At 37.0% G+C, this 99901-nt stretch carries 82 protein-coding genes, 2 tRNA genes, 1 pseudogene and 1 riboswitch (1 of these 86 running past the window's edge); of the genes and pseudogenes, 46 read left to right on the plus strand and 39 right to left on the minus strand.

The genetic code is table 11. The features are described 5' to 3' along the window. From ACFO3O_RS18500 to metF, 7 genes are all read left to right on the plus strand, one after another. Nucleotides 1-769, plus strand: the 3' portion of a protein-coding gene (locus tag ACFO3O_RS18500; RefSeq protein ID WP_379981595.1) for an O-acetylhomoserine aminocarboxypropyltransferase/cysteine synthase family protein. The gene continues 524 nt to the left of window position 1, outside the view; 769 of the gene's 1293 nt are visible here — the last part of the coding sequence; its start codon lies beyond the left edge, outside the window; its stop codon occupies nt 767-769. A 69-nt stretch (nt 770-838) separates the two neighbouring features. Further along, a complete protein-coding gene (locus tag ACFO3O_RS18505) occupies nt 839-1819 on the plus strand; it encodes an alpha/beta fold hydrolase (RefSeq protein ID WP_379981597.1) in 981 nt (326 codons plus the stop codon). After that, nucleotides 1807-2868 (plus strand): homoserine dehydrogenase family protein, encoded by a 1062-nt coding sequence (locus ACFO3O_RS18510; RefSeq protein WP_379981599.1) that lies wholly within the window; start codon nt 1807-1809, stop codon nt 2866-2868. Before ACFO3O_RS18505 ends, ACFO3O_RS18510 begins: the two co-directional genes overlap by 13 nt. Continuing rightward, entirely contained in the window at nt 2868-4040 is a 1173-nt protein-coding gene (locus ACFO3O_RS18515; protein WP_379981601.1) for a trans-sulfuration enzyme family protein, read from the plus strand. The genes ACFO3O_RS18510 and ACFO3O_RS18515 overlap by 1 nt, the downstream gene beginning before the upstream one ends. A gap of 224 nt (nt 4041-4264) precedes the next feature. Then, nucleotides 4265-4367: riboswitch (SAM riboswitch) on the plus strand. Nucleotides 4368-4486: 119 nt separating this feature from the next. Then, nucleotides 4487-5482 carry a homocysteine S-methyltransferase family protein gene (locus ACFO3O_RS18520; protein ID WP_379981603.1) on the plus strand — a complete coding sequence of 332 codons (996 nt, stop codon included), beginning with the start codon at nt 4487-4489 and terminating at the stop codon, nt 5480-5482. Further along, nucleotides 5482-8646 carry a vitamin B12 dependent-methionine synthase activation domain-containing protein gene (locus ACFO3O_RS18525; protein ID WP_379981605.1) on the plus strand — a complete coding sequence of 1055 codons (3165 nt, stop codon included), beginning with the start codon at nt 5482-5484 and terminating at the stop codon, nt 8644-8646. Before ACFO3O_RS18520 ends, ACFO3O_RS18525 begins: the two co-directional genes overlap by 1 nt. A gap of 201 nt (nt 8647-8847) precedes the next feature. Further along, a complete protein-coding gene (gene metF / locus ACFO3O_RS18530; RefSeq protein ID WP_379981607.1) occupies nt 8848-9810 on the plus strand; it encodes a methylenetetrahydrofolate reductase [NAD(P)H] in 963 nt (320 codons plus the stop codon). A 4-nt stretch (nt 9811-9814) separates the two neighbouring features. Here the strand turns inward: metF and ACFO3O_RS18535 are convergent, their stop codons facing one another. Further along, entirely contained in the window at nt 9815-10855 is a 1041-nt protein-coding gene (locus ACFO3O_RS18535; protein ID WP_379981609.1) for an LIC11966 family surface protein, read from the minus strand. A gap of 10 nt (nt 10856-10865) precedes the next feature. Next, nucleotides 10866-12905, minus strand: a complete 2040-nt coding sequence (locus ACFO3O_RS18540) for a carboxy terminal-processing peptidase (protein WP_379981611.1) — start codon at nt 12903-12905, stop codon at nt 10866-10868. Between the two features lie 211 nt (nt 12906-13116). Between ACFO3O_RS18540 and ACFO3O_RS18545 the strand changes: the two genes are divergently transcribed. Then, a complete protein-coding gene (locus tag ACFO3O_RS18545) occupies nt 13117-14733 on the plus strand; it encodes a class I SAM-dependent methyltransferase (RefSeq protein WP_379981613.1) in 1617 nt (538 codons plus the stop codon). 59 nt (nt 14734-14792) lie between these two features. Here the strand turns inward: ACFO3O_RS18545 and pruA are convergent, their stop codons facing one another. Further along, the gene (gene pruA, locus ACFO3O_RS18550) at nt 14793-16421 is read right to left on the minus strand and encodes an L-glutamate gamma-semialdehyde dehydrogenase (RefSeq protein WP_379981615.1); all 1629 of its coding nucleotides are present in this window, start codon (nt 16419-16421) and stop codon (nt 14793-14795) included. A 222-nt stretch (nt 16422-16643) separates the two neighbouring features. Here pruA and ACFO3O_RS18555 point away from each other — a divergent pair, with 222 nt between their 5' ends. Both ACFO3O_RS18555 and ACFO3O_RS18560 read left to right on the plus strand, forming a co-directional pair. Beyond that, on the plus strand, nt 16644-17360 hold the full coding sequence (locus tag ACFO3O_RS18555; protein ID WP_379981617.1) for an NRDE family protein: 717 nt from the start codon (nt 16644-16646) through the stop codon (nt 17358-17360). Then, nucleotides 17357-18367, plus strand: coding sequence for a DUF6695 family protein (locus ACFO3O_RS18560; RefSeq protein ID WP_379981619.1), 1011 nt, complete (start codon nt 17357-17359; stop codon nt 18365-18367). The genes ACFO3O_RS18555 and ACFO3O_RS18560 overlap by 4 nt, the downstream gene beginning before the upstream one ends. On the opposite strand, the gene apaG is transcribed toward ACFO3O_RS18560, so the two are convergent. The 3 genes from apaG to ACFO3O_RS18575 are packed head-to-tail and all read right to left on the minus strand — an operon-like array spanning nt 18336 to nt 21169. Then, nucleotides 18336-18722, minus strand: coding sequence for a Co2+/Mg2+ efflux protein ApaG (apaG, locus tag ACFO3O_RS18565; protein ID WP_379981621.1), 387 nt, complete (start codon nt 18720-18722; stop codon nt 18336-18338). The two genes, ACFO3O_RS18560 and apaG, sit on opposite strands and share 32 nt — an antisense overlap. Before the next feature lie 6 nt (nt 18723-18728). Continuing rightward, nucleotides 18729-19886, minus strand: a complete 1158-nt coding sequence (locus ACFO3O_RS18570; RefSeq protein WP_379981623.1) for a DUF3667 domain-containing protein — start codon at nt 19884-19886, stop codon at nt 18729-18731. Between the two features lie 23 nt (nt 19887-19909). Further along, the gene (locus tag ACFO3O_RS18575; protein ID WP_379981625.1) at nt 19910-21169 is read right to left on the minus strand and encodes a type IX secretion system plug protein; all 1260 of its coding nucleotides are present in this window, start codon (nt 21167-21169) and stop codon (nt 19910-19912) included. Nucleotides 21170-21467: 298 nt separating this feature from the next. On the opposite strand from ACFO3O_RS18575, the gene ACFO3O_RS18580 reads away from it, so the two are divergent. From ACFO3O_RS18580 to nqrF, 6 genes are all read left to right on the plus strand, one after another. Next, nucleotides 21468-22814 (plus strand): Na(+)-translocating NADH-quinone reductase subunit A, encoded by a 1347-nt coding sequence (locus ACFO3O_RS18580; RefSeq protein WP_379981627.1) that lies wholly within the window; start codon nt 21468-21470, stop codon nt 22812-22814. Between the two features lie 3 nt (nt 22815-22817). Next, entirely contained in the window at nt 22818-24032 is a 1215-nt protein-coding gene (locus ACFO3O_RS18585; protein ID WP_379981629.1) for an NADH:ubiquinone reductase (Na(+)-transporting) subunit B, read from the plus strand. Nucleotides 24033-24034: 2 nt separating this feature from the next. Continuing rightward, a complete protein-coding gene (locus tag ACFO3O_RS18590) occupies nt 24035-24772 on the plus strand; it encodes a Na(+)-translocating NADH-quinone reductase subunit C (RefSeq protein WP_379981631.1) in 738 nt (245 codons plus the stop codon). A 4-nt stretch (nt 24773-24776) separates the two neighbouring features. Then, entirely contained in the window at nt 24777-25424 is a 648-nt protein-coding gene (locus ACFO3O_RS18595) for an NADH:ubiquinone reductase (Na(+)-transporting) subunit D (RefSeq protein ID WP_379981633.1), read from the plus strand. A gap of 74 nt (nt 25425-25498) precedes the next feature. Then, nucleotides 25499-26245 carry an NADH:ubiquinone reductase (Na(+)-transporting) subunit E gene (nqrE, locus tag ACFO3O_RS18600; RefSeq protein WP_379981635.1) on the plus strand — a complete coding sequence of 249 codons (747 nt, stop codon included), beginning with the start codon at nt 25499-25501 and terminating at the stop codon, nt 26243-26245. 4 nt (nt 26246-26249) lie between these two features. After that, nucleotides 26250-27557: an NADH:ubiquinone reductase (Na(+)-transporting) subunit F gene (gene nqrF / locus ACFO3O_RS18605; RefSeq protein WP_379981637.1), complete on the plus strand. Its 1308-nt coding sequence runs from the start codon at nt 26250-26252 to the stop codon at nt 27555-27557. A 121-nt stretch (nt 27558-27678) separates the two neighbouring features. Here the strand turns inward: nqrF and ACFO3O_RS18610 are convergent, their stop codons facing one another. The 3 genes from ACFO3O_RS18610 to ACFO3O_RS18620 all read right to left on the minus strand — a co-directional run bounded on the left by ACFO3O_RS18610 (nt 27679) and on the right by ACFO3O_RS18620 (nt 30072). Next, nucleotides 27679-28809, minus strand: coding sequence for a hypothetical protein (locus ACFO3O_RS18610; protein WP_379981639.1), 1131 nt, complete (start codon nt 28807-28809; stop codon nt 27679-27681). Between the two features lie 46 nt (nt 28810-28855). Continuing rightward, nucleotides 28856-29302, minus strand: a complete 447-nt coding sequence (locus ACFO3O_RS18615; RefSeq protein ID WP_379981641.1) for a hypothetical protein — start codon at nt 29300-29302, stop codon at nt 28856-28858. Nucleotides 29303-29397: 95 nt separating this feature from the next. Continuing rightward, the gene (locus ACFO3O_RS18620) at nt 29398-30072 is read right to left on the minus strand and encodes a hypothetical protein (protein WP_379981643.1); all 675 of its coding nucleotides are present in this window, start codon (nt 30070-30072) and stop codon (nt 29398-29400) included. A 124-nt stretch (nt 30073-30196) separates the two neighbouring features. On the opposite strand from ACFO3O_RS18620, the gene ACFO3O_RS18625 reads away from it, so the two are divergent. The 5 genes from ACFO3O_RS18625 to ACFO3O_RS18645 all read left to right on the plus strand — a co-directional run bounded on the left by ACFO3O_RS18625 (nt 30197) and on the right by ACFO3O_RS18645 (nt 33640). Continuing rightward, nucleotides 30197-30427: a hypothetical protein gene (locus ACFO3O_RS18625; RefSeq protein ID WP_379981645.1), complete on the plus strand. Its 231-nt coding sequence runs from the start codon at nt 30197-30199 to the stop codon at nt 30425-30427. Next, nucleotides 30424-31299, plus strand: a complete 876-nt coding sequence (locus ACFO3O_RS18630; protein ID WP_379981647.1) for a DUF4846 domain-containing protein — start codon at nt 30424-30426, stop codon at nt 31297-31299. The genes ACFO3O_RS18625 and ACFO3O_RS18630 overlap by 4 nt, the downstream gene beginning before the upstream one ends. Before the next feature lie 89 nt (nt 31300-31388). Further along, a complete protein-coding gene (locus ACFO3O_RS18635; RefSeq protein ID WP_379981649.1) occupies nt 31389-31751 on the plus strand; it encodes a Na(+)-translocating NADH-quinone reductase subunit F in 363 nt (120 codons plus the stop codon). 19 nt (nt 31752-31770) lie between these two features. After that, nucleotides 31771-32784 carry an FAD:protein FMN transferase gene (locus ACFO3O_RS18640; RefSeq protein ID WP_379981651.1) on the plus strand — a complete coding sequence of 338 codons (1014 nt, stop codon included), beginning with the start codon at nt 31771-31773 and terminating at the stop codon, nt 32782-32784. A 97-nt stretch (nt 32785-32881) separates the two neighbouring features. Continuing rightward, a complete protein-coding gene (locus tag ACFO3O_RS18645; protein WP_379981653.1) occupies nt 32882-33640 on the plus strand; it encodes a hypothetical protein in 759 nt (252 codons plus the stop codon). A gap of 10 nt (nt 33641-33650) precedes the next feature. Here the strand turns inward: ACFO3O_RS18645 and ACFO3O_RS18650 are convergent, their stop codons facing one another. The 9 genes from ACFO3O_RS18650 to ACFO3O_RS18690 form a co-directional block, all read right to left on the minus strand. After that, nucleotides 33651-34157, minus strand: a complete 507-nt coding sequence (locus ACFO3O_RS18650; RefSeq protein ID WP_379981655.1) for a Cif family virulence factor — start codon at nt 34155-34157, stop codon at nt 33651-33653. Continuing rightward, complete coding sequence (locus ACFO3O_RS18655; RefSeq protein WP_379981657.1) at nt 34154-34936, minus strand: class I SAM-dependent methyltransferase; 783 nt, start codon at nt 34934-34936, stop codon at nt 34154-34156. The genes ACFO3O_RS18650 and ACFO3O_RS18655 overlap by 4 nt, the downstream gene beginning before the upstream one ends. A 76-nt stretch (nt 34937-35012) precedes the next feature. Next, nucleotides 35013-35831, minus strand: coding sequence for a type I methionyl aminopeptidase (gene map / locus ACFO3O_RS18660; RefSeq protein WP_379981659.1), 819 nt, complete (start codon nt 35829-35831; stop codon nt 35013-35015). Next, on the minus strand, nt 35828-36277 hold the full coding sequence (locus ACFO3O_RS18665; protein WP_379981661.1) for a BT0820 family HAD-type phosphatase: 450 nt from the start codon (nt 36275-36277) through the stop codon (nt 35828-35830). The genes map and ACFO3O_RS18665 overlap by 4 nt, the downstream gene beginning before the upstream one ends. A gap of 68 nt (nt 36278-36345) precedes the next feature. Beyond that, nucleotides 36346-36882, minus strand: coding sequence for a hypothetical protein (locus ACFO3O_RS18670; RefSeq protein ID WP_379981663.1), 537 nt, complete (start codon nt 36880-36882; stop codon nt 36346-36348). Next, nucleotides 36854-37447, minus strand: a complete 594-nt coding sequence (locus ACFO3O_RS18675; RefSeq protein WP_379981665.1) for a thioredoxin — start codon at nt 37445-37447, stop codon at nt 36854-36856. The genes ACFO3O_RS18670 and ACFO3O_RS18675 overlap by 29 nt, the downstream gene beginning before the upstream one ends. A 15-nt stretch (nt 37448-37462) precedes the next feature. Beyond that, a complete protein-coding gene (gene gpmI / locus ACFO3O_RS18680; RefSeq protein WP_379981667.1) occupies nt 37463-38977 on the minus strand; it encodes a 2,3-bisphosphoglycerate-independent phosphoglycerate mutase in 1515 nt (504 codons plus the stop codon). A 140-nt stretch (nt 38978-39117) separates the two neighbouring features. Beyond that, a complete protein-coding gene (locus tag ACFO3O_RS18685; protein ID WP_379981669.1) occupies nt 39118-39891 on the minus strand; it encodes a M48 family metalloprotease in 774 nt (257 codons plus the stop codon). A 549-nt stretch (nt 39892-40440) separates the two neighbouring features. Beyond that, nucleotides 40441-41487 carry a branched-chain amino acid aminotransferase gene (locus ACFO3O_RS18690; protein WP_379981671.1) on the minus strand — a complete coding sequence of 349 codons (1047 nt, stop codon included), beginning with the start codon at nt 41485-41487 and terminating at the stop codon, nt 40441-40443. Between the two features lie 103 nt (nt 41488-41590). On the opposite strand from ACFO3O_RS18690, the gene ACFO3O_RS18695 reads away from it, so the two are divergent. Genes ACFO3O_RS18695 through mnmC2 form a run of 3 tightly spaced genes read left to right on the plus strand, consistent with a single transcriptional unit; the run spans nt 41591 to nt 43530 of the window. Then, complete coding sequence (locus tag ACFO3O_RS18695) at nt 41591-42115, plus strand: DUF4920 domain-containing protein (RefSeq protein WP_379981673.1); 525 nt, start codon at nt 41591-41593, stop codon at nt 42113-42115. Continuing rightward, a complete protein-coding gene (locus ACFO3O_RS18700) occupies nt 42116-42787 on the plus strand; it encodes a hypothetical protein (RefSeq protein WP_379981674.1) in 672 nt (223 codons plus the stop codon). A gap of 59 nt (nt 42788-42846) precedes the next feature. Continuing rightward, nucleotides 42847-43530, plus strand: coding sequence for a tRNA (5-methylaminomethyl-2-thiouridine)(34)-methyltransferase MnmC2 (mnmC2, locus tag ACFO3O_RS18705; RefSeq protein ID WP_379981676.1), 684 nt, complete (start codon nt 42847-42849; stop codon nt 43528-43530). 189 nt (nt 43531-43719) lie between these two features. On the opposite strand, the gene ACFO3O_RS18710 is transcribed toward mnmC2, so the two are convergent. The 8 genes from ACFO3O_RS18710 to ACFO3O_RS18745 form a co-directional block, all read right to left on the minus strand. Further along, a complete protein-coding gene (locus ACFO3O_RS18710; protein ID WP_379981678.1) occupies nt 43720-44634 on the minus strand; it encodes a glutaminase in 915 nt (304 codons plus the stop codon). Nucleotides 44635-44647: 13 nt separating this feature from the next. After that, nucleotides 44648-45022, minus strand: a complete 375-nt coding sequence (locus tag ACFO3O_RS18715; protein ID WP_379981680.1) for a ribosomal maturation YjgA family protein — start codon at nt 45020-45022, stop codon at nt 44648-44650. A 78-nt stretch (nt 45023-45100) separates the two neighbouring features. Continuing rightward, nucleotides 45101-45763, minus strand: coding sequence for a DUF1361 domain-containing protein (locus tag ACFO3O_RS18720; RefSeq protein WP_379981682.1), 663 nt, complete (start codon nt 45761-45763; stop codon nt 45101-45103). Continuing rightward, a complete protein-coding gene (locus ACFO3O_RS18725; RefSeq protein WP_379981684.1) occupies nt 45760-46068 on the minus strand; it encodes a hypothetical protein in 309 nt (102 codons plus the stop codon). The genes ACFO3O_RS18720 and ACFO3O_RS18725 overlap by 4 nt, the downstream gene beginning before the upstream one ends. Further along, on the minus strand, nt 46065-47465 hold the full coding sequence (locus tag ACFO3O_RS18730) for a DUF4153 domain-containing protein (RefSeq protein WP_379981686.1): 1401 nt from the start codon (nt 47463-47465) through the stop codon (nt 46065-46067). The genes ACFO3O_RS18725 and ACFO3O_RS18730 overlap by 4 nt, the downstream gene beginning before the upstream one ends. Continuing rightward, the gene (locus ACFO3O_RS18735) at nt 47462-47932 is read right to left on the minus strand and encodes a Coq4 family protein (protein ID WP_379981688.1); all 471 of its coding nucleotides are present in this window, start codon (nt 47930-47932) and stop codon (nt 47462-47464) included. Before ACFO3O_RS18735 ends, ACFO3O_RS18730 begins: the two co-directional genes overlap by 4 nt. Before the next feature lie 66 nt (nt 47933-47998). Continuing rightward, on the minus strand, nt 47999-48289 hold the full coding sequence (locus ACFO3O_RS18740; protein ID WP_379981690.1) for a winged helix-turn-helix domain-containing protein: 291 nt from the start codon (nt 48287-48289) through the stop codon (nt 47999-48001). A 353-nt stretch (nt 48290-48642) separates the two neighbouring features. After that, nucleotides 48643-49296 carry a hypothetical protein gene (locus tag ACFO3O_RS18745; protein ID WP_379981692.1) on the minus strand — a complete coding sequence of 218 codons (654 nt, stop codon included), beginning with the start codon at nt 49294-49296 and terminating at the stop codon, nt 48643-48645. A 140-nt stretch (nt 49297-49436) separates the two neighbouring features. Between ACFO3O_RS18745 and ACFO3O_RS18750 the strand changes: the two genes are divergently transcribed. Continuing rightward, nucleotides 49437-51401: an alpha/beta hydrolase family protein gene (locus tag ACFO3O_RS18750; RefSeq protein ID WP_379981694.1), complete on the plus strand. Its 1965-nt coding sequence runs from the start codon at nt 49437-49439 to the stop codon at nt 51399-51401. A gap of 35 nt (nt 51402-51436) precedes the next feature. Here the strand turns inward: ACFO3O_RS18750 and ACFO3O_RS18755 are convergent, their stop codons facing one another. The 6 genes from ACFO3O_RS18755 to ACFO3O_RS18780 all read right to left on the minus strand — a co-directional run bounded on the left by ACFO3O_RS18755 (nt 51437) and on the right by ACFO3O_RS18780 (nt 58010). Beyond that, nucleotides 51437-51931: a hypothetical protein gene (locus tag ACFO3O_RS18755; protein ID WP_379981696.1), complete on the minus strand. Its 495-nt coding sequence runs from the start codon at nt 51929-51931 to the stop codon at nt 51437-51439. Between the two features lie 196 nt (nt 51932-52127). Beyond that, on the minus strand, nt 52128-53939 hold the full coding sequence (locus ACFO3O_RS18760) for a sodium:solute symporter family protein (RefSeq protein ID WP_379981698.1): 1812 nt from the start codon (nt 53937-53939) through the stop codon (nt 52128-52130). Further along, nucleotides 53936-54817, minus strand: a complete 882-nt coding sequence (locus tag ACFO3O_RS18765; protein ID WP_379981700.1) for a sugar phosphate nucleotidyltransferase — start codon at nt 54815-54817, stop codon at nt 53936-53938. Before ACFO3O_RS18765 ends, ACFO3O_RS18760 begins: the two co-directional genes overlap by 4 nt. Next, nucleotides 54814-55893: a GHMP family kinase ATP-binding protein gene (locus tag ACFO3O_RS18770; RefSeq protein WP_379981702.1), complete on the minus strand. Its 1080-nt coding sequence runs from the start codon at nt 55891-55893 to the stop codon at nt 54814-54816. Before ACFO3O_RS18770 ends, ACFO3O_RS18765 begins: the two co-directional genes overlap by 4 nt. Nucleotides 55894-55901: 8 nt before the next feature. Continuing rightward, a complete protein-coding gene (locus ACFO3O_RS18775) occupies nt 55902-57257 on the minus strand; it encodes a Gfo/Idh/MocA family protein (RefSeq protein WP_379981704.1) in 1356 nt (451 codons plus the stop codon). A gap of 99 nt (nt 57258-57356) precedes the next feature. Then, entirely contained in the window at nt 57357-58010 is a 654-nt protein-coding gene (locus ACFO3O_RS18780) for an alpha/beta hydrolase (protein WP_379981706.1), read from the minus strand. A 60-nt stretch (nt 58011-58070) separates the two neighbouring features. Between ACFO3O_RS18780 and ACFO3O_RS18785 the strand changes: the two genes are divergently transcribed. Then, nucleotides 58071-58436: a DUF1801 domain-containing protein gene (locus ACFO3O_RS18785; protein WP_379981708.1), complete on the plus strand. Its 366-nt coding sequence runs from the start codon at nt 58071-58073 to the stop codon at nt 58434-58436. 539 nt (nt 58437-58975) lie between these two features. Here the strand turns inward: ACFO3O_RS18785 and kdsA are convergent. Next, nucleotides 58976-59794, minus strand: coding sequence for a 3-deoxy-8-phosphooctulonate synthase (gene kdsA / locus ACFO3O_RS18790; RefSeq protein WP_379981709.1), 819 nt, complete (start codon nt 59792-59794; stop codon nt 58976-58978). A 147-nt stretch (nt 59795-59941) separates the two neighbouring features. Beyond that, nucleotides 59942-60592 carry a flavin reductase family protein gene (locus ACFO3O_RS18795; protein WP_379981711.1) on the minus strand — a complete coding sequence of 217 codons (651 nt, stop codon included), beginning with the start codon at nt 60590-60592 and terminating at the stop codon, nt 59942-59944. Between the two features lie 26 nt (nt 60593-60618). On the opposite strand from ACFO3O_RS18795, the gene ACFO3O_RS18800 reads away from it, so the two are divergent. Further along, entirely contained in the window at nt 60619-61422 is an 804-nt protein-coding gene (locus ACFO3O_RS18800; protein ID WP_379981713.1) for a class I SAM-dependent methyltransferase, read from the plus strand. 5 nt (nt 61423-61427) lie between these two features. Here ACFO3O_RS18800 and msrA read toward each other — a convergent pair whose 3' ends face one another. Further along, nucleotides 61428-62084 (minus strand): peptide-methionine (S)-S-oxide reductase MsrA, encoded by a 657-nt coding sequence (gene msrA, locus ACFO3O_RS18805; protein WP_379981715.1) that lies wholly within the window; start codon nt 62082-62084, stop codon nt 61428-61430. A 120-nt stretch (nt 62085-62204) separates the two neighbouring features. On the opposite strand from msrA, the gene ACFO3O_RS18810 reads away from it, so the two are divergent. The 12 genes from ACFO3O_RS18810 to ACFO3O_RS18865 all read left to right on the plus strand — a co-directional run bounded on the left by ACFO3O_RS18810 (nt 62205) and on the right by ACFO3O_RS18865 (nt 89285). After that, the gene (locus ACFO3O_RS18810; RefSeq protein WP_379981717.1) at nt 62205-62627 is read left to right on the plus strand and encodes an HYC_CC_PP family protein; all 423 of its coding nucleotides are present in this window, start codon (nt 62205-62207) and stop codon (nt 62625-62627) included. A gap of 93 nt (nt 62628-62720) precedes the next feature. Next, entirely contained in the window at nt 62721-63485 is a 765-nt protein-coding gene (locus ACFO3O_RS18815) for a hypothetical protein (protein ID WP_379981719.1), read from the plus strand. 51 nt (nt 63486-63536) lie between these two features. Continuing rightward, nucleotides 63537-64166 carry a heavy-metal-associated domain-containing protein gene (locus ACFO3O_RS18820; RefSeq protein ID WP_379981721.1) on the plus strand — a complete coding sequence of 210 codons (630 nt, stop codon included), beginning with the start codon at nt 63537-63539 and terminating at the stop codon, nt 64164-64166. A 412-nt stretch (nt 64167-64578) separates the two neighbouring features. Then, nucleotides 64579-65457, plus strand: a complete 879-nt coding sequence (locus tag ACFO3O_RS18825; protein ID WP_379981723.1) for an NHL repeat-containing protein — start codon at nt 64579-64581, stop codon at nt 65455-65457. 1 nt (nt 65458) lies between these two features. After that, nucleotides 65459-66175, plus strand: coding sequence for a heavy metal translocating P-type ATPase (locus ACFO3O_RS18830; protein ID WP_379981725.1), 717 nt, complete (start codon nt 65459-65461; stop codon nt 66173-66175). A gap of 345 nt (nt 66176-66520) precedes the next feature. Next, the gene (locus ACFO3O_RS18835) at nt 66521-67297 is read left to right on the plus strand and encodes a M90 family metallopeptidase (protein ID WP_379981727.1); all 777 of its coding nucleotides are present in this window, start codon (nt 66521-66523) and stop codon (nt 67295-67297) included. A gap of 1643 nt (nt 67298-68940) precedes the next feature. Then, nucleotides 68941-71127, plus strand: coding sequence for a hypothetical protein (locus tag ACFO3O_RS18840; protein WP_379981729.1), 2187 nt, complete (start codon nt 68941-68943; stop codon nt 71125-71127). Nucleotides 71128-71130: 3 nt separating this feature from the next. Next, entirely contained in the window at nt 71131-74661 is a 3531-nt protein-coding gene (locus tag ACFO3O_RS18845; RefSeq protein WP_379981731.1) for a hypothetical protein, read from the plus strand. 17 nt (nt 74662-74678) lie between these two features. Next, the gene (locus ACFO3O_RS18850) at nt 74679-75338 is read left to right on the plus strand and encodes a hypothetical protein (protein WP_379981733.1); all 660 of its coding nucleotides are present in this window, start codon (nt 74679-74681) and stop codon (nt 75336-75338) included. Nucleotides 75339-75614: 276 nt separating this feature from the next. Next, nucleotides 75615-82076 carry a hypothetical protein gene (locus tag ACFO3O_RS18855; protein WP_379981735.1) on the plus strand — a complete coding sequence of 2154 codons (6462 nt, stop codon included), beginning with the start codon at nt 75615-75617 and terminating at the stop codon, nt 82074-82076. Between the two features lie 14 nt (nt 82077-82090). Then, nucleotides 82091-88090: a hypothetical protein gene (locus ACFO3O_RS18860; RefSeq protein WP_379981737.1), complete on the plus strand. Its 6000-nt coding sequence runs from the start codon at nt 82091-82093 to the stop codon at nt 88088-88090. 19 nt (nt 88091-88109) lie between these two features. After that, nucleotides 88110-89285, plus strand: coding sequence for a hypothetical protein (locus ACFO3O_RS18865; RefSeq protein ID WP_379981739.1), 1176 nt, complete (start codon nt 88110-88112; stop codon nt 89283-89285). Nucleotides 89286-89494: 209 nt separating this feature from the next. On the opposite strand, the gene ACFO3O_RS18870 is transcribed toward ACFO3O_RS18865, so the two are convergent. Beyond that, complete coding sequence (locus ACFO3O_RS18870; RefSeq protein ID WP_379981741.1) at nt 89495-90094, minus strand: hypothetical protein; 600 nt, start codon at nt 90092-90094, stop codon at nt 89495-89497. 7 nt (nt 90095-90101) lie between these two features. Then, nucleotides 90102-90584, minus strand: a complete 483-nt coding sequence (locus tag ACFO3O_RS18875) for an RNA polymerase sigma factor (RefSeq protein ID WP_379981743.1) — start codon at nt 90582-90584, stop codon at nt 90102-90104. Nucleotides 90585-91099: 515 nt separating this feature from the next. Here ACFO3O_RS18875 and ACFO3O_RS18880 point away from each other — a divergent pair. Beyond that, nucleotides 91100-92350 carry a cation:proton antiporter gene (locus ACFO3O_RS18880; RefSeq protein ID WP_379981745.1) on the plus strand — a complete coding sequence of 417 codons (1251 nt, stop codon included), beginning with the start codon at nt 91100-91102 and terminating at the stop codon, nt 92348-92350. 12 nt (nt 92351-92362) lie between these two features. Then, complete coding sequence (locus ACFO3O_RS18885; protein ID WP_379981747.1) at nt 92363-92824, plus strand: RNA methyltransferase; 462 nt, start codon at nt 92363-92365, stop codon at nt 92822-92824. Nucleotides 92825-92837: 13 nt separating this feature from the next. Here ACFO3O_RS18885 and ACFO3O_RS18890 read toward each other — a convergent pair whose 3' ends face one another. Then, nucleotides 92838-93344, minus strand: a complete 507-nt coding sequence (locus tag ACFO3O_RS18890) for a GTP-binding protein (RefSeq protein WP_379981749.1) — start codon at nt 93342-93344, stop codon at nt 92838-92840. Nucleotides 93345-94000: 656 nt separating this feature from the next. Between ACFO3O_RS18890 and era the strand changes: the two genes are divergently transcribed. The 5 genes from era (at nt 94001) to ACFO3O_RS18915 (ending at nt 98923) form a co-directional block, all read left to right on the plus strand. Continuing rightward, on the plus strand, nt 94001-94885 hold the full coding sequence (era, locus tag ACFO3O_RS18895; RefSeq protein WP_379981751.1) for a GTPase Era: 885 nt from the start codon (nt 94001-94003) through the stop codon (nt 94883-94885). A 99-nt stretch (nt 94886-94984) separates the two neighbouring features. Then, complete coding sequence (locus ACFO3O_RS18900; RefSeq protein ID WP_379981753.1) at nt 94985-95518, plus strand: RNA methyltransferase; 534 nt, start codon at nt 94985-94987, stop codon at nt 95516-95518. Between the two features lie 415 nt (nt 95519-95933). Then, nucleotides 95934-98558 carry a DNA mismatch repair protein MutS gene (gene mutS, locus ACFO3O_RS18905; protein WP_379981755.1) on the plus strand — a complete coding sequence of 875 codons (2625 nt, stop codon included), beginning with the start codon at nt 95934-95936 and terminating at the stop codon, nt 98556-98558. Between the two features lie 149 nt (nt 98559-98707). Continuing rightward, a tRNA-Gly gene (locus ACFO3O_RS18910) sits at nt 98708-98779 on the plus strand. Between the two features lie 60 nt (nt 98780-98839). Then, nucleotides 98840-98923: transfer RNA gene (locus ACFO3O_RS18915), tRNA-Leu, on the plus strand. Between the two features lie 736 nt (nt 98924-99659). Here ACFO3O_RS18915 and ACFO3O_RS18920 read toward each other — a convergent pair. After that, a pseudogene (locus ACFO3O_RS18920) lies at nt 99660-99884 on the minus strand (recombinase family protein); the annotation flags it as partial. Nucleotides 99885-99901: the final 17 nt, after the last annotated feature.

Consider the following 99901-nt stretch of genomic DNA (forward strand, 5'->3'; position numbering starts at 1 on the left):
TAAAGTCCCCTTCATCGTAGATAATACGGTAGCGACTCCCGCTTTACTAAATCCTATCGAGCATGGTGCCGATATCGTTATTCACTCACTCACAAAATACATAAATGGAAACGGTACCTCTCTAGGGGGCGTGATCATAGATGCTGGGAAATTTGATTGGAGTAACGGGAAGTTCCCAGAATTCACAGAACCTTCCGCAGGATATCATGGACTCGTATATCACGATGTATTAGGCCCCGCAGCATTCATCGCTAAAGTCCGCATCGAAGGATTGCGTGATCATGGCGCAGCACTGAGTCCCTTTAATGCGTTTCAGATTTTACAAGGTTTAGAAACCTTAGACATTCGTGTTCAAAAACATTCGGAGAATGCACTAGCATTAGCCAAATGGTTACAAACACGTGACGAAGTCGCATGGGTGAATTATCCAGGATTGGAAAGTAGCGTCTATAAACATCTTGCAGATGTATACCTGCCCAAAGGGCAAAGTGGGATTGTCACCTTTGGCATAAAGGGAGGTTTTGAAAGTGCCAAAACCATTGCCAATGAAACGCAATTATTCTCATTACTTGCCAATATAGGCGATAGTAAATCGCTTATTATTCATCCAGCGAGTACAACACACCAGCAACTAACTGTCGAGGAGCAAGCAAGCACAGGGGTGACGAGTGATTTGATCCGATTATCAGTGGGTCTGGAAGATATTGAAGACTTAAAAGAAGATCTTATCGCTGCTTTTGCCAAAGTAGATAAGAAAGCATTTGCATAATTAATTTTAGTTAGGTAAGTGAGGGCTTCTTTTATTTGAAAAGAAGCCCCACTTTATATACACAAAACAATGCTACAAAGTCTTCATATCCCCTCTTTTCAAACCCATACAGGCTATACCTGTGATCTCACGGTGACCTATCAATTATTTGGTCAGACGTTGGGTGAAGCACCTATAGTTTTGGTCAATCATGCGCTTACAGGAAATTCTTCTGTCACTGGAGACCATGGTTGGTGGAGTGACCTGATAGGAAAAAATAAGGCGATTGATACTGATGGTTACACCATCTTAGCGATAGATATTCCCGGCAATGGGTATGATGGACAACTAGATCATCTTATTACGGAGTATAGCCAATTTCATAATCGAGATATCGCTCAGATTCAAATGAAGGTGATTAATCATCTGAACATAAATTCCCTTTTTGCGGTCATTGGTGGTTCGTTGGGAGGACAAATTGCTTGGGAACTTGCGGTGCAAAATCCCGCACTTATTGAGCACTTAATCCCCGTCGCTACCGATTGGAAAGCGACCGATTGGGTGATTGCACAATGCAGTATTCAAGAGCAGATTTTACATAATTCTACACAGCCGTTGCATGATGCTCGCATGCATGCGATGACTTTTTACAGAACAGCGGCTTCCTTTACAGCCAAGTTTAATCGTTCTATTCATTTAGAAAAAGGGATGTATAATGTAAAGAGTTGGTTATTACATCACGGTAAACGTTTGGAAGCGCGTTTTGAATTAAGCACGTATAAACTCATGAATCATTTACTCGGATCGGCATCTATTACGGATGGTAGAGGAGAAATCCAAGAGCTTTTGCAACCCATTAAAAGTACAGTCCATTTAGTGGCTATAGATTCTGATGGCTTGTTTTATCCAGAACCTATATATCAAACCTATCAGCTTCTTCAAGAGGCAGATGTGCCGAGTTATTACCATGAGATTCATTCTATTCATGGGCATGATGCTTTTTTGATCGAGTACGAACAATTGAGCACTATTATCAAACCTATATTTCAAAAACAACTATGTCACAAATAAATATTGCCATTTTTGGCATCGGTAATGTGGGGAGTACGCTCATCAAACAAATAGCCGAATACAATAAAAAAACAACGTCAAATACCTTAAATGTATTTGCGATTGCCAATTCAAAACTTGTATTATTTGAAAATAATGCGACTGGAGGTTGGAGTGCAAATTTTGAAACAAAATCAACTTCCTATACACTTGAAGATGTGTACGCTTTCGCGAAAGCGAACTCCTACAAAAATCTATTGGCCGTAGATGTCACGGCGAGCTCTGAGTTTGTAACAAATTACATCGACTTGGTGGAGCATGGATTTCATATTGTCACAGCCAATAAGATAGCCAATACACTTACGTATGATTTCTATCAAGAACTACGGGATATCTTGGAAGTAAATCAAAAGAAATTTTTATACGAAACCAATGTAGGAGCTGGATTACCCATCATTGAAACTATAAAGAACCTTTATGAAAGTGGTGAAGAAATACATAAAATACGAGGGGTGTTTTCGGGTTCGTTGAGTTATTTATTCAATACTTTCTCAGAAGAAGAAAAAAGCTTTTCAGAAATTCTAAAGGAAGCAGATGCGCTTGGTCTCACCGAACCTGATGCGCGCGAAGACCTTTCTGGTAAAGATGTCGCTAGAAAATTGTTGATTTTAGGAAGAGAAGTGGGGCTAACCAAAGAATTTAAGGATGTAAAAATCCAATCGCTAGTGCCCGCAGCATTGAATGGGAAGACGACTCTATCTCAATTTCGCGAAAGCGTAAAAACCCTCGATCCTTTTTTTGCAGAGAGTAAATCAAAATTAGGAAGTGGTGAGGTGCTTCGTCATGTGGGAGAATTAAACCTGAAAACCAGCAAATTAGAGGTTAAACTTGTTCAAGAATCCAAAACAACAGCATTGGGTCAAACCAAAGGCGCAGACGCTATTTTTGAGATTTATACCAAATCGTATGGAGATCAACCATTAGTTATTCAAGGCGCTGGTGCTGGAAAAGCGGTAACCGCGAGAGGTGTTTTGGGAGATATTTTAAAAATTGCAACGAGTTTAAACTAATGATATCTAAAAACCCTGAAACTGTAGCGATACGCACACAACTAGCGCGTACACAGTATCAAGAGCACTCAGTGCCTATGTACCTCACGTCTAGTTTTGTCTTTGATGATGCCGAAGAGATGAGAGCCTCTTTTGCCGAAGAAAAACAACGCAATGTGTATAGTCGCTACAGTAATCCGAATTGTGCAGAGTTGGTAGAAAAAATGTGTTTGCTAGAAGGCGCAGAAGCAGGAACTACGTTTGCCACTGGAATGAGTGCGATTTTTAGCACCTTTGCAGCATTGCTGGATAGCGGAGATCATGTGCTTTCGGCACGTTCTATTTTTGGAAATACACATAGCTTGTTCACAAAATATTTCCCAAAATGGAATATTTCACATTCCTACTTTGATGTGAACGCACTAGAAGATATAGAAAGTTTAATTCGGTCAGAAACTAAGATTTTATACGTAGAGTCTCCAACAAATCCAGCGACTGATATTGTAGATTTAGCATGGTTGGGTGCGCTTTCGCGAAAGCATCACCTGATTTTTATTGTAGATAATTGTTTTGCAACACCGTATCTACAACAACCTATACAATGGGGTGCCGATATTGTGATACATTCAGCTACCAAATTATTAGACGGCCAAGGACGAGTTATGGGAGGGATTTCTGTGGGCAATGAATCGCTTATCGATACCGTGTATCGCTTTGCTAAAATTACAGGGCCAGCATTATCTCCTTTTAATGCATGGACCTTATCCAAAAGTTTGGAAACACTTGCTGTGAGAGTAGAAAAGCATTGTGATAATGCGCTACAATTAGCACAGCAACTAGAAAAACATCCTAAAATACAGCAAGTACGCTATCCTTTTTTACCATCACATCCACAACACGAATTGGCTAAAAAACAAATGAAAAAGGGAGGAAATATTGTCACGATAGAAGTTAGTGGTGGATTAGAAAGTGGGCGTGCATTTTTGAATGCGATTCAGATGTGTTCCTTGACTGCAAATCTAGGAGATACGCGAACTATTGTAAGCCATCCTGCAAGTACGACCCATGGGAAATTAAGTCCAAAAGAGCGCCAAGAGGTAGGGATCACCGATGGTTTGATTCGCATCTCGGTAGGATTGGAACATATTCAGGATATTATCCACGATGTTGAAAAGGCATTAGAGCGTATTTAGTTTTTTTAAAAAGGAATAAAAACAAATAGAAAACCCACACAGCGTAAAAACTGATATGAGAAAGCAATGTCTCTTGTTATAAATCTATAAATAAGAGAAATTGCAGATAAATTTTCTGTTGTATTTTGTTTATTTAATTTATACAGAAAATTTATCTAGTAAAGATTGTATAATCATTTTTATATCGCAATATTTGCAATAACAAAAGTTCAGTACACATTGAAAAGTTATCAAGAAAGGTGGAGGGATTAGACCCTGTGAAACCTTAGCAACCCTTTCCCTTGAAAGAAGGTGCTACATTCTATCCGTTATTGGTATAGATAACACACAAATAGGTGAAACCTATACATACTCTTGATACATATTTTTAGTTGTAACCCCTAAACAGGAGTGCCTCTATATTCTTTTCAAGACGTATTGCGCTTAACGATTGATTAGAAACCAAAATGAATACATTACATAAAGCGCTTAAAGAACGCATTCTCGTCTTAGATGGCGCCATGGGAACCATGCTTCAAGCGTATAGGTTTACTGAAGAAGATTTTCGAGGAGAACGATTTAAAGACTTTCACCTTTCTGTAAAAGGGAATAATGATATGCTCTCACTTACCCAACCCGAGGCGATCGCTGAGGTACATCGTAAGTATTTTGCTGCAGGTGCAGATATTGTAGAGACCAATACATTTTCTAGTACGACCATTGCGATGGCAGATTATGAAATGGAGGATTATGTGTATGATTTGAATTTCGCTTCCGCGAAAATCGCCAAAGAAGTCGCACAATCGTTCACCGAAAAAGAACCACACAAACCGCGTTTTGTTGCAGGAAGTATCGGGCCTACCAATAAAACAGCCAGTATGTCTCCAGATGTCAATGACCCAGGATACAGAGCCGTGAGTTTTGATGAGTTACGTGTGGCGTACAAGCAACAAGTAGAAGCCCTCATGGATGGTGGTGTAGATATTCTGCTCGTCGAAACCGTGTTTGATACCTTAAATGCAAAAGCCTGCCTCTTCGCCATCGAAGAAGTAAAAGAAGAACGCAATTCTAATATTCCCGTCATGGTAAGTGGTACGATTACAGATGCTTCAGGACGTACACTTTCAGGACAAACTGCCGAGGCTTTTTTAATATCGATTTCTCATATTCCTCTAGTATCGGTTGGTTTTAACTGTGCATTAGGTGCGAGTCAGTTGCAACCTCACCTAGAAGCGATTGCGAGTAAAACTCCGTACGGAATCTCAGCCCACCCCAATGCAGGCTTACCAAATGCCTTTGGAGAATATGACCAAACACCAGCTCAAATGGCAGCCCAAATCAAAAACTATATAGACAAGAATCTTGTCAATATTATAGGCGGTTGTTGTGGCACAACGCCAGACCATATCAAAGCCATCGCAAAAATAGCCGAAGGCGTAACACCAAGACCCATCATCCTATAATGAGCAGTACCCCTAAATACATGCAACTTTCAGGTCTAGAACCTTTGATTATTACTCCGGAAAGTAATTTTATTAATGTAGGTGAGCGTACTAATGTAGCGGGCTCTAAGAAGTTCTTGCGACTCATCAAAGAAGGCAACTTTGACGAAGCGCTATCTGTGGCTCGTGACCAAGTAGAGAATGGTGCCCAGATCATTGATATTAATATGGATGACGGTTTGATAGATGGCAAAGAGGCCATGGTCAAGTTTCTAAATCTTGTAATTGCTGAGCCCGATATTTCTCGAGTGCCTATCATGATTGATAGCTCTAAATGGGAAATTATAGAAGCGGGTCTTCAAGTTGTGCAAGGGAAATGTGTTGTCAACTCTATAAGCCTTAAAGAAGGAGAAGCACAATTCAAACAACAAGCAAAACGTATCAAAAGATATGGTGCCGCTGTGATTGTGATGGCTTTTGATGAGGTTGGACAAGCAGATACCTATGACCGCCGTATAGAAATCGCCAAACGATCGTATGATATTCTTGTGAATGAAGTCAATTTCCCTCCAGAAGATATCATTTTTGATCTTAATATTTTTCCCGTCGCTACGGGCATGGATGAGCATAAGCTGAATGCCATTGATTTTATAGAAGGTACCCGATGGGTGCGACAAAATTTACCACATTGTAGCGTGAGCGGAGGTGTGAGTAATGTTTCTTTTAGCTTTCGCGGAAATAATGCCGTGCGTGAAGCTATGCACTCTGTGTTTTTATACCATGCCATTAAAGCGGGTATGAATATGGGAATTGTCAACCCAGCCATGCTAGAAGTATATGACGATATTCCAAAAGATTTACTAGAGCGTGTAGAAGATGTGATTCTCAACCGAAGGGATGATGCCACCGAACGCTTATTGGATTTTGCCGAAACCGTTGGTCAAAAAGCAGTTACTGAAAAAGAGGCAGAGGCTTGGCGCGAAGAAGACGTTCAAAGCCGGATTACAAGAGCACTCGTCAAAGGAATTGATAAATACATCGTAGAAGATGTAGAAGAAGCACGTTTGTCAGTAGATGCTCCTATAAAAGTAATTGAAGGACATCTTATGACGGGCATGAATGTCGTGGGTGACCTTTTTGGGAGTGGTAAAATGTTCCTACCACAAGTGGTAAAAAGTGCGCGCGTTATGAAAAAAGCGGTAGCGTATTTGTTACCTTTTATTGAAGACGCGAAAAAAGCCCCCCAACCCCCAAAGGGGGAGTTGCAAGCTTGGCAAACGGCAAACCCTGTTTTATATAGTTTACTTAAGAACCACGCAAAAAAAATGCGGAATAAGCCTACAGAGGCAGAAGCGATGCTTTGGAATGCCTTGTCTGGTAAAAATTTAAAAGGATTTAAATTCAGAAGACAGCATATTATAGGGCAATTTATTGCAGATTTTGTCTGTCTTAAAAAGAATTTAATTGTCGAAATTGATGGATCAATTCATCAATTACCTGAAAATCAAATAAACGACCAAGAGCGAACGGACTGGTTAGAAGATAAAGGTTTTAGAGTCATTCGTTTTACAAATCGTCAAGTATTACATCAGATAGATATAGTTCTGGAAGAGATTTTGGAAGCGCTTGAGTCGGAAACTCCCCCTTCGGGGGTTGGGGGGCATGGCAAGGTATTGATGGCGACTGTTAAGGGAGATGTCCATGATATTGGAAAAAATATTGTTTCGGTGGTCTTAGCCTGTAATAATTATGAAATTATTGACTTAGGGGTGATGGTACCACCAGAAAAAATAATTGCATCGGCTATAGAGAATCAAGTGGATATTATTGGCCTAAGCGGATTGATTACACCGTCGCTAGATGAGATGGTCTATCTCGCTAAAGAACTGCAACGTCAAGATATTAAAATTCCCATTTTGATTGGAGGTGCTACAACCAGTAAAGCGCATACCGCTGTAAAAATTGATCCGCAGTATGAAAATGCGGTGGTACATGTAAATGATGCCTCTCGTGCGGTGACTGTCGTAGGAAATTTATTGCAGAAAGACACTCAAATGACCTTTAAAAGCGAATTAAAAGAGGAATATACACGCTTTCGCGAAAGCTTTCACTCGCGTCAACAAATCAAAGAATATCTAAGTATTGAAAAAGCACGTGCTAATAAATTTAAGATCGATTGGAAGCCTGAGGATATTAGTAAACCGAAAGCATTAGGAATTCAAGTGATAGAAGATTTTGATCTTAAAAAATTAGAAGATTACATTGATTGGAGTCCGTTTTTTAGAAGTTGGGATTTGCACGGAAGATATCCAAATATCTTAACCGATACCGTGGTAGGAAAACAAGCCACGGAGCTTTTTGAAGATGCGCAAGACATGCTTCAGCAGATTTTTGATGAAAAATGGCTTACTGCCAAAGCCACATTTGGGCTCTTTGAAGCAAACTCCATAAACGATGATGATATTCTTATCTGTTCGAGCGCAGTCGAGAACCTAAAACAAGAAAGCACTACAAATTGTCACCCTGAGCCTGTCGAAGGGCACGTTAAGAGTATAGAGGGGGTTCATGAAACAAAGAAAATATTTCGTACCCTCCGCCAACAATCTAAAAAAGCAGCAGGGAAATTTAATATGGCCTTAGCAGATTTTATCGCTCCAAAAGAAAGCGGCTTACAAGATTATATGGGTGCGTTTTGTGTCACCACAGGATTTGGAACCGCAGAAAAAGCAAGGCAATTCGAAGAAGCCCTTGACGATTATAATGCGATTATGATCAAAGCACTCGCAGATCGTCTTGCCGAAGCTTTTGCAGAATACTTGCACAAGGAAGTCCGCATAAAGTATTGGGGATATGCGAGTCAAGAAGACTTAGATAATGCAGATTTAATCAAAGAAAAATATAGGGGAATCCGTCCAGCACCAGGATATCCCGCCTGTCCAGATCATTTGGAGAAAGAAACCATTTGGGAATTATTAGGCGTAAAAGAATCCATTGGGGTTGAACTTACAGAGAGTTTGGCGATGTGGCCAGCAGCAAGTGTAAGTGGGTACTATTTTGCACATCCAGAAGCGAGGTATTTTGGATTGGGAAAAATAAAAGAAGATCAAGTGAGGGATTTTGCAGAGCGGAAGAAAATTGATTTTAAAGTAGCTGAAAAATGGTTGTCACCAAACATAGCAGATTAGGTAGAAAGTATATTTCGCGCCTGCCTGCCGGCAGGAAAGCTGAAAAATGGCTAGCACCTAATATTGCAGATTGATCATCAAGAGTGTCACACTGAGCTTGTCGAAGTGTACTAATGAATATAATACTATAAATACATGTTTTTGCTGTTAGCATGAGCAGTAAGATTTCCGCCTTTGCGGAAATGAAAATGAAATCATTTTATGAAAGTAAGAGACCATATAAGCAAGGCAATTGAAGCTAAAAAAACAGAATTCACGTTTGAAATTCTACCTCCTCTTAAAGGGCAGAATATCAACACTATATTTGATAATATAGACCCGCTCATGGAATTTAACCCTCCGTTTATTGATGTGACCTATCACCGTGAGGAATATATTTACAAAGAGCGTCCAGACGGATTGCTAGAAAAGAAAGTTGTTCGTAAACGCCCAGGAACGGTTGGGATTTGTGCTGCCATACAAAATAAGTATAGTGTTGATGCTGTCCCTCATGTATTGTGCGGAGGGTTTTCAAAAGAAGATACTGAGAATTTCCTGATTGACATGGATTTCTTAGGTATAGAAAATGTGGTTGCTTTACGTGGTGATGCCGTAAAAAGTGAGACCTACTATAAACCTAATAAAAATGGAAATGTATATGCGCAAGATTTAGTAGAGCAAATAGTTGCCTTAAATAATGGTATCTACCTTGACGAGGATTTACAAAACAGTGCAAAAACAGATTTTTGTATCGGTGTTGCTGGCTATCCTGAAAAACATTTAGAAGCACCGAGTATGGAAAGTGATATCCATTTTTTAAAGAAAAAACTACAAGCAGGAGCTTGTTATGTGGTCACGCAAATGTTTTTTGATAACCAGAAGTATTTTGATTTTGTAGAGAAATGCCGGGCGGCAGGCATTACAAAACCCATTATCCCTGGTTTGAAACCGCTAGCTACAAAAAAACAACTGAATATGATTCCGCAACGTTTTAGTGTCGATGTCCCTGATGCACTTGTCATGGAAGTGGTCAATGCAAAAGATGCTGCCGCTGTGCGTCAAGTCGGAATCGAATGGTGTATCCAACAGAGTAAAGAATTAAAAGCAGCGGATGTTCCTGTACTGCATTATTACTCTATGGGAAAGAGTGATAATATTCGGCAGATTGCAGCCGCGGTATTTTAGAGATCTATATCGTGTATTTAGGCACATGTTTGTCTAGAAACTTAGCGTTTGCTTTGTCAAGTCTTTCTAGTTTTTTGTTTCGTTCTTTAAAGAGCTTGTCAATGAGTTTGTTGACGGCTTCTCTTTTGCTTTCTAATTCGTCTACCTTGGCATTATAACGATCTATTTGCTCTTTTGTACGATCTGATTCAGGTGTTTTCTCAATGGCTGCTTTGATTTTTTCGAAATCCTCGTTAATTACTAAATAGTCTAAAATTTGAGGAATGGTATTATTTGCTTCATCTAAATGAATTTGAAATACTTCTTTGGTTGCTTTTGCAATACGATCGTCTTTTTTATAAAGTGGTTTTTTATCTACCTCCTCAAGGCCTTCTTGCACCGCCATTTTAAGGGCATTTATATTTTGGCGTATCGCACTAATATCTTTTGCAGCAATAGCTTCTAAAAGATTACCTTCATTAAAATGGACTTTAAAAAAGATGAGATACAGATCGTTGTGGTAATCAAATACAGCGTTACTGATTTCCATTTTTTTCCCTAACTCTGATTTCCCATCGAAGATTTTGATATCGTGTTTTTTCGCGAAAGCGTAAAAATTCTCTTCATACTCTTTTTGAGCCTCCGCCATTTTTTGATCTGCAAGTTCTTGTGCAAGGATGTAGGCTTCCATCGCATCGTAGGATTGGTCTGCTACCGCTTGCATATCAATAATCTCAGAATACTCTTCAAGAAGTAGATTTTTATTGATTTGAAGATTATTAAGTACTTTTTCTTTATACTCAGTCTCCCCCTCAAAACCAGTTGCCTTGGTGATTTTCATGATAGCACGGTCAATTGATCGAATGAGAATATCACGTTTTTTGTCGATAGCTTTTTCATTCTTACTATGCGCCAAAGCTTGGGTATACCTCCAAGAGCTTTTTACAATAAGAACTTGTTGTCTCGAAATAAAATTCATGTAATCTAAGGCAGTTCTGAATTTTTGAGCGTCACAATGAGCCGTTAACATCAAAAAAGGGAGTATAAGAAGTATTTTTTTAAACATAGTAGTGGTGTTAATTTTTTAAATAGTCTTTGAGAATATAAGCGGCTTCTATAATATATGGGTCTGTACTCATGTTTTTTAATAATCGTTCGTTAGCCTTTTTTGCAGTAGCATCGTAGCCATTTATTTCAGTAGTGGTACGTGTATTTTCTATAGTAAGCATATTATTTTTACTAGACATATTACTAAAGCTGTCCCATAGGTCTTCTCTAGCTTTTAGATATTCTTTTATGGCTGTAAATGTGATAGGGATATGATCTTCTTCGTCAAGGGATATGGCTAGTTTTTTATTGTTTTCTATGATCGTTTTGAATATTGTGTTTGTATTAACCCTAGCGATACTATTTTGGATAAGCTGTTCCTTGGTAATTAGCGGTAATGGTCTTGCTTTTAATTTTACGACAGCAGTATCATTAGCAAGTGTAAATTTTTCTGAAGCTTCATTACTAGCAATGTCTTTATATATAGATGGAAGTGTGATATCTGGAATCACTCCTTGCGCTTGATGACTTTTTCCTGTGGCTCTGTAAAATGTTTTTGAGGTTAGTTTTACAAAATCACTTTCTTCATCTTCCTCGTTTAAAGGAATGATCCCTTGTGCCGAAGATTTGCCATAGGTTGTCGCTCCAATAATCAGGGCTCTATTGTAATCTTGCATGGCTGCCGAAAAAAACTCTGATGCGGAGGCACTATATTCATTCACTAAAATAGCTATTGGTTTTGTGAATGCAACGCCTCTATTTGAATCACGTAGCGTGGTTGTTTCTCCTGCTTGATTTTTAAGAATAGCAACAGGACCTCTGTCAATAAAAAGCCCTGAAAGATCAATAGCTTCTTTCATAGAGCCGCCTCCATTATTGCGTACGTCTATAATTAAGGCGTCAATATTTAGTTTTTGAAGCTTGTATAATTCTCTAGCCACATCATTGGCCATTCCTAATCCGTTTGGCGATTCATAATCGGTATAAAAGGAAGGAATACTTATAAAACCGATCCGTTTTTCTCCAGTAATGACAAATCCAGTGAGATTGTTTTCTTCTACTTCTATTTTGGATTTTACAAGGGTGATTTGAGCTAAAACACCATCATCTTTTCGAATGTTAAAAACGACCTCGTCTACAGAAGCGTCTTGTAATTGTCTTTGTAATTCGTTATTGGAGAAGCAAGATAAGTCTATGGTAGTGTCTTGTATAGTGACAGAAGTGATAATGTCTCCTTCGGTGATTTCCCTATTTTTAAAAGCGCTACTTCCAGGTGTAATATACGATACTTCTATAGCGCCCTCTTTATTTTTAAATGTCTGCACTCCTGTAGAGATTTGAGAGGTAGCAAGTTCCGACTCATATTCGTTTTTGTCTTGTGTGTCTAAAAAAGAAGAATGAGGGTCTTGATATTTTACGTAGGCATCCAAAATTCTATTTTCAAATTGACGCTGTACACCATTCTTGACAGTAAGAATCTCATCAAGTTGACATAAAGCACTTTCTATGGCTTGCGCTCTATAGGTTTTTTCTTCAGCTAGGAAAGTAGTTTCTTGCTGTTTTTCTTTAGGAACTTCGCTAAGATACTTGCTGAGCGTTTTATATTTTATGGTCTTACGCCAATACCTTTTTTTGCTTTCTAAACTGTTAAAGTAACGATCACTTCGATCTCGGCTAAAGTGTAAGGTGTCTTCTCCTTTGTACGTGAGTGTGGCAGAAGACAAGTCGGAAATGATATCTTTTGACTCCTGAATTCTTTTTTCAAAAGTGGTGACATACTTTTCTAGAAATGAGCAATCACTGTCCAATAAATAATTATCTAGTTGCAGTTTGTCCTTGTCAAAAACATCAAAATCAGATTTTATAAAATGCAACCCCTTGTCGTTAATCGCTTCTATGACAAGATCAAATACTGCTTCAGACATGGCATCATCTACAGCTTTTGGATTGTAATGATGGGTTGCCACTGTTTCTTGAACTAATTTCCACTGATTACAGAAGCTCTGGCTTACTGCAGAAGTACTATAGCATAAAGAGAAAGTAAAAAATAACGATGTAATAGTATTCAATAGCAGGAGATTAATTTTTTATGTAATAATAAGAAAACTAACACATTTAGAAAAATAGATGGTGTTTTTTCTTTGTACGCTTTCGCGAAAGCGTATACTGCCTTATGATTTTTTAATCGCCTTTTGAGTGGGTAATGGCTTTTTGAAAAGATATGGTATTCTCAAAATTTTCTAAAGCAGAGCTTTAGCATTTTTTACTATATTTAGAACTATGAGTATCAAAAAAAATAACACCCTATATCGATCCGATTTATTTAGGCATTTAGATGGGATTGTCACAGCGCCCGTTGCCTATGAACTCCATGTGAAAGGCATCACAGATCAATTGCTTAAAGAGGAGCGTTGTCGCCTTTCTGAGTTGACTAAGACTTATGAAGCAAATGAAGGTTATCTCAATGTAGCATTACGAGTGTTGTGCTCTCAAGGTTGGCTAACAAAAGCGATAGAAGAAGATGGAAGTGATGTTATCTTTACCATCACACCCGCTAGTGAGGTTGCTTTTGAGCTTTTTGGTTTGTATGAAGATGTGGTAAAATTACAGCGATTTTCAGCAAAGTTTCATGATCGAAAATTTGAAAAGGAGCCTTTTTTAATGCTCAAAAAGATTTTTAATGCCTTTCAAAATAACTATGGGGTTGCTATTTCTTCTGATACAAAAATAGCAACCATTCAGCAGCAAGTGTTGAAACATATTGAAGGGATTATTTTGGGACCTACGTTTGTGCATCTAGCTATGGGAGGGATGTTTCATAAGTACTTTATGCAAGCGAGCTTTAAGCCAGAGGAGTTTCATAAAGATGCGAGTCATTTTAAGGAGTTGCTTGATATTTTGTGCTATTTTGAGTTGTTTACATCTCATTCCGGCACCTATCAATTTACGGAGAAAGGGCTTTTTTATGCCAAACGCGCGAGTGCGTATGGCGTAACCGTATCTTATATTCCTACCCTGCGTATGTTGGATGAATTGATTTTCGGAAATCCAAAAGCGGCCAAACTTTTAGGTGATGAAAACAAAGAGGGGCATGTAGACCGCGCCATGAATGTATGGGGAAGTGGAGGTGCCCATGCGAGTTATTTTAAAGTAGTGGATGAGATTATTATTCATTTATTTAATAAACCCATTGAAGAGCAACCCAAAGGCATTCTCGATATGGGATGTGGGAATGGTGCTTTTTTGATTCATCTGTTTAATGTGATTGAAAAACAAACCCTTCGTGGGCGTATGTTAGATGAGCATCCGCTTATTTTGGTAGGTGCCGATTATAATGAAGCGGCTTTACGAATTACCAAAGGAAATCTCGTACAAGCTGAAATATGGGCGAAAGTCGTTTGGGGAGATATTGGAGACCCGAATCGATTGGCAAAAGACCTACAAGACGATTATGGGATTGCTTTGGGCGACCTCCTAAATGTGCGTTCTTTTCTAGATCATAATCGTATTTGGAAAGCCCCGCAGCCTAGAGAAATACCAAGAATCAGTGATTCTACAGGTGCCTATGCCTATGAAGGCGCAAGGATACCAAATCATCTCGTAGAAGATTCTTTATTAGAACATATACAGCTTTGGGCGCCGTATGTCTCTACTTTTGGTTTGTTGGTTATTGAATTGCATACCGTCCCGCCAGAAATTGCTTCAAAGTATATTGGAAAAACAGCGGTAACGGCTTATGATGCGACCCATGGTTTTTCAGATCAGTATATTTTGGAAGTCCCCGTATTTCATAAAATATTAGGAGAAGCTGGCTTATTTCCTGACAAGAGGTTAGGGCAGAAATTTCCGAATTCGGACTTAGCGTCGGTGACAGTGAATTTGTTTAGGAAAGAATGAAAAAGGCCACCTTTCGGCAGCCTTGAGTATTCTTTTATACGTTTTAGCGAAAGCGTAACCTATTCTCCTAAATACGGATATCTATAATCTACAGGCGTTACAAACGTTTCTTTAATCATACGCGGACTCACCCAACGTAATAAGTTTAACGCAGAACCTGCTTTGTCATTGGTTCCAGAAGCTCTGGCGCCTCCAAACGGTTGTTGTCCTACCACAGCGCCGGTTGGTTTATCATTGATATAAAAGTTACCTGCGGCATTTTGAAGGGCTTTGGTCGCTTCTTGTATCGCATAACGATCGGTAGAAAGAATAGCACCTGTTAAGGCATATTCACTAGTTTCATCTACGAGTTTTAACGTAGCGCTCCAATCGGCATCTTCATATACATATATCGTCATGACAGGGCCAAAAAGCTCTGTACACATGGTTTTGTATTTAGGATCTTTTGCGACAATAACGGTTGGCTCTATAAAGTAACCTTTTGATTTATCATAACCACCGCCTACAATAATTTCTGCATCCGCATCTGCTTTTGCTTGATCTATATAAGAAGCTAGTTTGTCAAAAGAACCTTCATGAATCACCGCAGTAATAAAATTACTCATATCTTCTGGCGATCCCATTTTAAAGGAGCTTACATCTTTAATGACCTGTTCTTTTACCGCTGGCCATAAACTTTCAGGGATGTACGCACGACTTGCGGCGCTGCATTTTTGTCCTTGAAACTCAAAAGCACCGCGTACAATAGCGGTCGCTACTTGATCTGCTTTGGCAGAAGGATGTGCTACGATAAAATCTTTTCCACCTGTTTCTCCAACAATGCGAGGATATGTTTTATAGTTGTGAATATTGCTTCCTATTTTTGCCCAAAGGTCTTTAAATACATGTGTTGATCCTGTAAAGTGTAATCCAGAAAAATCAGGACTTGCAAGAATAGTATCGGTAATCATCACAGGATCTCCGTGTACCACTTGAATCACACCATCAGGAACGCCAGCTTCACGAAAGATGTCTAAGATGATCTTTGCAGAAAGCATTTGACTATCTGATGGTTTCCATACCACAACATTCCCCATCATTGCGCAACTTGCAGGTAAATTAGCTGCAATGGCTGTGAAATTAAACGGGGTAATGGCATAGATAAACCCTTCTAAAGGACGATACTCTAAACGGTTCCATGCATCTGAAGTTGATTCTGGTTGCTCATTATAGATGTCTGTCATAAACTGAACATTAAAACGTAAGAAATCTATAAGTTCACAGGCAGCATCAATTTCGGCTTGTTGTACCGTTTTAGACTGTGCGATCATTGTAGCCGCATTGATACGAGCTCTGTATGGCCCCGCAATCAATTCGGCTGCTTTTAAGAAAATCCCTGCACGCTGCTCCCAAGGAAGTTCAGCCCAAGCGGTTCTTGCTTCTAAGGCACCAGCAATAGCTGTTTCTACATGTGATTTTTCAGCAAGGTGATATTCTCCCACAATATGTTTATGATCGTGTGGTGGAGACATTGTTCTTGTGTTTCCTGTACGCACTTCTTGTCCGTTGATGTACATTGGTACTTCTGTGTGCGTATTTAAAAGTGTTGTATATGCTGCTGCTACCGCTTCTCTTTCTGGAGAACCCGGAGCATATCCTTTTACAGGTTCATTGACAGCAATTGGTACTTGAAAAAATCCTTTTCCCATGGGTATTGTGTGTTTTAAATTTTAAGAAATGCGAAGGTACGAAATTGTTTACGCTTTCGCGAAAGCGAAGTTTATGCTGAGCCCGTCGAAGTGCGAAAGCGAAGTTTATGCTGAGTCCGCCGAAGTACGAAAGCAGATATGTCTTCAACCTATATCGTGTGTTGTTCTAACTATTCGTAGAATTTTTGTAAGTTGCACGCTAATTTTCTGACCAATTTTTTTATGTGTACAGTAACGTTTATTCCTAAAGGAAATTCTGATTTTATTCTTACTTCAAACCGTGATGAAGCTGTGGGTCGCACGACCTTAGCTCCTGATTTTTATACGATAGATGGAGTAAAAATGTTATTTCCAAAAGATGCAGTTGCTGGAGGATCTTGGATTGGAATCTCTGAAAAAAACAGCATGATTTGTTTGCTTAATGGGGGTTTTGAAAATCACATTCGCGTAGAAAACTATAAAATGAGTCGCGGTGTTGTGGTCAAAGAGCTTTTAAAAGCAGATGATTTGAGCGCAGCAATTGATGAATTTGATTATAAAGGAATCGAACCCTTTACCATTGTAGCGATCGATTGGAGTTCAGGATTAAAAGCAACAGAATTGGTGTGGGATGGATATAAAGCTCATATCTCACTATTACCAGATACTCCAAAAATATGGTCTTCTTCTACATTGTACAACGCATCTATGAAACAAAAACGTCAGAATTGGTTTGAAGATTTTTTAAATAAAAACAGACTCGAAGCAACTGATATGCACCGTTTTCATACCACCGCAGGCGAAGGAGATAAGAATATAGATGTTTGTATGGATCGAGGACTTTTGAAAACAGTAAGCGTAACACAAGTAGAAAAAACAGATGACGATTGTGTAATGACGTATTTTGATTTGCAAAAAGATGAAGTACATCGTACCGAATTTGATATAGTAACCGTGTGAAATACAATGGTAAAATAATTGTCTTAGCCTTTCCAGACACCTTTGTAAAAATGTCTGATGAACTGATGTGTAAAATACTACCGCTGGTAGGCTTAGGTACCCGTACCCATATTAAAGCAGGACACGCTGCACTCGTCCTAGTAGAAAATGTCACAGGCAATGCCTTCTATTACGATTTTGGACGCTATATCACACCAGAAGGATCAGGAAGAGTGCGAGGGGCAAATACTGACGCAGAATTAGAGATTCCCTTTAAAGCTGTTATCACAAATGATGGTTTAGAAAATTTAGATGAGTTTCTACTTTGGCTAGATGCCCATCCTGAAAAAACACATGGATCAGGTAGATTGGTAGCTTCTTTAAACGAGCATGTATATTTTGAAAAGGCACATGAATACATCCTTACATTACAAGAGCAAGGAAGTATTCCGTATAGAGCTTTTGGTGCTTTGGGAAGTAATTGTGCACGTTTTGTGACTGAAACTATCCTTTCTTCTACAGAAGAAAGACATATCATCAAAGCGCTTAAGCATAATAAAAAATTCACACCCAGTACGATAGGGAATGTAGAAAAAAGTGCTTCTAATAAAGTCTACCAAGTATATAATGGTGTTATTTCTGATTACAACTCGACCGCTTTACGCGAAAACCTAACTAATTATTTTGATAAAAAAGTGCCAGAATCGTACTTTCAAGATGGTAAAGACGACATAGAGATACCAGAAGGAGCACAATTTCTAAAAGGGATAGGCAGTAGTGCTTGGTTTTATTTGGAAAAAGCAACCAATAACCAAGTACTTATTACTAGATATACAGAAGATGGTATTCCTGATTGTAGGGGTGTTGCTAAAATTCCCAAAGGTTTTGATGTTGCAAAAGAATATACATTTGTATATGACAGCAATTGTGCATATTGTACTATAAAACAAGAAGAGAAAACGTATCGATTCGATTTAATTAGAAAGAAGTTAATTTCTAATTCAGAGCAAAGGGAGCACTTAGTTTGAAAGTAGGAATTTTTACTCTAAATTTTCTTGTGGTTGTAAAATTAACCATGTGGTAATACCCTTGCATAGCCCCAAATGGAGAGGTGAGTAAACAACCTGAACTATACGTGTGTTTTTCGCCAGGCTTTAGAACAGGTTTTTTTCCTATAACACCTTCACCATCTACAATTTCAGGCGTATTTAAAGAATCATAAATCTTCCAGTGACGCGCCATCAATTGGACAGAATCTTTACTCTGATTCTCAATAGTCACACGATATCCAAAGGCAAAGTGCATTTTATAGTTTTTATAAAATGTGCCTTCAAAGGTAGTTTCTACCGAAATTTTAATGCCTCTTGTGACCTGTTGTACCATCTTGTTTTAATAAAAAGCTGCTGTTAGTGCAAAGAATATCAACGCAAAAATTGATGTTGATATCATAAAAACAATATTTAAAAATACAAATTTTATTAATGTGATAACGCGATTTTGCTTATAAAAGTTTCTTAAGGCCTTATAAAAATAAAATGGACCTATTAGCGTAAGCAAGATAGCAGCTACAATATTATCATTAGAAATGAAGAAATCGGGGATTAGGGAGAGTAATAAAACAACAAATATCCAACTAAAAATATGGAAGATGAAGACAAGGTGTTCCATGTAATTTGCTCTTTTTTTAGAATAGATAAGCCAGAAAAATAAGGCGTAGAAAGGCGCAAAGAAAAACAGAAAGAAAGGAGTTTTTGATGCCATGTAATTTATAAACCGCAACGGATCTTTTTCCACACGCTCTATAGCATAGTTCTTGTCATATAGCCAAATATTTAATCGAGTTTTATCATACTTAAGACTATCAAGCGCCATCGCAGTGTTGTCTATGTCTGTAACTTCATAGAAATCCCTAAATAATTCAAACTTTTTAAAAAATTGTGATATGTTACTTAAAGTGTCCATATCAGCTTGAGCAGTATATTTATAGCCTAGAGAATCTTTTAATGTCGCATTTTCTTCTCTTTTGCGTTTGCTCTCTTTTTTGGCTTCTTGTATAGCAGTTTGTATGTCGTCATTAAATTGAGCAGGAACTCCTTTTAGGTTAGGTATAGAATCTTGAAGTGCATTGTCTATAGCTACAATAGCATCTTCGTTAACGTTCATATTTACAATAGGTGAATCAAGCTCCTCTGTGCCAAAAAAAGATAAAGCTCCCAAAATGATAAAGTAAAATATACTAGCACTTAGAAAAAATCGAAATGGGTTTGCATAGTGAAAACGTTTGCCATCTACATAATAACGTGTAATGGTTCCTGGCTTAAATAGTAAATCCTTTAAGGTATGTCTAAAACGAGAATCATAGGTAAATACACTTAATATAAACTCACTAAAAAAATCTTTAAGCGTAAGTCGTTTTGTGGTGTTTAATTGTCCACAATAGGCACAAAAACGATCGCTAAGATCCAAAGGGTGAGCGCAATTAAGGCATTCAACACCTCGGTACTTTATAGCTTTCCGGCTACTTGGTTTTATCGAAGTTTCCTCCATGCCCTAAATATATGAGTTTTCTGTTAATTTGTAATCACAGAAGAATTACTACTTCCTAATCCTAACAATTCATCAAAACGTCCTCCTGGGCGACGGTAGTATACTAATACCATATAGTCATTTTCAGTTTGCCAGTAATTACCACCGATAGCTTTTTCTCTGTTGATGGTTCCATCTTTGTTTACAAATACGTATATGTAGTTATAAAATCCTTGTTTTAAAAGCATTGGGAGTTCGTATCTATATCTTTTAGGATTGTAGACAAGCTTTGTGGATTCATTGGTCACATAATTATTAAAATTTCCATAGACATGAATCTCTTGGCCTTCTTCCACTCTTGGGTAGTCTAGGCTAAAATGAATCCAAGCATATTCGGCCTCAGACCTAGGAGTTCTTCCTTGCAGCGTTGTGATTACAAAATTTCCGTTAATATCTGGATTGAATGTATACGGTGTGTCATACCTAGCAATATTTGTGTAGAGGTAATTGTGGTATAAACTTTTTAGTTCTACATACCTGATAGCAGCAGTAGCACCTCTTATATCTCTATTTTCAAAATTAAAAAATTCATTACCTCCCCAAAAGGCAGTTTCTTGATCATATCGATACTCTAATTTATTAGCAACCGTAAACTGAGGTTCTATTCCTGTAATCGCCGTCTTTAAATTGTTATTCTGTAAAATAACAACATTTACAGTTTGCTTTGGATTAATAATGAGCTGATCTCCTCCATCAACAAAAAACCGAACCACTTGTTTGGTGTCTACATAATTAAGATCTCTAGATCTTTTAATTTGTACACCAACAAAAAACTGAGGGTTATAGATCATGAATTTTCTTGAAAATGTAAGTTTTCCATTTTCATCGTAAATGCTCATCAAATAGTTTCCTGTTTTGGTAAGAGCTTTTGTAAACTGATTAGGAATGGTTAGTTGATAATTAGAATAGAGTTGCAGTGTAGCCACAGAGTTTTCAATATCTAGAATACGCACATTATCCATACCGTTCATAAACTCTGCCTGCGCAAGTTGACTAGGTGTCCAGTCTGCATCATGATGTGTGATTTTGTAATAATAATCATGCTCATCTCCAATTATATCATCAAAACTTAATTGTAGTGGCATTCCCAATTTTATGGTGGGTAGCTCCCCAGTAAAGGTGTCACCTCTAAATTGTACTGACTTGATATTAGGAGGTTCTGGAGTTTCTACGGCTACTTGTGCTATAGAAATAGTAGAAAAAATAATAGTGCAAAAGAAAAACAATACAGCAGATGCTTTCATAAAATGATAGTTATTTGTCAAATATACTCAAAATCTATACCGAGAATAGATTGATTTTATACGCTTTCGCGAAAGCGTACCCTTAAACAAATACATTGTAAACAGTTAATTTATTGCTAATAAACGACGGTAACCATAAGATATTTTTACAATTTGTTTAGTGATCTTAATTTTTAATTATTTAGAATGATTATAAATAATATGATCCCCTTTTTACGAGTCGAAAAAACGTAGATAAATTTGTAAATTTGCACACCTTAAAATAGTAAGGTTTTCGATAACAAAAATCTACTGACATATGTCAAAAGACATTAGAATAAAAAAGGGTCTTGATATACGATTGGTGGGCGAAGCAGAAAAACGTATTTCTGAATGTCCACGATCAAGAACTGTAACGATCAGGCCTTCAGATTTTCATCTGATTACTCCTAAAATGGTTGTCAAAGAAGGTGCAAAACTAGAAGTTGGCGACGAATTATTTTTCTCAAAATCACAAGAACAGATACGATTTGTGTCTCCTGTCGCAGGAACACTTGTCGAGATTAAGCGTGGTGCACGTCGTGTCATCACAGATCTTGTTATTGAGGCAGATTATTCAGGAGGCTCCAGAGACTTTGGTAAACTAAGTGCTTCTGCATCTCCAGAAGAGATCAAAGAAAAAATGTTATCCAGTGGATTGTGGCCGTTTATAAAACAACGTCCTTATGATGTGGTTGCCAATCCAAACAAAGAGCCAAAGGCAATATTTGTGTCTGGAGTTAATACAGCACCACTTTCACCAGATTTAGATTTTGTTCTTTCTGGAAAAGAAGCTTCGTTGCAAGCCGCTCTTTCTGCATTGAACGCCCTTACCTCTGGAGGAGTGCATGTTTCTATAGGATCTAGTAATTCTGTATTTTCAGGATTGAAAGATATTGTGACACATACTGTAAAAGGACCTCACCCAGCAGGAAATGTAGGGACACTTATCAATAAAATAAACCCTGTCAATAAAGGTGAAACTGTTTGGACAGTAGCTGCTCAGGATCTTGTGATCATAGGAGAGTTGTTGCTTACAGGTCATTTTAACGCAACTCGAGTTATCTCAGTAGCGGGTTCAGGAGTACATAAGCCTTCATATTATAAAACAATCATAGGGGCAGAGGTATCTACATTTGCATACGATGCAGGAGTTGATGGCGACACTAATCGTTTTATTTCAGGAAATGTCCTTACAGGCTCTCAAATAAAACCAGATGGCGCTCTTGGATATTACGCTAATGAGTTTGTGGCGATTCCAGAAGGAGATGATTACGAATTCTTTGGTTGGAATAAGCCAGTATTTAATAAAATATCACCATCTAGAGCATTAACATTCTCTTGGATGCAACCAAATAAAAAGTATGATCTCGACACCAATACCAATGGTGAACATCGTGCTTTTGTGGTAACAGGTAATTACGAAGAAGTTTTTCCTCTAGATATTTTTCCACTACAAATCTTAAAGGCTTGTATGGTAAAAGACCTTGATGAGATGGAGGCTTTAGGAATGTATGAGGTAGCGCCAGAAGATTTTGCACTTACAGAATTTATCTGTGTGTCAAAACAGCCACACCAGCATATTATTAGAGAAGGTCTTGATTTGATGTATAATGAAATAGGATAAGTGATGGGATTAAAACAAAACTTACATAAACTTAAAATGAAGTATGAGGGCAAGAAAATGGCCCCTGCATTTAATGCATTACATACTTTTTTATATAGCCCTAATGAAACTACGCATAGCGGAGGTCACATTAGAGCTGTAGATGATTTAAAGCGTACGATGAATACCGTGATCATAGCCCTAGTGCCATGTTTGATTTTTGGTATTTTTAACGCAGGATACCAGCATTATGCCGCAGTAGATGCAGCCAATGGAATTACAAGAGAACTTTCTATTTGGGGTAATTTTATCACTTGGGGAAACTTCTCTCTAGGGGCTTGGAAAGTATTACCTCTTGTTATAGTTTCCTATGGAGTAGGTCTTCTAGTAGAATTTATTTTTGCAGTGATTAAAGGACATGAAGTAGAAGAAGGATACCTTGTAACAGGAATGCTTGTGCCGCTTATTGTTCCAATTGATATTCCTTTATGGATGCTAGCTGTAGCCGTGATTTTTGGAGTTGTGATAGGAAAAGAAGTATTTGGAGGAACAGGAATGAATATATTGAATCCTGCTCTTACGATTCGTGCTTTCTTATTCTTTGCATATCCTACCTGGATGTCTGGAGATAAAGTGTGGGTAGCCGAAGCAGTCGATAGAGCTGGAACAGCCGATGCGATTTCTGGAGAAACTTTATTAGGAGCTTATGCTCAAAATGCAGGTAGTCTAGGATATGATTATGCAGATATGTTCTGGGGATATATTCCTGGTTCTGTTGGAGAGACTTCAAAATTTTTAATTATCATAGGCGCTCTTTTCTTAATCTTTACCAAAATAGGAAGTTGGAGAATCATGCTTAGTACCGTTTTAGGAGCTGTAGTAATGGGTCTTATTTTTAACGGAGTTGTTGATCAAGGTTGGATTAGTGAAAGCAGTAAATTTTATGGGTTAATGAGTGTCCCTTTTTGGCAACACTTAATTATAGGCAGTATACTTTTTGGAGCCGTTTACATGGCAACAGATCCAGTAACTGCTTCACAAACTAACAAAGGAAAATGGATTTATGGATTCTTTATTGGTTTCATAGCTATTATGATTCGTGTATTCAATCCTGCATACCCAGAAGGAGTATTCCTTGCAATTTTATTAATGAATGTTTTCGCACCTACTATTGATCACTATGTGATTCAAGGGAATGTGAAGCGAAGAATGAAACGTCTAAAAGTTAAAACAGCATAATCATGGCAAAGACAGACGGAAACATATATACTGTAATTTTTGCGACAATAATGGTTATTGTTGTAGGAGGTGTTTTAGCTGGACTCGCCCAGGGTTTAAAACCAGCTATCAAAGAGAATGAACGCTATGAAAAGCAACAAAATATTCTCTATGCAATGGGAGTTCACGAAAATGGTGATGATACAGGTTCTGTAAATTTCATTCCAACTGAGACCGTAGAAGGAGAATATAAAAAGTATATCAAAAAGAGTTATATCCTTCAGAATGGAGAGTTAACCGAAAGTGACGCTGCTTTTACGGTAGATATGAAAAAGCAAAGTAAGCTTCCTAAAAGCGAACGAAAAATGCCGCTTTTTGTAGGCGAACGTGATGGAAAGAAATTTTATGTCATTCCAATGTATGGAAAAGGATTATGGGATGCTATTTGGGGATATATTTCTCTTGATGAAGAGTTAATTGTCCAAGGAGCTTATTTTGATCACAAAGGGGAGACGCCAGGATTAGGAGCTAATATCAAAGAGCGCTACTTCATGGATGATTTTATTGGAGAATATGTTATGGAGGCAGGCAAGTACGCAGGAATTACGGTTGCCAAAGGAAATAATGATCCAGTAAACAATATCAAAGACGATAACGAAGTTGATGCCTTAGCGGGAGCAACAATCACAGGTGATGGTGTAAGTGCTATGATAAAAAGCACTTTAAAATCATACATTCCTCATATTCAAAACATGAAATAATATTATGGGATTACTATCAAAAAAAGATCAAAAATTAATTCTTGATCCATTAGCAGATGACAACCCAATTACGATACAAGTACTAGGTATTTGTTCTGCATTAGCAATTACAGCACAGTTAAAAGCATCTATTGTAATGTCTATTTCGGTGTTATTCGTATTGGGTGTAGGAAATGTAGTGATCTCGCTTATGCGAAATATCATTCCTTCAAAAATCCGAATTATTGTACAACTTGTTGTTGTTGCAACACTCGTAATTATTGTAGACCAAGTCTTAAAAGCTTATGCCTACTCACTAAGTAAAGAACTTTCAGTTTTTGTAGGTCTTATTATTACCAACTGTATTATCATGGGACGTTTTGAAGCCTTCGCTTTAGGAAATGGACCGTGGAGATCCTTCCTTGATGGTATAGGAAATGCACTTGGATATGGTGTGATTTTAATTATTGTTGGTTTCTTTAGAGAACTATTAGGTTCAGGAACATTGCTTGGAATCAAAGTGTTAGGAGATCCTATTGAAAAAACAGGATTATACAGTATAGGATATGAAAACAATGGGTTCATGTTGCTTTCTCCGATGGCACTGATTGTTGTTGGACTCATTATATGGGTACAGCGCTCACGAAATAAAGCATTAATAGAAGAAAATTAAGAGATGTTAAAACGCTAGCGTTGATCCTGAACTTGTTGAAGGACGAAAAAGCGTAAACTTCAAAAATAAAAGATATGTTAGAACACGTAGAATTATTTTTTAAATCAATCTTTATAGACAATATGGTATTCGCTACATTCCTTGGAATGTGTTCATATCTTGCAGTTTCTAAAAAAGTGACCACAGCTGTAGGCCTTGGAGCTGCTGTTATATTTGTACTAGCAGTGACAGTGCCCTTAAACTGGTACTTAGATCAATATATATTACAACCTGGAGCGCTCTCTTGGTTGGATGGTCATTATGGAAATCCTGAGCTTAGTGCTTATGGAGATTATGATTTGAGTTTCTTATCATTTATTCTATTTATCGCTACCATTGCGACGATGGTACAATTAGTAGAAATCGTGGTAGAAAAGTTTTCTCCATCACTCTATAACTCATTAGGGATATTTCTGCCACTTATCGCTGTAAACTGTGCAATTTTAGGAGGTTCTTTATTTATGCAATCTAGAGATATTCAAACTGCGGGTCTAGCTTTAAACTATGGTATTTCTTCTGGAATAGGATGGTTTCTTGCCATACTTGCTATTGCAGCAATTAGAGAAAAAATACGCTATTCAAATGTGCCAGCACCTTTAAGAGGTCTTGGTATTACGTTCATTATAACAGGACTTATGGCCATCGGGTTTATGAGTTTTGGGGGGATGTTAACTGGAGGTGATGAAGAAGAAACAGCTCCTGTTGCAGAAGTAGCACCCGTAAAAGAAATGACAAAAGAGTCTAGCGACGAGCTAGTCTTAACTACAAACGAAAAAGAATAATCATATGTTATTAGTTGCTAGTATGTCTGGCGTTGTAATCGCCACGATTGTTGCCTTTTTAGTCCTTACCTTGTTATTAGTAGGGCTATTATTATTTACAAAACAAAAACTATCTCCTTCTGGACCTGTTACCATTACAATTAATGGTGAGAAAGAAGTAGAAGTTGCTTCAGGAAGCACTTTATTATCTACATTAGGTAATAATAAAATTTTCTTGCCATCTGCTTGTGGAGGTGGGGGAACTTGTATTCAATGTGAATGTCACGTTCTTGAAGGTGGAGGTGAAGCTTTGCCTACAGAAATTCCTCACTTTAGCCGTAAAGAACTTGCTGAAGGAGCCCGTCTTGCATGTCAAGTAAAGGTGAAGCAAGATATGAATATTACGATTCCAGAAGAGGTTTTCGGAATCAAAAAATGGGATGCAACCGTTGTTCGTAATTATAACGTAGCTTCTTTTATTAAAGAGTTTGTTGTAGAGATCCCTGAAGATATGGGATATAAAGCTGGAGGATATATTCAAATTGAAATCCCTCAGTGTGAAATCAAATATTCAGATATTGATATTACAGCACACCCAGAAGAGCACGATACACCAGATAAGTTTCAAGAAGAGTGGGATAAATTTGGTTTATGGCCACTTGTGATGAAAAATAATGAGACCGTAGAGAGAGCCTATTCTATGGCTTCTTTCCCTGCTGAAGGTCGTGAGATTATGTTGAATGTTCGTATTGCTACACCACCATGGGATAGAGCCAAGAACCAATGGATGGATGTAAATCCTGGAGTTGCCTCATCGTATATTTTTGCTCAAAAGCCAGGTGATAAAGTTGTTATCTCTGGACCTTACGGAGAATTCTTTATCAATGAGTCTGAAGCAGAAATGTTGTATGTAGGAGGGGGAGCAGGAATGGCACCAATGCGTTCTCACTTATATCACTTATTCAAAACATTAAAAACAGGACGTACCGTTACCTATTGGTATGGAGGTCGATCTAAGCGTGAGTTATTCTACTTAGAGCACTTTAGAGAATTAGAAAGAGAATTCCCTAACTTTAAGTTTTATTTAGCGCTTTCAGAACCTTTAGAAGAAGATAACTGGAAAGTAAAAGAAACTACTGATAGCGAAGGAGATGGCTTTGTAGGATTTATTCACCAAGTTGTAATAGATCAATATTTAAGCAAGCACGAAGCTCCAGAAGATATCGAATTATACTTCTGTGGACCTCCATTAATGAACAATGCTGTTCAAAAAATGGGAGAAGATTATGGTATTCCAGATGAGAATATCCGATTTGATGACTTTGGAGGATAATCTTATTTCCACGGAGGTGGAAATCTCATAATACAAAGAGCCCGATACCATTTTGTGTCGGGCTTTTCATTTTCTTGGGTACGCTTTCACGTAAGTGAATACATATACTTAACAAAAGGTCCTAGTCAAATTCACTAATCCCATATAATATTTCTTTCATTTTACTTCCGTTAATTTCAACAGGTTTATATGCAGTATTGAATTTTTCTATAGCCACCGTAATATTGTCTTTTAATTTTTTGTACTCCAATGGAATTTCTGTAGCACATTGTTTTTCATTTTCGTAGCTGTTTAACATAATGCCAAACTTCTCATAGAATTTACCTCCTTGGTCAATAAAGCTATTGTATTGAGTGATAAATTGTAAAAGCCTATCAATAGGAAATTCAAGATTTATTTGCATTTTATGAGCTTTATAGCGCTGATTATCATCAGCAATCGCTTCATTTAAGGCGGTGATATAGCTATTTAGTTGCTCGTGAATATTGGACCAATCATCTGTATTTCTGCATTCTTTTAAGGGAACTCTGTATTTAATAGGTTTTGTAAAGTCTACAAATAATTGTTCGAGTTGTTCGATAGTGTTATCATTACTTTTTTGTAAAAAGGCCGTTTCAAAATATATGGTTTTTAGATCGGTATGCATACGTAAGGTAAAGTCCAAAATACATTCAATCTCCTTTATACTAGTTTCTTTTTCCCCTTTTGGGGCATTACTTGTAAATAAAGAGACCAAAGAATGCATAATAGATGTGTAGATGTTATCACCCAATATATCTGTTAAATTAAAACCTTGTTTTTTACTACCATTACTTCTAATGTCTTGTTTATGCTTTACAAATCGAGGATAATGATTAGGGTTACTTAAGTTATTGATTTCATTAAAGGTGGCGACAGAAGCAAAGTGATGGTCTAATGATAGCATCTTTTCATAAAGAAGTTTAATGATTTGTAATCCTTTGAGATACCTTATCTTACTTAAATCAGAGACTTCGGATAAATTGGTCAACTCTAACTGTTCTTGAAGCTGATTTTTTAAAATCAGTAAGGCGACTTGATCCTCTGTAGAGGATGTGTTTTTTAGGGATGAAGAAACCTGATACACTTTGGTATATATATCCTTTCTTACATGTTCGTAACGCACAGAAATCTCAGTAACCTCGCGAGACCATTCTAAAAGGATGATGTCTATCTTCTTTTGGATATCATTCTCATTACTTATTGTATTAAAACAATATGCATTACTCGTCATACATATGAATAATAGTAAGAGGGTATGTTTTGTATATAGTATCATATTATTCTAAATTAAATGTGATAGTAATAGTGTCTTCAGTCATGATGAGTGGGTACGTACCGCTGTTTATTTTGACGTCTTGTCTGTATATCTGGAGTTGTTGAGAGACACTATTTGGAATCAAAAAATCATCTTCCATTAGATAGTATACTTGTGTGTTGCCTGTATAGTTCTGCGGATCTTCCCGAAGTATATGAAAGTGCTCTTGTAGGTTTATTCTGGAACGATTAATCTCAATAATGATGGTGTTATGTGTTTCATCATATGTAATTGTACTATTAGTATCTATAGTTCTTGCAGTATCATCTAGACTACATAATCCATGAGTTCCTCTACAATGTCTACCATTGAAGCTGGTTTTTGCTGTAATGCTAGTATTGGTTGTTCCAGATTGCGCAAAGACAAGCATAGGCATAAGAGATAGAAAGAGGAGGAGTAGCTGTTTCATGATGCTTTTTTTAGGAAAGGTGTCTTGGCTTTATATGTCCTAAGACACCTTTCGATTTGTAGTTTCTCATTTACTATGTAGAAAACATGTTTTTATTAATGTCTGCAATCATAAATACATTTGTCATATTCTTTGTTACATTTTCTATTTCCAAAACCTTGTGCAATAAGAACACCACTATGGCAAGCAATTCCTGCGATAACAGTTAAATCTGCAACACCACATCCTATATGTGCGGCAACAGCTGCTGCTCCAACTTCTAGGATGCACGCTTTTCGTACTTCTTCACAAAGATCTTCACATTCATTTGTTTCACCAGAAGGGACAGGGTCTATGGGAGTCTCGGCTTTATTTAAAGATTTAGATCTAAATTGTGATCTAAAACTATTCATAACATTTAGACTTATTTGCGTTAACTGTGCTTGTGTATATTGACTTAGATTATAATCTTCATCTAATGCCTCAATGATTGCATTTTTATTGTTTATATACGTATCATAAGCAGCTCTATTAGGATATCCTAAAACACTTGCAAGCTGATTAATATCTGAATTGGTTAAGTTGTCTTTTTTAATAAGAGATTCAAATGCGTCAAAATTCGTTACATTGTCCATAGCTTTCATTTGATCTTGTGCTAAGCCAATAAAACGCGCATCTGAACTTAAATCTTGAGCAGAATTAGATGATTTTTCTTTTCCGTTGTCTGCTGTAAATGAAAAGCAAACAATGCTTAAAATAATGACGAATAATGTTTTTAAAATGTTTTTCATGATTTTTGGTTTTTGTAGCGATTCGTATAATCCCTACTAGTTATTTAATTACTGTGATTTCAATTGGTATGCTATGTTGTTGGAAGGTCAGTCCTTTATGACCATCTGCTGTTAGAATTTTTTGATGAGTCAAATGTTTCTATTTTTGACCGAAATTCAAAGCATTGAATATCATGTATTTATAAATCAAGAGTCTGCATTTATAAATGGAGACCTTTCTTTTTTATTTGTAAACTATTGGTGTGTAGATGATTATTTGTCGTTGTTGTTCGCTTTCGCGAACTTGCCTGCCAGAAGGGAGGAGTATATACCTTCAGATAAGAAAATCAACTTTTTAGAGTTATACTACGTATGAAAAAGAAAGTAGTTTTTGTGTTTTTTTTGGTTGTAGGTACCCTGTTGTTTCTTAATCTATCAAAAGAAGGAAAGACGATAAAGGGTGCTGTAGCTTCTTATGTGGCTCCTCCTTCTTCTCTAATCTATAAAGAAGGACGAACCTTAAAAACACGTATTAAAGTTCCTGAGGGATTTGAAAGAATACTTCCTGAGGAACAAACGTTTGCTCACTATATTCAAAACTATCCTCTTAAAGAGGCAGGTGCAGAAGTCATTAATTATGATGGGGAATCTTATATATTTCAACAAGGTCATGTAGGCGTCTTAGAAGTACCCGTTCCCTCCAACGGTTTACAACAATGTGCCGATGCACTGATTAGGATTCGCTCAGAATATTTATGGTCAACCAATAGAAAAGAGGAGATTGGATTTAAATTTACGAGTGGTCATTATTGTTCTTGGGTCAACTATGCGCAAGGATACCGCCCTAAAATTAACGGTAACGACGTGACATTTTCTAAAATAGCAGTACCCAACAAATCCAAAGAAAATTTTTACAAATACCTAAACCTTATATATATGTATGCAGGTACCTATTCTTTATCACAAGAGCTACAAAAGATTCCTAATCTGTCTGATGTTAACATTGGAGATCTTTTAATATATCCTGGTTTTCCGGGTCATGTGATAATGGTCGGGGATATTATCGAAAATCAAGAAGGAGAACGTCGTTTTGCCTTTTTTCAAGGCAATACCCCAGCACAAAGCGTTCATATTATAAAAAATGTTTCAGATACGAGTATGAATCCTTGGTATGATCTTGAAGGTAGAACGTCTTTAGAGACACCTATCTATACGTTTTCTAGTTTTGAGATGGTGCGGTTTAAATAAGTTAAAAAGTGACACTATTTCTTTTGTAATTATGAATAAAATACGGTCTTGTATTAAGGTATTTTTAAGTCAGGTTGTATCTTTGTGCTATGGCAGTTTTTCTTACAGAACAAGAGTTACATAACCTTGCTATGAATATTGTAGGCAAGGATTTAGAAGATCAAGGATATGAATTTATGGGTGTCAACTCAAAACTCAAAAAAGACCCGCAATTCGTAGCCCTCAAGGATAAAAAATTACACTTTGTCATTGTACGCGCTATTACATTTCCAGACAATGCGAATACCTACGATGAAGCCTTCATGCAAAAAATGAAAAATCACGCGCTTAAATTTGAAGCACGTACGTTTTATGCAGGCGTTGGGCTAGGTCATGGTGATAACTACCAACATCCTGCCGAAAAAGATGTGCCTTACACGATGATTTATAACGGACTTCAAGAAATCCTATAAAAAACCGCTTAAAACTTTAATGATGAAATACATTTTACTAATAGTACTTATTGGGTTGGTTTCATGCACAACGGAAGTTTCTGATGAAATTACCATTCAAGGAGAAGCTTTTGGGACGACTTATGCTATTACGTATTTTGGCAAATATGAGAAGTCGCCACGTATAAAAAGAGGCATAGATTCAGTGGTCCAAGTGGTGAATAAATCCATGAGCACCTATATTCCTGAGAGTGATATTTCAAAAATTAATAAAGGGGATAGCACTATTGTCGTGGATGATATGTTTACTGATGTTTTTACGCTTTCGCGAAAGCTACATAGCCTCACAAATGGTTATTTTGATCCTACCGTAGGAGGACTGCGCAACGCGTACGGATTTGGAGACACCAAACCTCTTGCTGTAATAGATAGTGTTGCTTTAGATTCGATGATGCGTTATGTAGGATTTGACAAAGTCACACTTTCGCCGAAAGGCACCATACAAAAAGAATATCCAGAAATTTATTTTGATTTTAATGCGATTGCCAAAGGGTATGGAATCGATCGGATAGCTGTTTTTCTTCAAGAAGAAGCGATCTCTGATTTTCTCATTGAATTAGGAGGAGAGCTGCGTGCACAAGGAAAACACCAACTCAAAGATAAATCTTGGATTGTTGGTGTAGAGAGTCTAGATTCATCGGTGGAAGATAGAAGGGCTGCTGCCGCTGTTCGACTCCCTAATAAATCCATGGCAGGGTCTGGAAATTATCGAAAAAATAGAATCGATTCCCTTACGGGGAAACAATACGTCCATACCATCAATCCGCTCACAGGAAGTGCCGAAAAAAGTGATGTGCTGAGTGCAAATGTCATTGCACCTACCTGCGCTGAAGCCGATGCTTGGGCAACTGCTTTTATGGCGATGGGACTAGAGCGATCTAAAGCATTGCTCGCTACTCAAAAAGACATAGAAGCCTATCTTGTGTTTTCTGATGGAGAAAATAGCATAGATACTTATGTGACTGTGGGATTTGAGAAGTTGATTGTTGAGTAAGTAGAATTTAATTTCTGATGATATAAATATTGAAAAAGTAAAAAACTATAACCAAAAATTACTAGCTGTTTTAGGGACAATAACGATCTTATTTGCTTTGATAGGACTTTTTGCTTTTTCTGTACTATTAATAAAAGAGATGCGTTGGCGCGATTATGACTCTAATGATGAAGGAATCCTATCTGAAGAAAAAATAGAAGAATTACAAAAAGAAAATAAGAGAGAACAAGTCATCTCTTATAAAACGGCTAGACTTGTAGATACAATCAATACGATCTATATCATACCTGTGTCACATAAAACACTAAACGAAGAAGAAGATATTGTCCTTAATGGCCTTTTAAGTGCTTCAGGTTCTGAGTATAACTATGAGCCTGATTTTGAGAGAAGGTATTCAAAGTATGTATATGGAGATTATAACAACTTGATTGTTTATAACAAAAAAGAAAACACGACTCAAAAACTGCTTAATGACCGTGCTAATTTCAAGGACTACAGAGAAGAATATTTTAATGATGATATTCTATTACTTTTTAAAGTAGCGGAGAAAGATACCTATAAAGACGGGGTGATCAATCTCAATGATTTTAAATCTTTATGTATCTATTCTTTTGAAAAAGAGAAGTTAGAAAAGATAACTCTTGAGAATATGGATGTGGTCGACTATCAGTTTTTTTATGGAACCAAAGAATTGATTGTCCGTTTTGGTGTTGATAAAAATAATGATGGTCGTTATACAGAATTTAATGAGCCTTCCATCATAAAAAAATACAACCTAGATACTCAAAAACTAACAGATATTATTGATCCTACTCTCAATAACGAACTACAAAAAACGTTAGAAGGAACTAAATAATCATTCTTTTTTAAAAACGCAACGCTTCTTTCTTATCAAACTCCTTTGCGGTGATTGGATTACCTGCGATAGTAGCCGTATCCCAATCCTGCGTGATTTTCCATACTCCATTTATCTTTTCTAGCACAATATGAAATTGACCATAACTGTATTGGGTGTTGCCTTCTTTTGACGTAAAACCAATGCGATAAAAGCCAACTTCGTACGAAGTGGTCTCATTTGTTTTCCGACTATCAAACCAAAAATCTAAGTTGATCTTATCGCCATTTTCACGATTTGCGGCAAAACGTTCAATATTTGCTTTTTTAAAGGCGTTTTTTGTATCAATTCCCTGAGGGGTGACACGTAATACTTGAGCTGCATACGTAGCGTTTAGTGCATCACCATCTAGGGTTTCAAATGCTTCCTGAAAGGGTTTCCAAACGGTTTGATCTATTTCTTTCTGGATGGTTTCTGTAGCTGTTTGTGCGGTCATCGATGTGATGCTTACGATCAGTAAAAGGAATAGATATTTCATTGTACAACGTTTTTATTTTTTCTACACACGGGTAAAATTTCGCCTTGAGCGAGTCGATACACATCGACTTCTTCAGGAGAAAGAACGGTGGTGTAATCTACTTCGTCAACTGTAAAACCAATGCTTCGGAGTTTGTCAAAATAATCTCGTCCATACACGCGTACATGGTCGTATTGTCCAAAGATTTTGGCACGCTCTACAGGATCTGTAATCGTATCGTCTTCAAACGTAGTGGCACGATCTAACTCTTGAGGAATTTGGAGAATTGCCATACCGCCAGGTTTTAATACGCGATACAATTCTTGCATGGCTTTGGTGTCGTTGGGAATGTGCTCTAAGACATGATTACAGAAAATGATGTCGTATTGATTTTCGCCGAAAGGCAAATCACAAATATCTGCTTTTACATCGGCGAGCGGTGAGTTGAGATCTGTAGTGGTGTAATCAAGGTGTTTTAACTTTCGAAACCGCTTATAAAATGCCTGTTCTGGGGCAAAGTGAAGTACTTTTGAAGGTTTTGAAAAGAAATCGGTTTCCCGTTCAAGCCATAGCCATAGCAAGCGATGCCGCTCTAAGGAAAGGGTAGAAGGGGAGAGTATATTCTCGCGCTGGTTTACATATCCATAGGGTAAAAACTTCCGAAAACCTTTTCCATCAATAGGATCCTTGTATCGAGACCCTTTTAAAAATAAAGCAAATACAGGCCGAATCACATAGCTCAACCGAATGAGTAGAGGTCTTGGAATGGCATTCAGGAAAAATTTAAAAATCTTTTTCATCTATTTTATTTTTCTAGTAGATGAATGGTTTTGCTTTCGCGAAAGAAAATAATGTTGATACTACTCATTTTGCTAATTAGAGAACCAATGCTTGTTGACGAAAAGGGGTTTCCTCATCGCTCTCAATCCCCAGTGCTTGATAAATATAGGCAAAGGTAGAGAGGAGTTCGGGTTTTCCGTCTACAATGGCAACATCATGTTCAAAATGGGCACTTGGTTGATTATCACGCGTGGTGATGGTCCATCCGTCATTATGTTGTTTAATATTTTTTGTACCTAAATTAATCATAGGCTCTATCGCAACAACCATCCCTTCTACAAATTTTTTACCACGCCCGCGTTTTCCATAGTTAGGCATTTCTGGAGCTTCGTGCATCACTTTCCCAAGTCCATGACCTACGAGTTCGCGTACGACACCATAGCCATGATCTTCGGTGTATTTTTGAATGGCATAACCTACATCTCCTACACGATTACCTAGTTTAAATTCTTTGATGCCCTCATATAAAGACTGTTTGGTGACGTCCAATAATTTTTTTACTTCAGGAGCTACTTCGCCTACTTCAAACGTATAGGCATGATCTCCATAAAAACCATTTTTTATAGCGCCACAATCGATAGAGATAATGTCTCCTTCTAAGAGCGGTTTGTTATTAGGAATCCCATGTACAACTTGTTCATTAGGACTCATGCATAAGGTATTTGGGAAGTCGTATAATCCCAAAAACCCCGGGATCGCATCTTGGCTTCGTATATAGTCTTCGGCAAGTTTATCTAAATATAAAGTGGTTACTCCTGGTTTTACTTCACCAGCAAGCATGCCTAGTGTGCGCGATACAACAAGCGCACTTTCTCTCATAAGCTCTATTTCTTCTCGGGTCTTCTGAATAATCATACTTCGGTATCGTTTAGATCTTTAAATATCTCTTCCATACGAGATAAGAATCCTTTTTTCTTTTTTTTCTTTTTAAGAGTCGCTTTTACGGAAGGGGAATCCTTAATGGTAAGACGATGGTAAATCTCTCCCCAACCCATCATACCACCTATGTTTCTATCATCTATAAAGACATCGGCGTTTATTTTTCTACTTATATTGGGACTGATTTCTTCCTCTGGGTAGCTTTTGTTTACCGCATAAAAAGTAACACCATTTTTTTTGCAAAAGGCAACAGCTTCCTCTAGTTTAGGGCCAGAACGATAGGTCCATAAAATAAGAGTGTGCCCTTCGTCTTGTAGCTTTTTTAGGGTTTCAAAAGCAAACAATAAAGGTTTTCCAATATCTGGATAGGCATTGGTGACAATGGTTCCATCAAAATCTACAGCTATACTCTTTTTATCCAATGAAAATTAATTTAATGCAAAGTTACAAAATTGAAAAGGGTGTCGCCTAAAATCTATAGCGGTTATGTTTAATTCTCTTCTTTGAGATATTCGTTCACTAACTTATTATAACATTGAAATTCACCATAAATCAAACATCCTAAACCAAAATTATCAATATAAATTCCTTTTTCTGGGTGATATTCTCTCCCGTCAACCCCTCCTGTAATTCCAAAATTAAAATACTTAATCTCGTTATTTTTTACATCTTCTTGAAATTGAAGTTTCATCTGATCACACGTAGCGATTTTTGCATAAAAATCTACCTTTTGATTTCGTAAAAACATGCTATAATATTTTATTCCGTATGTAATATTGATGAGTAAGAAAACTGAAATAAAAACGCGTTTTAATAGATGATGTCGTTTTGTAGATAAAAACTGTTTCTTGTTTAGGAAAAAGATAAGCAACAAAGCAGCAAGTACTGCGAAGTTTAAAATTAAAATCCATTCTATATAGATATACCAATAATAGAATAGATACACATTAAGGATTGCCAAAAGCAACCCTAGCATAAAAAGAATAGCTATAATTTTCTTACTCCGCATACGGATGCTTATATCCATCTCCGTTGAGAATTTTTTGTATGTCCTTTTCCATACTAAAGATAGAATACTCAACAATTCTTCCTAATTCGGTTCCTTCTTTTTCAAAAATGATAGTGGGTACGTATTCAATTCCATGTTCTTTAATAAGATTTTCTGGGGCATCTTTCCCTTCTGTAATGGTAATAAGTTTTACCGTAGAAGCATCAATTCCTACATGGTCTAATACTTTATAAAAAGCAGGAACTTCTCGCTGACTATCTTCACACCAAGTTCCCATAAACACGGTAATGTTTGTTTTAGCAAGATCTTCTTTTATTGCAGCAACAGTAGTTGTATCTAATGGATGTTCTTTGTACCCTACGTCAAACCATTTTTTATATGGGGGCTTTTCTAAAGTAGCACGTTCTTGTACTCCAAAAATAATAGGATCTCCATTATCATCTATGAGGTCAAATTCCTCTGTTTCTTCTGTGGTAACGACAGCAGGCGTTTCTTGGGTTTTTGCTTCTGTTTTCTTTTGGTTACAAGAAGCTAATGTGATAAAAGACAAAGTCACTAAGGCTAAGATTCTATTTAATTTCATATGTTTTTCAATGGTTTAAATAAGTGGTGTACGATCCATGATTACGGGTTGCGGTACGCCGATTAGTTTTAATATGGTGGGGGCAACATCTGCCAAAATACCGTCTCTGATTGTTTTTATGTCCTTATCTACTAAGATTAAAGGAACAGGATTTGTCGTGTGTGCTGTATTAGGCGTTCCATCGGGATTGATCATGGTTTCTGCATTTCCGTGGTCTGCAATGATAAGCACCGTATAGTCTTTCTCTAATGCGGCGGTGACGATTTCTTTGGTACAACTATCCACCGTTTCACAGGCTTTTATAGCCGCTTCCATCACACCTGTGTGGCCTACCATGTCAGGGTTTGCAAAATTTAAGCATACAAAATCCACGTCACCTTTTTTAATTTCAGGAATGATTTTATCTCGGATATCATACGCACTCATTTCAGGTTGTAAATCATACGTCGCTACTTTTGGCGACGGACAAAGTAATCGAGATTCTCCTTCAAAAGGCGTTTCTCTTCCGCCATTAAAAAAGAAAGTCACATGAGGATATTTTTCTGTTTCGGCAATGCGAATCTGCTTTTTACCTGCCTTTGCCAAGGTTTCTCCTAAGGTATCAGTCAAATTATCCTTGTCGTACACAATATGCATGCCCGTAAACGTATCATCATAGTTAGTCATAGTGACGTAGTACAGGTCAAGCTTTTTGGTATGTTGTTCAGGAAAATCTTTTTGAGACAGCATCTCTGTGAGTTCGCGGCCCCGATCGGTTCTAAAATTAAAAAAGATCACCACATCACCCTCTTTCAATGTCGCAATAGGGTTTCCGTTTTTGGTGCATACCAAGGGTTGTAAAAACTCATCGGTCACATCGGTATCATAGCTGGCTTGTATATTTTGTGCAGGGTGTTCGGTAAGGGTGCCTTTTCCGTGAACAATAAGGTCGTACGCCATTTGCACGCGTTCCCAACGTTGATCTCGATCCATGGCATAGTATCTTCCTATGACCGATGCGAGTTGGGTGTTGTGCGCTTTCGCGAAAGCGGATATATCCTCCACAAAGGCTTTCCCCGATTTTGGGTCTACATCACGACCGTCTGTGAATGCATGGATGTAGGATTGTGGGACACCTGCAGCATTTGCTGCTTTGATGAGCCCTTTAAGATGATTGATATGCGAATGTACCCCGCCATCTGACAATAACCCCATAAAATGAATGGGTTTGTTGTTCTCTTTTGCATACGTAAACGCATCGGTAAGGGCTTTCTCGTCCTTGAGCGTATTGTTTTTGAGCGCACGGTTTATTTTGGCAAAATCCTGATAAATAATCCGACCAGCGCCTAGGTTCATGTGACCGACTTCGCTATTTCCCATTTGTCCGTCGGGAAGTCCTACGTTTTCACCATGTGTGAGTAATTGTGCATGCGGGTAGGTTGCATATAAGCTATCTATAAAAGGCGTTTTTGCATGGTCTACTGCCGATACTTTTTTGTCTGGTGCCATGCCCCAGCCATCAAGGATCATCAAGATTGTTTTTTTATTCATAATCGTATGTTGTAACAGGTTTTGTGGATTTGTTGAAGAAATGAAACGCCTTCAACAAGTTCAGCCTGACAATTTATTGTAAAGATAAAAAACAAAACCTCGCCTAGGCGAGGTTTTGGAATGCTTTTAACGAAAACGTTTTAGCCTTGATATCCATATTTCTCAATAGATTCTTTTATTTTTTCCATCCGATTCTCAGGATCGGGGTGTGTGCTTGAAAATTCGGGTTGGCGATTAGGTCCTGCAGCCGCTTTTAATACTTCCATCACTTTGATCATTTCATAGGGATTATATCCTGCTCTGATCATAAAACGAACGCCAAGGTCATCACTCTCTAGTTCGTCATCACGGCCATTTCCTAAAAGAATGCTTTGACCAATTCCTCCAGCGGCTTCGCCATAACCGCCACCTACTTCGGCTCCCATAGAGATGGTTTGCCACATTTTGGAGTTTTCTACACGCTCGGCACTGTGTTTTCCTAGTACATGACCAATTTCATGCCCTAATACACCGGCGACTTGATCTTCATTTTCCAATCTAGAAAGCAGGGCATACGTGATAAATATCTGACCGCCAGGGAGCGCAAACGCATTGATCGTTTGATCGTCTCTGAGTAAATGAAATTCATATCGGTAAGGGGTCTCACGTGCCATGCTGCTATTAACCAATTTTTCTCCTATTTGATCTATAAATGCTTGCAATTGCATATCTGGGTGCAAACCTCCATGCTGATCTGCCATGGCAGGGGCATTGGCAAGTCCTATTTGGATTTCTTGCTCGGGACTCATACTGATTGCTTGTACTTTTCCAGTATAGGGGTTTTCTTCTCTATTACTCCAGTTTTTTATAAGAGCAAAAGCTATGACTGCCACTCCGATAAGGAGTCTTATTTTCATTCCGCCACCACGTCTCATATGTATTCTATTTTGAATTTGCGCACCTAAAGTACAAAAAAGTCTGTAGCTGTTAGCTATTAGTCGTTAGCGGTTAGCTTTTAATCGAAAGCCGAGGCCGGATATGAAAACGAAATTTGTGATTTGCTGAGTGCTAGATACTAGAAGTTGGAAGTATGAAGTTTTTTTGAAATTTAGATTTTTTTTGTGATTTACTACCTACTAGAGATTGGAAGTCAGAAGCATGAAATATGAAGTTTTCTTGGGATTTGGAATTTGTGATTTGTTTTTTTGAGATTTAAATCAGAAAAATTAGAAAAATCAGGTGATGGAGTGATGTTCGCTTTTCGCGAAAGCAAAAATAGTATTGAATTTATTGATTAAAATGTAAAACTAGAAAGTAAGGTGATGGAATGATGTTCGCTTTTCGCGAAAATAGTACCGAAATTACCGACTAGCTATTTAAAATAGCGTCGTATTATGCTATTTCTTACATCTGTAAATAAAAAACGAATAACGTATGTGTGAAAATATTAGGTTGAAAGATCAGATTTTTATTTTCTCATAAACTTACTTCACTTCATACCTCCATCCATGAGGATCAGTAGCACGATTGTACTGAATATCTTTTAGAGCTTTTTTGAAACGAGCGGCATAACTATCTTCCTGAGCAGGAAGTTCATAATCTTTTTCTTGATGTCCAAAACTCTTAAAAGGAACGATCACTGCGGCAGTACCAGCGCCAAAAATTTCTTTGAGTTCGCCTGACTTTGAAGCAGCAACAATTTCTGAAACTTTTACAGGTCGAACATCTACTGTTATTCCAGCATCTTTTGCGAGTTGGATGATACTTTTTCGAGTGACACCATCAAGAATACGGTCACTAGTAGGAGCAGTCAATAGAGTATCGCCTATTCTAAAGAAGACATTCATCGTACCCGCTTCTTCTAGATACTCGTGAGAGTTTGCATCGGTCCATACAATTTGTTGGTATCCTCTTTCTTTGGCAAGATTCGTTGGATAAAATTGAGAAGCATAATTTCCTGCGGCTTTTGCAAAACCAACACCCCCATCGGCAGCACGGCTGTATTTTTCAGCAAAAAGAACGCTGACTTCCCCAGAGTAATACGCTTGTGCAGGCGCACAAATAATCATAAAACGATATTGATCTGATGGAGAAGCAGACACGCCAGGTTGTGTAGCAATCACAAAAGGACGGATGTATAAGGCATTCCCATCACCCGCTTTTATCCAATCATTATCCAAGTTTAATAACGTTTCTAAGCCTTTAAAAAAGAATTCTTTTGGAAAAGCAGGCATTGCCAATCGCTCTGAAGATTTGTTAATTCGCTCCCAGTTTTCTTCTGGACGAAACAACCACGTCGAACCGGCATCATCTTTAAAAGCTTTCATGCCTTCAAAAACAGCTTGCCCGTAATGAAAAACCTTGGCACTAGGATCTATACTAATAGGGCCATAAGGAACTATTTGAGGTTCTTGCCAAGCCCCATTTTTATAATCACAAAAAAACATATGATCTGTAAAAACACTCCCAAATGTAAGGTTGTTAAAATCTACCTCTTCTATTCTACTCTTCTCAGTTTTTGTAATATTCATTGCGGTTGTTATAAGCGTTGTGCAAATTTAAGAATTTAACATCCGTCAGCTATTTATAAATTCATAATTTTGCATTAATATTAAACAAGATACTTTTAAACAGATGAAAACAAAACTAACGATACTCGCATTGGCTCTTATTGCTTTAAGTTGTAAAGAGCAATCAGAAGTAAAAACCGAAGATGCAGCAGTTGCTGTGTCAGAGGAAATAGCGCAAGTACCACAGGCAGATTATGCAACCTATGGAGAGGTTATCACAGACCAAAACTTGATGGCTATCGCAAGTGTTAAAGAACAGTATAAAAACCTAAAATCAGGTGATTCTGTAACTGTAAAGTTCAAAGCACCTATCGAAGCCGTGTGTAAAAGCATGGGATGCTGGATGCGTCTGGATATTGGAGCAGAAGAGCAGGTGTATGTAAAGTTTAAAGACTACGGATTTTTTGTACCTACAGATTCAGATGGAGAAGCGATTGTGGAAGGAAAGGCTTTTGTAGAAGAAACCTCTGTTGATGAACAACAACACTTAGCCGAAGATGGTGGGGCCTCTTCCGAAGAGATTGCAGCCATTACGGAGCCAAAACGTGAGATGAAACTGATGGCAAACGGGGTGTTGATGAAGAAATAAATGCACTACCTTAAAAGTATAGGTATTCTTTTTTTGCTTTCTTGCTGTCAAACGCATGTTAGTGAGCATCCTGCTATGGGGACTTGGAGTAATTGTACTAAAGATGGTATTTATTGGGAATGTAAAATAACCGACCGTTCTCTACTCATGGTAAATACCTTCTCTGATGAAGTTTGGTTTTTTAAGCTTCAAGTAGTAGATACGAATCTTGTGTTGTCAACATACAAAAACGGGCCAGGATTGCTCATTAATAATGATACGTTAGTTACTATAGAGCAATCTACAAATAGGATAGTTCTAAAAAGCACATATTCTTGGGATTCTGTTGAGTTAAAGAAAAAGGAGCTTGATTTTGATCCAATCGATACGTTACATTTTGAAAATTGGAAAAGCAAAGTGCTAGCGGATTTTAAAAAAAGAGCTGCTTTAGTGAATTGTCCTGATACCAGAACAGAGGAAGAAAAAAAACTCCCTATATTAAAAGCAGATGATAGTGACGAAGAAATAGAGATTACAGTAACAGATAGTTTAGGGAACCGCAGACGTTTTTATTTAACAGAAGAGGAAAATATACTCCCTATGTTAGAAGCAGATGATAGTGACGAAGAAATTCAAATTATAGAAATAGATAGCTTAGGGAACCGAAAGTGTTTAGATTTAAATGATTTTTGATTGCTGAAGTGAAGTACAAATTTAATATTTAGACACTAGAATTAATCCTCAATGCTAAAGTGAAACGCGAAATCATCATTACAGGCGACGGATCCAAAACCATTCATATTCCTGAATGGGATGAGCAGTACCATAGCAAACATGGAGCGATCCAAGAAGCCAACCATGTGTTTTTGAACATGGGATTAGATTATTATCGTTCCAAAATATCGTATCAAAAAGACACCCCTATTGCAATCCTAGAAATGGGTTTTGGAACTGGTCTTAACGCATTATTGACATTTTTTGATGCACAAAAAACACAAACTCTCATTCAATATACAGGCGTAGAAGCCTATCCAATCTCTTCTGAAGAGATCAAAGCCATGGACTATGTGTCACTCATAAAAGAAGAAGGAGGACAACATATCTATGATCAACTTCACACAACACCTTGGGAATCTCAACAAGAGATTTCTCCTTCATTTCAGCTGACAAAACGCGAACAGCGCTTTGAAAATATCGTAGATCAGGATGCGTTTGATCTTGTGTATTTTGATGCCTTTGGTGCCCGCGTTCAACCAGAACTTTGGGGGGAAGCTATTTTTAAAAAAATGTATATCGCTTTGCGCGAAAAAGGAATCTTAGTGACCTACGCTGCCAAAGGGAGTGTTCGCAGAGCTATGCAAGCCGTCGGTTTTGAAGTCGAACGCTTGCCTGGCCCTCCAGGAAAACGTGAGATGCTACGAGCAACAAAGGTTTAGTATCATGGGTTTTAAATCATTTATTTTGAATTATATGTAAAAAACTCCTTTCCCTTCAAGGGAAAGGTGGCGATGATAAAGCGATAGCAATATCATTGACGGAAAGGGAGAGTTGTATCTAAATTAGAATGAATTTAACTTCTGAAAGTAGTAATAATGCGGTCTTATGTCAGAATCGGATATGACTCATCAAAAAATAGTTTCGCGTGTGGTATCTGTAAAGAGTTCTAAAAACTCCATACCGCGATAAGAATTCCCTTTTTTATTGAGCCGCGGACTCCAAACGCTAATACTATAGGAGTTAGGTAGTACGGCAACAATGCCGCCACCTACGCCACTTTTACCAGGCAATCCTACTTTATAGGCAAACTCTCCCGCCTCATCATAAAATCCACAGGTTTGCATAATGGCATTGACACGTTTGGACTGAGAGCGCGTTAAAATTTCTTTGTTTGTGATGAGTTGTTTACCACCATTAGCTAAAAAACCAAATGTTTTAGAGAGTTGACAACACGTCATTTCTATAGAGGAAAGGTAAAAATAAAGATCGATCATTTGGTCGACGTCATTTTTGATATTACCAAAAGACTTCATAAAATTGACTAGTGCATAATTCCGATATCCATTTGATTTTTCTGATTGCGCAATGATTTCAGAATATTGAATATCTTCATTATTGGATACCTCCCTAATGTAAGCTATCAATTCTTTTTTTGGATCTTTTAAGTGCGTACATAGAATATCACAGACCACAATCGCACCTGCATTAATTAATGGATTTCGCGGAATCCCATTTTCTGTTTCTAACTGAACCAGCGAGTTAAACGCTGACCCAGAGGGTTCTACATCGAGGCGTTGCCAAATCATTGTATCCTCTAGAGATAATGCTAAACTTAAGGATAATACCTTTGCAATACTTTGTATAGAAAAAGGAATATGCGCGTCTCCGGCAGTGTATTGAATTCCATTATTTGTGGTAAGGCAGACCCCAAAGTGCTCAGGATCTACTTTACCCAATTCAGGGATGTAGTCTGCTACGTTTCCTTTGTTTTCTATACTCATGATATGAGCATAAGTGTCTAATAATGTTTTATGGCAGTTCATAGTATTTAATATCCTAGGTACTCGATGTATTGTAGTACTTCTCAAATATAAGAATAAGCACTGCACCTACTGTATATGCCAATAAATCTTTCCAATCAAAAGTGCTGCCGAGTACAATCTTTGCCACTTTGTTGTCTGATAACCCTACCCAATCAATAAAAGAAGTCGCTTGAATGGCTTCAACAAGATACGCAAAAAGTAAAACTCCTATCACCACTTTGAGGTATGAGAATTTAGTAAAAGCTCGCACAAAACAATAGATCAAGATCACTACAAGCACATCGCCTACAAATGGGCGAATAATAGCATCATTTATGAATAACGCAATGCCTACTTCTATGATCAGAAGTAAGCAGAATGAAAGGAGATAGAGCAATTTAAATTTCATAACAATAAAAAGTATAAATCTAAAATATATCATTTCTCCCTCTGGGAGAAACAGGAATGAGGGAATAGCTTTTGTATATTATGAATTTTTAGATTTTACAAGGGACATATACCACATATAAAAAAAACTTGTGATGCCTGCATACCCAAAAGTGACAACCCATGTTTTGGCATAGGTATAAGGATGTCGTATGCGCATCATAATATCTTCAAAAAGCGTCATAGGATTTTGTAGAATATCCCAACTATTCCATCGTAAAAACCGACCCAAATAAATGCCAAATCCACATAAAATAAAGACAGAAGCAATCACAATGGGGAGCCATTTCACAGGAATTTTTTTAGAAAGAATCCCTCTCATTTCTTGAACCGTTAGCGTCATGATATGCAAACTATAGATGGCAAATACAAACAATAGCATCGCATCGTACCATACCATTTCTCGTGGAGCATATTGTAGGTGTTGCAAATCGCTGATCAAATACGGCGTATTGGGTAAAAATAAGAGCCATAGTCCTATGATAGGAGTGAGCATCCACCAAGACCGTTGCCACTTTTCTTGACTCCCTAGTATAAATGTGATTCCGTAGGGGATAAAAGCTAGGAATAAGTTCCATACCAGAAAGAGGTAGTGAAAAGACTCCGTGACTTTAATACGCATTGTTAGTAATGTAGCACACAAAACAAAGCCTACAAACAAACTACTGAGCTCGTTCAATTTTAAGATGATGTGTGTCTTCATAAATCTGCAATTGTTAGTACGGTGTAAAAACAACCAAAAGTGATAGGAATATTGGCAAGCATGGCGAGTATCACTACAAAATGTTCTGGTAGATCTTTATAGTTGATGATACTGTTTATAATGACAATACAAAGTACAATCGTATGTATAATTACCGTAGGAAATAGATGAATCATACCCATATCTATGGATATGTCATTTGGGTATACCACATATATAACAAGTTGGAGAATGCCAAAACACAGGCTAAATAATGCCAGTTTCAGCGCAAATCGGTTAATGGGATATTTAATTTTTTTCATCATTTTGTTCTGTGTTTAATACCCTGTAAGGTGGTAGACTGCCAGGTTTCATTTTCTAATTTTTCTACGTAGTGAGTGTGCTTCCGTTCTATATTTTCTAGAGATGAAGCTGTGAATTTTTCTGGGTACGCTTTCGCGAAAGCGTATAAAAGATCCATATGATTTCCGCTCATAAACTCTATATAAGTTAAATCAGGACGCGCCACTTGGGATAGGTTGTAACGGGTAATCTCTCGATTCCAACTAAAACTACTCATTAATACAATCACTATAAATACAATTCTCGCATTGAAACGTATGAGGTAGTAAATATTTTTGCGATACGCTACTTTAAGGTAGGTTGTACTTAGACCAGTGATACATAACGTGAGGTAAATGATGACTCCAATTCGTTTATAAGTGAGTCCAAAATCGGTAATGTAGAGATAGTTTTTAAATGCGGTGACGAGCACAAGTACGATATTCAGAAAAATCCATAGATAGGTGAGGAGACGAAGTCGATGGTTGTTTTTATAGAAATTAAGACTTCCCCTAAAAAGGATAACAATCAATGTAATCGCAATCACAATCGAAGCAATTAAGGCTCCCACACCCTCATGTACCGCTTTAGATAGTTCGGAAGCATGTAGGAAAGGGTTGTTGGTTACATACCAAATATCAACCACTAAGAAAAAGAGAATAAGTGCATTAAGCACTCCAATAACGAGCGAACCTAGTAATTGTTCTTTACGCAAGATAGGCTCTTGTGCTTCAGAAATAGAAATTTCCTGCATGTCTTGGCGTAAAGCACTATCTGCTTCTGTAAGCATTTGAAGTGCGGCAGGTGCTGTGACATTACTGATTAATATATACCCCATCAGGGTCATTAAAAGCCAAGGAATACTAATAAATGAAAGGTCAATAGCACTCACCCATTTTTCAAAAATCGGATTGATATGACTATACAAAGACGCAAAAATAATGGGAAGTCCTACCACCAATAAAACACACAGAAGAATAAACCCATAATCCCGTTTTTTTTGTGGTGTGACGATTTGTCTTTCCTTTTTAGGTGACATATAGTAATGAAGTGCTCCTAAAAAGGATTGGTATAGCCCATTTATCCCTTGAATATAAATCGCATTTTTTGCTCCAGAAATTGTACCTGCAAAGACAATATAAGTGATAAACGACATAAAAATAGCGAGCGCACTGTGATTGGTAAAGACAAACAGCGAAGTCAAAAGATAAACGATAGTCGCAATACGCATATCCGATCGAGCGAAGGCTTCTCTTCGTGAAAAAAATACCGTAGCCACGGCAATCATGGCAAAAAGGAACATATTCAAACCGAGGTCTTGCTGATAAAATAAAGTGCTAAATCCTAAAGCACTGATCCATAAAATAAGTTGACGTTTCATATCGTATTGATTTTAAAGGTGTATTGTAAGGTGGTTAATGGTTGATCTAATAGTTTTAAAAAATTAAGATGGTAAAAGGGATGTGCTTTTCTTCCTGTTGAAAAAGCCTTCCAAAAACGTTTGATGTGATCTGGAAATAAAACCGTTCCCAGTACTAAAACCATAAAGAGGTAGAGCGACCGTTTGCCATTGCCAAAAAGATAAAACTGCATCGCAATTTCTTCTGGTACAGAAATACCACTCCCTGTAAGTACGTGATAGATATCATGATCTTCCAGTTGCGGTTCGGGTGTAAAGTTGTGTTGTAGTAGGAAGCAACCTAGATGATACCCCAGACTTTCTAGTGGATAGCGAAGTAATTCTTTAACTGGAATCCCCCAAGCAGCTTCTTTTTTAAAGAGAAGTCGATACGGGAATTTGCTCCATTCATACAAGCGTTCTAAAAGTAAATAGCGTAGTGTTTTCATAATTTAAAAGTACTTTGTTTTTCAAAGTAAAATGATAAAAAAATATAGTTTTAGCTTTGGTTCATATTATTTCCCGATGAGTTTTTCTAGGGCTTCTATGTGTTTTTGAAAAGCCGCTTTTCCTTTTCTTGTGGCGGTGTAACTAGTATTCGGTTTTCTGCCAATAAAGGTTTTGTTTACAGAGATATAATCCTCTTTTTCTAATGCTTTTGTATGACTCGCTAGGTTGCCATCGGTGGCGCCTAGGAGTTCTTTGAGCTCTTTAAAATCGGCACTTTCATTTACCATCAACACACTCATGATCCCCAGACGAATCCTGTGATCAAAAGCTTTATTGATGTTGGTTATTATGGACATTTTTTATTTTGCTTTCGCGAAATTATATACGTGTAAAAGTACGTTTTTTAATACTTTTCTCTCTCTGGTTTCTGTTACGGAAAGTTTTACAGAAAACGTTTCTTAAAAAATACGTTTTCTATAAATCAACCACCCATTTATTAGTAAAACCCGATTTTGAGAAGTCTGTAAGACGCACTCAAAATTGTAAGCTGAACTAATCCCACTTTTTCAGCGGGACTCTTTTTTAATATCGTGTTTCAAATACATTCTTGTTCCATAGATGATATGAAAAATACCGTTTAGTTTCTGTTACGGAAAGTTTTGCAGAAAACGTTTCTGAAAAAATACGTTTTCTCTAAAACAACCACCCGTCATTCTTTTTTAATATCATGTTTCAAATACATTCTTGTTCCGTAAATAATATGAAATACACCAAAGCCTAGTGCCCAGAAGTAGAGGCCGTAGCCTATGTATTGGGTACTCACTAATCCTATAATCACATTGGCAAGGCCTAAATATTTAATGTCTCCTAAGGTGAATTTACTTGCATTAATGAGTGCCAAGCCGTAAAAAATTAACGTACACGGCGCTACGAGACCAATCAATCCATATTGTAATAAGACGACACAAAACACACCACCTGTAAATAGCGGAATCGCAAAATGAATCAGTAATCTTCTAGACGAAGGATCCCATATTTTTTCTTCGTGCTTTTTGGCTTTCCGTATCGTGAGAATAATCCCCGTGACTACAGCAGCAAAGAGTACGATGCAACCGACTAAAAATAGCTTACCTCCTGATGGATGTGCGAGATATGCATTTATCAATCCTACAACCGAGGCATACCTAGCACCACCAGAGGTGAGCTGGTCGGTTGTAAGAATGTTATGAGCTACCAAAGCGCCGATCAAGGCATATACGCCAGCCAGTATGCCTGAAAGTCCGCTTAAAGACATAAATCGTGAGGACTTACTCATCATCGATTTGATACTGACAATATCTTCTAAATATTTATTTGATTCCATAGTAAAGTACTTTGAAATTCAAAGTTAATATTTATTTTGAAATGTGCAAGGGAAGTAGAAAGTTTATATAATAAAAAATACGAGTACTTTCCTTTTTAAAATATTAATAATGAATTACTTTTATCTCTTACTTTTTAAACATGATCAAAAATATACTTCTTTTTACTTGTTTGCTATGTGTATTTTCAACAGTAGTAGCACAAGATTCAATCCCAGAACCAGTACCAATTGAAGTACTTTTAAAGAAAAATAATCGTCATACATTTTCTATTTCTCCAGATGGTAAATATTTTGCTCAAGTTGTAGAAGATGACTTTACGAGCGATCTCATTATTGTAGATATAGATGGATATAAGTTGTACAAAGAAATATCTATGGGTCCTAAAAGCATAGATGATATTGTGTGGTTATCCTCAAAACGAATTATGTATGAGTCGTCTGGAGAAATTTTAGCAATAGATATAGATGGAAATAACTCGATTAAACTCGTTAATAGATTAGCAGATAAGTTAACTAAAGATTCTTATAAGCAACACAAGAATTATCGTTACAATACAGTAGTAAGCTTATTGCCAGAGGAGGAAAATGAAATTTTGATAGAAACTTACGATTATAATATTTATGCATCTCTTAAGAAAGTAAATATTTTTACTGGTGAGAAGATAACCATTATTGAAGGAAAAAAACACAAGGTAAATAAATGGATTGTTGATGCTTATGGTAATCCTAGATTTGCGCTTAAATTTGAAGATAAACAAATCACTCAATTTGAATATAATTCGGAACAAAACGAATTATTTCCATTTTCTGTATTTGTAGATGGCACTGAATTTAGCTTAACCATAGATGGGGAGTCTTATTTAAATCAATCTGTACTTTTCGAAGGTTTTGGATACGACCCCAATATTGTTTACTTAACCTCAAATCATGGAAGTGACAAGCGTCAATTAATATCTTATAATCTTAAAGATAAGAAAGTAGAAAACATATTGGTTGAGGATGCTATTTGTGATGTAAAAGATCCCCACGGAAGGGATATAGATTTTATATTCGACTATTCAAAAGGAGAACTAGCAGGTATAAAATATGAGGGCCTCACGCCTCAATATAAATGGTTTTCGTCATTGTACGGAGAAATAGCTGCTAAACTCAATACAGCATACAATGGTTACTTGAATGATATCATAGATGCTGATGCAAAGAATGAACGTTTCTTAATTCATCAGTGGAGTGATAATAATGCGGGAAATATAGGGATATATGACATTTCTGATAATAGTTATGCTGTTATGTTTCACTTCAATGATGAATTGAACAAATACAAATTATCAAAAACAAAAAGTATTGTTATTAATACTCGAGATGACAAGAAAATTGCTTGTTACCTAAATCTGCCTTTACAAGATACTTCTAGTGAAAAACCGATCCCATTAGTGGTGATACCGCATGGAGGTCCCTGGTCAAGAGATTATTGGGAATTTGATGATTTTTCTCAATATTTTGCGAGTAGAGGATATGCTACGTTGAGAGTTAATTTTAGAGGGTCTACGGGATTTGGAAAATCACATTTATTAGCTGGGGTAAGCAGTATTGATAAGATCATGATTAATGATATTGTTGATGCAACTAGAGAAGTTATTGAAAAGTATGCAATTGATCAAAAAAATGTTTTTCTTTTTGGCCATAGTTACGGAGGGTATGCTACTTACATGAGTTTGTTGAAATATCCAGATGTATTTGCAGCAGGCGTTGCTGTCTCTGCACCTACGGATATAAAAGATTGGATGAAATTTCAAAAAAAGGAAAAGAATTATTTTTCTTATGAATTCTGGGATAAGGCATTAGGGTATAATAATAGTAAATATTTGGATGAAATAAGTCCTATAAACTATACTAAAGATTTTGAAAAGCCTCTTCTAATTTTTCACGGGAAATACGATAAGATTATACCAATAGAGCAAGCTAGAGAAATGGCGAAACTATTAAAAGAAAACAAAAAGAATGTGAAGTTAGAAGTCATGCAGTATGAAGGGCATACTATATATGATTCAAATGGTTTAGGATATATACTTAACACATCAAACAAGTTTTTTGAAAAGCATTAATGACTGTCCTTTTTACAGGAAGTAAGCCTCGTTTTTCAATTACTCACAATCTCCAAATTATGAATCAGTTTTACCCTGTTTTCCGAATCCTTTCTAAATAGGAACGAATAACTCTTCCCTTGGTAGAATTTAGGATACTTTGCGCGTTTTTTTCTGTTAAAAGTTAAAATCTCAATCGCAAACTTGTTGTGTTCTGTTTCAGTAACGACAAAGACAAACTTGGCTCTTCGCTTCTTACGCAGTTCTTTAAAGGCAGGAATCGTAATGGGCGCATATAGTTCACCATAATAGTTTTCAAAGTCACGATCTGGAAATTCCAAGGTCGAGTCATCCAACCAAAATGCATAGGCTTGATTTCCAAAACTCGTTGTTGTTTGGGAGGTGGTATAGGTTTCAATACCTAATTCTTTGAACGTCGGACTATTCTCAATAATCTCCAACGCCTCTTTGTAAACCGCAGCACTTTCTTGTGCAGAAATAACACTCGAAATTGAGACAAGGAGGAGAAGTGTAACTAACATCTTTTTCATACGTTCAAATATATAAATACTCCCGTATACCAGCTGTGAAATTTTTGTTATTTCATCGATTTCTTACTAATACACTTTATAATCCTACATATAGCTTCCCTCCTAGAAAGGAGGGATTGAGGGAGGTGTTATACTACGGACTACCTAAACCATATTGATGTCACATCGTATTTAAAAAATAGTATAATGTTCTGTTTTAAAGCACTTTCCCTTTAATGCGTTTCCAAATCTGAGATAAAACGATTCCAGACACGACACAAGTGGCAAGTAACGCAAATGCCTTAGTACTTTCTCCGTAGATAAAGTATCCCGTGGTAAACATCGCACTATAAATAAACACACAGCCCACCAACATCGCTAAAATTCCCGCAGGAACACTCCACGCTTCAGAGGTGTGGATGAGTTCTTCTTGATCTTTTTGCGCATCGTGAAGTACTTTCTTCCATCCAGGGCCACCTGGTTGTGTTTTTTTGTAAAAACGGTATAATACTTCTTTGGATTCGGGTTGGGTTAAAAACGTAACCAGTAACCAAATGATGGTCGATGAGAAGACGACGAAGGGAAATTTCGCATACCCGGGAAAAACCCCACCCGCTCCAAACAGCATCTCTCCTAAAGGCGTAAATGTAACAAGTATAGAAATCACTCCAGAGGCAATCATGGCACTGATCTCTGTCCACGCATTGATCCGCCACCAGAACCAGCGAAGGATAAAAATGAGCCCTGTACCCGCTCCAAACATCAAAATAATGTCAAAAAGCTGCTTTGCATTGGTAAGTGCCAATGCAATAATCGCACTGACAACCATTAAAATGACGGTGGTTATACGACCCACTGCTACTAGTTCTTTCTCGGTAGCATCGGGTTTAATTTGTTGCGCATAGAAGTCATTGACGACATACGAAGCACCCCAATTGAGATGTGTGCTAATTGTACTCATATACGCCGCAGAAAGTGAGGCAAGTACCAATCCTAACAGTCCGCTGGGAAGCATGGTCAGCATGGCAGAATAGGCAAGATCATGTCCTAGTTTGTCTTCAGCGACATTTGGAAAGGCTTCTTGGATACTGGCAAGATCTGGAAACACCACAAGAGAGGCTAGCGCTACCAAAATCCACGGCCATGGGCGTAACGCATAATGCATAATATTGTAAAAAAAGGTCGCGCCTATAGCGTGATTTTCGTCTTTTGCGGCCAGCATACGCTGTGCCACATAGCCACCTCCTCCAGGTTCTGATCCAGGGTACCAACTGCTCCACCATTGTACCGCAAGCGGGATAATCAATAAAGTGATCAACGTATTCGTATCCCCAAAATCGGGTAAAATATTCAGTTTGTCTTTTACATTCTCATGTGCCATTAAGGCGTCAAGACCTCCTATTTCAGGCATGCCCACGATGTAATAGGCCGCGCCAAAAGCACCAGCCATCGCCACAAAGAATAAGATAAAATCGGTATACACCACCCCTTTAAATCCGCCAATGGCACTAAACACCACGGTAATGGCGCCTGCAATTACGACTGTTGTTACAGGATCTAATCCTAACATGACTTGCCCTATTTTGATAGCCGCGAGTGTGACACCTGCCATCGCTAAGACATTAAAAATAATTCCTAAATACACGGCTCTGAACCAACGTAAAAAGGTACCTGGCGCACCGCCATAACGCAATTCATAAAACTCAATATCGGTTTTGACTTCCGACTTACGCCAGAGTTTGGCATACACAAAAACGGTCAATAATCCAGTCACGAGGAAGGCCCACCACACCCAGTTTCCAGAAACTCCGTTGGTACGCACAATGTCAGTCACCAAATTAGGTGTATCTGTAGAAAACGTGGTTGCCACCATCGAAAGCCCTAATAACCACCAAGGCATGCTGCGGCCTGATAAAAAGTACTGCGCGGTATCTTTACCCGATGTCTTACCCACATAGATTCCAATGGATAAGATGATGGCAAAAAGAGCAAAAATGATGACAAGGTCTAATGTCGATAAATCAATCATAGGTCTAAAGGTTGTTGATCCCAGTCTAGCGTTGGGATATGGGTAGAAAGATAGGCATTCAAAATAAAAATATCATCTTTTCCCGTTAAATCAGGGACGTGTTCTTCAAAAGGAATCGCCAGCATGGATTTTGGATGATCAGTGACCATCGCAAGAATAGCTGTGGGAAGTTCTTTTTCTTGACGTTCTGGATGGATAGGGCATTCTTTTACATACGGATAAAAGGAAGCACCTTCAAATTTGAAAATATTCATGCTGACACGAAACGTACCATCTGGATTTTTATACGCTTCCACACGCGAAGCATCGGGTTTTTCAATGATATCCTGCAAATAGCCTTCAGCATCTGTTTTGGTCAAGGCAAATCGGGCAATCCGTTCCATAGGATATTGAAGCGCATCTCGGTCATAATTCAAGAATGCATGCGCGTTTTTGGTTTCGCGTAAAGCGAAAAAAGCCTTCGTACTATATAAATTATCTGAGTTACAGACCAGAAAAGAATCTGATTTTAAGCTGGGATATTGCTCCATGGCTTGTAAAACAGCATCGGCAGTACCCAGCGGTTTCTCTCGATCTTTAGGAATGTGTTGCACCGCATACGAAAGGGTCAATCCATGAAAATTATTTCCATGATCTTTAGTTCCATAGTATTCTTTAAATAAGGTCCCTTTGGGATGAATCACGATTATGACGTCTGTAATTCCAGCCTGTTTTGCAGCATATAAAACATAATCCAACATCGGTCGATCGTGCAGTAAAATAAGGGCTTTACTTCGTGTGTTTGCCTGAGCGACCATCTCTTCAGAAAGTGCTGAAGCAGTCGATTTTTTCATGCGAGAGGAAGCCCCACCTGCAAGTATGATGAGTGTGTTTGTCATACGATATGTGCTCCTTTACTAATCTGTACGCCGTACGCATCTTTGGCTCCTGCGTTTTGTATAGCCTTGATAACAGCCTCTTGTTTTTCCAAAGGCGCCAGGGCACAAATGCATCCCCCACCGCCAGATCCTACTATTTTTGCGCCATACGCACCTGCCTCTAATGCCGCATCAATCATTGCATCAATCACAGGAACCGTAATTTTCAACGTATTTTTTAAAACATCGTGATGATCGTTTAATAGCGCACCAATATGTGTATAGTTAATTTCTTTTTCGCTTAAAGCGAAAACCGCTTCTTGCGTAATCAAATGGTTTTGTATCGCCGCATAGAAAAATGGTTGAAGAGCTGTTGGTAATAGTTCTTTATAGCTTTCATAGGCATCAAGCGTCGCTGAAGCAAGCTCAAACGTAGGCACTTTTTTTTGAATGATTGCAACTGCCTCAAGAGATTTTCCTTTAATATCTCCAAGCACCCCCACGGTATTTTTGGAAACACCTGATTCCCCAATGATCAATCCCTTCAAGGTCGTATCTATCTTATGGTGTTTTGACCTTACATCTGTTTCTAGATAAATCATATCACCGATAGCACTCGTGTATTGATCCATTTTTCCACCAGGCGCATTTTGAGCAGTCACTTCGGCTTCAAAGGCTACTTTGCCTATCAATTCTGGAGTGATCTGTTGATTGCATCCAAAAGTCATAAACAACCACTGTACCCAAGCCACCACCATCGCAGAAGAACTCGATAAGCCGGCGTTGATAGGAATATCGCCTTCTATCGTAATATCATAGCCCTGGTCAGGCATACAACCATAGTTTTGCACCACATACACCACTGTTTTGAGATGTGCGCCTTTGGTGGGTTTGAGGTTCTTTCTACCGTCTGACAGGCAGAAGCGTATCACTTCTTTTTTTCCAAGATCGGGTAAGTTGATCACAAACCCATCGGTACCGTTAGGCATTCCTTGTATAGTAATATATCGATTGATGGCACAGGCGATGATAGGAAGTTCTAAATAATCCTGATGATCCCCAAAAAGACAAATACGTCCGGGTGCTTTTGAAATCATAGCGGGCACTAATAGGTGTCTTTCATCCAGTTATATGGTGTGCGACTCACCCATAATCCTCTCGTAAAATCAGGAAAATCTTGTGGCTCGCCATTATTGGCAATTGACGCTTCAGAAAGCGGCGTAATCGCACTCCATGCGGCAGCATCATAGGCATCCAAGGGGGGTGCTACATTCTGTTTCGCCGATTCGACAAAGGCATTTAACACAAAAAAGTCCATCCCTCCGTGGCCAGATCCTGTGGCATATTCGCCATATTTTTTCCATAACGGATGATCATATTTGTCTAACCATGCCTTGGCATTATCCCAACGATGGGGTTCGCTTTTTCCTTCTATATAGATCCGACTTCCGTCGACTTCCCAAAGGCCTTGACTTCCTTGAACTCTAAAGCCAAGCGAGTAAGGACGAGGGGAATTACAATCATGTGTCACAATAATGGTTTCGCCATTGGCAGTATCAATGGTAGAGGTGATCACATCTCCTTGTTTCCATTTTAGTTTTGCATTGGGATGGTCTTTTCCTCCGTTTTCAACTATGTATTTGTTAAGCCCAATGGCTTTGGTGGCATGTGAGGTCATAGAGACAAACCGATTCCCTCGATTGATATTACACATCGTCGCCATAGGTCCCACACCATGGGTGGGATAGACATCGCCATTGCGTAATAAAGAATGTTGTGTACGCCATTTGGATTCTGAAATGCCTTTTTCTCCAAACTCAACCCCTTTTCCATACGGAGTGACACCGTCGTTTAATTTGACAAAACGCAAGTCATGTTGGTAGCCACATCTAAAATGGATCAATTCGCCAAATACTTCTTGACGCACCATATTGAGAACTGCGAGAATATCACGTCGGTAATTTACATTTTCTAGCATCATGACATGACTGCCTGTTTCTTCGTGTGTGTTTACTAGATCCCAGCATTCTTCCATGGTGTTGGCTGCCGAAACTTCAACGCCGGTATATTTTCCTGCTTTCATCGCATCTACCGCCATACGAGTGTGCCACAACCATGGGGTAGAAATAATCACCGCATCAATAGCCGTTTCTTCTAAGAGATTTTTGTAGTCATAGTCATCTTTACCAAAGACTTTGGGCGTTTTAAACCCTGCTTTGGTAATGTGTTCTTTCGCGATGGTAATTCTCACAGGATCAATATCACAGATCGCTTCTACGGTCACATCTTTGCGTTGTAATAAATTGGTAAGGTGATTGGTGCCTCGCAGTCCTACGCCGATTAGGCCAACTTTAAGAATGTCTTTTTTGGTTTCTGTGGCGCTGTAGGCGAGGTTAGGGGCGAGTGCAATTCCTGCACTAACGATGGCTGTTTTTTTTACAAAATCACGTCGTGAACTCATGTGTTGTCAATTATTAGGTTGCTTAAAAATAGGAATTTTAATCGCAGGGCGATAGCCAAGGGTTCAATTCTCTTAGATTTGTTTTGAAATTTTATGAGATTATCTAAAATTAGTTTTTATGGCATATTGTATATGATCATTTATTAGGTTACTGATTTCATCAGCTCTGTCAACAATCATAAAATGTTCTCCATTTTCAATTAATTCCATTTTTGTATTTCCTTTTGGAGGGATTAGTTTATCGTTTGTACCATTTATTTTTAAGACATATTCTGATGGTGTAGTATGTTTCCAATTTATTAATTCGGTGACTGCCCATTTAGCAAAGGTCACATCAGTATCGTCTAGAATATCATTAAGTAATTTTGTGTTTTTTGCACCAAAAACATAATTGGCAATGAATCTTGGCGGGTCAAATAGAAATGAAGGTATTAATTGAATCAATTTTGTTTTTCCAAACCATCTATACATAGGTCTTAGTTCATTTTTTGTATGTATAGAAGAAACCAGGATTGTTGCCTTAGGGTTCAGTAACTGATGTATTTCAGTGGCGATTAATCCTCCGAAACTAACACCAATCAAGCAAAAATCATTATGCGTATTAATGACAGTGCTTATTCTTTTTGAGTACTCTTTAATAGGTTCGTTTTTGTGAGGAGTGATCCAATTTATAGGAATGAACTCATAGTCTAGCGTTAAAAATTCAAAGACTCTTTTATCAGCTCCAAGCCCACTTATTCCATATATCTTCAAATTTTAATACATTTAAGTTTATTATTAGCGCTTAAATGTATTAAAATAAATAGTATCCTCTTGAACCCAGCCGAAGATTATATCGTATCAAAACCGGAACCTTGGCGTAGCATCCTCATGGAGGTACAGGCGATCATTAAGCATACCATTCCTGAAGTAGAAGAACAGTTTAAATGGCATTTGCCTTTTTACACTGTCCACGGAAAAATGTATTGTTTTCTTAATTTTAGAAAAACATTTGTGGATGTAGGTTTTACTTCGGGAATCCATATTGAGATTCATAAAGACCATCTCATTGCTGGAGAAAAACGAAAAAACCTAAGATCATTACGATATTACAAACTAGAAGATATTGATGTGAAGGTATTACAAGATATTTTGAAAGCAGCTGAGAAGCTCAATATAAAGACGAAGTCAATATTATAGTAATGTTAAATTTTATTGTTAACGTCGTTATTAAAGTGCTTACACCTATGTTTGTAATAGTTTCACTGAAACTAAAACTTGCTAATCAATTACATGAATATTATGTATCTTATCTAGCAAGCAGGGAGCCTTTGGGGGAAGGCTCCCTTTTTAGTGAAACGCTGTTTTATAAAGTCTGCAAAACGCATACAAAATAGCTAGTTGAACCTGCCTATGCCGGCAGGCAGGCTAATCCCGCTTTTTCAGCGGGATCTTTGGTTTTTGCAATAATAATAATGGTATCTGTATCTTTATTTTTATGTTACTTTGAGAAGCCTGTAAGGCGCGCTCAAAATTGTAAGCTGAACCTGCCTATGCCGGCAGGCAGGCTAATGCCGTTGTATCCTGAACTCGTTTCAGTATCTAGCGGAATCTATTTTTTGTGTTGTCATCTAGTTGAATGTAGACTTTTGTCTATAGATAGTTCTCGACTGCGCTCGAAATGACATTTGAGTAAATTTCAAATTGCTTTTTGTTTACTCATCTTTCCTGAAATTTATCTACAACGTATTGATCGTTTTACGAATTGCTACTAGATTGGTAAGTAATTTTTCTAGATAGGCAAGATCAAGCATATTAGCACCATCACTTTTAGCGTTTGCCGGATCAAAATGCGTCTCTATAAAAAGACCATCTACATGATTGACAACCCCTGCACGAGCAATCGTTTCGATCATATCTGGGCGACCACCAGTGACACCACTCGATTGATTAGGTTGTTGCAGGGAATGTGTTACATCCAAAACGGTTGGAGCATATTGTCGCATCGTAGGAATGCCTCTGAAATCGACAATCATATCCTGATATCCAAACATCGTCCCTCGATCGGTGATCATCACTTGCTCATTACCAGAGTCTGTTACTTTTCTAGCGGCATGTTGCATACTTTCTGGAGACATAAATTGCCCCTTTTTTAGATTGACTACTTTTCCTGTTTCGGCGGCAGCGACCACAAGGGCTGTTTGCCGTACTAAAAAAGCAGGTATTTGAAGTACATCTACATACTGTGCTGCTAAGGCTGCATCTGATACCTCATGAATATCGGTGACGGTAGGAACATCAAATTTTTCAGAAACTTTGGCAAGGATTTCTAGTGCTTTCTCGTCTCCAATTCCTGTAAAACTATCAACGCGACTACGATTGGCTTTTCTAAAACTACCTTTAAATACATAAGGGATCTTTAGTTTTGTGGTGATCTCTAGGACTTTTTCGGCAATACGCATCGCCATTTCTTCGCCTTCAATGGCACAAGGACCTGCGAGTAAAAAGAAAGTGTCTTCGTCTGTGTGTTTAAGTTTAGGAATTTTGGATAATTGCATAGTTGTGTTTTGTTGAATCGGCTTTCATCCTTAGGTTTGGCACTTCGACAAGCTCAGTGTGACACTCAGGGTAAACGCTATGTAATATTTCGCGAAAGCGTATTAAAAATAGGTACAAAGATAAAACTAAAAAACAGGAAACTCTATTTACTTTTTAAGAATAGATGTCGTAGGGACACCTGGTTTTGCATACTGTAACCGATCGAGTAATTGAGGCTCTGCATAACTATCTAAGCCATTTATAGTCACGCCACGGGTTTTTCCCAAATCAATCCAGCCATCCTCAGCATGGATATCTTCGGGAAGGTAAATATCTTCGATAGCTCCTATAACGAGTAAGGTGCCGTTTTCTTGAATAGGATATTCATTCACATAGCGACATGCTATTTTGATATGGGCTTCCTTAACAAAAGGGGCTTTGCTTTCTTTGATGAATTCTGTAGTAAGTCCCGTGGCATCAAACTCAGAAATTTCTGGATTATACCTTGCTGACGTCTGATGCGCGGCTTCGATAATTCCAGCATGGATATGATTTACAGTAAAAACACCCGTATTTTTTATGTTTGCATAGGTATGTCTCGGTACAACCGTGGGTCTGGTCACAAAGCCAATCAAGGCAGGATGGCTCCCTAAGTGAGTGATAGAACTAAAAACAGCAAGATTGGTAATGCCTTGTTTGTCAATAGTTCCCAATAAATTTGCCGATTTATAACCTGTCACACTATTAATAAAGTTGGCTCTAAATCGCTTTTCCATTCCATCAATAGCATTTTTGTCAAAATGTAGTATCTTTTTCAAAAGTTTTTATTTCAAAAATACGAATTATGTCTGATGCCAATGCCGATTATTTTGAAGTCAATCGAGATACCTGGAATCAAAAAGTAGCGATTCATGCCAAAAGTGAATTTTATAATATGGATGGGTTTCTTGCAGGAGAAACCTCTTTAAATAGGTACGAACTACAAGCCTTGGGGGATGTACATGGCAAGTCATTATTGCATTTACAATGTCATTTTGGTCAGGATACCTTAAGTTTTTCTAGAATGGGTGCTCGATGTACGGGCGTCGACTTAAGTGATGAAGGTATTGCGTTGGCACAAAAACTTGCCCAAAAGCTTCAGATAGACGCTCATTTTGTGCGGTGCAATGTGCTTGAAACTTCTGACCATGTGAAAGAACACTTTGATATTGTATTTACAAGCTATGGTACTATAGGATGGTTACCCGATCTAAAACCTTGGGGAAAGATGATTGCGGAACGACTCCAATCTGGCGGGGTGTTTTATATGGTAGAGTTTCATCCATTGGTTTGGATGTTTGATTATACCTCTGGAAAAGCCGAGTTACGCTACGGCTATCAACAAAAGGAAGCTATATATGAGGAGTATAAAGGGACGTATGCCAATAAAAACTCATCTATGATGAGTAAAGAGTATGGCTGGAATCATGGGCTTGGGGAAGTAGTTTCTGCACTCACAGCGCAAGGATTGGTAGTAGAGTTTCTAAAAGAACATGAGGAGAGTCCGTATGATGTATTGCCCGATCTTATAAAAAATGAAAACGGCCTTTATGTGACTAAAGACCGTTTGTATCCGTTGTTATTTGAATTAAAGGTTCGGAAACCTTAACTGTATTAATGCGTGTTTTCTTTTAATAACTGAGGAAATTTTGCTTGAAAACGGCGTAATCTCGGGATAGAAACATTCTGAATGTAAGAGCTTCTCGGATGTAGTCGTTCGTAATCTTGATGGTAGTCTTCGCCTTTCCAGAATTTTTGGAAGGGTAAGATAGAGGCGGCAACTTTGCCTTCTCCGTATATTTTTTCTTGTTCTTTTACTTTTTCGAGAATGATCTCTTTTTCTTGTTCATTTTGGTAAAAAATAATAGAGCGGTATTGTGATCCTCTGTCGGGTCCTTGCCCATTCACTTGAGTAACATTTTGAGAACCAAAATACACATCGACTAGTGTGGCAAAGGAGACTACATTTGGATCGTAATAAATCTCTACAGCTTCTGCATGTCCCGTGCGACCAGTATTACTCGCTTCATAGGTTGGATTTTCTGTATGGCCGCCACTGTATCCAGAAATGGATTCTTTGACGCCCTTTACGCTTTCGTAAATAGCTTCCACACACCAAAAACAGCCACTTGCAAAATACGCTTTGGCAAGTCCATCTTGGGGTTGGGTTTGTACAGGGGTAAGTGAAGCGGTTGGTTCGCTTATTTTATGAGGTTTGCTCTGGCAAGAAATGGCCAGCACAAGCCCCGTAATGATAATAGATAATTTCATAGTGTTGTATGTGTTTTCTTTTTCGTCTACTAAATTACGAGAATCTTACTAGTTGGCATCCTAAGGGTTTGTTAATCTAAAATGGCGATTCGTGTATTTTTTGTAAATTTGCATGAAATTATGAAAGCACTCTTCCATAAAATAATCGCGATCACCCTATCATGCATAGTCCTCTTTACGACCATGTCATTTACGGTAGACATGCATTTTTGTGGAGATACATTGATTGATATTGCTGTTTTTAAAGAAGCCAAAAGCTGTGGTATGGACATGGCAATGATGGCTACAGAAAATAGCTCATCTCCTGAAATGAAAGGAAAAAGTTGCTGTCATGATGAGCAAATTATTGTAGAAGGACAAGATGAACTCAACTCGTCCATGCAAAAAATAGATGTTGAACAGCAAGATATTGTCATTGCTTTCTTTACATCGTATGTGAATGTATTTACTTCCCTAGAAGTGACATCTATTCCTTTTGATGGATACCCACCCCCAGATATTGTCACTGACATTATCATACTTCACGAACAATTTTTGATTTGATATAGGTTGCTTTACTCGACGTAGTATTAGTACGCCTAGATGATGCCTTTTTTCTATTGCATTATATGGGTTTAATCATATATCAACAACATCATGAAACACCTATTTTTGGTTTTTGCACTATTCGCTTTCGCGAAAGCGTACGCACAAGGACCCCCAATTACAGCAGATAAACCTATTATGTTAGGTGGAGGCAGTTTTACCGCCAAAACCCTAACAGAAATTAGAAACACCGAACGAGCTAGTGCCGTTTATGTTCCTATCATGCTTCATTATTTACCCACCTCCAATTCATTATTTGCCGTACACATACCGTACTTACATTATGATTTTGAGAATGGTACCTCAGGAAGTACACTCGCCGATATTAAAGTCTTAGGGAAGTATCAATTCTACCGAAAAGATGCTACAGGAAAAACCTTTAGAGTCGTTGCCAAAACCTTTCAAAGTATTCCCACAGGAGAAAAATTAGATCTCATAGGATTGAGTACTGGTTTTTATGAAGGATACTACGGCATAGTTTCTGGGTACGAAACCTTAAAGTACGGCATCTCTACAGAGGTGGGATATAATTGGTCCCCCGAAGCTACGGTAGATGAATTTCGTACAAAAGTAGGCGTAGGTTTACCCTTACTCAAACCACAATATCCAAACAAACAAATCAATTTATATTTTGAATATACGAGTTCGCTATTTACAGAAAGAGACTGGTATCAATTACTTTATGCGCAGGGAATTCAGTACGCAGGGAAAAACATCACTTTTGACCTTGCCGTGCAGTTACCGCTGATTCAAAATATGGATATCACTAGAGAATTAAATTACAGTATTTTCTTGGGAACGAGATATACGTTTTAAAAAAAATAAAAAAACAGATTCTCGTCTTCACGGGAATGAAATTAAGAAATTATGAAAAAAATCATTTTAATCGTATGTGCCATGATCATGGCAATACCCGCAGTACAAGCACAAAAGAACTATGATCAATTTGAAGTGCAAGTAGACGGACTAGGGTGTCCTTTTTGTGCCTACGGACTTGAGAAAAAGTTTAAGGAATTCAAAGGCATTAAAAACGTAAAAATAGACATTGAGACGGGTGATTTTAGTTTTACGTACCCTACAGAAAAGGCGTTGACTATTGAAGCCGTTGAAAAACAAGTAGTGAAAGCAGGCTATACGCCTATGTCTGGACGTGTCACCCGTTCTGATGGAACCGTAGAAGAAATGGGAGGAGCGCCAAAAGAAGCCATTGCAGCAGATGCAGATTTGACCACAGAAAGTGTGTTTGTGGCTGGTAAATGTGAGATGTGTCAGGCGCGTATTGTAAAAGCAACGATAGACATTGCTGGTGTTGCAACTGCCGATTGGAATCAAAAGACCAAGCTTTTGGAAGTGAGTTATGATACAAAAGTAACCAGTCTAGATGCCATTGAAAAAGCAGTTGCCAATGTAGGACACGATACCAAAAACCATAAAGCAAAGGACGCTACATACAAAGACCTACCGGCTTGTTGTGCGTATGAGCGTGTGGAGTATTAAATTCCCGCACTTCGACTACGCTCAGCATAAATTCTGGCGGGAATCTCATTTTTTGAAGAGTAGGGGAATCTCATTCTTTTTGAGAAGGGAATCTCACTTGAAAATTAAAAACATATTCTTTGTTTAAAATAAGTTGATTTTTACATAGGAATGTAATTTTATTTTGTTTTTGACATTCGAAAAGTTGTCGTAAAATTTGAAGTGAATATCCCGTAGAATTTCACATTGTCTGAGCGTAGCGAGTTTGAGAAATTCAGGGATAAAGCAATAAATTTAGACAAGGTTTCGCTAGTCTAGCCTTTTTTCTTTCTTTTTTGGGCAATGAAAAAAAGAAAATAAATAATGGTTTACATATTGATTATAGAATACTCAATATGTGACAAGTGTATACAGCGTTTTAAAATAAACAACAATGACTAAATATATATATAGCACACTCGCTTTAGTATTCCTACTAAGCTGTGCAGAAAAAGAGGAAGTTGCAAAAAACTGGCAACTCACCAAAGCAATCCCTATTACGGGCGTTAATGCCATAGGGATGGCAGTGACCTCTGAAGGAATCTGGTTAAGTGACGGTGATCACAACCGATTGGTATTGATAGATGATGAAGGGAAAACCATACGAACGATCGACTCTTTGGATCGTCCGATGCATATTGGTAATGAAGGAGACGTGTTATTGGTTCCTCAATACGGGAATGATGAGGTGAGTATTTTTGATCAAGGTCAAAAGAAAGCTTTGGTGCTCACAGATTCTTTAGACGCTCCTGCAGGTGTGTCTTCGTATCACCAAGAAAAAGCCATCGCCGATTTTTACAATAACCGTATTCTATACAGTAAAGACGGAAAAGAATTTATCTCTTTTGGAAAAGAAGGGAAAGCCCCTGGCGATTTTTACTATCCTACCGATGTGCAAATCACCGAAAATGAAATTTGGGTAGCCGATGCGTATAATAACCGTGTACAGGTATTTGATAAAAAAGGGACTTTTTTAAAAATGATAGGCGACGATCAGAACATGAATGCTGCTACGGGAATTTTTGTGGGTGCCACCGAGCTATTTGTTACCGATTTTGAAAATAGTCGTGTATTGGTATTTGACCATGAAGGCGCATTGAAACAAATCCTCTCTGAAGGTGTTGAAAAGCCGATAGAAGTCATACAATATCAAGGCCAACTGTTGGTAAGTAATTATAGAAATAGTCAGTTGTTGGTCTTTGACTGGAAAGAAATCCCTGAAGGAAAAGAAACTGGCGAAGAAGCACACGATCACGATCATGATCACGAATAAGATGAAACAAACCTATACCATACAAGGAATGACCTGTAATGGATGTCGAGCTAGTGTTGAGCGAGAGCTCAAAGCGATCTCAGGCATTCAGGAGGTCGAGGTATCTTTAGAAAAAGAAGAAGCGATACTTACTACAGCTTCTTCTATTTCTCTATCCGAATTACAGCAAGGTCTTTCTGAAAAATATACCATTACCAAAAAAGAGGAAACCAACGTTTTTGCTACCTCTGAAGAAGTACAAACCTCCAAGTGGGTCCAATTACGTCCGCTGTTTCTCATTTTTGGCTACATTACTGTAGCAAGTATGGCTATGCATTATAAGGAATGGAATGGGCGAGAGGCCATGCTAGACTTTATGGGCTTGTTTTATATCGTGTTTAGCTTCTTTAAATTCTTAGACCTGAAAGGATTTGTGATGAGTTTTCGTATGTATGATCCTTTGGCAAAGCGTGTGGGAATCTATGGATGGATCTACCCATTTATAGAGCTTGCGTTAGGCATATTTTTTTTAGTTCGCATAGAGATTCCAGTAGCTTTGGTGGCCACCTTGATTATTTTAGGAATCACCACTATAGGCGTGACGAGAAGCCTGCTGAACAAACAAGAAATTCAATGTGCTTGTTTGGGTACGGCGCTTAAACTTCCTATGACCGAAGCTACCTTTATAGAAAATGCGATCATGATTGTGATGGCTATTACGATGTTAATTCCCGCGTAGACAGGAATCTCTTCTTTGTCCGTTTGAGCGCAGTCGAGAACCTCTTTATTCGTTTTGGGCTATGTTTATACTCTATTCTATCCATTCAAGCGCTACCGAGAATTCTAGTGTACTATCATTTTCAATTTAGTTTTCGACTGCGCTCGAACAGACATGACTATTTATACCATTTACCAATTGAATTTACTGTAATAAAACACCCTTTTTTCCTTTCTATTTCACAAGAAAAAAGAAACCGTAGCTTAGGCTATGCTTTAGTTTTCTTTCTCATATAAAGAAAAAAATCATCGTTTTCTTTTCCAGTAAATTCAATTAATAACTGGTATTACTTTTTATATTTACACCATGGCATATATCATCCCTTTAGTACTTGTTGGTGTGGTGTTTTTTTTGCTTTCGCGAAAGCGGACAAAGAACCCTCCAAAACCATTTCCAAAACATTGGCACGATGTATTACTTAAAAACGTAGCCTTTTACGAAAACCTTGAAGCCGAAAAGCAATTGATTTTTCAAAAACGCATGATGCTGTTTTTACAGGAAATCAATGTGGAAGCTGTGGGGTTTGAATTAGAAGAATTTGACATCATGTTGGTGGCGGCAAGCGCGGTGATTCCAGTGTTTGGGTTTAAAGAATGGCACTACAATAATTTAAGCACCGTATTGATTTATCCTGATCATTTTGATGAGAATCTGTCTTTTGACGCCGATGTTCAGGATCGTAAAATTGCAGGACTGGTCGGTACGGGGCGTTTTAAGAATCAGATGATCCTTTCGCGCAAAGCGTTACACCACGGATTTACCAATGCCACCGACAAAGGGAATACCGCTATCCATGAATTTGTGCATTTACTAGACCATACAGATGGAGAAACTGATGGAATTCCAGAGCGTTTGTTAGAACATCAATACATCGCACCTTGGCTGGCGTTAATGCATAAAGAAATGGAGGCGATTAACAATGACACATCTGATATCCGAACGTATGGAGGTACGAGTCAAACCGAATTTTTTGCCGTCGCTTCTGAATATTTTTTTGAACGCCCAGATCTTTTTAAAAGAAAGCATCCCGAACTTTATGAGATGTTGTCAAAATGCTTCATTCCCGTGGAGGCGGGAACCTGATACAAAATAGCTCTCGACTTTACTCAGCTAGAGAATAGCTGTTAGCTCATTAAGGCAATATACATGCTTATTTTACAGCTACTTTGGCGCACAACTTTCTTTTCTTAAAAATCAACTTCTACTGAAAAGACTGATTCAAAGGATGTTATTTCTTGTGCATACACACAAACGATTGTATTATTGTCATGTGTTACGGGAAACATGAATTCACTTCCCTCAACCAGAAGAGGGGTTACCTCAATTAGGTTCGGTTTTTGTGTAAAATAGGAGTAGTTTTATTTTTTTATGGAGCGGTATCAAATGAGAAAATTATTGTAATAAAAACAAGATGAGATTCCTATGAGGAGGTGAATGAAACAAAAAAAACAAAAAGTGGGTGAGATTCCCGCCAGCGTTTATGCTGAGTATTGTTGAAGTATGGAAATAATAAAAAAATAAAAAAATAAAAAAGATGGGTAACAAAATTGGAGTTTATACTACTAATCAATGAATTTCATAGTAACAGAAGAACTTGTTTTGTGAGGTTACTGCTAGAGTTTATGCTGCGCAGAGTTGAAGTGCGGAATGAAACAATTAGAAAGTAAATATTGATCGGTAGTTCCTGTAACTCGAAGAACTTTAGATAGTTTTAAGAGTTAATTATAAAAGAATAGGCTGATTTTAACAGTTTTTTTTAAAATTGATATGTACTTGTAAAGAAAAATTGACGTTCTTTAGAGTATAAATAGTAGCATGTTTTACACTACATCATTTATAAAACTGTTACCATACACGGAGTGTTATTATATAAGGGGACATTATAGCCAATAACACACTCAATTTAAGTAAAATACCATTTTTCTTTCGTACATATATGTCGGGAGATAAAAATAATAACTGTATAACCTACGTTGTACAATAGTATAGTTAGGTCACTTTATGGATGCATCGGGCGTTTTCTGTGGTGCGTTGATTCTCAGTGCTATCCATAGTGATTTAACTATAAAGTTATTGTTTTTGATTTAAAGTTTCTTTTTTTAAAAGAGACTTTATTAAAAAACGAATATTTATACGTTTTGTAGTTTTAGTAAAGACTTGGCAAAATTTTAGCTTAGACTTAACAATAGAACAACGAGATGTATCCTGAAAATAGCAATCACCACTACACCTATTTTCAAAACCACACCACACACTCAGGTCTGACACATACCGGGAATATGTTGTCGATGTCAGCCCTACTCATTTTTTTAAATCACCACACATGACCCATTTTTGGGTATAAGACCTTGTATGTCTTTTTTTAAAAAATGCATGGATATGCTTTGCATTTAAAGCAATATAAATGGTCTTATGAATAAAAAAGAAACAGAGGCATAGCTGCGGCTATAGGCCTACGTTATATCACTTTAAGGATACTCTAGGGAATTTTACGTGGGGTGTTTGGACTTAGGGGATTCCTTAAGTGGTATGACATAAAAGAGACATACATATAATCACAAGGGACTGCTATCTAGGTGTGTGGTGTGGTGCTTAAGCTTAGATGCGTCCTGAGTGATCATGTATGAATTATAAATGTTTTATGTGTTATAAAACAATGCAGGTATTGTTTTGACTATGAGGTTGAAAAAAGGTATCTGTAGTAATTAAGAAATAAGGATAGTATTATGGAGGAAATGCCAGAAACAAGTGCGCAGATGCAAGGCCTTACGACATCACAAGAAGGTGTAGGAAGAGTTGCCAAATTGCAACCAGTATCACATTTTTATATACAGGGAGGTAATCAAGCAGGAGATTTTACGCAAGTAGCAAATCAATCATTTGGTCCCGTTGACGAAAACCAATTTCGTACAACAGCAACAGTATCTTTTAGTGGCAGTAAAGATATATATGCATTGTGTATGGGAACTGTTTTTTTACAACCACAAACAGGAGATACTAGTAAAATTAATCTCGTTTTGAAACCATTTAAACAACCTGTAAATGGATTAAATATTAAATACATTGTATATCGAGGGTTAGAAAAAAGCGATTTTGTAACTACCGATGGTAAAGTTGCTGGAAGTGAGACTAGCGGAACAGGATTTGTAAAATATGTGTGGGCACAATACAATAAGTTTTATAATGCAGAAAATGGAGAAACAGCTCCTGAATTTAAAGCAAGTTTTTTAGGGTATCCTCATACTACTGAAGAAGTGCAACTTCAAGAAGGGACACATTTGATGGGGCAATATTTTTTTAAAATTGCTTCTGTAGATGAAACTACTTCTGAGGAAGATCCTGCTACGGCGTATGATTTGCCTATTATTCCAAGAGGGATGCATTTAGGAACAGCCGCGGGAAATATAGGTGTAGATATTGTATTAAATGATGGAGATTATATCATAGAGAATGATACACTTCCTTTTCAGTTAGACTTGACATACGCTAGAGCCTCCTTTTTTAGTATAGATATAAGTAATGAAGCAGATGCGTTTATGAAAAAACGTTTAAAAGAAGTGGCTACAAAGTTTATAGATATAGCTGCTTTTTATGGACTGCATGCAAATGGGACAGGTAAATTATATGTAGACGAAGTAGAGACTCCTTTAACAACAAAAGAAGAGATAGCATTACGACTTCAGAATTTTCATACCAAAAATAATTTCTATCTCTATATACAAGCAAATAGACAACGCTCGTATAATTTTTATGGAAATTATACGCATTCTGCGGAGAATGATAATACTATAAAAATTGGAACAAACGAAGACAATTTAAGTGAAACTTCCTTCGGGACTAGCGACTGGCCTATTCATATTATCAATCAAGCACAAGATCCCGCTACTGAAAATAATACAGTTACGTTTCAATTAACCACCGATAACTATGATGGTGCTGCATTGTTTGTACAGGTAGGGGAATTGGCTTCTCCTCATGAAGAAAATTTTGTTCGAAATACGAACTTATTACAAGAACTATCAACGGATCCTACTGTTGAAGTTGATACTAATTATACAAAAGCTTTACAACTTACAACCCCTTCTATTGGAGCAGATACAATCGCAGGATTTTCTCAATGTATTTATGAGGGAAAGCAACTAACAGCTGTTGATGCTATAAATTCAGAAGAAGAATATATATTAAAAGATATTGATGATGTTTTTGGTTTATTAGACGCAAAAAATGTTTTTATAGGAGATGATCAGCAATTACCTAAAATAGTTGACGAAACTTTACAGATTATCAATTTTCCTAATAATTCAGAAAGTAATGATATTGGAGCGATTCGATATCAAAAAATAGAAGACAAAATACAAATAAATGAAAGTGAAATACTTGAACGAGTTACCTATGAAACTCTTGTTTTTAATATAAAAACAACTAATAACTCTTATTCAACAGGGAGTTCTAGTCATATAGATACAACCTCAACGGATACACATAGGTTTTCTAACCATGACAATAATTTTTACCAGCTTGCATTACCTTATTATTTAAAGCCGCAACTATTTACAGATGGCAACCAAACCATAACAGGTTTGTTTTTAGAAATCATAGATGGTGGTATGCCTTCTAAAAAAATACTGGGGATTTCAAAAGATGAAAATAACCGCTTAAAACAAGTAATTACGGATAATGATTTGAGTCAATGCAAGATTATTTTCAAAAAAAATGACGACTTCTATGAAAATGAGATTAAAAAATATAATCTACACATAATAGCAGAAGGAACTTCTAGTAGCAATCAAATATTTAATCCTCTAGAAGATATCGTAGTATATTCAATTGACAACTTTGTTTTTGTGTCAGCAGAATATTCAAAATATAAAATATTTGAAACGAATGAATTAAGAATAGATTTTACTTTATAAATTATGGCACAAGCATATATATTAAATAGTGGGTCAATAGTAAGAGACGATAATTGGGAAGATGTCCAATTCTCAATAACAACCGGTTATGTGTCTCGCTTTACTAAATCTTCAACAGGTGTAACTTACATACACGTTAGAAAATCAGAATTTAGAGCATCAGATAGGATATGGTTTGAAGGAGGTTATTACCCTGAGAATGAATTTTTACGTTATATCGCTACAAGAGATATAAAATATATAAACCCTGCTTTAAAGTATGGTCATAAGAGTAATCATCAATTTATTAAAGCAGAAGAAAATGATATCATTACAACGAAGATGATCAATGTGTATTTTGATAGTTTGAATTCACTTCCACGATTAATAAGTTCATCATTTCCTTTTAATCCAAACCTTGATTACTCAGGTGTTAATTCTGTTAAGATACCAGATCCTTCTGTAGTGACAGAAATAATTGATCAGGTAACATCTAATTCAACTGCAATTAGTTTCATAAATTCAAATAAAGATCAAATTGTTTTTAGTCAAGTATTAACTGAAGAAGAAGACCAAAAAAAAGCCTTGGAATATTTAGGATTAACTGCTATTGTTATGACTAATATAATACGTAACGTATTCTCCATTTTTCCTAATCAAACACAATACAATAATCTAATTAACGCTCAAAAAAATGAATGGTCATCTTCTAGTGATCCAATTTTTTCAGAGACATCTACTCTAGAGAGTATTAAAAGCTATTTTGATTCTCTTTTGATATTCTATAAAATGAGTTATCGAAATAGTATTTTTATAGATCAAGCTATTGATCAGGACAAAATGTTTTATTTAGCACTACCTCTTACAGCAAAATCACTTTCTTTTTTAAACATAGAGATAAAGAAGAGTATTATTGATCATTTAATAGATAATAAGCTTAATTATTCTCTAACAAAAGAAGATGAGGAAGAATTTATAATTAGAATTATTAATTCTTTTGCATATGATCTAGATATAATCGAAATCAATGCTTTTTTAGAGTGGTTATTAACCGAGAAAGAAACAGTAGATAGATATTCAGATCCTAATCACATAAAGTATGATACCAAGTATAGAACATATTATGAAGTATTATACTTAAAAATGAGTTCTCCTCTGAATATTACTGTTGCTACTGCGGCATTAACTAATTGGTTATTTGAAAGTAACTGGCAACCAACCGATACAAGAGGTCTTTTTACAAAAGCGATCTATACACTTTGGATAATTAGTAAGTATAATCCTTATACCTTAGATGATAATCCACTATTAAAAGAGAACAGTATAGGTATGATTACTAGAGATAGTAATGATAATTTAATGTACGAATTAGAACCTGAAGTTCCTAATGACCCTATTACTCCAGATAATCCTGGACAGGACATTCAGTTAAGTGCAATGCCACCCAATCCAGAACCTTTATATTATTACACAAAGTATACTGCTTTTGAACAAACAGAAGAAAATGTTATAGATGGAACTAGGTATTCTTATTTTCATAAATACGATGAGGCAGCACCAATTTTAATTAATTATGAATCTAATAAAACAGCAAATTTTTATATTGATAATCATGATTTTATATTCTCAAATAACAAAATTATTGTAATCAAAGAGGTGTTAGCTTTTAAGCAAGATAATCTTGATAGTGATTACTTAAACAGCAGAGAATATGGTTATGCACGTTACGGAACATATGACATTTTTCAACCCATTACCCTATCAGGAAATGATACTACAAAAATTGAAACTAAAATCCCTATACCACTTACTGACGGTGCTACATTAGCAGCTAATGGAGATAATATTAATTCTGTTGTTCCTATGTTTATGTTAATGTATGTAGATGATGCTGGAGATAGAAGCGATGCGGAAACTGTATTTGGTTATATTGTAGACGGTATCTTAACTTTGTCAGGTATTGGTAATCTTACTAAATTTAGGCATTTAACAAAACTATCAAAATTACAATACGTTAAACGAATTATTGGAGGTGTAGAATTTACTTCAGGTATGTTGAGTTATTTAACATCTTTTATTGGAGATTGTAATGCCAATGATGAATTCTGTAAACGCATTAAAGCTTTTACTTTTTGGCTTGAGATGGCTTCACTCTCAGCCGATGCTATTACAGAGTATATGTTAAGGAAAGCAGCTCGTAATGTTAAAAATCAAAGTTTTCCAAATGATTTTGATCATACACCTACAAAGGAAAAAATAGATAGTTTAGCAAACGCTGTAGATAAGGCAGCAGAAATACAACGTTTTTTAGATAGTATAGCGAGTACTTATCCACAACTAAAAAATAAGTTAGAAACTTTAAGAGTAGATTTAGGGACAAATGGTGATGATATTATTTTTGAATTTATAGATGGTTTAGATTTAGATGAAGGTACCGAGGTTTTAGAAATATTAAACAATAATATTATGGATAGCCTAAACAATGGGCAACCAGATTGGTTGGATAATGTAACTGATATTGCAAAAGCTAGAAGGCTAGCAAGGGCTATAAATATGTTCCGAAATATTATTAGAAAAGTAAAAAATGAGCCTTTTCAAAAAACAGGAAACAAATGGAAAGGGTTTTCTCTAAATAGATGGGAGCAGCAACCTGACAAATCTTGGGTAGATTCAGGAGTTCGTTTACATTCTGATCAAGACATATATGATATGATTTATAGTGGGTTAAGTTTAGATCCTAAAATTACAGAAGTATGGGTTGAAGATATTATAGTAAAGGCATTTAGAGGTTCTAAAACTAAAACTAAACCTGAAATAATTGGAGATAAAAGAAATATTATATTAAATGATCCAGATTATGGTCCTGAATCTCAGAAGTATTTAGGCGAGTTAGGTGTAGCATCTCAACTCGGTAATAGAATACCACCACCCAATGGCCTATTATGGTGTTTTCCTGATTATAATGCTTTTTTAAACTTTAAAGACGTCATTAAAAGACGTTTACTAGAACGTTATGGAGTTGATGATATTATTACAGATATACATATCACAGGTTCCGTACATACTAAAAAGATACCTCCGCCAACTACTAATGTGGGACCACCAGATATTGATGTAGTTATTTATATGAGTCTAGATCAGATTAAAGCTATGTATCAAAAACGTATAAAACATATAGAACGATGTGTGGAGTCAAAAATATTAGATAAAAAGGGAAATTTATTACATAATAAACTAGCAGGAGAAAATCTAATTAAAGACTTCAAAAAAAGAATAGATGCAGTAGATAGTCCAGATTTTGATATTAAGAAACCTATTGGATCACAAAATTTTAGAACTATTGAAACAAATGCTAATGATAAATTAGAAGTTAGAAATTTAAAAGAGATTTTAAATCTTATAAAAAGAAATAAGACTAATGATCCATTATTTGATAATGAATTAAGTTCAATGTTAGAAGGTTTAAATCTAACAGATAGTAAAATGGATTTAAAAATTTTCCCATTAGAGTCAAAACCAACAGAGTTAAGACCAATAAGTCAAGTCACATTATAAATATAAATTAAGTTAATATGGAAATTATATACGGATTTCAAAATCTTGATCGTACAAATATTGAGGTAATGACCGAGCAACAAGCCTTACAGGAAGATTATTATCATAAGATCTTTAAAGGCGATAATGGATTGATAAAAAAGATAGAAACTTATAGTAATCAAAACTTATTAGGCATTGATTATTATTTAGATACTGGTGAGGATGAATCACAATTACTAAGTGAGTTTTACCAATTAGTAGGTTATGTTCATTTTTTTGATCGTAAAACTCCTATAGGATCTTATTTTATAGAAAGAGAGAGGCAGTATAATAAAAGTGAAAACTCTGATTCTGTTTATGACTATCATGTCCGTGTTTTTGATGCACAAGATCGTTTAGTATGCTATGCATCTACAGATGAAAATGATATTCCTTTTGTTGATCTTACTAAAAAATATCTTTACACAGACATTACCACTATTGAAACTGACGGCAATACTACTGTAGATTTATTTTATGTAGAATTTAGCTACAATGATGGCGAAATTTTAGGTATTGATGTAAGTACAGGACATTTAGTATATATGGAGAAATACCTGATAGATGACTTAGATGATATAGATGAATTATTAGAACGTTTTGGGGGCACTATTAATGAGTATAATTATTATTTACATGCTAACTGGATGCCTTAAAAATGATATGGAAATATTAAATATAGAAACATCTATTTTAGTCTAGAGTAATAATCTAATCAAAATTTTAAAATAAGTAATAGTACGCTAGTTGCGAAAATAACTAGTGATAGGGGAGAACTTTCTTCATTCAGTAAAGAATAGAAAAAAATAATTGAAATAAAGTAAGAGGTAAAATGCTTTTAGTAAGCTTTTTATGGTGGAGTTTTGTTGCTAAAAAAATAGTCAAAACTAATAATTCTATATCGATATTTCAATGAATAAAAAATAAAGAATATGTCTACAGAAGAAAATAATACAGCGGCATTAGCACAACGATTTTATCCAACATTATCCAGTGTGGTAAATCAGGATGAAATCCCAGAAATATTAGGATTTATCAAAGATGGAATTGTATTCCTCTTTGATACCATCCACTTTAAAGATTTACAATATAGCAAAAGCCCTAGAGGGGATGCGGCTTTTTACAGTTTATCCATTGTAACGAGAGATCGGATAGATATAGAAGTGCCAGGTACGGGCATATTCTTGGTGTTAAATCCTGATGCAGATGGTCCAAACATTTCATCGTTTCCTATTACCATAGATTATGAATGGAAATTGCTGGCCTATTTACGTTCTTTTAATCTGGATCAATTTGATTTCTCTCCAAAATCATTTTTTGAAACCGCTTTACGTGTATTAAGTATTTCTGAAGAACAAGCCATCGCTAACTTTATAAACACATTTACAGAACCTGTAAATGATACGACAACCGCTTTAGCGCAATTTGTCAATGATTTAAATGCTTTTAATACAGATGCAAACATCACAGCACCTACCGAGGATACAACGATTACAGATATTGTAAAAGATATTTATGCTAAAACACAGGATTATGCAACCATCATGTCTTTTGGAGCCTATATACTAACTAGTGATGTAGAAGAGACAAAAGTTAAATTAAAGACGTTTTTTAGAAGTCTTTTACCACAAGATATAGAAGAGTATATAAAAGACCTTTTACTACCTAAAGTAAAAGCCACCCTACAACTTACCGCTGGCGTTGAGTTTCCACGATCTATTCTAAAACCTGTATATGATGAAAATGGCATACATCCTATAGATGGTTCTATAGGAGAAGCGCTTACCGTGGTTCCAGAAACAGATGGAGAAGGGAACCCTAAGGTATTATTGACTTTTGGTGAGGCTTTATTTTATGCAGATACAGAAACAGGATTAGGGTATAATCTAGACATTGTGTTAAATACCAATTTCCCAGCACAAGTAGGAAATACAGGGTTGATTATTGATATCAAAAACTTGAAAATTGATATCAGTACCACCGAGAATATTATAGAAGCAGATGAAGATAATCGTCCACCAGAATTTATGGGCGTATATATGGAACGCACAGATATTTTCTTACCTAAAAAATGGTTTAAAAAAGAAACAGGACAAACCTTGGTGATCTCTGGAAGAAAACTGCTTATAGGAACTGGTGGTATGTCAGGAACCATTGCCTTACGAGCCACGCATGCTTTGGTAGATGATGTGGTGACAGACTACTTTAGTGAATATTTTGAGTTTAATTATCCACTCACGGTCGTTGTTAATAATACAGAAACAGAGATTGCTAATTATACAGCGTTACTAGCACATGTGAATACTCTGAGCGATCCTAACGAACCAAAATTAAAATATCCGTTTACGATAACAGCCCAAGGTGCTGCGATTCAGTTTAATGAAGAACAACAATTCTTTAACTATATCAATACGTTGAATCCTAATAAATTTATGTGGTTTCAGCTAGGAAGTAATCCTGAAAGAGCGTGGCGTTTAGGATTTGATGTGTTTGATTTGACATTCCATCACGGGCAAGTGATAGAATCTAATCTCCACGCACAAATACAAATTCCAAAATTTAAAGGACTTGATAATCCTAATGATGATCTGTTAATAGATCTTGTAGGACATTGGCATAGTGAAGATGATTTTAATCTAACAGCAGCCTTCTTACCTTCGGGATTACCTATCAATCTTTTCAATTTTGTAACCATCAATCTGCTTACAGCAGAACTAGGAAGAGATGAAGGCAATTTCTATATCGGGACTTCTTGTCAAATTTCTTTTAGTAATGATACCATGAATAAAATTCTGGGAGATCAAATTATTGAGATTCCACAATTACGTATTTATGATAATGGAAGTATTGAAATAGTAGGAGGGAATGGATTTATTCCTTTAAATATCTCCCTTAATCTAGGCCCTGTTGAAATGGCAGTTACAGGAATTCATTATGGGTCAACGCAGCAAGAATTCAATGGAGATATGCGAACGTATAACTATTGGGGCTTTGATGGCGCTATAAGTATAGATCCTTTAGGGATTGATGCTAGGGGAGAAGGAATTAAATATTATTATACGACAGATAATGATGAGTTTGGAGATGAAGGAGATAGCTTTTTACGTATCCAAACCATCGAAGTAGATCTAATTATTCCAGGAACGGCAGATCCAGATACGGCACTCGCCATTATTCACGGAATGGTCTCTATTCCAGAACCAGGAGACTCACCAGAGTTTGAAGGAGAAGTGAGTTTTAAGCTTCCGAAAGCAAGAATTGCAGGGGGCGCAGCTATGAAACTACAACCTAAGTATCCTGCATTTTACGTAGAAGCAGGCTTGGATTTACCAACACCCATACCATTAGGCGCGACAGGATTAGGGTTTTATTCATTTGGGGGGTTAATAGGCTATAACTATGTCACAGATAAACAAGCGGTTGGTCTCACAGAAGACGATAGTTGGTATGATTATTTTAAACATCCTGAAAAAGGAGTCAATATCCATAAATTTAGAACCCCAGAAGAATCTGATGATTTTACAAGTGCATTTTCTATAGGAGCAGGGACAGTACTGGCTACGATGGGAGATGATGGGTTCTTATTCTCTACGCGTTTAATGGCTATCCTATCCTTACCGTCAGTATTTATCTTAGATGGACGTGCAAATATATTAGGAGATCGTTTAGGGATGCTAGACAATACAGAACCACCCTTCTTTGCTTTTGTTGCCATAGGGGATAACAGCCTAGAATTTGGTTTTGGAGCCGATTATAAGATCCAGAAAACCAATGGGGCTATCTTAGAATTATATGCCGAAGCACAAGCAGGTTTCTTCTTTAATAATGCGAATGCTTGGTACATAAACTTCGGAACACGTGAACAACCCAACACAGCAAGATTATTTAAAGATGTGATCAATCTTGAAGTGCAAGCTTACCTAATGCTTTCTGCACAAGGAATGGAAGCCGGAGCACGATTAGATTGGGAATTTAAAAAACGATTCGGACCTGTAAAAGTGCATGCATATATTTATGTTGAAGTAGGCGGGTACATTAGTTTTGAACGCCCTCAAATAGGTGGATACCTAGCTGTTGGTGGAGGTGCTAAAGTAGATTTTTGGATTATCGCTGTAGAAGTAGAAATAGATGCTATTATTTCTGCCGAAGTTCCTAAACCATTCTTATTATATGCAGAAGTAGATATAAAAGGGTGTATTAAAATACCTATTATTGGGAGAAAGTGTAAAACCATTAGAGCTGAGCTAAAATGGGAGTTAGATAAAAGAGTTGATAGAACAGCTATTCCGCCACTGCCTTTTCAAACAATAGTCACAGATAGTGGAAAAGAAACAGATCGTACCAATGAATTGGTAAAAGGGATTCATATGATGACCAATGAAGTGTTTAATTTACATTATACTTCAACGACTCCAACCGTGAGTCTGGTAAATGGATTATCGGCAGACTTTATTCTTCCTTTAGATACCTATATTGATTTTAAAACTGAAAAAGCGTTAGTGCCAGGTGCTGTATCTGGAAGTGGAAAACCTATTGGAGGATACACTAATGCCCCTGAAAATCATGTAGAATTAATTCCGCCAAATCGTGTGGTGCGTGGAGGTAGAGAAATACGTCAAGTAAAGCATACATATTCTATTGAAAAAATTGAGGTATTTGCTTCTTATGAAGGAAGTAACTGGCAACCGTATCATCCCTTTGAAGCAGTCGTTAATGAAGCTGCACGACCATCGGTAACAGATTTTAAAATAGGATACTGGCAAAAAAAATCAAGACAATACGATACTATTCGCTTGTTAGCAACCACTCCTTTTACCTATATGGAAGCAGGAGAACCAGGTTGGGTCATTCCAGAAATGTTAGGCATTACACCGTCTACCTTATTCTGTAAAGAAGAAGAATTAGTCGGCAGTTGTGTTGATGTATTAAATAAAGTATTAGGAACAACCTTTTACATACCCAATGGATATATTGCTCATTTTATAAATGGTATATATGTTACGCTCGTAGGCGAAACAAGTACAGATCCTAATGACGAGGGTGTTTCAGAAGTAGATGGGGACTTTTTTAAAGTAACCAACGAAACCAATCCACACGGATTTTCAAAATCCTTAAGTATTAATAATTATAACAGTTTGGTATTAATAACGCCAGAACCTTCAGTTAAAATCAAATTAAAACTGTCTACTTATGCAGCAGGGGTAACGATTAGATATTTTAGATCGGTTCCAAATGATGACGTGATCAATACAATATATGAACAAGTATATGAAGAGTATAAAACAGCAGCGCAACTTAATGATCAAATCGTTTATGAAAATTTTGTAACTCCAATTTCTAAGGTTGTAATAGAACCCAATACACCTGATACAGTAGCGATTAATGCGCTACGTGAGCAAATAGCAGCATTATTTGTAGAAACATACAGTGATGCTTCTGGAGAAGTGACCATTTTAGAACCTAGTGACCCTGTATTGTATGCACAATTGTTAGCAGAACTTGAGGCTTTAAAAGCTGAAGCATGTACTGTAATACCAGGAGATCTTACATGTGAGAAAGATGATACATTATGCTCTATGTATGTGAGCTTAGCTTTTGATTTTTACAGTTGTATTAGTAGTGCTTATGGAGACGGTAACTCAGAGAGTTCATTTGCAAATGACTCTTTTTCACAAAGAAATACGGCTTCCGAAATACCATTAGAAATAAAATATAGAGAATATGAACATTGCTTTATTTCTTTCTTTAATACAATAAATGCTTTTAACGACTTGCATGCTAATTATAACCTTATCAGTCAATTAGAACCTTATTATAGCAGTTTACAGATGTATCCAGACGGATATTTTGATGATAACCTTAGTACTGCGGTGGGTCTAGCAGAACAGATTTTACAAATCATATATGACTTAGGGAATTGTGGTTGTACAGATCAAGATGTAGAAAAATGCTATACATCACTTCAGGAAGTTTGCTGGTTAACCCTAGAAGAGCACGAGTATAATGAAAGCATACCAGGCTCAGAAGCATTAGAAGAAGAACATGAAGCGATGGTAGCTGCTGTGTCAAAAGTAGCACAACCTATTTGGAGACCCAATACTTCGTATTATATAAAGTTTATGTTAAAAGATGAAGTAGACAATGGCGATGGGGGTGATACATTTGACTACTATTATTCGTTCAAAACGAAGGGGCCTTTAGGGCACTTTCATAAAGAGGCTAATTATGTGCCAGCAGGAGTCAATGCAGATCAATATCCTATTACATCTTTACGCAGTTATATAGATTACAACCGCTCCTATCCAAATGCAGATGGAAGTTTGCTCAAGGCGAAACCATTGTTTTATGGGAATGAAGAAGCAAAGATTGGATTGTTCTTTAACAAACCTTATGTCAATCATATGTTCCAAAGCTGGGACGCTTATGTGAATCCAACAAATAATAGTGCTGCAGATGAATTCTTTGGGGATTTACATATCGCCATTAAAGATCCTGTTACTGATGTGGTGATTCCATATCCTTTACCTGAAAATTTTCATGAGACAGTACCAGAACCAACCAATACTGGGTGGGTAGGTGATAATGATCCGCAATTGCCAGAACATATTCAAGTCATTAATAATATGATTGAAAATGGAGAACTACCCTGTGAGATAGATTTAGGAGAAACTATTGTACCACTGAGCCAAAATTACGAAGTGTCATTTACCAATTTAAAGCCTCGTAAACTCTACACAGCACTGATCTATAATGCTTTTGGGAAAGCACAAAATGACCAAGTCAGTGAGAAAGTACACGAATATGTGTTCCAAACATCTAGATACAAAAATTTTGAAGCGCAAGTCTTGAGTTATCGTACAATGGATGGTGAGGAAAGGCAACCTGCATTTTTTGATATTCCTGTGACAGTAAGTGCCGAAGAAATAACGGAAGCGTTTGATTTGGTAGATTACTTAAATACACCTGTAGATAATACATTGGAAACAGCCTATCAACACGTATTTGATCGTGTGACAGAAGGCGTGTTAGGAATCACTCCAATAGATCCACCAGAAACAACAGAATTTAATAGGGTCATTAATACCAATATAGGGGATGTTATTGGACTATTAATAAAAAATCCAGAACCTTTTAATAATCCTAAAATTCCATTAGACATCATTGATGGTAGTAGTACTCAACAAGACCCAGCTATCTCGGTAGTGAATATTGGAAGCTCTGACGAGTATCGAGTATTGTATAGTAAAGATTATGCACAGGCATTGATCATGCATACTAGTAAAAAAATTACAGTGGCAGCTTTGAATATTAAATTCTTATACAAAGTCTGGAACGGAAGCGCGTATATCACAGAAGGAGATGTGATTGCTGAGAATATTTTAATTAACGAATAAAGAAAAAGAAGATCATGGCAAATGATAATTTTAATAGTAGTAGTGCATCCATAAATGATAATTGTAGGTATGTAAGTACTTTTAGGAGTGATATTAATAATAGTAGTTATTCTAAAATAGAATACACAACTGTAGGATTTATCACAATAGGTAGGAAGAATACATCTGGTCTTATTACTTTTTTCAGTACAAATGGACAGATACTATGGAATAAAACATATACGTATTCAGATAAGGAACTGGGTTTAATAGGTTTTGAGGCACTTACAGATGATAGTGGTTTTATTGTTTTTGGAAGTTATAAAACAGGAGAACCTAATAGATCACATTTAGTTGTTTTTCGAATTGACACCATGGGAAATGTGGCTTGGTCTAAATTGCTCCATTCTTCAAATACTAGATTTGGAAGAAGAATGATACGACTAGAGGGTGGTAGTTCCATAGATACGTTTGTAATAAGTGGATGGTACAATGAACATTCTCAAGTAGACGATGTAGAACTCTTTAAAATAGATGCCAATGGAAACCTTCTAGAGGCTAAAAATGTATACTTCCTGCCTGGAGGAGATGAGCAAATTTACGGAATGGATTCAGTTTCAGATGGTTTTGTAATATCTGGCTCAGCAGCTCAAGGAATGGTTATGAGGTTCGACAAAGATATCAACTTTTTGTGGGGGAGAGGATTAGGGCCATTTCATTATGTTTCAAATATAGCTTATGTAGGTACTACGAGCCCTAGTGTACCTACTGAAAACTTCTTATTATATGGGTTTTATCATAATCAAAATATAATATATGTTACCCACTTTAATGAATTAGACAGTACATTAAACGTAAAAGAATTTGATGTTAGTTCTTATAATTTAGGTTCAACTTTGAGTTCTGGTGTCACTCTAACTAGGGATGAGATTTCAGGAGCTATTTTTTTGGTACTCGTATTTAGTTCACAATCTTCTTCATTGGTTATTAAACTAGATGAAAACCTAAATGAATTATGGAAGAAGAGATTAAACATAGCTGATATATCTGTTATTTCAAGACTTATAACCAATGGTACTGATATTCTCTTATCAGGTTATGTCGTAGAAGATGAAATTGGGGTTGCATTAGTCGCCAAGACAGATTCTGATTTGAATAGCTGTATCACAGAAGATTTACCACTGACAATAACTACTACGGAAGAGTTTGCAGTAGTTGATATTTTTCCAGAAGTGGGTAATTTAAGCACTACATATCAAGATATTTCTTTAGACGTAAATAATATTTCTCTTGAAAGGACAGATATATGCTCTGAAAATTGTAATAACAGTATTGTTATAAGCGATCTAACATCTCTTCAATCACCTAATTTTTATTTACAAGCATCTGGATCTAATGGGACGGATAGTAGTGCTGGTAAGCATTTGAGATGGATGTTTAGAGGAGCTCTAGGGGATAAGCATTTGCCTAAAGGAAATCATGCAACAAATACGATAAACTTTAATAAACCAAATGATTTTGTTAGAGTGTATAAAGCACCTTATGTTCAAAAGAAAATTAGATTAGACTTCACAGTTCAAACCCCTGAAGTGGTAGATAGTTCAAATTATTTATGGATTTATAGGGTAGAAGGAAAAGAACTGTATCTACATTTCAGAAATACAGTCAAGTATGATGATGTATTAGGTACTATAAGCCCTTTCAATGAGTCAGGTTTATTTTTAGTAGGATATGGAGAAGAACTGTACGAACTAGAGAGTAAGCAAGATTTGTTTTTTGCGGCACGAATTAATTTCACGGAAGTGAATGAAAATAGTGTTTATTTAGCAGAAACCTTATCTGTTCCTGAAAACACACTCATAGCAGATAAAATAGTTAGTAGTAGAAGAGCCTATAGCTCTACTGATTTAAGTGGAGCACCCGTAGTGCGTCTTATTTGTGAAAATGGGCGTTCTATTAGAGCCAGAGCCGTTAGTTGTGGTGTTGGTTCTATAGACTTGGAATTTTATGCAGATACTATTACTCACGTGAATGAGACATCTGGATGGGAAGTTTTAGGAGAGTTTGCTTTATCTCGAGAAGATACTACTGTATTTACACAATTAGAGCCTAATGATGGTGATGTACATGGGGTTTGGCAACGTTTTAACGACAATGATTTTGTAAATATTACAAACTATCAAGAAAAATGGAACGCAATACCAGAAGAAGGAGATCGTAACATTAAACAAGTTGTAGAGCAATATATTGATTTGAGTGATGATATTAATAATCCTACGGCGATTGAGGAAGTTCCTTTAGGAAATGATCCAACAGACCCATATGATGTAGTACAAGTTTCAAATCTTGACTTACTTACAATAGCATCGTATGATTATCATATAGCACGTATGTTAGGCTTAGGTATTTTGGATATTTCCGAAGATGACACGTTTTTATATGTAGCAGAATATGTGACATATGGAGATTTAGAAGATGGTCTTGGAGCTAGAGAGGTACACCATCTTTCTATGAGTTTGCCAACATCCAATCAAGACAGTCGCTTGCCTATTCCTGTTCAAATAGATATGATTACACCAGGCGCTTTTATTGGGACAGATTCTGATGAACCTTCTGCTATTACTGGAGAAGATGGATATACACATGATGGTTTGGCTAGATATGTGAGTTTATATGCCGAAGCTTCTCCAGAAGATTATGTGAATGTGCCATTTTTCAATACTACGGAGGACATTGACCTAAGTACTATTACATATCCTATTTATGCAGGATTAGAATATAAGTTAGGAAATGAAGATTGGCAAAAACCAGAACTGTCACACGATACTAGATATTCTAATGTAGTTCCAGATGGAGAAGTTGCTCATTTTGAAACTCGATTTATTAACATCCCAAGTACACAAGCACCTTTTTATGTGCATAGGCAGACTGTAAGTGGTACGCATACCTATAAGTCATACGGAATTAATTGGTTTTCTAGATCTAGGCTAGGAGAAGAGACGTCAATAGAAACAGTATTAGTACCAACAAATCCTTTGTTACCTCCATCTAGTACGAATGCATTATTGATTAGGAATGAATATCCATTATTACTAACATCAGAGAGTGAGCAAGAACGTTTAAATGCTATTCCAGAATCTAATGACCCTGATAACCCTAGTGATAAAACATTAATTCGCTTATCATTTAATTATCATTCAGCACAAGAACTAAAAAGCTATCAAGTACCATTAGATAGCACAATTTCAAATGAAGATTTAGAGAATACAGATACGCTTTTCCCAAATGGTCAAGAGATTTTTGCAAATGCTATTGATGTGTTTTTTAGAAATGAAGTGCCTAATAATGTGTCAGGGCAAATTGTAGGAGATATTGTAGATGATGCTATAAATGATTTATTATCAATTATAGAAACAGGGTCTTATAATGTAAGTAGTAATAATACGACGATTGACCCAGTTATCACACCAGGTACAGAAGATAATTTTGTAGGAGGTGTGTTTATTCAAGGTTCACAGCGTTTTATTATCCATGAAGTTTCACAAGGAACTAATGGACCTGTATTTACAGTATATAAGAAAGTTATTAGTGAATCGATTGTGAATGGAGGCATGCCTTCGGATACTGCTGAGGCAGTTGAAATACCAGCAATTGAAGGAGATGGCTTCTTTATGGCTATTGAAAATATGCAAACACCTGCAAGTTGGGGAACTCCTAATCCTTTAGGAATGCAAGTTCAAGTAGGGCCTACTGATGAAATTCATCGAGAGGTTTTAACATTTACAGATAGTGATGGCGTAGAGACGCGTCAACTCCAAAAGACAAGAGGAATATGGGATACAGCAACCGTGACTCCTGTGTTAGAGCCGGGGTATGATGACCAAGGTGTACAAGGTGAATATCATCAGGGACTCTATAAATTTGAATTTAATACCAAAACATTAGAGCAACATCCTCAATTTAGTACGGATAATAACTCTGTAGAGTGGTTTAGAGGATCGATATGTGTATTCTCAAATGATGCATATAACGGAGGTAACCCTATTAAACCAAGAAGAGTATTATCTGTCCTTAAAATAGAGAACATTATACCTCTTGGAGCAACTACAGGTGAAAATGTAGTGGTATATGCACATGATCCGTCTTTTATTCAAGGTGATACTTCGTATGATGAAATTCAAACAGGAGTAAACATAGAAGTTAATTTCTATCCTGGTTATAAAGTATATCTCTATGCAGATCCTGCATATAATATAACAGAGGATGCAATACTTCCTGCAGAAGGAGAAGGAATGCGTAATTCTATTTTTGGATTCAGAAGTAAAGATTCAGATGGAGCATGTGAAGGACTTAATACACCTTGTGTCTCTAAAATTAGTGTGCCTAATGTATTATTTGCACAAGAAATAATAGAACCATTACCACCAAAACAACCGTTGGGAGGAACGTTTGCAACACGCCCAGATTTCTTTGGAAGATCTACATTTACATTTACCACAAAATACGATCATAAACCACATGGCGTATTATTTTATAGATCTAATGAAGAAGCATTACTAAATGCATTATACACAAAAACAACAATGCTTTCTATACGAGAATCACTAAAATTACTTGGAGGTAATGATGGGATTTGGGTAACAGATCGATGGAAAAACTTCTTAGATTTTGGAATATTAGAATCAAATGGAGATTATAATTTTTATCCTCCAGAAGAGGATGCAGAAAACAGATTTAAATTCCCTCATCCAGATAAGCCAGCATTCTTTGATTGGGCAAATCAAGTAAGACACAATCTAGGGTTAGATCCCCTTGATGTGGGGCCAGATAATACAGTGCCTATAGGTGATGAAAGAATATTCAGTTTTGTAAAAGGAGCTATTTATAATGCTTTTGTGCCGTTGACAGAAATACCAATTATCTATCAACACATAAAGTTAGAGCCCTATCAACCTCAATCAAAAAAACAAGTAATAAGAGATCGCAATGGCGGCATTTTATCGCCAACAGATCCAGAATTCGACATGGCACCTATGATGAAAATCATAAACGAAGCGCCACATGAAACTTTATATACAGACTTTAATCTAGATGGTACATCAAATAACTTGTATTTCTATGGAGCTAAGGAATTAGGAACTCAACTTACAATGAGTGCGTTTAGTCCATTTTTAGGGCCTATAAAACTAGTAAATACAAACGCACCAGAACAACCAGAAGTAAAACGTATCATGCCGGTTTTAAGCAATCAAGTATTAGGAATTACTCCTAAAATTCAACTGGAGATCAATGCATATCCTGAAGTACAGAATATTCAAAGATTAACAGTATATAGAACTACAAACAGACTTTATGCACAGTCAGTAAGAACCATGGAAAAGGTAAAAGTAATCGATCTTACGCAGGAAGGGTATGTAGGACAATCTGTATTAAAAGTGTATGATGATTTTTCAGATCTCTCTGAAGTTCCTTATGGAGAAGGTTTGTACTATAGAATAACGGTATCTAGAGCAGTTACTTATACAGATAAAAATGGAAATTTAGTAGATGATTTTGCCCCATCACAAGCTTCTATAATTGTAGCAACTATGATAGTGGAATCTAAAAGTCCTGCTTCTCCAGAGTTAAGCTATGAAGCAACTATCAGCTCTTTTAGCAATACCACAAGTACCAGTGTAGTATTAACCGCTGTGCGTTTGTCCTGGGAGAAACAAGCATATAATGCAAAGTATCACCTTTATAAGATGAATAGTCAAGGAAATTGGTATAAGATTCATGAATTACAAACGAACGATAGTCAAATAGAAGTGTCTTTGTCTGAAACCAATACAGAATCACCACTATTACTAGTACAAGACACAGAAGGACTGAATAGATATCATCATTTTAAAGTGATTACAGAAAATACTTCAGGAATGTTAAGTACAGAAGAAAAGATTCTTACACTTCCAGATACCGTCTTACCAGATAATGGAACATATCCAGCTACTGGAATAGGTAGTATGGATGTAGGCACAACTTTTACAATAAATTAAAAATTAATAAAATTATATTATGGCAACTAGCAAAGAACAATTAAAACAGTATTTTGAGACAGGAGATACGCCTTCAGAAACGCAGTTTGGAGAACTTATAGATAGTTATAGACATATTGATACAGGAGCTGTTATTACTTCAGTTGAAGAGTATGATGATAGTACAACAGTAAACATTAGTGATAACGATGCTATTGTAGTACCTAAGTCTAATTTTTATGACAATAGATATAAACGTCAGTATTCAGAAACTATCACTATAGATGGAGATGCAGATACCTATTATCAGGTTGTTATCAAAGGAGGGAATCAAAATAGAATACGAAATCTTAATATTTATAGACGTCACACAGACCCAGCACCAGATACATGGTATACATCTTCGCATGGAGGATCGTTGACTGCCGAATTTAGATTAAATGCAGGAAGTTGGGGAGGTTCTGAATACGATTGGATGCTTCTAGATTTTAGAGAAAAATATTGTACCATGCTTGCAGATGCAGGACATGTCAATACGAAACGTGCTTTTTATGTAATGTTGCGCGGAGGTGGAGCACAATATCATATTGATTCTGATGACGTACTGGATATACAAGTTGTGTATAGTACAGATGATATTATATATCCAAACTCAAATCCAGAGTATGTAGAATATGGAAAAACGCCACTTACAGAAGTTAATATTCAGAATCTTTCCGATCATAGAATAGTCTTGAGAAGAGATATCGCAAATATGGCAACTTTAGATGATATAACAGATATAGAGACTAATGAACCTGACCAATATGGTGCAGAACGAAGAGGGATTTTGAAGTATATCCGAGTTACGGCTGTTCCTGGAGGTATTTTTCATATCAAAACACCTATTCGGGTAGATACACATAGTCATATGTTTCATTTTAGTGCTGAAGGTTATTTTTATGGAAATGGACAACCTATTGATATTGTGTGGGTGGGGTATTCTTATGCAGCTCAGAATAACCTAATTAGAGATCATACAAGTGTGTTAAGGGCAGACCCAACTAAAGTGGAAGCAGGTCAGTATGTAGGTTCTGATAATCATGTGTATTTATGGATAAAACCTTCAAGCCTTTATTATGCTACCTTTAGAATTAATACTATAAGAGTAGGATCAGGCCCCTTATTTGAAGAAGGAGACTTAGAATTGATAATAAGCACTGAAGCACAATTATAAGAGTATATGAGTATAGTTAGATGATAGTCGCAAAACCATTAACCTATCTTTCGTCTAGGGTTAATGGTTTTGTAATTTATACTAAACTTTTAATTAGTACTTATATAAATTTTATTTTTAAGTGATGTTGAGTATGCTTTCGCGAAAGTAAAAAAGACACCCTAAACGAAGAGCATCTTTTTATTAGTAGCTAGAAAACCATCAGTATTTTACTCCTCAACCTCCTGCAAAATTGCATCAGAATTACGGATCACACTTTTATACCACCGTGTCACGATCCAGATAAGCAATCCAAAAAAGGCCAGCATAAAAGGCGCAGCAATTCCTAGTTTAGGATCTAAAGTCTCAAATAGGTTCTCATCATTCAATAATTTGGCTGATACAGGGACGGTCAGGAGCATAAAAACAAAGCTCAATGCAATATTTAACTTCTGAAAATTCACAAAGTTCTTCTTTCCTTTGGCATACGTTTCCATCGTTTCTTTATAATTCATAGTCGTGACATTGACCCGTTTCATTGCACGTAAGGTTTGTAAGGATATGATAGGGAGAATACCAAGGATCACCACACATAAAGCACCAGATAGTTGTAGTGCAAGGGTATCTAGTTTTTCGAAATTGAAGAGGATCGCTATGAGTGCGCCGTAGCAAATCACGGAGCCTATTTTTTCTCCAGTCATTATTTTATTCCATTGTGAGGTATATTTTTGTTGTGTCATTTTGAGTATAATTTCGTCGGTTAATTGTTTTTGTTTTTCGAGTTCCTGGCTCATTTGTGACCAGGCCGCTTGCATTTCTTCTAGTTCCATGTGTCTGTTATTTTACCAGTTGTGTTCTTAATTGTTCTTTGATTCGAGAGATGCGCGTCGCTACTTTACTTCTAGAAAATCCAGTAATGGTCGCAATCTCTTCATACTTTTTGCCTTCTAATAACAGCAGGATAATCCCTTTGTTTACATCAGACAGTTGGCGTATTTGGGCATACATTTGCGCCAAACGTTTTTCCAGAATCGGATCATCAGGTTCGTATGTGAGATGCAGGTTGTCTATCGTTACAGACGTACCTTTTCGTTTTTCTTTTCTTAAAAACGTAAAAGCGGTATTTAGTGCTACGCGATACATCCACGTACTCGCTTTGGCATCTCCTCTAAAACTGTCAAACCCTTTCCACAGTTGAAAAACGATATCTTGATACAAATCTTTTTGATTCTCTCTCGTATTGCAATACACCCGCGAAATCTTAAAAATGATTCCTTCGTTTTCTTTGATGAGTTGTGTAAAAGCTTCTTCTTTGCGCATTAAAGATGATTTGTTAGTGAAACTCAATAAAAATGTAACTTATCAAACTGAGCTTGTCGAAGTTTTTAATCTTTAGATATTTATAAGCCCTTCGACAGGCTCAGGGTGACAGTTGATCACTGTTTTTATACAGCCTCTTTATTCTATTTACATACTATTAGTAAGGTAAAGAATAAAAAAGTCGCAAAAAAGGACACTTTTTTTTCAAATCAGTGTTGTTGAGGTGTTTTGTGTTTTCGCTTAAAGCGAAAAAAAGGTTAAAAAAGATATTTAAGATAGGAAGAATAAGATTCCCTTCTTCAAGGGAATTAAATTTAACACAAAACAATTCCCTCCTAAAAAGGAGGGCTAGGGAGGTGTAAAACAAATAGTACTTAAAAAACAGCGTACGACTCTAAAATAGCGCGTTACGCTATTTCTTGTCAGAAGATCGGTGCATACTTCTTGAATACGTTAGACCCCATCTTATAAAATAGATACCTATCTTTACGCCTCAATAATTTCCCATACAATTCATGGATTACTTTCTTATTATTACGATACTCGTCGGGCTTTCGGCGGCATTTGGATACATTAATGTGCGATTTTTAAAATTGCCCAATACGATTGGTTTGATGCTCATCACCATCGTCTTTACATTAGGCGTATTTGCACTGAGTTATTTTGATGCTACCTTACTCAATGCCGAGCGGTATATCATCAAACAGATTGATTTTAAAACAGTATTGCTGGATATTATGTTGAGTTTTCTGTTGTTTGCAGGTGCCTTACATACCAATTTTGAACAACTCAAAATTCAACGCTGGCCTGTATTAGTATTTTCAACCTTTGGAGTGTTGGTATCTACGTTTTTAGTAGGAACGGTCATGTTTTATGTGTTGCCTTTGTTGGGATTGCAAGTAAACTATATCTATTGTTTGTTGTTTGGAGCCTTGATCTCCCCTACAGATCCAATCGCGGTTTTAGGAATTTTAAAGAAAGCAGGCGCACCCAAAAAATTAGAAACCAAAATTGTAGGCGAGTCCCTATTTAATGATGGGGTAGGCGTCGTTGTGTTTCTTACTATTTTTCAGATTGCCTCTTTTGGAACAGAAAATATAGAAGTAGTAGACATCTTCAAATTATTCGGGCAAGAAGTCATCGGTGGAATTGTGTTAGGAGGCATTATCGGGTGGATTGTGTATCGCCTTATGAAATCTATAGACGATTATGACATAGAGGTGATTATCACATTAGCAGGAGTGATGGTCGGTACCGCTGTAGCGCATCAATTTCATGTCTCTGCACCACTCGCCATGGTCACCGCCGGATTAATTGTTGGCAATGATACCGTACGCGGAAGCTCGATGTCTGAAATTACCGAAAGTTATGTGGATAAATTCTGGGAGCTCATTGATATTTTACTCAATACCTTACTGTTTGTATTGATCGGTATGGAGATGCTCGTCCTTGCCATGGAAGGAAAATATATAGTCGCTGGATTACTCGCGATTCCAATTGTTTTAGCATGTCGTTATGCCTCCTTATTAGGACCCATTGGATTTTTTAGAAAGCGATTGGATTTTGTACCCAAAACCAATTTAATCATGACCTGGGGCGGACTGCGAGGTGGGATTTCTATTGCACTTGCCTTAGGCCTTTCTGATGAGATGTATAGAGAGTTATTTTTGGTCATTACCTATGTGATTGTCGTCTTTTCGATCCTCGTACAAGGGCTCACGGTAGGAGGATTGATCAAATGGGTTCAAAAGAAAGGATTAGAATAGTATTTTTACAGCATGGAACCAGACAATTTCACCAACGAATTTTTTGGCATTGGGATTCAAAACGGAAAGACTCCTGAAAATCTAGGTGTGCTTTGGCGCACGGCACAGAATCTAGGAGCGAGTTTTATATTCACCATCGGGAATCGGTATGCAAAACAAGCGAGTGACACCCACAATGCAGTAAAGGCGATGCCTTATTTTCACTACAAAACCTTTGCTGATTTCTATACTCATTTACCCAAAGGCGCCCGACTTGTAGGGGTGGAGATGCATGAAACCTCAGAAGCTTTAGAAACCTTTGCGCATCCACGACGTTGTGTGTATCTTTTAGGCGCCGAAGATCACGGACTCTCCAAAGAAGCGATTGAAAAATCCCATTTTCTGGTGCAATTCCCTTCTAAAATGAGCTTGAATGTCGCCGTGGCAGGAAGCATTGTTCTTTATGACAGAACCCGCAATAAACCAAGGTCATAGGCTTGTTTTAGGTTTATGAGGAGATGATTTGGTTGAGTGTTTCATACATAAAGGTATGTAATGCTTTCATTTCTTTCTTTCCCGCTTCTTTTCCTAATCGGCCTGAAAAATAGAGCAGAAACCAAAAAATAAACAGCACGATCATTGACACCAACGGAAACGTAAAAGGTGCTTTTAAAGAAATGTTCGTGTACATCCATATTCCTGCTCCAATAAAAAGCGTAGCGATGATAAAATGTAAAAACATAAAGAGTGTCCAAACGGTGGGATTTGGTCCAAAAAGCCCTCTAAGGATCGTAGGCTGTTCTTCTATTTTATAGATTTCTAGATGTAATTGTGGTGACCAGAAATGCTGTTTGCTTTTTGGAATCCTTATAAATACATGATCATCAATGCGACTTATCACAAAGTCAGATTGCGTCTGCGCGACACCTTCAAATGCACTTAGTAGTTTCTCTGGCATTACATCCAGTTCTAAGGAGAATCTAGGACGTAGTACAATATCATTTGACAATTCCATAGGTGTTAAATTTAAAATACCCCAATAAAACAAACGATGATATTTGTCATCAAAGTTGTTCAACTATGTAACCTTTTTGTTTTACGCTTTCGCGAAAGCGTACTCAGCAGCATCCCAATGTATACGAAATCTCAAATCTCAAAAGTTCAAATCACAAATCTCAAAAAAAGCTTCTAACTTCCAGCTTCAGACTTCCTGCTTCCCACTTCCGGCATCCCACTTCGTATCTCCAACTTTGTACTTTTTTCTACAAATCACAAATCACAAAAACTTAAAAACTTCGCTTCAGACTTCCAGCTTCCAGCAACCAATAAATCACAAATCTCAAAAAAACAAATCACAAAAAAATATCTTGAACCCAGCATCCAACACCCAACACCCAGCACCCAGCCAATAACTCGTATTTCGCACCTCTTACCTCGTACTTTTTCTACTTCCTACTTACAGCTTCGTACCTCGTACTTCCCAATTCGTACTTTTTTCATTTTCCACTTCCGGCACCCAGCTTCCAACTTCCAGCTTCAGACTTCCTGCTTCCCACTTCCGGCATCCGGCATCCAGCAAACAACTCCCACCTCATACCTCCTTTCATTTTGATTTTTAGAAATTGAATATTCCTATTAAGAAAGTTTACCTTTGCACTAAATAAAGAATATATGTCTCATAAAGCTGGTTTTGTAAATATTATAGGAAATCCTAATGTCGGGAAGAGTACGCTTATGAATGCGTTTGTAGGAGAGCGATTATCGATCATCACCTCAAAAGCACAAACGACACGTCACCGTATTCTAGGGATTGTCAATGGTGAAGACTTTCAAGTGGTGCTGAGTGATACGCCTGGAATTATCAAGCCTGCGTATCAATTACAGGCCTCGATGATGGACTTTGTAAAAAGTGCTTTTGAAGATGCCGATGTATTATTATACCTCGTTGAACTGGGTGAAAAAGAATTGAAAGACGAAGCCTTTTTTAACAAAATACGCAGCGCAAAAATTCCTGTACTATTATTAATTAATAAGATCGATAAGGGCAACGAAGAACTCTTAGGGGAATCATTAAAATTATGGTCAGAAAAAGTGCCCAATGCTGAGGTGTTTGCGATTTCAGCCCTAGAAAATTTTGGGGTAGGCGAAGTTTTTAAACGTATTGTAGAGCTATTGCCTGAATCGCCTGCATTTTACCCAAAAGATCAGTTAACGGATAAGCCAGAACGTTTTTTTGTGAATGAGATCATCCGTGAGAAAATCTTGATGCATTACAAAAAAGAGATTCCGTATTCGGTAGAGATTGATACGGAAGAGTTTTTTGAAGAAGAGACCATTATCCGAATGCGTGCTGTGATTATGGTAGAGCGTGACAGCCAAAAAGGTATCATCATTGGTCATAAAGGAAGCGCTTTAAAGCGTGTAGGAGTAGAAGCTCGTAAAGATTTAGAGAAATTTTTCGGAAAACAAGTACACTTAGAACTCTACGTAAAGGTCAATAAAAACTGGCGTAGTAATGAGAAGCAACTTAGACGCTTTGGTTATAATCAAAAGTAGATTTGAAGTTCGAGCGACGAGCGACGAATACGTAAAAACTAATATAAAGTAATGTGCATTTCTCTCCTGGCGGAAGAGAGACCAAAAGGCAGAGAGGGAATGAATCGAAAATTAAAAAATAGCGAACTCGAACGTAAGTCTGTTACCGAGTTTAAGGAAGCAGCAAAAACCCCGCTTATCATTATTCTAGATAACATCCGGAGTTTGAATAATATCGGATCGGTTTTTAGAACGGCAGATGCATTTTTGGTTAAGAAAATTTACCTGTGTGGGATCACGGCACAACCCCCGCACCGGGAGATTCAAAAGACGGCTTTAGGGGCGACTGATGCCGTAGCATGGGAGTATGTGGAGGATACGAGTACGCTTTCGCGAAAGCTAAAACAAGAAGGAGTTCATTTGTGCGCTATTGAACAAGCAGAAAATGCCGTCATGCTCAACGATTTTACACCTGAAAAAGGAAAAACATACGCGGTTGTTTTTGGCAACGAAGTAAAAGGGGTACAACAAGAAGTCGTTTCTGAAAGTGACACGGTTATCGAAATCCCTCAATTTGGGACCAAACACTCCCTAAACATTTCCGTCTCTTGCGGAGTTGTTGTATGGGACTTATTTTCTAAGATGAGCTTATAAAATCTTGGTGGTGGTTGTCTTTTTTATTTCCTAATTTTTTATGGAAATAAAAAAGACTTTCCGTTCTTGACTTTCAAATTTTGTAGTTTTTGGTACAAAAAGGAAAGAACTTTCCGTTCAACCCCTAAAGTTACTTATTTTCTAAGATGAATGTTTAGTAGCGTGGTTGTTCTTAATTCCCTCGAAGGAGGGAATCTTTTAAATTCACATAGAAGGATACAATAAAGAAAACTCTTTTCTTTCCTATGTAAAAAGGGAATAACGTTCCATTTCAACCACATTAGGGAGCTATTTTCTAAGTTGACCGTATAGCATTCAGATACTCATTCCTCTTCTTATTTTTTACTGTGAAAAACTGGTGATAACTCATGTAACATTGCGTTTGTAAAAGTCGATCAAAAAAGTACCTTGCAGTATGGCAAAAAGCACAGCAAAAAAAGTGACTCCTTTAATGAAACAATACAATACCATCAAGGTAAAATACCCTGATGCGTTATTGCTTTTTAGAGTAGGAGATTTTTACGAAACCTTTGGAGAGGATGCCGTAAAAGCCGCAGGGATTTTACAAATTACCTTAACGCATCGCAATAATGGGGGCGACAAGACGGAATTGGCTGGTTTTCCGCATCATTCTTTGAATACCTATTTGCCCAAATTAGTCAAAGCGGGATGTCGGGTGGCGATTTGTGATCAGTTGGAAGATCCTAAAATGACCAAAACAATCGTAAAGCGTGGTGTCACAGAATTGGTTACCCCTGGGGTGGCGCTTAATGACGAAGTACTCTCAGCAAAGCGTAATAATTTTTTGGGGGCTGTGTATATTGGAAAACGTTCACTAGGGGTGTCGTTTTTGGATGTTTCGACTGGAGAATACCTGACCGCTCAAGGTGACGAGGCCTATATTGATAAACTTTTGCAAAATTTCGCACCCAGCGAACTCCTGATTTCAAAGAAACAAAAGACGGCATTTTTTGAAGCATTCGGTACTGATTTCCATACGTTTTTTATGGAGGATTGGGTGTTTAAAACCGACTATGCGTTTGAGTCGTTGAATAAACATTTTAAGACCAATACGCTTAAAGGATTTGGCGTAGACCATTTAGAGGAAGGTGTGATCGCTTCGGGGGCTATTCTACATTATCTAGGCGAAACCCAGCACAATAAATTAGAACATATTACACGCATTAACCGTATTGCAGAGGATGCCTACGTATGGATGGATCGATTTACGATTAGGAATTTAGAGCTGTATCATACCGCTTTCGCGAAAGCGATCACCCTCTTAGACGTCATTGATAAAACGACCTCTCCTATGGGAGCACGGCTTTTAAAACGCTGGCTCGCATTACCGCTTAAAAATGTAGAAAAAATAAAACAACGTCATGAGGTGGTGTCTTATTTGTTGGAGGACGAGATCTTATTCGATAAACTACGCCACTATATTAAGAACATAGGAGATATGGAGCGGCTGATCAGTAAAGTCGCGACGGGTAAAGTGTCTCCGAGGGAAGTCATCCAACTCAAAAACTCTCTCGAAGCCATGGTGCCAATTAAGAGTTTGAGCTCCAATACAAGCAATGAAGCGTTAAAAATTATAGGAGAAGGAATTTATGAGTGTGAGCTATTACGCTCAAAAATTAAAGAAACACTGAATGAAGAGGCGCCAGTTGCTATTGGAAAAGGAGGAGCGATTGCTACAGGTTTTCATGAAGAATTAGATAGTCTAAGGGATATTGCTTTTTCAGGAAAAGACTATCTGGATAAGATGCTCCAACGAGAGACCGAGCGGACAGGAATTACGTCTCTTAAAATCGCATCTAATAATGTGTTTGGGTATTATATAGAGGTACGTAATACCCATAAAGATAAAGTTCCCTCAGCCTGGGTCCGTAAGCAGACGTTAGTCAATGCAGAGCGCTATATTACTGAAGAGTTAAAAGAATATGAAGCCAAAATACTAGGGGCCGAAGAGCGTATTTTAGGGATAGAGCAGCAACTCTTTTCTGAGTTAGTGCAATGGATGATGCAGTTTATTCCTCAAGTACAAAATAATGCAAACCTGGTAGCACAACTTGATGTGTTATGCTCGTTTGCACAACTGGCCAAAGACAACAATTATGTAAGACCTGTAGTAGATGATTCTCAAGCGCTTTCTATAAAAGAAGGACGTCATCCAGTGATAGAAAAGCAATTGCCATTAGGAGAAAGCTATATTGCCAATGATGTGTACCTAGACGGAGAAGCACAGCAAATGATCATGATTACAGGACCCAATATGTCGGGTAAGAGTGCGATTTTAAGACAAACAGCACTCATTGTGTTATTGGCACAAATGGGGAGTTTTGTGCCCGCTGCCGAAGCGCACATTGGTATGGTAGATAAGATTTTCACCCGTGTGGGTGCGAGTGATAATATCTCTATGGGGGAGAGTACCTTTATGGTAGAGATGAATGAGACTGCGAGTATTTTGAATAATATTTCTGAACGTAGTCTAGTATTATTAGACGAGATTGGTCGTGGTACGAGTACCTATGATGGGATTTCTATTGCCTGGGCGATTAGTGAATATTTGCATGAGCATCCCGGGCGTCCTAAGACCCTGTTTGCAACCCATTATCACGAACTCAATGAGATGAGTGAAACGTTTGAACGCATTAAAAATTATAATGTATCTGTAAAGGAACTAAAGGATACGGTGCTTTTTCTGCGTAAACTCGTGCCTGGTGGGAGCGCGCATAGCTTTGGAATACATGTGGCAAAAATGGCAGGAATGCCCCAGCAGGTAGTAAGAAGAGCCACTAAGATGATGGAAAAGCTCGAAAAATCGCATGGAAGCGAAGAACTCACAGGAAAATTAAAGGCTGCGGCTGAAGATGAGATGCAATTAAGTTTCTTTAATCTAGACGATCCCTTATTAGAGCAGATCAAAGAAGAAATCTTACACACCGATATAGATACACTTACTCCTGTAGAGGCACTTATGAAGCTGAATGAAATTAAACGAATGCTGGTAAAAAAGAAAGAAAATAAAAGTTTGTAGTATATTGATTAAAAGATGATTATCATTTATTTTGAAGATAATCTCTATAATGTGAGATATTTTTTCAAAAAAGGTTTTGCTAAATGTAGAAAAGATGTAAATTTGCATCCGCTGTTTGAAGCAGTAACGTTCTTACAAGAACACATCATGCGAAAGTAGCTCAGGGGTAGAGCATCACCTTGCCAAGGTGGGGGTCGCGGGTTCAAATCCCGTCTTTCGCTCTAGAAAATTTGATATACTGAATTAAAAATATACCAATGTTTTGCTTCTGCAAAACGGCTGCTCGGGTGGTGGAATTGGTAGACACGTTGGACTTAAAATCCAATGTCCATTAGGACGTACGGGTTCAAGTCCCGTCCCGAGTACTAAACGGGATGCCTTCATATTATTTGATGGTGTCCCGTTTTTATTTCCTCCCATATTCCCCGCTATTGTTGGGATTGCACTAAAAATAGAATTTACTCTAATGGTTCGATAACGGTCATTTTTGTGATCAAACTGGATTCCTTCGGGAAATACCATATTTTGAATTCTTCTCTTTGTCTCCAAATCTCCTGAACTCCACAATACCGATAGTTTCGAGGAATAATCTACTGCATACTCCACTGCTTTTTCAAGGTTCGATACATCTAAGCTGTTTACTTGCAAATATTCTTGCTTTTCTACTCGCTCCTTCTCTGATTTGCTCTTAAACTTCAAGTATTGCTCTCTTGATATTTCATCAAAAACAAAACGCTCCTCTAATCGATCTATTCTTTTATCTAATTCCTTTACTTGTCTTTCTATCGCTTTTGTTTCTTGTAATTGCTCTTTATGGTATTCTAAAAAGGTGTACTTCATTACCTCTTTTAAAGGGACTATATACTTCTGATCACTTAATTGATATGTTTTGAGTAGTTCTTCAAACTTTTGGTGCATCACTCTAGCGCTTCTATTCTCTCTACTACCTCTTCGATTGTTCTTGTAATAATACAACCCCTTTCTTTTTACCAAATAGCCTGTATAATATCCACCACAAGAACTCGCCTTAATAAATTGCTTTAAAGGTAAATTCTCCTCGTCTTTATTGTAGGATTGGCTTTTATCCTTGTTTCGTAAAGAATCATTGATTTTTAAAAACAACTCTTTAGAGATAAGTGCTTCGTGTCTACCTTGCACGATCTCATCAGGAATATGCGAACTCACTATTAAACCACAATAGAAAGGATTTCTAAAATAATCACTCAGCTTCTTTTGATTAATAATCAATCCTTTTCTTTCAAGTTTCTCTGCAATCTCTCTATGGCTTAGATTCTCATTAGCCTTCCACTTAAAAGCATACCTCAATAACTTCCCCTGTTCGT

It is taken from the genome of Dokdonia ponticola (assembly GCF_042653865.1).
Lineage (GTDB): Bacteria > Bacteroidota > Bacteroidia > Flavobacteriales > Flavobacteriaceae > Dokdonia > Dokdonia ponticola.

What these genes read in the sequence shown, in the direction of transcription:
- ACFO3O_RS18610 (WP_379981639.1), bottom strand. Translation starts at nt 28,809, where the DNA reads ATGACGAGTAATGCATATTGTTTTAATACAATAAGTAATGAGAATGAT.
- ACFO3O_RS18760 (WP_379981698.1), bottom strand. Translation starts at nt 53,939, where the DNA reads ATGATTGATTTATCGACATTAGACCTTGTCATCATTTTTGCTCTTTTT.
- ACFO3O_RS18855 (WP_379981735.1), top strand. Translation starts at nt 75,615, where the DNA reads ATGTCTACAGAAGAAAATAATACAGCGGCATTAGCACAACGATTTTAT.
- ACFO3O_RS18850 (WP_379981733.1), top strand. Translation starts at nt 74,679, where the DNA reads ATGGAAATTATATACGGATTTCAAAATCTTGATCGTACAAATATTGAG.
- ACFO3O_RS18625 (WP_379981645.1), top strand. Translation starts at nt 30,197, where the DNA reads ATGAGTCAAATGTTTCTATTTTTGACCGAAATTCAAAGCATTGAATAT.
- ACFO3O_RS18570 (WP_379981623.1), bottom strand. Translation starts at nt 19,886, where the DNA reads ATGGAGGAAACTTCGATAAAACCAAGTAGCCGGAAAGCTATAAAGTAC.
- ACFO3O_RS18735 (WP_379981688.1), bottom strand. Translation starts at nt 47,932, where the DNA reads ATGAAAACACTACGCTATTTACTTTTAGAACGCTTGTATGAATGGAGC.
- ACFO3O_RS18865 (WP_379981739.1), top strand. Translation starts at nt 88,110, where the DNA reads ATGGCAACTAGCAAAGAACAATTAAAACAGTATTTTGAGACAGGAGAT.
- ACFO3O_RS18535 (WP_379981609.1), bottom strand. Translation starts at nt 10,855, where the DNA reads ATGTTTAAAAAAATACTTCTTATACTCCCTTTTTTGATGTTAACGGCT.
- ACFO3O_RS18690 (WP_379981671.1), bottom strand. Translation starts at nt 41,487, where the DNA reads ATGAATATTACAAAAACTGAGAAGAGTAGAATAGAAGAGGTAGATTTT.
- ACFO3O_RS18685 (WP_379981669.1), bottom strand. Translation starts at nt 39,891, where the DNA reads ATGAGACGTGGTGGCGGAATGAAAATAAGACTCCTTATCGGAGTGGCA.
- map (WP_379981659.1), bottom strand. Translation starts at nt 35,831, where the DNA reads ATGATTATTCAGAAGACCCGAGAAGAAATAGAGCTTATGAGAGAAAGT.
- ACFO3O_RS18750 (WP_379981694.1), top strand. Translation starts at nt 49,437, where the DNA reads ATGATCAAAAATATACTTCTTTTTACTTGTTTGCTATGTGTATTTTCA.
- ACFO3O_RS18835 (WP_379981727.1), top strand. Translation starts at nt 66,521, where the DNA reads ATGGCATATATCATCCCTTTAGTACTTGTTGGTGTGGTGTTTTTTTTG.
- ACFO3O_RS18510 (WP_379981599.1), top strand. Translation starts at nt 1,807, where the DNA reads ATGTCACAAATAAATATTGCCATTTTTGGCATCGGTAATGTGGGGAGT.
- ACFO3O_RS18825 (WP_379981723.1), top strand. Translation starts at nt 64,579, where the DNA reads ATGACTAAATATATATATAGCACACTCGCTTTAGTATTCCTACTAAGC.
- ACFO3O_RS18620 (WP_379981643.1), bottom strand. Translation starts at nt 30,072, where the DNA reads ATGAAAAACATTTTAAAAACATTATTCGTCATTATTTTAAGCATTGTT.
- ACFO3O_RS18765 (WP_379981700.1), bottom strand. Translation starts at nt 54,817, where the DNA reads ATGACAAACACACTCATCATACTTGCAGGTGGGGCTTCCTCTCGCATG.
- kdsA (WP_379981709.1), bottom strand. Translation starts at nt 59,794, where the DNA reads ATGCAATTATCCAAAATTCCTAAACTTAAACACACAGACGAAGACACT.
- ACFO3O_RS18730 (WP_379981686.1), bottom strand. Translation starts at nt 47,465, where the DNA reads ATGAAACGTCAACTTATTTTATGGATCAGTGCTTTAGGATTTAGCACT.
- ACFO3O_RS18655 (WP_379981657.1), bottom strand. Translation starts at nt 34,936, where the DNA reads ATGAAAAAGATTTTTAAATTTTTCCTGAATGCCATTCCAAGACCTCTA.
- ACFO3O_RS18630 (WP_379981647.1), top strand. Translation starts at nt 30,424, where the DNA reads ATGAAAAAGAAAGTAGTTTTTGTGTTTTTTTTGGTTGTAGGTACCCTG.
- msrA (WP_379981715.1), bottom strand. Translation starts at nt 62,084, where the DNA reads ATGAAATTATCTATTATCATTACGGGGCTTGTGCTGGCCATTTCTTGC.
- ACFO3O_RS18740 (WP_379981690.1), bottom strand. Translation starts at nt 48,289, where the DNA reads ATGTCCATAATAACCAACATCAATAAAGCTTTTGATCACAGGATTCGT.
- ACFO3O_RS18595 (WP_379981633.1), top strand. Translation starts at nt 24,777, where the DNA reads ATGGGATTACTATCAAAAAAAGATCAAAAATTAATTCTTGATCCATTA.
- ACFO3O_RS18800 (WP_379981713.1), top strand. Translation starts at nt 60,619, where the DNA reads ATGTCTGATGCCAATGCCGATTATTTTGAAGTCAATCGAGATACCTGG.
- ACFO3O_RS18575 (WP_379981625.1), bottom strand. Translation starts at nt 21,169, where the DNA reads ATGAAAGCATCTGCTGTATTGTTTTTCTTTTGCACTATTATTTTTTCT.
- ACFO3O_RS18650 (WP_379981655.1), bottom strand. Translation starts at nt 34,157, where the DNA reads ATGAAATATCTATTCCTTTTACTGATCGTAAGCATCACATCGATGACC.
- nqrF (WP_379981637.1), top strand. Translation starts at nt 26,250, where the DNA reads ATGTTATTAGTTGCTAGTATGTCTGGCGTTGTAATCGCCACGATTGTT.
- ACFO3O_RS18745 (WP_379981692.1), bottom strand. Translation starts at nt 49,296, where the DNA reads ATGGAATCAAATAAATATTTAGAAGATATTGTCAGTATCAAATCGATG.
- ACFO3O_RS18640 (WP_379981651.1), top strand. Translation starts at nt 31,771, where the DNA reads ATGATGAAATACATTTTACTAATAGTACTTATTGGGTTGGTTTCATGC.
- apaG (WP_379981621.1), bottom strand. Translation starts at nt 18,722, where the DNA reads ATGGTACAACAGGTCACAAGAGGCATTAAAATTTCGGTAGAAACTACC.
- ACFO3O_RS18635 (WP_379981649.1), top strand. Translation starts at nt 31,389, where the DNA reads ATGGCAGTTTTTCTTACAGAACAAGAGTTACATAACCTTGCTATGAAT.
- era (WP_379981751.1), top strand. Translation starts at nt 94,001, where the DNA reads ATGTCTCATAAAGCTGGTTTTGTAAATATTATAGGAAATCCTAATGTC.
- ACFO3O_RS18770 (WP_379981702.1), bottom strand. Translation starts at nt 55,893, where the DNA reads ATGATTTCAAAAGCACCCGGACGTATTTGTCTTTTTGGGGATCATCAG.
- ACFO3O_RS18870 (WP_379981741.1), bottom strand. Translation starts at nt 90,094, where the DNA reads ATGGAACTAGAAGAAATGCAAGCGGCCTGGTCACAAATGAGCCAGGAA.
- ACFO3O_RS18830 (WP_379981725.1), top strand. Translation starts at nt 65,459, where the DNA reads ATGAAACAAACCTATACCATACAAGGAATGACCTGTAATGGATGTCGA.
- ACFO3O_RS18715 (WP_379981680.1), bottom strand. Translation starts at nt 45,022, where the DNA reads ATGAAATTTAAATTGCTCTATCTCCTTTCATTCTGCTTACTTCTGATC.
- ACFO3O_RS18820 (WP_379981721.1), top strand. Translation starts at nt 63,537, where the DNA reads ATGAAAAAAATCATTTTAATCGTATGTGCCATGATCATGGCAATACCC.
- ACFO3O_RS18725 (WP_379981684.1), bottom strand. Translation starts at nt 46,068, where the DNA reads ATGATGAAAAAAATTAAATATCCCATTAACCGATTTGCGCTGAAACTG.
- ACFO3O_RS18670 (WP_379981663.1), bottom strand. Translation starts at nt 36,882, where the DNA reads ATGGATATAAGCATCCGTATGCGGAGTAAGAAAATTATAGCTATTCTT.
- ACFO3O_RS18515 (WP_379981601.1), top strand. Translation starts at nt 2,868, where the DNA reads ATGATATCTAAAAACCCTGAAACTGTAGCGATACGCACACAACTAGCG.
- ACFO3O_RS18520 (WP_379981603.1), top strand. Translation starts at nt 4,487, where the DNA reads ATGAATACATTACATAAAGCGCTTAAAGAACGCATTCTCGTCTTAGAT.
- ACFO3O_RS18545 (WP_379981613.1), top strand. Translation starts at nt 13,117, where the DNA reads ATGAGTATCAAAAAAAATAACACCCTATATCGATCCGATTTATTTAGG.
- ACFO3O_RS18710 (WP_379981678.1), bottom strand. Translation starts at nt 44,634, where the DNA reads ATGAACTGCCATAAAACATTATTAGACACTTATGCTCATATCATGAGT.
- ACFO3O_RS18840 (WP_379981729.1), top strand. Translation starts at nt 68,941, where the DNA reads ATGGAGGAAATGCCAGAAACAAGTGCGCAGATGCAAGGCCTTACGACA.
- ACFO3O_RS18585 (WP_379981629.1), top strand. Translation starts at nt 22,818, where the DNA reads ATGGGATTAAAACAAAACTTACATAAACTTAAAATGAAGTATGAGGGC.
- ACFO3O_RS18775 (WP_379981704.1), bottom strand. Translation starts at nt 57,257, where the DNA reads ATGAGTTCACGACGTGATTTTGTAAAAAAAACAGCCATCGTTAGTGCA.
- ACFO3O_RS18755 (WP_379981696.1), bottom strand. Translation starts at nt 51,931, where the DNA reads ATGAAAAAGATGTTAGTTACACTTCTCCTCCTTGTCTCAATTTCGAGT.
- ACFO3O_RS18615 (WP_379981641.1), bottom strand. Translation starts at nt 29,302, where the DNA reads ATGAAACAGCTACTCCTCCTCTTTCTATCTCTTATGCCTATGCTTGTC.
- nqrE (WP_379981635.1), top strand. Translation starts at nt 25,499, where the DNA reads ATGTTAGAACACGTAGAATTATTTTTTAAATCAATCTTTATAGACAAT.
- ACFO3O_RS18525 (WP_379981605.1), top strand. Translation starts at nt 5,482, where the DNA reads ATGAGCAGTACCCCTAAATACATGCAACTTTCAGGTCTAGAACCTTTG.
- pruA (WP_379981615.1), bottom strand. Translation starts at nt 16,421, where the DNA reads ATGGGAAAAGGATTTTTTCAAGTACCAATTGCTGTCAATGAACCTGTA.
- mutS (WP_379981755.1), top strand. Translation starts at nt 95,934, where the DNA reads ATGGCAAAAAGCACAGCAAAAAAAGTGACTCCTTTAATGAAACAATAC.
- ACFO3O_RS18695 (WP_379981673.1), top strand. Translation starts at nt 41,591, where the DNA reads ATGAAAACAAAACTAACGATACTCGCATTGGCTCTTATTGCTTTAAGT.
- ACFO3O_RS18580 (WP_379981627.1), top strand. Translation starts at nt 21,468, where the DNA reads ATGTCAAAAGACATTAGAATAAAAAAGGGTCTTGATATACGATTGGTG.
- ACFO3O_RS18890 (WP_379981749.1), bottom strand. Translation starts at nt 93,344, where the DNA reads ATGGAATTGTCAAATGATATTGTACTACGTCCTAGATTCTCCTTAGAA.
- ACFO3O_RS18590 (WP_379981631.1), top strand. Translation starts at nt 24,035, where the DNA reads ATGGCAAAGACAGACGGAAACATATATACTGTAATTTTTGCGACAATA.
- ACFO3O_RS18900 (WP_379981753.1), top strand. Translation starts at nt 94,985, where the DNA reads ATGAATCGAAAATTAAAAAATAGCGAACTCGAACGTAAGTCTGTTACC.
- ACFO3O_RS18875 (WP_379981743.1), bottom strand. Translation starts at nt 90,584, where the DNA reads ATGCGCAAAGAAGAAGCTTTTACACAACTCATCAAAGAAAACGAAGGA.
- ACFO3O_RS18505 (WP_379981597.1), top strand. Translation starts at nt 839, where the DNA reads ATGCTACAAAGTCTTCATATCCCCTCTTTTCAAACCCATACAGGCTAT.
- ACFO3O_RS18700 (WP_379981674.1), top strand. Translation starts at nt 42,116, where the DNA reads ATGCACTACCTTAAAAGTATAGGTATTCTTTTTTTGCTTTCTTGCTGT.
- ACFO3O_RS18675 (WP_379981665.1), bottom strand. Translation starts at nt 37,447, where the DNA reads ATGAAATTAAATAGAATCTTAGCCTTAGTGACTTTGTCTTTTATCACA.
- ACFO3O_RS18815 (WP_379981719.1), top strand. Translation starts at nt 62,721, where the DNA reads ATGAAACACCTATTTTTGGTTTTTGCACTATTCGCTTTCGCGAAAGCG.
- ACFO3O_RS18880 (WP_379981745.1), top strand. Translation starts at nt 91,100, where the DNA reads ATGGATTACTTTCTTATTATTACGATACTCGTCGGGCTTTCGGCGGCA.
- ACFO3O_RS18845 (WP_379981731.1), top strand. Translation starts at nt 71,131, where the DNA reads ATGGCACAAGCATATATATTAAATAGTGGGTCAATAGTAAGAGACGAT.
- ACFO3O_RS18555 (WP_379981617.1), top strand. Translation starts at nt 16,644, where the DNA reads ATGTGTACAGTAACGTTTATTCCTAAAGGAAATTCTGATTTTATTCTT.
- ACFO3O_RS18720 (WP_379981682.1), bottom strand. Translation starts at nt 45,763, where the DNA reads ATGAAGACACACATCATCTTAAAATTGAACGAGCTCAGTAGTTTGTTT.
- ACFO3O_RS18810 (WP_379981717.1), top strand. Translation starts at nt 62,205, where the DNA reads ATGAAAGCACTCTTCCATAAAATAATCGCGATCACCCTATCATGCATA.
- ACFO3O_RS18885 (WP_379981747.1), top strand. Translation starts at nt 92,363, where the DNA reads ATGGAACCAGACAATTTCACCAACGAATTTTTTGGCATTGGGATTCAA.
- gpmI (WP_379981667.1), bottom strand. Translation starts at nt 38,977, where the DNA reads ATGAATAAAAAAACAATCTTGATGATCCTTGATGGCTGGGGCATGGCA.
- ACFO3O_RS18860 (WP_379981737.1), top strand. Translation starts at nt 82,091, where the DNA reads ATGGCAAATGATAATTTTAATAGTAGTAGTGCATCCATAAATGATAAT.
- metF (WP_379981607.1), top strand. Translation starts at nt 8,848, where the DNA reads ATGAAAGTAAGAGACCATATAAGCAAGGCAATTGAAGCTAAAAAAACA.